This is a genomic window from Cellulomonas sp. P5_C5 (assembly GCF_054049655.1).
Genome location: NZ_JBFULY010000003.1, coordinates 172,008 through 287,350 on the forward strand (window position 1 = coordinate 172,008; position 115,343 = coordinate 287,350).

100 protein-coding genes (2 of these 100 cut by a window edge) are annotated in these 115,343 nt (G+C 72.7%); 21 read left to right on the forward strand and 79 right to left on the reverse strand.

The annotated features are described in order from the left end of the window. The 3 genes from ACXJKF_RS04200 to ACXJKF_RS04210 all read right to left on the reverse strand — a co-directional run. Positions 1–523, reverse strand: partial view of a GNAT family N-acetyltransferase gene (locus ACXJKF_RS04200; protein ID WP_456786485.1) — the 5' portion only. Its footprint begins 365 nt before the window's first position; 523 of the gene's 888 nt are visible here — the first part of the coding sequence; the start codon lies at positions 521–523; the stop codon falls past the left edge of the window. Between the two features lie 81 nt (positions 524–604). Then, complete coding sequence (gene ispG, locus ACXJKF_RS04205; RefSeq protein WP_056021182.1) at positions 605–1,765, reverse strand: flavodoxin-dependent (E)-4-hydroxy-3-methylbut-2-enyl-diphosphate synthase; 1,161 nt, start codon at positions 1,763–1,765, stop codon at positions 605–607. Positions 1,766–1,855: 90 nt separating this feature from the next. Beyond that, positions 1,856–3,166: a M50 family metallopeptidase gene (locus ACXJKF_RS04210; protein ID WP_456786486.1), complete on the reverse strand. Its 1,311-nt coding sequence runs from the start codon at positions 3,164–3,166 to the stop codon at positions 1,856–1,858. A 205-nt stretch (positions 3,167–3,371) separates the two neighbouring features. Here ACXJKF_RS04210 and gabT point away from each other — a divergent pair, with 205 nt between their 5' ends. Further along, positions 3,372–4,718 carry a 4-aminobutyrate--2-oxoglutarate transaminase gene (gene gabT, locus ACXJKF_RS04215; RefSeq protein WP_456786487.1) on the forward strand — a complete coding sequence of 449 codons (1,347 nt, stop codon included), beginning with the start codon at positions 3,372–3,374 and terminating at the stop codon, positions 4,716–4,718. On the opposite strand, the gene ACXJKF_RS04220 is transcribed toward gabT, so the two are convergent. The 6 genes from ACXJKF_RS04220 to ACXJKF_RS04245 all read right to left on the reverse strand — a co-directional run bounded on the left by ACXJKF_RS04220 (position 4,715) and on the right by ACXJKF_RS04245 (position 11,858). Then, a complete protein-coding gene (locus ACXJKF_RS04220; protein ID WP_456786594.1) occupies positions 4,715–5,998 on the reverse strand; it encodes a saccharopine dehydrogenase C-terminal domain-containing protein in 1,284 nt (427 codons plus the stop codon). The genes gabT and ACXJKF_RS04220 overlap by 4 nt on opposite strands. Before the next feature lie 17 nt (positions 5,999–6,015). Continuing rightward, complete coding sequence (locus tag ACXJKF_RS04225; protein WP_456786595.1) at positions 6,016–6,804, reverse strand: ABC transporter permease; 789 nt, start codon at positions 6,802–6,804, stop codon at positions 6,016–6,018. Between the two features lie 121 nt (positions 6,805–6,925). Then, on the reverse strand, positions 6,926–7,846 hold the full coding sequence (locus ACXJKF_RS04230) for an ABC transporter permease (RefSeq protein ID WP_456786488.1): 921 nt from the start codon (positions 7,844–7,846) through the stop codon (positions 6,926–6,928). A gap of 7 nt (positions 7,847–7,853) precedes the next feature. Further along, positions 7,854–9,035: an ABC transporter ATP-binding protein gene (locus tag ACXJKF_RS04235; RefSeq protein ID WP_456786489.1), complete on the reverse strand. Its 1,182-nt coding sequence runs from the start codon at positions 9,033–9,035 to the stop codon at positions 7,854–7,856. Beyond that, positions 9,032–10,258 carry an ABC transporter substrate-binding protein gene (locus tag ACXJKF_RS04240; RefSeq protein ID WP_456786490.1) on the reverse strand — a complete coding sequence of 409 codons (1,227 nt, stop codon included), beginning with the start codon at positions 10,256–10,258 and terminating at the stop codon, positions 9,032–9,034. Before ACXJKF_RS04240 ends, ACXJKF_RS04235 begins: the two co-directional genes overlap by 4 nt. A gap of 154 nt (positions 10,259–10,412) precedes the next feature. Beyond that, the gene (locus tag ACXJKF_RS04245; RefSeq protein WP_456786491.1) at positions 10,413–11,858 is read right to left on the reverse strand and encodes a gamma-aminobutyraldehyde dehydrogenase; all 1,446 of its coding nucleotides are present in this window, start codon (positions 11,856–11,858) and stop codon (positions 10,413–10,415) included. A 196-nt stretch (positions 11,859–12,054) separates the two neighbouring features. Here ACXJKF_RS04245 and ACXJKF_RS04250 point away from each other — a divergent pair, with 196 nt between their 5' ends. From ACXJKF_RS04250 to ACXJKF_RS04260, 3 genes are read left to right on the forward strand one after another with little or no spacing between them, the layout of a single operon-like run. Further along, entirely contained in the window at positions 12,055–12,531 is a 477-nt protein-coding gene (locus ACXJKF_RS04250; protein ID WP_246123595.1) for an Lrp/AsnC family transcriptional regulator, read from the forward strand. Next, a complete protein-coding gene (locus ACXJKF_RS04255) occupies positions 12,528–13,904 on the forward strand; it encodes an aspartate aminotransferase family protein (RefSeq protein ID WP_456786492.1) in 1,377 nt (458 codons plus the stop codon). Before ACXJKF_RS04250 ends, ACXJKF_RS04255 begins: the two co-directional genes overlap by 4 nt. Next, the gene (locus tag ACXJKF_RS04260) at positions 13,901–15,256 is read left to right on the forward strand and encodes an NAD(P)/FAD-dependent oxidoreductase (RefSeq protein ID WP_456786493.1); all 1,356 of its coding nucleotides are present in this window, start codon (positions 13,901–13,903) and stop codon (positions 15,254–15,256) included. Before ACXJKF_RS04255 ends, ACXJKF_RS04260 begins: the two co-directional genes overlap by 4 nt. A 4-nt stretch (positions 15,257–15,260) precedes the next feature. Here ACXJKF_RS04260 and dxr read toward each other — a convergent pair whose 3' ends face one another. After that, positions 15,261–16,427, reverse strand: a complete 1,167-nt coding sequence (dxr, locus tag ACXJKF_RS04265; RefSeq protein WP_456786494.1) for a 1-deoxy-D-xylulose-5-phosphate reductoisomerase — start codon at positions 16,425–16,427, stop codon at positions 15,261–15,263. 31 nt (positions 16,428–16,458) lie between these two features. Between dxr and ACXJKF_RS04270 the strand changes: the two genes are divergently transcribed. From ACXJKF_RS04270 to ACXJKF_RS04280, 3 genes are all read left to right on the forward strand, one after another. Next, positions 16,459–17,136 (forward strand): PadR family transcriptional regulator, encoded by a 678-nt coding sequence (locus ACXJKF_RS04270; protein WP_456786495.1) that lies wholly within the window; start codon positions 16,459–16,461, stop codon positions 17,134–17,136. Positions 17,137–17,201: 65 nt separating this feature from the next. Then, entirely contained in the window at positions 17,202–18,188 is a 987-nt protein-coding gene (locus tag ACXJKF_RS04275) for an ATP-binding cassette domain-containing protein (protein ID WP_456786496.1), read from the forward strand. Then, a complete protein-coding gene (locus ACXJKF_RS04280; RefSeq protein WP_456786497.1) occupies positions 18,185–18,997 on the forward strand; it encodes an ABC transporter permease in 813 nt (270 codons plus the stop codon). The genes ACXJKF_RS04275 and ACXJKF_RS04280 overlap by 4 nt, the downstream gene beginning before the upstream one ends. A 61-nt stretch (positions 18,998–19,058) precedes the next feature. Here the strand turns inward: ACXJKF_RS04280 and ACXJKF_RS04285 are convergent, their stop codons facing one another. From ACXJKF_RS04285 to rpsB, 7 genes are all read right to left on the reverse strand, one after another. After that, the gene (locus tag ACXJKF_RS04285; protein ID WP_456786498.1) at positions 19,059–19,613 is read right to left on the reverse strand and encodes a DivIVA domain-containing protein; all 555 of its coding nucleotides are present in this window, start codon (positions 19,611–19,613) and stop codon (positions 19,059–19,061) included. Further along, positions 19,610–20,737 carry a 23S rRNA (adenine(2503)-C(2))-methyltransferase RlmN gene (rlmN, locus tag ACXJKF_RS04290; protein ID WP_307492893.1) on the reverse strand — a complete coding sequence of 376 codons (1,128 nt, stop codon included), beginning with the start codon at positions 20,735–20,737 and terminating at the stop codon, positions 19,610–19,612. The genes ACXJKF_RS04285 and rlmN overlap by 4 nt, the downstream gene beginning before the upstream one ends. 31 nt (positions 20,738–20,768) lie before the next feature. Further along, positions 20,769–21,611: a phosphatidate cytidylyltransferase gene (locus ACXJKF_RS04295; protein ID WP_456786499.1), complete on the reverse strand. Its 843-nt coding sequence runs from the start codon at positions 21,609–21,611 to the stop codon at positions 20,769–20,771. Then, positions 21,611–22,168 carry a ribosome recycling factor gene (frr, locus tag ACXJKF_RS04300; protein ID WP_456786500.1) on the reverse strand — a complete coding sequence of 186 codons (558 nt, stop codon included), beginning with the start codon at positions 22,166–22,168 and terminating at the stop codon, positions 21,611–21,613. Before frr ends, ACXJKF_RS04295 begins: the two co-directional genes overlap by 1 nt. Positions 22,169–22,226: 58 nt before the next feature. Then, on the reverse strand, positions 22,227–22,970 hold the full coding sequence (gene pyrH / locus ACXJKF_RS04305; RefSeq protein ID WP_055922247.1) for a UMP kinase: 744 nt from the start codon (positions 22,968–22,970) through the stop codon (positions 22,227–22,229). Between the two features lie 83 nt (positions 22,971–23,053). After that, positions 23,054–23,899, reverse strand: a complete 846-nt coding sequence (tsf, locus tag ACXJKF_RS04310; protein WP_456786501.1) for a translation elongation factor Ts — start codon at positions 23,897–23,899, stop codon at positions 23,054–23,056. Positions 23,900–24,008: 109 nt separating this feature from the next. Next, positions 24,009–25,034: a 30S ribosomal protein S2 gene (gene rpsB, locus ACXJKF_RS04315; protein WP_456786502.1), complete on the reverse strand. Its 1,026-nt coding sequence runs from the start codon at positions 25,032–25,034 to the stop codon at positions 24,009–24,011. A gap of 516 nt (positions 25,035–25,550) precedes the next feature. On the opposite strand from rpsB, the gene ACXJKF_RS04320 reads away from it, so the two are divergent. Further along, positions 25,551–26,102 carry a peptidoglycan DD-metalloendopeptidase family protein gene (locus ACXJKF_RS04320; protein ID WP_456786503.1) on the forward strand — a complete coding sequence of 184 codons (552 nt, stop codon included), beginning with the start codon at positions 25,551–25,553 and terminating at the stop codon, positions 26,100–26,102. 188 nt (positions 26,103–26,290) lie between these two features. Here ACXJKF_RS04320 and whiG read toward each other — a convergent pair whose 3' ends face one another. The 17 genes from whiG to ACXJKF_RS04405 all read right to left on the reverse strand — a co-directional run bounded on the left by whiG (position 26,291) and on the right by ACXJKF_RS04405 (position 42,392). Beyond that, positions 26,291–27,229: an RNA polymerase sigma factor WhiG gene (whiG, locus tag ACXJKF_RS04325; protein WP_456786504.1), complete on the reverse strand. Its 939-nt coding sequence runs from the start codon at positions 27,227–27,229 to the stop codon at positions 26,291–26,293. Between the two features lie 545 nt (positions 27,230–27,774). Next, positions 27,775–28,980, reverse strand: coding sequence for a DNA-processing protein DprA (dprA, locus tag ACXJKF_RS04330; protein ID WP_456786505.1), 1,206 nt, complete (start codon positions 28,978–28,980; stop codon positions 27,775–27,777). Then, positions 28,977–30,500, reverse strand: coding sequence for a YifB family Mg chelatase-like AAA ATPase (locus tag ACXJKF_RS04335; RefSeq protein WP_456786506.1), 1,524 nt, complete (start codon positions 30,498–30,500; stop codon positions 28,977–28,979). Before ACXJKF_RS04335 ends, dprA begins: the two co-directional genes overlap by 4 nt. Then, entirely contained in the window at positions 30,501–30,857 is a 357-nt protein-coding gene (locus tag ACXJKF_RS04340; protein WP_456786507.1) for a YraN family protein, read from the reverse strand. It abuts the gene before it with no gap. 260 nt (positions 30,858–31,117) lie between these two features. Beyond that, positions 31,118–31,441 (reverse strand): DUF2469 domain-containing protein, encoded by a 324-nt coding sequence (locus tag ACXJKF_RS04345; protein WP_055922267.1) that lies wholly within the window; start codon positions 31,439–31,441, stop codon positions 31,118–31,120. Between the two features lie 58 nt (positions 31,442–31,499). Continuing rightward, positions 31,500–32,282: a ribonuclease HII gene (locus tag ACXJKF_RS04350; protein ID WP_456786508.1), complete on the reverse strand. Its 783-nt coding sequence runs from the start codon at positions 32,280–32,282 to the stop codon at positions 31,500–31,502. Next, a complete protein-coding gene (lepB, locus tag ACXJKF_RS04355) occupies positions 32,279–33,133 on the reverse strand; it encodes a signal peptidase I (RefSeq protein ID WP_456786509.1) in 855 nt (284 codons plus the stop codon). The genes ACXJKF_RS04350 and lepB overlap by 4 nt, the downstream gene beginning before the upstream one ends. 188 nt (positions 33,134–33,321) lie before the next feature. Further along, positions 33,322–33,690: a 50S ribosomal protein L19 gene (gene rplS, locus ACXJKF_RS04360; protein WP_456786510.1), complete on the reverse strand. Its 369-nt coding sequence runs from the start codon at positions 33,688–33,690 to the stop codon at positions 33,322–33,324. A 237-nt stretch (positions 33,691–33,927) separates the two neighbouring features. Then, positions 33,928–34,698, reverse strand: coding sequence for a tRNA (guanosine(37)-N1)-methyltransferase TrmD (gene trmD / locus ACXJKF_RS04365; protein ID WP_456786511.1), 771 nt, complete (start codon positions 34,696–34,698; stop codon positions 33,928–33,930). A 2-nt stretch (positions 34,699–34,700) separates the two neighbouring features. Continuing rightward, positions 34,701–35,261, reverse strand: a complete 561-nt coding sequence (gene rimM / locus ACXJKF_RS04370) for a ribosome maturation factor RimM (RefSeq protein WP_456786512.1) — start codon at positions 35,259–35,261, stop codon at positions 34,701–34,703. 79 nt (positions 35,262–35,340) lie between these two features. Then, a complete protein-coding gene (locus ACXJKF_RS04375; protein ID WP_055922281.1) occupies positions 35,341–35,580 on the reverse strand; it encodes an RNA-binding protein in 240 nt (79 codons plus the stop codon). After that, a complete protein-coding gene (gene rpsP / locus ACXJKF_RS04380) occupies positions 35,580–36,005 on the reverse strand; it encodes a 30S ribosomal protein S16 (RefSeq protein WP_456786513.1) in 426 nt (141 codons plus the stop codon). Before rpsP ends, ACXJKF_RS04375 begins: the two co-directional genes overlap by 1 nt. Before the next feature lie 185 nt (positions 36,006–36,190). Next, positions 36,191–37,282, reverse strand: coding sequence for an amidohydrolase family protein (locus ACXJKF_RS04385; RefSeq protein WP_456786514.1), 1,092 nt, complete (start codon positions 37,280–37,282; stop codon positions 36,191–36,193). A gap of 7 nt (positions 37,283–37,289) precedes the next feature. Beyond that, the gene (gene ffh, locus ACXJKF_RS04390) at positions 37,290–38,882 is read right to left on the reverse strand and encodes a signal recognition particle protein (protein WP_456786515.1); all 1,593 of its coding nucleotides are present in this window, start codon (positions 38,880–38,882) and stop codon (positions 37,290–37,292) included. Between the two features lie 36 nt (positions 38,883–38,918). Continuing rightward, positions 38,919–40,715 (reverse strand): [protein-PII] uridylyltransferase, encoded by a 1,797-nt coding sequence (locus ACXJKF_RS04395; protein WP_456786516.1) that lies wholly within the window; start codon positions 40,713–40,715, stop codon positions 38,919–38,921. 22 nt (positions 40,716–40,737) lie between these two features. Further along, positions 40,738–41,079 (reverse strand): P-II family nitrogen regulator, encoded by a 342-nt coding sequence (locus ACXJKF_RS04400; protein WP_055922297.1) that lies wholly within the window; start codon positions 41,077–41,079, stop codon positions 40,738–40,740. Continuing rightward, positions 41,079–42,392, reverse strand: a complete 1,314-nt coding sequence (locus ACXJKF_RS04405) for an ammonium transporter (RefSeq protein WP_456786517.1) — start codon at positions 42,390–42,392, stop codon at positions 41,079–41,081. The genes ACXJKF_RS04400 and ACXJKF_RS04405 overlap by 1 nt, the downstream gene beginning before the upstream one ends. A 187-nt stretch (positions 42,393–42,579) precedes the next feature. Between ACXJKF_RS04405 and ACXJKF_RS04410 the strand changes: the two genes are divergently transcribed. Beyond that, on the forward strand, positions 42,580–44,148 hold the full coding sequence (locus tag ACXJKF_RS04410; protein ID WP_456786518.1) for a hypothetical protein: 1,569 nt from the start codon (positions 42,580–42,582) through the stop codon (positions 44,146–44,148). 163 nt (positions 44,149–44,311) lie between these two features. On the opposite strand, the gene ftsY is transcribed toward ACXJKF_RS04410, so the two are convergent. The 20 genes from ftsY to pnuC form a co-directional block, all read right to left on the reverse strand. Next, on the reverse strand, positions 44,312–45,493 hold the full coding sequence (ftsY, locus tag ACXJKF_RS04415; RefSeq protein ID WP_456786519.1) for a signal recognition particle-docking protein FtsY: 1,182 nt from the start codon (positions 45,491–45,493) through the stop codon (positions 44,312–44,314). A 68-nt stretch (positions 45,494–45,561) separates the two neighbouring features. Further along, entirely contained in the window at positions 45,562–45,891 is a 330-nt protein-coding gene (locus tag ACXJKF_RS04420) for a hypothetical protein (protein WP_456786520.1), read from the reverse strand. A 99-nt stretch (positions 45,892–45,990) separates the two neighbouring features. Beyond that, positions 45,991–49,557, reverse strand: a complete 3,567-nt coding sequence (gene smc, locus ACXJKF_RS04425) for a chromosome segregation protein SMC (protein WP_456786521.1) — start codon at positions 49,555–49,557, stop codon at positions 45,991–45,993. A 123-nt stretch (positions 49,558–49,680) separates the two neighbouring features. Then, entirely contained in the window at positions 49,681–50,124 is a 444-nt protein-coding gene (ndk, locus tag ACXJKF_RS04430; protein WP_456786522.1) for a nucleoside-diphosphate kinase, read from the reverse strand. 20 nt (positions 50,125–50,144) lie between these two features. Beyond that, entirely contained in the window at positions 50,145–50,549 is a 405-nt protein-coding gene (locus ACXJKF_RS04435; protein ID WP_456786523.1) for a DUF4233 domain-containing protein, read from the reverse strand. A 21-nt stretch (positions 50,550–50,570) separates the two neighbouring features. Continuing rightward, on the reverse strand, positions 50,571–52,271 hold the full coding sequence (locus ACXJKF_RS04440; protein WP_456786524.1) for an MDR family MFS transporter: 1,701 nt from the start codon (positions 52,269–52,271) through the stop codon (positions 50,571–50,573). Between the two features lie 50 nt (positions 52,272–52,321). Then, positions 52,322–52,933 (reverse strand): TetR/AcrR family transcriptional regulator, encoded by a 612-nt coding sequence (locus tag ACXJKF_RS04445; protein WP_456786525.1) that lies wholly within the window; start codon positions 52,931–52,933, stop codon positions 52,322–52,324. 71 nt (positions 52,934–53,004) lie between these two features. Then, the gene (gene dhaM, locus ACXJKF_RS04450; protein WP_456786526.1) at positions 53,005–53,712 is read right to left on the reverse strand and encodes a dihydroxyacetone kinase phosphoryl donor subunit DhaM; all 708 of its coding nucleotides are present in this window, start codon (positions 53,710–53,712) and stop codon (positions 53,005–53,007) included. Then, positions 53,709–54,341, reverse strand: coding sequence for a dihydroxyacetone kinase subunit DhaL (gene dhaL / locus ACXJKF_RS04455; protein WP_456786527.1), 633 nt, complete (start codon positions 54,339–54,341; stop codon positions 53,709–53,711). Before dhaL ends, dhaM begins: the two co-directional genes overlap by 4 nt. A gap of 40 nt (positions 54,342–54,381) precedes the next feature. Next, a complete protein-coding gene (gene dhaK, locus ACXJKF_RS04460) occupies positions 54,382–55,371 on the reverse strand; it encodes a dihydroxyacetone kinase subunit DhaK (protein WP_456786596.1) in 990 nt (329 codons plus the stop codon). 187 nt (positions 55,372–55,558) lie between these two features. Beyond that, the gene (locus ACXJKF_RS04465) at positions 55,559–56,947 is read right to left on the reverse strand and encodes a bifunctional folylpolyglutamate synthase/dihydrofolate synthase (RefSeq protein WP_456786528.1); all 1,389 of its coding nucleotides are present in this window, start codon (positions 56,945–56,947) and stop codon (positions 55,559–55,561) included. Further along, positions 56,944–60,195, reverse strand: a complete 3,252-nt coding sequence (gene ileS / locus ACXJKF_RS04470) for an isoleucine--tRNA ligase (protein WP_456786529.1) — start codon at positions 60,193–60,195, stop codon at positions 56,944–56,946. The genes ACXJKF_RS04465 and ileS overlap by 4 nt, the downstream gene beginning before the upstream one ends. A gap of 234 nt (positions 60,196–60,429) precedes the next feature. Continuing rightward, positions 60,430–62,172, reverse strand: a complete 1,743-nt coding sequence (locus tag ACXJKF_RS04475; RefSeq protein WP_456786530.1) for a glycoside hydrolase family 9 protein — start codon at positions 62,170–62,172, stop codon at positions 60,430–60,432. Continuing rightward, positions 62,169–63,689, reverse strand: coding sequence for an AMP-binding protein (locus tag ACXJKF_RS04480; protein ID WP_456786531.1), 1,521 nt, complete (start codon positions 63,687–63,689; stop codon positions 62,169–62,171). Before ACXJKF_RS04480 ends, ACXJKF_RS04475 begins: the two co-directional genes overlap by 4 nt. Next, complete coding sequence (locus tag ACXJKF_RS04485; RefSeq protein WP_456786532.1) at positions 63,676–64,317, reverse strand: hypothetical protein; 642 nt, start codon at positions 64,315–64,317, stop codon at positions 63,676–63,678. Before ACXJKF_RS04485 ends, ACXJKF_RS04480 begins: the two co-directional genes overlap by 14 nt. After that, positions 64,298–66,016, reverse strand: coding sequence for a hypothetical protein (locus ACXJKF_RS04490; protein ID WP_456786533.1), 1,719 nt, complete (start codon positions 66,014–66,016; stop codon positions 64,298–64,300). Before ACXJKF_RS04490 ends, ACXJKF_RS04485 begins: the two co-directional genes overlap by 20 nt. Then, entirely contained in the window at positions 66,013–66,990 is a 978-nt protein-coding gene (locus ACXJKF_RS04495; protein WP_456786534.1) for a hypothetical protein, read from the reverse strand. The genes ACXJKF_RS04490 and ACXJKF_RS04495 overlap by 4 nt, the downstream gene beginning before the upstream one ends. After that, positions 66,966–68,561, reverse strand: a complete 1,596-nt coding sequence (locus tag ACXJKF_RS04500; protein WP_456786535.1) for an ATPase — start codon at positions 68,559–68,561, stop codon at positions 66,966–66,968. The genes ACXJKF_RS04495 and ACXJKF_RS04500 overlap by 25 nt, the downstream gene beginning before the upstream one ends. After that, entirely contained in the window at positions 68,558–69,625 is a 1,068-nt protein-coding gene (locus ACXJKF_RS04505) for an AAA family ATPase (protein ID WP_456786536.1), read from the reverse strand. Before ACXJKF_RS04505 ends, ACXJKF_RS04500 begins: the two co-directional genes overlap by 4 nt. Further along, on the reverse strand, positions 69,622–70,212 hold the full coding sequence (gene pnuC, locus ACXJKF_RS04510; RefSeq protein ID WP_456786537.1) for a nicotinamide riboside transporter PnuC: 591 nt from the start codon (positions 70,210–70,212) through the stop codon (positions 69,622–69,624). Before pnuC ends, ACXJKF_RS04505 begins: the two co-directional genes overlap by 4 nt. 38 nt (positions 70,213–70,250) lie before the next feature. On the opposite strand from pnuC, the gene ACXJKF_RS04515 reads away from it, so the two are divergent. The 3 genes from ACXJKF_RS04515 (at position 70,251) to ACXJKF_RS04525 (ending at position 73,950) form a co-directional block, all read left to right on the forward strand. Further along, positions 70,251–70,922 carry an HAD hydrolase-like protein gene (locus ACXJKF_RS04515; RefSeq protein ID WP_456786538.1) on the forward strand — a complete coding sequence of 224 codons (672 nt, stop codon included), beginning with the start codon at positions 70,251–70,253 and terminating at the stop codon, positions 70,920–70,922. 52 nt (positions 70,923–70,974) lie between these two features. Continuing rightward, positions 70,975–71,730, forward strand: coding sequence for a MerR family transcriptional regulator (locus ACXJKF_RS04520; RefSeq protein ID WP_456786539.1), 756 nt, complete (start codon positions 70,975–70,977; stop codon positions 71,728–71,730). A gap of 126 nt (positions 71,731–71,856) precedes the next feature. Then, a complete protein-coding gene (locus ACXJKF_RS04525) occupies positions 71,857–73,950 on the forward strand; it encodes a PQQ-dependent sugar dehydrogenase (RefSeq protein WP_456786540.1) in 2,094 nt (697 codons plus the stop codon). A 46-nt stretch (positions 73,951–73,996) separates the two neighbouring features. Here ACXJKF_RS04525 and ACXJKF_RS04530 read toward each other — a convergent pair whose 3' ends face one another. The 11 genes from ACXJKF_RS04530 to ACXJKF_RS04580 all read right to left on the reverse strand — a co-directional run bounded on the left by ACXJKF_RS04530 (position 73,997) and on the right by ACXJKF_RS04580 (position 86,945). Further along, the gene (locus ACXJKF_RS04530; RefSeq protein ID WP_456786541.1) at positions 73,997–75,847 is read right to left on the reverse strand and encodes an ABC transporter ATP-binding protein; all 1,851 of its coding nucleotides are present in this window, start codon (positions 75,845–75,847) and stop codon (positions 73,997–73,999) included. Continuing rightward, positions 75,844–77,724: an ABC transporter ATP-binding protein gene (locus ACXJKF_RS04535; protein WP_456786542.1), complete on the reverse strand. Its 1,881-nt coding sequence runs from the start codon at positions 77,722–77,724 to the stop codon at positions 75,844–75,846. Before ACXJKF_RS04535 ends, ACXJKF_RS04530 begins: the two co-directional genes overlap by 4 nt. Positions 77,725–77,767: 43 nt before the next feature. Beyond that, complete coding sequence (locus ACXJKF_RS04540) at positions 77,768–78,526, reverse strand: SDR family oxidoreductase (protein WP_456786543.1); 759 nt, start codon at positions 78,524–78,526, stop codon at positions 77,768–77,770. A 41-nt stretch (positions 78,527–78,567) separates the two neighbouring features. Next, positions 78,568–79,872: an aminotransferase class III-fold pyridoxal phosphate-dependent enzyme gene (locus ACXJKF_RS04545; RefSeq protein WP_456786544.1), complete on the reverse strand. Its 1,305-nt coding sequence runs from the start codon at positions 79,870–79,872 to the stop codon at positions 78,568–78,570. 64 nt (positions 79,873–79,936) lie between these two features. Next, positions 79,937–81,091 (reverse strand): ABC transporter substrate-binding protein, encoded by a 1,155-nt coding sequence (locus ACXJKF_RS04550; RefSeq protein WP_456786545.1) that lies wholly within the window; start codon positions 81,089–81,091, stop codon positions 79,937–79,939. 61 nt (positions 81,092–81,152) lie between these two features. Beyond that, the gene (locus tag ACXJKF_RS04555; RefSeq protein ID WP_456786546.1) at positions 81,153–81,914 is read right to left on the reverse strand and encodes an ABC transporter permease; all 762 of its coding nucleotides are present in this window, start codon (positions 81,912–81,914) and stop codon (positions 81,153–81,155) included. Beyond that, the gene (locus ACXJKF_RS04560) at positions 81,911–82,705 is read right to left on the reverse strand and encodes an ABC transporter ATP-binding protein (protein ID WP_456786547.1); all 795 of its coding nucleotides are present in this window, start codon (positions 82,703–82,705) and stop codon (positions 81,911–81,913) included. The genes ACXJKF_RS04555 and ACXJKF_RS04560 overlap by 4 nt, the downstream gene beginning before the upstream one ends. After that, entirely contained in the window at positions 82,702–83,637 is a 936-nt protein-coding gene (locus ACXJKF_RS04565) for an ABC transporter permease (protein WP_456786548.1), read from the reverse strand. Before ACXJKF_RS04565 ends, ACXJKF_RS04560 begins: the two co-directional genes overlap by 4 nt. Next, positions 83,634–84,650 (reverse strand): TIGR03842 family LLM class F420-dependent oxidoreductase, encoded by a 1,017-nt coding sequence (locus tag ACXJKF_RS04570; RefSeq protein ID WP_456786549.1) that lies wholly within the window; start codon positions 84,648–84,650, stop codon positions 83,634–83,636. Before ACXJKF_RS04570 ends, ACXJKF_RS04565 begins: the two co-directional genes overlap by 4 nt. Before the next feature lie 11 nt (positions 84,651–84,661). Beyond that, on the reverse strand, positions 84,662–86,080 hold the full coding sequence (gene hydA, locus ACXJKF_RS04575; protein WP_456786550.1) for a dihydropyrimidinase: 1,419 nt from the start codon (positions 86,078–86,080) through the stop codon (positions 84,662–84,664). Positions 86,081–86,096: 16 nt separating this feature from the next. After that, on the reverse strand, positions 86,097–86,945 hold the full coding sequence (locus tag ACXJKF_RS04580; protein WP_456786551.1) for a nitrilase-related carbon-nitrogen hydrolase: 849 nt from the start codon (positions 86,943–86,945) through the stop codon (positions 86,097–86,099). A gap of 224 nt (positions 86,946–87,169) precedes the next feature. On the opposite strand from ACXJKF_RS04580, the gene ACXJKF_RS04585 reads away from it, so the two are divergent. From ACXJKF_RS04585 to cofD, 6 genes are all read left to right on the forward strand, one after another. Further along, the gene (locus ACXJKF_RS04585; RefSeq protein ID WP_456786552.1) at positions 87,170–88,546 is read left to right on the forward strand and encodes an aminotransferase-like domain-containing protein; all 1,377 of its coding nucleotides are present in this window, start codon (positions 87,170–87,172) and stop codon (positions 88,544–88,546) included. 138 nt (positions 88,547–88,684) lie between these two features. Then, positions 88,685–88,987: an HIT family protein gene (locus ACXJKF_RS04590; protein WP_456786553.1), complete on the forward strand. Its 303-nt coding sequence runs from the start codon at positions 88,685–88,687 to the stop codon at positions 88,985–88,987. A 199-nt stretch (positions 88,988–89,186) separates the two neighbouring features. Then, a complete protein-coding gene (locus ACXJKF_RS04595; protein ID WP_456786554.1) occupies positions 89,187–90,170 on the forward strand; it encodes a putative F420-0 ABC transporter substrate-binding protein in 984 nt (327 codons plus the stop codon). After that, complete coding sequence (locus ACXJKF_RS04600; RefSeq protein WP_456786555.1) at positions 90,167–91,228, forward strand: putative F420-0 ABC transporter permease subunit; 1,062 nt, start codon at positions 90,167–90,169, stop codon at positions 91,226–91,228. The genes ACXJKF_RS04595 and ACXJKF_RS04600 overlap by 4 nt, the downstream gene beginning before the upstream one ends. Then, a complete protein-coding gene (locus ACXJKF_RS04605) occupies positions 91,219–91,989 on the forward strand; it encodes a putative F420-0 ABC transporter ATP-binding protein (protein ID WP_456786556.1) in 771 nt (256 codons plus the stop codon). The genes ACXJKF_RS04600 and ACXJKF_RS04605 overlap by 10 nt, the downstream gene beginning before the upstream one ends. Beyond that, the gene (gene cofD, locus ACXJKF_RS04610) at positions 91,986–92,942 is read left to right on the forward strand and encodes a 2-phospho-L-lactate transferase (RefSeq protein WP_456786557.1); all 957 of its coding nucleotides are present in this window, start codon (positions 91,986–91,988) and stop codon (positions 92,940–92,942) included. Before ACXJKF_RS04605 ends, cofD begins: the two co-directional genes overlap by 4 nt. Positions 92,943–92,956: 14 nt before the next feature. Here the strand turns inward: cofD and ACXJKF_RS04615 are convergent, their stop codons facing one another. Continuing rightward, entirely contained in the window at positions 92,957–94,006 is a 1,050-nt protein-coding gene (locus ACXJKF_RS04615) for a zinc-binding metallopeptidase family protein (protein ID WP_456786558.1), read from the reverse strand. 9 nt (positions 94,007–94,015) lie between these two features. Beyond that, the gene (cofC, locus tag ACXJKF_RS04620) at positions 94,016–94,618 is read right to left on the reverse strand and encodes a 2-phospho-L-lactate guanylyltransferase (protein ID WP_456786559.1); all 603 of its coding nucleotides are present in this window, start codon (positions 94,616–94,618) and stop codon (positions 94,016–94,018) included. Between the two features lie 36 nt (positions 94,619–94,654). Between cofC and ACXJKF_RS04625 the strand changes: the two genes are divergently transcribed. Then, complete coding sequence (locus ACXJKF_RS04625; RefSeq protein WP_456786560.1) at positions 94,655–95,233, forward strand: HhH-GPD-type base excision DNA repair protein; 579 nt, start codon at positions 94,655–94,657, stop codon at positions 95,231–95,233. Between the two features lie 16 nt (positions 95,234–95,249). Here ACXJKF_RS04625 and ACXJKF_RS04630 read toward each other — a convergent pair whose 3' ends face one another. From ACXJKF_RS04630 to ACXJKF_RS04645, 4 genes are read right to left on the reverse strand one after another with little or no spacing between them, the layout of a single operon-like run. After that, positions 95,250–96,014, reverse strand: coding sequence for a coenzyme F420-0:L-glutamate ligase (locus ACXJKF_RS04630; RefSeq protein ID WP_456786561.1), 765 nt, complete (start codon positions 96,012–96,014; stop codon positions 95,250–95,252). Next, a complete protein-coding gene (locus ACXJKF_RS04635; RefSeq protein WP_456786562.1) occupies positions 96,011–97,027 on the reverse strand; it encodes a TIGR03557 family F420-dependent LLM class oxidoreductase in 1,017 nt (338 codons plus the stop codon). Before ACXJKF_RS04635 ends, ACXJKF_RS04630 begins: the two co-directional genes overlap by 4 nt. A 54-nt stretch (positions 97,028–97,081) precedes the next feature. After that, positions 97,082–98,401 (reverse strand): M1 family metallopeptidase, encoded by a 1,320-nt coding sequence (locus ACXJKF_RS04640; protein WP_456786563.1) that lies wholly within the window; start codon positions 98,399–98,401, stop codon positions 97,082–97,084. Continuing rightward, entirely contained in the window at positions 98,398–102,237 is a 3,840-nt protein-coding gene (locus ACXJKF_RS04645; RefSeq protein ID WP_456786564.1) for a Pls/PosA family non-ribosomal peptide synthetase, read from the reverse strand. The genes ACXJKF_RS04640 and ACXJKF_RS04645 overlap by 4 nt, the downstream gene beginning before the upstream one ends. Before the next feature lie 173 nt (positions 102,238–102,410). Here ACXJKF_RS04645 and valS point away from each other — a divergent pair, with 173 nt between their 5' ends. Further along, positions 102,411–105,038, forward strand: a complete 2,628-nt coding sequence (valS, locus tag ACXJKF_RS04650; protein WP_456786565.1) for a valine--tRNA ligase — start codon at positions 102,411–102,413, stop codon at positions 105,036–105,038. A 1-nt stretch (position 105,039) separates the two neighbouring features. After that, complete coding sequence (locus ACXJKF_RS04655; RefSeq protein WP_456786566.1) at positions 105,040–106,842, forward strand: AMP-dependent synthetase/ligase; 1,803 nt, start codon at positions 105,040–105,042, stop codon at positions 106,840–106,842. 171 nt (positions 106,843–107,013) lie between these two features. On the opposite strand, the gene ACXJKF_RS04660 is transcribed toward ACXJKF_RS04655, so the two are convergent. From ACXJKF_RS04660 to ACXJKF_RS04695, 8 genes are all read right to left on the reverse strand, one after another. Beyond that, positions 107,014–108,210, reverse strand: a complete 1,197-nt coding sequence (locus ACXJKF_RS04660) for a baeRF2 domain-containing protein (RefSeq protein ID WP_456786567.1) — start codon at positions 108,208–108,210, stop codon at positions 107,014–107,016. A gap of 202 nt (positions 108,211–108,412) precedes the next feature. Further along, positions 108,413–108,727 (reverse strand): chorismate mutase, encoded by a 315-nt coding sequence (locus ACXJKF_RS04665; RefSeq protein ID WP_456786568.1) that lies wholly within the window; start codon positions 108,725–108,727, stop codon positions 108,413–108,415. A 31-nt stretch (positions 108,728–108,758) separates the two neighbouring features. Beyond that, positions 108,759–110,039, reverse strand: a complete 1,281-nt coding sequence (gene clpX / locus ACXJKF_RS04670) for an ATP-dependent Clp protease ATP-binding subunit ClpX (RefSeq protein WP_456786569.1) — start codon at positions 110,037–110,039, stop codon at positions 108,759–108,761. A 233-nt stretch (positions 110,040–110,272) separates the two neighbouring features. Next, the gene (locus ACXJKF_RS04675) at positions 110,273–110,974 is read right to left on the reverse strand and encodes an ATP-dependent Clp protease proteolytic subunit (protein WP_056591158.1); all 702 of its coding nucleotides are present in this window, start codon (positions 110,972–110,974) and stop codon (positions 110,273–110,275) included. 34 nt (positions 110,975–111,008) lie between these two features. Then, a complete protein-coding gene (locus ACXJKF_RS04680; RefSeq protein ID WP_156374199.1) occupies positions 111,009–111,608 on the reverse strand; it encodes an ATP-dependent Clp protease proteolytic subunit in 600 nt (199 codons plus the stop codon). 164 nt (positions 111,609–111,772) lie between these two features. Beyond that, positions 111,773–112,432 (reverse strand): dihydrofolate reductase family protein, encoded by a 660-nt coding sequence (locus ACXJKF_RS04685; protein WP_456786570.1) that lies wholly within the window; start codon positions 112,430–112,432, stop codon positions 111,773–111,775. A gap of 73 nt (positions 112,433–112,505) precedes the next feature. Beyond that, positions 112,506–113,921 carry a trigger factor gene (gene tig, locus ACXJKF_RS04690; RefSeq protein ID WP_456786571.1) on the reverse strand — a complete coding sequence of 472 codons (1,416 nt, stop codon included), beginning with the start codon at positions 113,919–113,921 and terminating at the stop codon, positions 112,506–112,508. A 182-nt stretch (positions 113,922–114,103) separates the two neighbouring features. Continuing rightward, positions 114,104–115,343, reverse strand: partial view of a glycosyltransferase gene (locus ACXJKF_RS04695; RefSeq protein ID WP_456786572.1) — the 3' portion only. It continues 53 nt past the right edge of the window; only the last 1,240 of its 1,293 coding nucleotides appear in the window; its start codon lies off the right edge, out of view — the gene reads right to left on this strand; the stop codon is at positions 114,104–114,106.

Sequence of the window (115,343 nt, forward strand, 5' to 3'; positions counted from 1 at the left end):
ACATCCGCACGCAGGCCGGGAGCACGATGTCGAACTCCTCCGGCCGGGACCGGCGCACGCGGGTGTCGGCGGTGATCAGCGGCGCGTGCTCGATCACCATCGACGGCTGGTCCTCGCGGACCTCCCGGGCGGCCGGCCAGTAGTAGCGGAGCCTGCCCCACATGCCGAGCACCGCCTCGGCGGGTCCGACGATCGACGAGCAGCGCCGGCCCTGCCCGCGCGCGAGACCGGCGAACGCGTCGAGCGCGCGAGCCATCAGCTGCGGGTCGTCGACGGGCACGATCGGGACCATGTTCGCCCCGGCGTAGCAGACGGCGAGGAGCTCGCCGCCCTCCTCGTAGCCCCACAGGGTTCCCCCCGCGGCACGCAGTGTCCGCCCGACGGCCTGCTCGAGCCGGGCGGTCGCCAGGACGGACCCGACGGCGTCCCGCGCGCAGACGGCCAGGGCTGCGGTGAGGTCGACGTCACCGAGGACCCGACCTCCGGCCCGACCGTCGAGCAGAGCAGCGCGGCGTTGCACCATGGGTAGATCCTGCACCACGGGCGTCCGCTTCACCCCATGTCCGACACGTCGATCGAGTGAACGCTGGGCGCCAGCACCCTGTCAGCCGACGGTGACGACGGGCGCGCCGTCGCCGGACTCCACGGGATCCATGCTCTCGGCGAGGCGCATGGCCTCCTCGATGAGGGTCTCGACGATGAGCGCCTCGGGCACGGTCTTGATGACCTCGCCGCGCACGAAGATCTGTCCCTTGCCGTTGCCGGACGCGACCCCGAGGTCGGCCTCACGGGCCTCGCCGGGGCCGTTCACGACGCAGCCCATGACGGCGACGCGCAGCGGCACCTCCATGCCCTCGAGCCCGGCCGTGACGCGCTCGGCCAGCGAGTAGACGTCCACCTGGGCGCGCCCGCAGGACGGGCAGGAGACGATCTCGAGCTTGCGTGGGCGCAGGTTGAGCGACTGCAGGATCTGGATCCCGACCTTGACCTCCTCGACCGGCGGCGCGGACAGGGACACGCGGATGGTGTCGCCGATGCCCTTGCTCAGCAGGGCGCCGAACGCGGTCGCGGACTTGATGGTGCCCTGGAACGCCGGGCCGGCCTCGGTCACGCCGAGGTGCAGGGGCCAGTCGCCGCGCTCGGAGAGCAGCTCGTACGCGCGGACCATGATCACGGGGTCGTTGTGCTTGACGGAGATCTTGAAGTCGCGGAAGCCGTGCTCCTCGAACAGCGACGCCTCCCAGACGGCGGACTCGACGAGCGCCTCCGGCGTGGCCTTGCCGTACTTGGCGAGCAGGCGCGGGTCGAGCGAGCCGGCGTTGACGCCGATCCGGATGGACGTCCCGGCGTCGGTGGCCGCGCGGGCGATCTCCTTGACCTGGTCGTCGAACTTGCGGATGTTGCCCGGGTTGACGCGGACCGCGGCGCAGCCGGCGTCGATGGCCGCGAAGACGTACTTCGGCTGGAAGTGGATGTCCGCGATCACGGGGATCTGCGACTTGTGGGCGATGGCGGGCAGCGCGTCCGCGTCGTCCTGCGTCGGGACGGCCACGCGGACGATGTCGCAGCCGGCGGCCGTCAGCTCGGCGATCTGCTGCAGCGTCGCGTTGATGTCGGTCGTCTGGGTCGTGCACATCGACTGGACGCTGACGGGGGCGTCACCGCCGACGTCGATCTTGCCGACCTTGATCTTGCGCGTCTTGCGCCGGGGGGCCAGGACCAAGGGGGGCGCCTCCGGCATGCCGAGGCTGATCGGGATGCTCACGCGTTCATCATCGCACCCGGCAGGTCGCCCGCCCGCCCGCGGAGGCCGGTGTGCACGAGATCACCCCAGAGCCCCACGGGTCGGATCGCGTCAGATCTGCACCGGGTTCACGATGTCGGCGTAGAGCAGGAGGAGCCCGACCGCACCCAGCACGACGAAGACCGAGTAGGCGAGCGGCACGAGCTTGGCGGAGTCGAAGGGACCCGGGCGGGGCAGCCCACGCAGCCGGGCTGCCTGGCGCCGGGCGCCCTCCCACAGCGCCGCGGCGACGTGGCCGCCGTCGAGCGGCGGCAGCGGGATGAGGTTGAACACGAAGAGCGCGATGTTCAGTGCCGCCATCAGCTGCAGGAGCGCCGCGGCCTTGAGCTGCCACTCGATGCCGTCGGTCGAGGCGATCTCCCCGGCGAACCGGCCGATGCCCACGGGGCCGACGATGCTGTTGAGGTCGCGCTCGGTCCCGTTCACCTGGGACTGGACGAGGTCGACCATGCGGCTCGGGAGGGTGGCGACGACCGTCACGGTCTGCCACGTCGTGTCAGCCACCGCGCCGACGACGTCCAGCGGGGACTGCCGGACCAGCTCCTGCGCCGGGACGATGCCGAGGAACCCGACGGGCTTCGTCACCGGGTCACCGGCGCTGTCGACGACCAGCTGGTCGTTCTCGTCGTAGACGGCGCGCTCCGCGACGACCGGCGTGATCGTGAGGTCGATGACCTCGCCGTCGCGCTCGACGACGATTCGGACCTCCTGCTCGCCCGTGTCGCGGATGAGGTCCGAGAGCTGCTCCCAGGACGTGATCTCGGTGCCGTCGTAGGACACGACGGTGTCCCCCGCCTCGATGCCGGCCGCAGCCGCCGGTGCGGCCTCGTCGGACGGCGTGCACTCGCGCAGCTCGTCGGCGCCGACCGGGATGACGCACTGGGAGACGCCCGACAGGGTGGTGGTCGTCGTCGGCAGACCGATGCCGACCAGCACGATCGCCATGAGGAAGAACGCGATGACCAGGTTCATCACCGGGCCGCCGAGCATCACGACCAGCTTCTTCGGCGTCGAGAGGTGGTAGAAGGCGCGGGGGTCCTCGCCAGGACGGATCTCCTCCGCGCTCGCCTGGCGGGCGTCGCGCGCGAGCCGCCCCAGCCAGGTGCGCGCCGGCGGGTTGCCGACGGCCGCGTCGGGCGGGTACATGCCGACGAGGCGCACGTAGCCGCCGAGCGGGATCGCCTTGAGGCCGTACTCCGTCTCACCCCGGGTGCGCGACCAGAGCGTCGGGCCGAAGCCGATCATGTAGTGGCTCACGCGGACGCCGAAGCGCTTGGCGGGCACCATGTGGCCGACCTCGTGCAGCCCGATGGACAGCAGCAGCACGACGACCACGATGAGCACAGCGACCAGGTAAGCCATCGACCCCTCCGTCAGAAGCTCGCGCGCACGCGCGAGAGCGGGGCCTCGGTCGACTCCCGCGGGGACATCTTGCCTCGTGTCCCTGGGAACCTCCTGAACGCACGCCCGGGTCACCCGATCGGCCTGAGCTGGGGGCGACCCGCCGGTCGGCGGATTTCGTCGTGGGATTCTTTCCCGCGCACGACATCGGCACTAGCGTCCCCCTATGACCACCGTTTCCGATCCGGTCGTTCCGCTCGAGCAGCGCCGCGTCCTGCACACACCGATCCCGGGACCGCAGTCGGTCGCCCTCGGCGTCCGGCGCGCGGCGGCGGTCGCGGCCGGTGTCTCGTCGACGCTGCCGGTGTACGTGAGCCGGGCGGCGGGTGCCGTGATCGAGGACGTCGACGGGAACGTGCTGATCGACCTGGGCTCCGGCATCGCGGTCACGTCCGTCGGGGCGAGCGCACCGGAGGTCGCCGCGGCGGTCGCCGCCCAGGCGGCCGACTTCACGCACACCTGCTTCATGATCAGCCCGTACGAGGAGTACGTCGCCGTGTGCGAGGCGCTCGCGCGGATCACCCCCGGCACCCACGACAAGCGGTCGGTCCTGGTGAACTCGGGGGCGGAGGCCGTCGAGAACGCCGTGAAGGTCGCCCGTCGCGCCACGGGTCGGCCGGCGGTCCTGGTGCTCGACCACGCCTACCACGGGCGCACCAACCTCACGATGGCGATGACCGCCCGGGCCATGCCCTACAAGACGGGCTTCGGGCCGTTCGCCGGCGAGGTCTACCGCGTCCCGGCGTCCTACCCGCTGCGCGACCCCGCGGGGATGACCGGCAAGCAGGCCGCGCTGCGGGCCATCGGCGTGGCCGAGCGCCAGGTGGGCGCCGACCAGGTCGCCGCGCTCGTCGTCGAGCCGATCCTCGGCGAGGGCGGCTTCGTCGTCCCGGCGCCCGGCTTCCTGTCGACCCTGGCCGAGTGGGCGGCCGACCGCGGGATCGTGCTCGTCGCCGACGAGGTGCAGACCGGGTTCGCCCGGACCGGCGCGATGTTCGCCATGGAGCACGAGGGGGTCGTCCCCGACCTCGTCGCCATGGCCAAGGGCATCGCGGGCGGACTGCCGCTCGGGGCCGTCACCGGGCGGGCCGAGCTGCTCGACGCCGTGCACGCCGGCGGGCTCGGCGGCACGTTCGGCGGCAACCCGCTCGCGTGCGCGGCCGCCCTGGCGTCGCTCGAGATCTACGAGCGCGACGACCTCGCGGCCGCCGCGCGGGCGATCGAGGCGGCGGTCGTCCCCCGCCTGACGGCCCTCCGGGACGAGGTCCCGGCCCTGGCGGACGTGCGGGGACGCGGCGCGATGCTCGCGCTGGAGCTGGTCCGGCCCGGGACGCTCGAACCCGACAAGGCCGCCGCCCAGCGGGTCGCGGCCGCGTGCGCGGCGCAGGGCGTCCTGGTGCTCACGTGCGGCACGTGGGGGAACGTCCTGCGCCTCCTCCCGCCGCTCGTGATCGGGCACGACCTCCTCGACGAGGCCCTGACGGTGCTCGAGGACGCGCTCCGCTCGATCTAGGCGGGGTCGCGCTCCTCCAGGCCCCACGGCGAGCCGTAGCCCTCGGGCGTCGGCGCCGCCAGGAGCTCGAGGAACGGGACGGCGTCGAACGCCTCCGGGCCGAGCACCCCCGCCCCGGACCAGGTGCCGGCCGCCAGGAGCTCGAGCGCGACGACCGGGTTGACGGCGGTCTGCCACACGACGCACTGCGCGCCGTACTCGGCCATCGACCACGCGTTGTCGACGAGGTGGTACAGGTACACCTCGCGCGGGGAGCCGTCCACGCCCGTGCCCGTCACCAGCAGCCCGGCGCACGTGGACCCGGTCATGCGCGGGCCGATGGTCGCCGGGTCGGGCAGGGCCGCGGCGACCACGTCACGCGGGCTCACCTGCACGCCACGGACCGTCACCGGCTCCGTCCGGTCCAGGCCCAGACGGTGCAGGGTCCGCAGGACACCGATGAACTCCTCGCCCAGCCCGTACTTGAACGTCACCTTCCGGGCGTCGACCCAGCGGGGCATGAGGAGGACCTCCTCGTGCTCCACGTGCACGCACTCGACGTCCCCGATCGGGTCGGGGAACCGGAAGACCTCCGGCTCGTGGAACGGTGCGACAGTGAACCAGCCGTCCGCCAGGCCGGCGCCGGCCTCCGCGCGGTCCGCCGACCAGATCACCGGCGGGTTCAGGCACTCCTCGATCGTCGTCCAGATGGAGAACGACGGCGCGAAGATCGGCTCCCCGTCGTCGCCGACGACCTCGAGGTTGGCGCCGTCGCGCACGCCGAGCTCGTCGATCGCGGAGAACAGGTGGTCGGCGGCGTACCGGGCGAACACGTCGGACAGGCCCGGCTCCACCCCGATGCCCACCAGGGCCAGCTGCCCGTCCGCCTCCCACCCGGCGGCCTGCGCGAACTGCTCGTCGCCCAGCTTGACGCCCGGGAGCTCGTACGGCCGCTCCGGGTGCGCGTGGGACAGCGACATCGCCATGTCGAGGTAGTGCGCGCCGGCCGCCCGGACCCCCTCGAAGATCGGCAGCACGAACCGCGGGTCGACCGCGTTGAGCACGTGCGTCGCGCCGTGCTCGCGCACCAGCGCCTCCACGGCGGCCGCGCTCGAGGCGTCGACGGCCGCCGCGACGAACCGGCCGCCCACCACGTCGTGCGCGCTCGCCGCCTCGACGGTCCGCTGCGACCGGCCCAGGTCCACGTCGGCCACGACGAGCCGCTCGAAGAACCGCCGCCGCGCCGCGATCCGCGCGACCGCGTCGCCCACCCCACCGCTTCCGACCACCAGGATCCGCACGAGTGTCGCCTCCGAGCTCACTGTGTCGTTCGTCGTGCCCGGAGCCGCTTGCTCCGGGCGTGACCGAGCACCTGGACCAGCACCACGATGGCGAGGGCCAGGACGAACATGAACGAGCTGATCACGTTGGCCTGCGGCGGGATGCCCCGGGTGGCCGAGACGTACACGAACTTGGGGAACGTCGAGTAGGACCCCGACGTGAAGTTGGTGACGATGAAGTCGTCGAAGCTCAGGCTGAACGCGAGCAGCGCCGCCGCCGCGATGCCCGGCAGGAGGAGCGGGAACGTGACCCGCCAGAACGCCTGCCACGGAGAGGCGTACAGGTCGGCCGCCGCCTCCTCGATCGCCGGGTCCAGGCTGGCGACGCGCGCCTTGACGGTCACGACGACGAAGCTGATGCAGAACAGCACGTGCGCCGCGACGACGGTGCCGAAGCCGAGCGGGACGCGCAGGGTCAGGAACTGCGCGAGGAGCGCCGCGCCGAGCACGACCTCGGGCGTCGACATCGGCAGGAAGATCAGCAGGTTGGTCGGCGCGCGGCCGCGGAACCGGAACCGGACCAGCGCGATCGCCACCAGGGTGCCGAGCGCGGTCGCGATCAGGGTGGAGACGAGCCCGACCTGCAGGGAGTTGGCGAAGGACTCGCACACCTGGGGCACGCCGCACGGGTTCTGCCAGTTCTCCAGGGTGAACCCGCGCCACACGAGGTTGGTCTTGCCTGCGTCGTTGAACGAGAACAGCACCGTGTAGGCGACCGGCACGAGCAGGTAGACGAACGCGAGGGCGGCGAAGACCGGCACGATCAGCTCGCCAACCCGCCGACGTCGACGGCGCGGGGTGCGCGGCGGGTCCGACGCGGCCGTCGACTGCGCGGCCCGGTCGAGCACGGCTGTCACGGTGTCCACCCGTCCGCCGACGAGCGGGCGCTCACAGCAGCTCCTCCGTCCCCGACCGGCGCACGTACGCGCCGACGAGGAGCAGGATCGCCACCATGAGCAGGACCGACAGGGCGGCGGCCGTCGGGTAGTCGAGCACCTTGAAGAACCGGGCGTCGATGACCTGCCCGATCATGGTCGTGTTCGTGCTGTTCCCCAGCAGGGACGCGTTCACGTAGTCCCCCGCGGCCGGGATGAACACGAGGAGCGTCCCGGCGACCACCCCGGGCAGGGACAGCGGCCACGTGACCGTCCGGAACGTCGTGACCGGGGACGCGTACAGGTCCGCGCCGGCTTCCAGGAGCCGGGAGTCCAGCCGCTCCAGCGCCGCGAAGATGGGCAGCACCATGAAGGGCAGGAAGTTGTAGGTCAGGCCGCTGACCACGGCGAACGGGGTGGCGGTCAGCCGGGCGTCCGGCGGGAGCAGGTGCAGGGCGTGCAGGGCGGTCACGACGAACGCGTCGTCGGCAAGGATCTGCTTCCACGCGATGGTGCGCAGGATGAAGCTGGTGAAGAACGGTGCGACGACCAGCACGAGCAGCAGCCCCTGGAGCAGCTTGCGCCCCCGGGCGCGCACCGCGATGACGTACGCGATCGGGTAGCCGATCACCAGGGCGGCCACCGTGGCCACGAACGCGAACCAGAAGGAGCGCAGGAACGCCGGCCAGAACTGCGCGAGCGCGTCGGGGTAGTTCTGCCAGTGCAGGGCGGGCTGGTACTGCCCCACGTCCCCGCCGGGCACCGGCACGTACAGGGACGTCGCCAGCAGGGCGCCCACCGGCACGACGAAGAACAGGACCAGGTAGCCCAGCCCGGGACCGAGCAGCAGGAGGTGCGCGCGCTGGGCGCGACGGCGCGCAGGTGGGGCGGCCTCCCCCGCGACGCCGTGCCCGAGCGCGGCCGTGATGCTCACCGGCGCCTCACAGCTCGTCGTCGAGGTCGACGGTGCCGTCGTCGCGGGCCTGCGCGCCGTCCAGACCGAACGTGAAGTCGACCGACCAGGCCAGCCCCACGGACGTCCCGACCGGGACCGTGGCTCCACCGAGCAGGTTCTGCGCGAAGACGCCGAACGTCCCGAGCCCCGGGACCTCCACCTGGTACTGCGTGCTCACGCCCATGAACGAGACGTCGGTGACGATCCCGGGACCGAGCACGTTCTCGCCGTCGCCCGGCACCTGGTCCCCGACGAGGAGCCGCATCTTCTCCGGCCGCGCCCCGACGAGCACCGCACCGTCCTGTCGCACCGCACGCGCCGCCGGGACGAGCACCCTGGTCCCCCGCACGTCGACGCCGAGGAGGCCGCGCTTCAGGACCCGGTCGGTCACCGTGCCGGGCACGAGGTTCGACTGCCCGAGGAAGTTGGCGACGAACGCGGTCCGCGGCAGCTCGTAGAGGTCGGCGGGCGAGCCCAGCTGCTCGATCCTGCCGTGGTTCATGACCGCGACCGTGTCGGCCATCGTCATGGCCTCCTCCTGGTCGTGCGTCACGTGCACGAACGTCAGACCCACCTCGGTCTGGATGCGCTTGAGCTCGAGCTGCATCTGCCGGCGGAGCTTGAGGTCGAGCGCACCCAGGGGCTCGTCGAGGAGCAGCAGCGCCGGCCGGTTCACCAGCGCGCGGGCGAGCGCGACCCGCTGCTGCTGACCGCCGGAGAGCTGGGACGGCCGACGGCCGGCGAGGTGGCCCAGCTCGACCAGGTCGAGACCGTCCGCCACCCGCCGCGCGACGTCGCGAGCGCCCGAGCGCTTGAGGCCGAACGCCACGTTCTGGCCGACCGTGAGGTGCGGGAACAGCGCGTAGCTCTGGAACACGGTGTTCACCGGACGCTGGTGGGCGCGGGTCGCCGTGACGTCCTGACCACCGAGCGAGATGGTCCCCGCGGTCGGCTGCTCCAGGCCGGCGACCATCCGCAGGGTCGTCGTCTTGCCGCACCCGGACGGGCCCAGGAGCGCGAAGAACGATCCCGTGGGGATCGCCAGCGAGAGGTCGTCCACCGCGACGAACTGCCCGAACGCCTTCGTCACGCGCTCGAGCTCGAGCGCGGTACCCGTCGCGCCCGGTCGGGCGGTCGGAGACGCGTTCGCCGCGGTGGCGCTCGTCATGCGCCGATGACGGTGAGGAACTCGCCGTTGTAGCGCGCCTCCTGGTCGGGCGTGAGCGTCCGGAAGACGCTCACGTTGGACAGGATCTCGGGCGTCGGGAAGATCATCGGGTTCTCGGCGAGCGCCGGGTCGATCGCCATCATCGCCTCCTGGGCGCCCTGCACCGGGGTGATGTAGTTGACCCAGGCGGCCACCTGCGCGGCGACCTCGGGGTCGTAGTAGAAGTTCATGAGCTCCTCGGCGTTCCGCAGGTACGGGGAACCGACGGGCACCAGCATGTTGTCGCTCCAGAGCGTCCCGCCGGCCTCCGGGATGGCGAACTCGAACTTGCCGTCGGCCTCGTAGTTGAGGGACGTGATGTCCCCCGACCAGCCGATGACCGCGATCGCGTCGCCGGAGTTCAGGTCCTCCGTGTAGGAGTTGCCGCGGACCCCGCGGATGTGACCGGAGTCGATCTTGCTCTTCAGCACGTCCAGCGCGTCGTAGAAGTCGTCGTCGCTCCAGTTGCTCGACGGGTCGACGCCCTGGTCGAGCATGATCAGCCCGATCGTGTCGCGCATCTCGGAGAGCACCTCGACGCGGCCGGCCAGCTCCGGCGCCCACAGGTCCGAGAGCGTGTGCAGGCCGTCGGGGACCTTCTCCCGGTTCCAGGCCAGTCCCGCGAAGCCGGACTGCCACGTCAGGGAGTGCGTGCGCCCGTAGTCGAAGTCCACGTGCTGCAGGCCGGGCAGGATGTTCTCGGCGTTCGGCATGCGCGACTTGTGCAGCTTCTGGGCGTAGCCGAGGCGGATCAGCCGCGCGGCCATCCAGTCGGTCAGCGTGACGATGTCGTAGCCGATGTCCTGGCCGTTCTTCAGCTGGCCGGAGACCTTGCCGTAGAACGTGTCGTTGTCGTCGATGTCCTCGGCGTAGGTGGCCGTGATGCCCGACTCGTCCTGGAACGCCTCCAGCGACGGGTAGCTGGTCCCCTCGTCGTCCTGGTCGAGGTACTGCGTCCAGTTGGCCCAGCGCACGAGCTTCTTGCTGCTGGAGAGGTCGTCCGCGGGCGCCGGCACGGCCGACGGTGCACCGGTGCCGCACGCGGCGAGCAGCGCCCCGACCCCGGCGGTGCCGAGGGCCCCCGCGAGGAACGAGCGGCGCGACAGAGATCCTCGCTGAGAGGCTTGGGCGACGAGCGCGCGGACCCGCGGGTCCGCGGGGAGTGGGCGACGATGGGGGCTCATGGGGCTCCTAGGGTGCCGATAGGCGCCACCATGCACGGCGGCGCCCGTGGATCTTCGCAAACGGAGGGCGCTCCGGCAAGGAATCCGTCGAATCCGCACCCGTGCGCAACGAAAATGCCGCGCCCACGGCCAAGGGGCTCCCGGATCCGTCGCCTCACGCGTCGAACGCAGACATCACGTGCTTGATCCGGGTGTAGTCCTCGAAGCCGTACATCGACAGGTCCTTGCCGTATCCCGAGTGCTTGAAGCCGCCGTGCGGCATCTCCGCGACGAACGGGATGTGGGTGTTGATCCAGACGACGCCGAAGTCCAGGGCGCGAGACACCCGCAGCGCCCGGCCGTGGTTCTGCGTCCACACCGAGCTGGACAGCCCGTAGCGCACGCCGTTGGCCAGGGTGATCGCCTCGTCCTCGTCGGTGAACGTCTGCACCGTGATGACCGGACCGAAGATCTCGTCCTGGACGGCCTCGTCGTCCTGCTTCAGCCCTGCCACGACGGTCGCCTCGACGAAGTAGCCGACGTCCCCGACGCGGTGCCCACCGGCAAGGATCGACGCGTGGTCGGGGAGCCGATCGAGGAAGCCGGTGACCCGCTCCAGCTGCAGCGCGTTGTTCACCGGACCGAACGCGACGTCCGGGTCGCTCGGCACACCCGTGCGCTGGCCCTTGGCCGCCTCGGCGAGCGCTGCGACGAAGTCGTCGTGCACGCTCGCGTGCACGAGCACGCGGGTGGCCGCCGTGCAGTCCTGCCCGGCGTTGTAGTACCCGGCGCCCGCGATGCCCTCGGCGGCGGCGGCCACGTCCGCGTCGGCGAACACGATCACCGGGGCCTTGCCGCCGAGCTCCAGGTGGACGCGCTTGACGTTGGCCGCGGCGGCGGCGGCCACCTGCGAGCCCGCGCGGACCGACCCGGTGATGGCCACCATGTCGGGGCGCTGGTGGGAGACGAGGGCGCGGCCCGTGTCGCGGTCGCCGCAGACGACGTTCAGCACCCCGGGCGGGAGCACCTCGTTCGCCACCTGGCCGAGCAGCAGCGTCGAGGCCGGCGTCGTGTCGGACGGCTTGAGGACGATCGTGTTGCCGGCCGCGAGCGCCGGGGCGATCTTCCAGATCGCCATCATCAGCGGGTAGTTCCAGGGGGTCACCTGGCCGACCACCCCGACCGGCTCGCGCCGCACCCAGGAGGTGTGCCCCGCCATGTACTCCCCCGCGCTGAGCCCGTCGAGCACGCGGGCGGCGCCGGCGAAGAACCGCAGCTGGTCGACGCAGGGCGGCACCTCGTCCGTGGCGGTCAGGTGCAGCGGCTTGCCGGTGTTGCGGGACTCGACGGCCACGAACTCGTCGGCCCGCTGCTCGACCGCGTCGGCCAGGCGCAGGAGTGCGAGCTGGCGCTCGGCCGGCGTCGTGCGGCCCCAGGTGGTGAACGCCTCCGAGGCCGCGTCGTAGGCCGCGTCGACGTCCTGCGTCCCGGACAGGGGTGCACGGGCGTACTCCTGGCCCGTCGAGGGGTCGATCACCGAGGTCGTGCGACCGTCCACGGCGGGCCGCTGGGCGCCCCCGATCACGTTGCGCAGCTCGATCAGGTCGGCGGACTGGCTCACGGTGCTCTCCTCACGGTCGGTGCGCCGCACGCTACGCCGCAACACCTCCGCGCGGCAGCCCCGGAGGGCCCATTCGGCTGATCGGGCGGCCGCGGACGCCGGAATCAGAAGTTCTCACGACCTCTCACGACGAAATCCTTCGCCCCGAGCGCGCGTGCACCTTGCGTTGCGGCTCGCCGCGCACCACCATCGGCAAGTGGGCACACGCAGACCAGCGCCGGGGCACCCGGCACTCGACGACGTCTCGAAGGCGATCGTCGAGCAGCTCCAGGAGGACGGTCGGCGGCCGTACGCCACGATCGGCAAGGCGATCGGGCTCTCCGAGGCCGCGGTGCGCCAGCGCGTCCAGCGCCTCACCGACTCCGGCGTCATGCAGATCGTCGCGGTGACCGACCCGCTGCAGGTGGGCTTCTCGCGGCAGGCGATGATCGGCCTGCGGTGCGAGGGCGACCTGTCGCTCGTCGCCGACGCGCTCGCCGCGATGACCGAGGTCGACTACGTCGTGATCACCGCCGGCGGCTTCGACCTGCTGTGCGAGGTCGTCTGCGAGGACGACGACCACCTGCTCGAGGTGCTCAACCAGAAGATCCGCACGCTCCCCGGGGTGCGGACCACCGAGACGTTCGTCTACCTGAAGCTGCGCAAGCAGCTCTACAACTGGGGGACACGATGAGCCGGACACCGGCGGGGACCGACCGCTCCGACGCCGCCAGAGCGCACCTCTGGGGGCACTTCACGCGGCAGAGCGCCTGGGACGCCGGCGTCCCGACGATCGTGCGCGGCGAGGGTCACCACATCTGGGACGACCAGGGCCGCCAGTACATCGACGGCCTGTCCGGGCTGTTCGTGGTGCAGGCCGGGCACGGCCGCGCGGAGCTGGCCGAGGCGGGACGCGTGCAGGCCGAGAAGCTCGCGTTCTTCCCGCTGTGGTCCTACGCGCACCCGCAGGCGATCGACCTGGCGGAGCGCCTCGCGGCCCACGCCCCGGGCGACCTGAACCACGTCTTCTTCACCACCGGCGGCGGCGAGGCCGTGGAGACCGCCTGGAAGCTGGCGAAGAACTACTTCAAGCTCACCGGCAAGCCGAACAAGTACAAGGTGATCTCGCGGTCGATCGCGTACCACGGCACCACGCACGGGGCGCTCTCGATCACGGGTCTGCCGACGCTCAAGGCACAGTTCGAGCCCTTGGTGCCCGGCGCGCACAAGGTGCCGAACACCAACGAGTACCGCGCGCCGGACCACCTGCGCGACGACCCCAAGGCGTTCGGGCGGTGGGCGGCGGACCGCATCGGCGACGCGATCGAGATGGAGGGGCCGGACACCGTCGCGGCGGTGTTCCTCGAGCCCGTGCAGAACGCCGGTGGCTGCTTCCCGCCACCTCCGGGGTACTTCGAGCGGGTCCGCGAGATCTGCGACCAGTACGACGTGCTGCTGGTCTCCGACGAGGTGATCTGCGCGTTCGGCCGGATCGGGTCGATCTTCGCGTGCGACGACTTCGGCTACGTGCCGGACATGATCACGTGCGCGAAGGGCATGACCTCGGGGTACTCCCCCATCGGCGCCCTGATCGCCTCCGACCGGCTGTACGAGCCGTTCGCGACGGGCAACGCGTCGTTCGCGCACGGCTACACGTTCGGCGGGCACCCGGTGTCCGCGGCCGTCGCCAACGCGAACCTCGACCTGTTCGAGCGGGAGGGCATCACCACGCACGTCAAGGAGTCGGCCCCCGCGTTCCGGCGCACCCTCGAGAGCCTGCTCGACCTGCCGATCGTCGGCGACGTGCGCGGCGAGGGGTTCTTCTACGGGATCGAGCTGGTCAAGGACAAGGCCACGCGGGAGACGTTCGACGACGACGAGAGCGAACGCCTCCTGCGCGGCTTCCTGTCGGGTGCCCTGTTCGACGCCGGCCTGTACTGCCGCGCCGACGACCGCGGCGACCCGGTGATCCAGCTCGCCCCGCCGCTCACGTGCGGGCAGGCCGAGTTCGACGAGATCACGGGCATCCTGCGCGGCGTGCTCACCGACGCCTGGGCGCGTCTGTGACGGGACGGTCGCTCTGGTCCGAGCAGGTCGAGGAGCGCGCCCCGCACGACCCGCTCGACGGCGACGCCCAGGCGGACGTCGTCATCGTCGGGGCCGGGCTGACCGGCCTCTGGACCGCGTACTACCTGCTCGAGGCCGACCCGTCGCTCGACGTGCTCCTGGTCGAGGCACAGGTCGCCGGCTTCGGGGCCAGCGGACGCAACGGCGGCTGGTGCTCGGCCCTCCTGCCGGTCTCGGCCGACGAGCTGGCCCGGCTGCACGGGCACGACGCCGCGACCGCCATGCGGGCCGCGATGCGGGACACGGTCGTCGAGGTCGGTGGGGTCGCCGCCGCAGAGCTGATCGACTGCGGGTTCGCCTTCGGCGGCACGGTCACCGTCGCCCGCAACCGCCCCCAGCTGGAGCGGGTGGCCGACGCCGTCGCCGCCGACGCCCGGTGGGGCGACGAGTCGCACCTGCTCGACGCCGACGGCGTGGCGGAGCACGTCCGCGCGGCCGGCGTCGTCGGTGGCTCGTTCACGCCGGACTGCGCCCGGGTGCACCCGGCCCGGCTGGTCCGCGGGCTGCTGGACGTCGTGCTGTCCCGGGGCGCCCGGCTCGTCGAGGGGACCCGCGCGCTGCGCCTCTCGCCCCGTGCGGTCGTCACCGACCACGGCATCGTCCGCGCCCGCTGGGTGGTCCGCGCGACCGAGGCCTGGAGCGCGCACCTGCCCGGCTCGCACCGCGACGTCGCCCCCGTGTACTCGCACATGATCGCGACCGAGCCGCTGCCGCCGGAGGTCTGGGCGCAGATCGGGCTGGACCGCGCCCAGACGTTCACGGACGCGCGGCACCTCGTCGTCTACGGCCAGCGGACCACCGACGACCGCCTCGCGTTCGGCGGGCGAGGTGCCCCGTACCACCTGGGCTCCGCCATCCGGTCCGCGTACGACCAGGTGGACTCGACCGCCGCACACCTCGAGCGCGAGCTCGTCGACCTGTTCCCGGTGCTCGAGCGGGCCGAGATCACCCACCACTGGGGCGGCCCGCTGGGCGTGCCGCGCGACTGGCACCCGTCGGTCGGCCTCGACCCCGAGACCGGGATCGCGTGGGCGGGCGGGTACGTCGGAGACGGCGTCGCGCTCACCAACCTCGCGGGTCGGACCCTCGCAGACCTGCTCACAGGGGCGGACAGCGCCCTGGTCCGGCTGCCGTGGGTGGACCACCGCTCCCCCGCCTGGGAGCCGGAGCCGATCCGGTGGGCCGGCATCACGGCGACCCGGCGGGCGACCGCGTGGGCCGACCGCACCGAGGCCCGGACCGGTCACCCCAGCCGCATGGGCGGGCTGCTGAGCCAGGTGCTCGGCCACTGAGCCCTCAGGCGCGCGCGAGGATCTCCTGCGCACGCGCCCGCGCCCAGACCTCGGAGGCCAGGACGGCGTCGAGGCTCAGGTTCTCCGGTGTCGTGCCGTCGTGCTCGCCCAGCACCCGCTCGACCGTGGTCACGATGTCGAGGAACCCGATCCTGCCCGTCAGGAACGCCTCGACGCACTCCTCGTTCGCCGCGTTGTAGACCGCCGGATGCGTCGCGGAGGTCGCGACCGCCTCGCGCGCCAGCCGGACGGCCGCGAAGACGTCCTCGTCCAGGGGCTCGAACGTCCACGCCGTGGCCTGCGTCCAGTCGCACGGCGGCGCGACCTGCGGCACCCGGTCCGGCCAGGACAGCCCGAGCGCGATCGGCAGCCGCATGTCCGGGGGCGACGCCTGCGCGAGCGTCGAGCCGTCGACGAACTCGACCATCGAGTGCACCACCGACTGCGGGTGCACCACCACCGTGATGTCCGCGACGGGCACGTCGAACAGCAGGTGCGCCTCGATGAGCTCCAGCCCCTTGTTCATGAGCGTCGAGGAGTTGATCGTCACGACCGGGCCCATCGACCAGGTCGGGTGCGCGAGCGCCTGCTGCGGGGTGACCGTCTTGACGTCGTCGTGGGACCAGCCACGGAACGGCCCGCCGGACGCGGTGAGGATCAGCCGCCGGACCTCGGGGTGGGTGCCGCCGCGCAGCGCCTGCGCGATGGCCGAGTGCTCGGAGTCGACGGGCACGATCTGGTCGGGGCGCTGCCGTGCGGCGTGCACCAGCCGGCCGCCGACGACGAGCGACTCCTTGTTGGCCAGCGCGAGCGTGCTGCCCGCCCGCAGCGCGGCGAGCGTCGGCCCGAGCCCGACGGAGCCCGTGACCCCGTTCAGCACCACGTCGGCACCGCGGCCGGCCAGCTCCGTGGACGCCTGCGGCCCGACCAGGACCTCGACCCCCGGGAGCGCCTCCCGCAGCGGCGCCCCGGCGCGCGGGTCGGCGACGGCCACCGTCGACACCCCGAGCTCCCGGGCCTGCCGGGCCAGCAGGTCGACGTCCCCACCGCCCGCGGACAGACCCGTCACCGTGAACCGGTCGGGGTTGCGGGTGATCACGTCGACGGCCTGCGTGCCGATGGACCCGGTGGACCCGAGGAGGACGACGCTGCGCTGTGTCACGCTGCCCATCTTCGTGCATCGCCCGTGGCAGGATCGCCGCATGTCCGCTCCTGCGACGCCCCAGGGGTCCTCGACGCGCCTGCTCGTGCTCGGCTGCGTGCGGATCTTCCAGCCCGTGTACGGCTACTTCCTGCGCCGTGAGCTGGTGAGCTGGGAGGTCGACCAGTGGGCGCACGTGCACCCGGGGTCGATCTACAACGCGCTGAAGTCCCTGACCCGCTCGGGCCTGCTGGAGGAGGTCGGCGTGGCGAGCACCGGTCCCCGACCCCCACGGACCACCTATCGGCTGACCGACGCCGGCGAGGACGAGTTCCTCGCGCTGCTGCGCACCGGGCTGCTCTCCGTGGACGACGCCACGTTCTTCCTCACCGCCGTGAACATGTCGTTCGCGCTCCCCCGGTCCGAGGTCGTCCAGACGATCGAGACCCGCATCGAGCTGCTGGAGAGTCACCTCGCCGTGCTCGCGTCGCAGATCGAGCAGATCCTGGAGGCGAAGGACACCCCCGACACGGCGACGGAGGTCGCCCGGCTGATCAGCGCTCGCACGCGCGGCGAGCTCGAGTGGTCGCGCGAGTATCTCGACCGACTGGCGGGCGGCGCGTACGCGTTCCAGGGCGAGCCGCCGATGTGGAACCCGACAGCCGAGCAGCTCGAGGTCGCCCGCGCCGCGGGGGTCGGCCCGTGGGTCGTCACCGCCATGGCCGAGGAACACACGTAATAGTCAAGGTTGACGAGTAATAGTCCATCTTGAATACTGGGACCTTCACTCGAAGGAGACCCCGCATGATCCATGCCCGCGGCCTGGCCCGCACCTACAAGACCCGACGGGGAGACGTCGACGCCGTGCGCGGCGTCGACCTCGACGTCGAGGCCGGTGAGATCGTCGGCTTCCTCGGCCCCAACGGCGCCGGCAAGACGACCACCCTCCGGATGCTCACCACCCTCCTGCGCCCGACCCGCGGCGAGGCGACCGTCGCCGGCGCCGACCTGCGCCGGGACCCCGGCACCGTCCGCCGACGCATCGGCTACGTCGCCCAGTCCGGCTCCACCTCGGGCGAGGCACGCGCCGGCGAGGAGGTCGTCGACCACGCCCTGCTCTACGGCGTCGAGCGCTCGGTCGCCGTCGCACGCGGCCGCGACCTGTTCCAGCAGCTCGAGCTCGACGGCCTCTGGGACCGCAAGTGCTCGTCACTGTCCGGCGGCCAGCGCCGACGGCTCGACATCGTCACGGGCCTCATCCACACGCCGCGCCTGGTGTTCCTCGACGAGCCCACCACCGGTCTCGACCCGCAGGCGCGCGCCAACCTGTGGACCCACGTGCGCGGCCTTCGTGACGAGCGCGGCAGCACCGTCTTCCTGACCACCCACTACCTCGACGAGGCCGACGCCCTGTGCGACCGCATCCTCGTCATCGACCACGGGCAGATCGTCGCCCAGGGCTCGCCCGAGGAGCTCAAGCAGCGGGTCAGCGGCGACGCCGTCCTGCTCAGCGCGTCGCAGCCCGCGGACGTCGTCCGCATCGCCGCCATCGCCGCGCAGCTCCCCGGCGCCGACGTCCCGACGGTCGACGGCCTGCTGGTCGAGGTCCGCGTCCCGGCCGGCCGCACGCTGCTCGCCGGCCTGCTGCGCTCCCTGGACGCCGAGGGCATCGAGCTGGACGGTGTCGAGCTGCGCCGGCCCACGCTCGACGACGTCTTCCTCACCCTGACCGGCCGCTCCCTGCGCGACGGCGAGAGCCCGGCGCAGACCTCCGAAGGAGCCGCAGCATGACCACCATCACCTCCCCGCAGACGTTCACCGACGAGCGGACGGGCCGCGGCACCTTCGTCCGCGACACCCTCACCGTCTTCCGGCGCGCCATGCGGATCTCGCTGCGCAACCCGGTCTGGGCCGTCATGGGCCTGCTCCAGCCGGTGCTGTACCTCTCCCTGTTCGGTCCGCTGCTCGAGCCGCTCGCCCCGCAGCTGGGCGCGACGAACGCCTACCAGCTCTTCGTCCCGGGCCTGCTCGTGCAGCTCGGCATGTTCGGCGCGCTGTTCGTCGGCTTCGGGCTCATCGGCGAGTGGCGCGACGGGGTCATCGAGGCGGAACGCGTCAGTCCCGCGCCCCGGTCCGCCCTCGTGGTCGGTCGGGTGCTGCGCGACGTCATCGTCGTCGCCGTGCAGGGCGTGGTGCTGGTGTCCGTGGCGTTCCTGTTCGGGCTCGAGGCACCCTTCTGGGGCATCGTGCTCGGCATCATCACGGCCGCGCTGCTCGCCGCCGCGTTCGCCTCGGCGTCCTACGCCGTCGCGCTGACGCTCAAGAGCGAGGACGCCCTGGCGCCCCTGATGAACGGGGTCGCCCTGCCGCTGCTGCTGCTGTCCGGGATCCTGCTGCCCATCACCGCGGCGTCGGCGCCCGCGTGGCTCAACACGCTGTCCAACCTCAACCCCATCAAGCACGTCGTCTCGGGCATCCGCGCCCAGTTCGACGGCGACATCGGCAGCTCCGTCGCGCTGTGGGGCTCGGCGCTGACGATCGTGCTCGCGGCGGTCGGTCTCTGGTTCGGCACGCGCACCTTCAAGCGCGAGGACGGCTGAGCGAACAGACAGCGACGGCCGCGCTCCCCGGGAGGGAGCGCGGCCGTCGTGACGTCCGGACCTACTCGACGCCGAGGAGCACCTCGACCGCGCGGGACAGGAAGGCGTCGACCGGACCCTCCGCGTAGGCGTTGTGGCCCTTGCGGCGGCGGAACGTCGCGGATCGGACCTCGGCGGCCGACAGCGGGGTGCCCTTGTCGAAGTAGGCGACGAGGCGCTGGCACAGGTCGTCGACGTCGGCGGGCTCGTAGCCCTGCTGCCGACCCTCCGGAGGCGCGAACCGGTCGCCGTCAGGGCGGCCCAGCCGGCCGTAGAGCGTGCGGGCCTGCTCGCTCAGGTGGTCCATCCAGCCCTGCTGCCCCTGCGTCGCGACGAACTCCGACCGGGACCGGGCCACGAACGCGGCCTCCAGCCGGTCGAGAGCAGCGTCGACCGCGGCGGTCACGTAGCCGCCCCGCACCATGTCGAACGCCACGCTGCGCACGTCCTTGCTGGCCAGTGCCGAGGCCGGACCCTGCTCGTAGACAGCCCGTGCGTGGGCGAAGAAGTCGTCGACCTCGTCCGGGTCGTACCCCTGCTTCAGGCCCGAGACGGTCCGGAACATCCCGTCGCTCACTCGTCCTCCTCCGCTGCCAGCTGTCCGCAGGCGCCGTCGATCTCGCTGCCGCGGGTGTCCCGGATCGTCGTCGGGATCCCGTGCGCACGCAAGCGTGCCACGAACTCCTGCTCGACCCGGGGATCGCTCGCGGTCCACTTCGAGCCCGGCGTCGGGTTCAGCGGGATCGGGTTGCAGTGCACCCAGCCACGCCCGCGGGCGTTGAGCTTCTCGCCCAGCAGGTCCGCCCGCCACGCGTGGTCGTTGATGTCCCGGATGAGCGCGTACTCGATGGAGACCCGCCTGCCGGTGACCTCGAAGTAGCGGTGCGCGGAGTCCAGAGCCTCGTCGACGCTCCAGCGCGTGTTCACCGGCACCAGCTCGCTGCGCAGCTCGTCGTCCGGCGCGTGCAGCGACAGGGCGAGGGTCACCGGGATGCCCTCCTTGGCGAGGCGGTCCATCGCCGGCACCATGCCCACGGTCGAGACCGTGACGTTGCGCGCCGACATGCCGAGACCGTCAGGCGCCGGGGCCACCAGGCGCCGGACCGTCTCCATCACCGACTTGTAGTTGGCGAGCGGCTCTCCCATGCCCATGAACACCACGTTGCTCAGGCGCGTCGGGCCGCCCGGCACCTCACCGTCGGCCAGCGACCGGGCAGCCGCCCGGACCTGCTCGACGATCTCCGCCGTGGACAGGTTCCGGGTCAGACCGAGCTGCCCCGTCGCGCAGAACGAGCACGCGAGCCCGCAGCCCGCCTGGCTCGAGACGCAGAGCGTCGTGCGGTTGGCGTACCGCATGAGGACCGACTCGACCTTGGCGCCGTCGAACAGGTGCCACAGCGTCTTGACCGTCGTGCCCTTGTCCGCCGTCTGCGTGCGGTGCGCCGTGAGCAGCTGCGGGAACAGGCCCTCGACCAGCTTGTCGCGCGTCGCCTTCGGCAGGTCCGTCATCAGGGCCGGGTCGTTGGTCAGGTGCGTGAAGTAGTGCGTCGCCAGCTGCTTGGCGCGGAACGGCTTCTCACCGAGCTCGGTGACCGCCTCGATCCGCTGCTCGGGCGTGAGGTCGACGAAGTGCTTGGGCGGCTTGCCACGAGGTCCCCGGCTGGGCGAGGACAGGTCGAGGCGCACGGGTGTACCGGTCATGGCCAGGTACCCCCTCTCGGACTAGGAAGGTTCAGGCGGGCTGGAACACGGTGAGGACCACGTACACCGCAGGGGCGGTCAGGACGAGCGAGTCGAGCCGGTCCAGCAGGCCGCCGTGGCCCGGCACCAGCCGGCCCATGTCCTTGAGCTCGAGGTCGCGCTTGAGCATCGACTCGGCGAGGTCGCCGAGCGTCGCGGTCACGACCGTCGCCAGGCCGAGGATCACGCCGACCAGCGGCTCCCCGTCGAACGCGAGCTGCACACCGACGACACCGACGACGCACGCCAGGACCATCGAGCCGGCCAGACCCTCCCAGGTCTTCTTCGGGCTCACGGACGGGGCGAGAGGATGCCTGCCGAGCAGGACACCCACCGTGTAGCCGCCGACGTCGCTGGCGACGCACAGGAGGATGAAGAGCATCACGCGGGCCGCGCCGTCGGGCTCGGCGAGCAGGAGCATGACGAACCCGCCGAGGAACGGCAGGTACGCCGCGGCGAACGCACCCGCGGTCGCGTCCCGCAGGGCCGGCTGGCCGCTCCCGTCGAGCACGCGCCACACGACGACACCGCCGACGGTCAGCATGAACGCGACGAACAGCGCCTCCGGACCCGCCGTGTACGCGGACACGAGGATGCCGATCGCGCCGACCAGCAGCGGGAGCAGCGGCAGGTGGATGTTGCGGCGGGTGAAAGCCTGCGCCAGCTCCCAGAGCCCCGCGCTCACGGCCAGGACGGCGACGACCGCGAAGGCTTCCTTGCGGATGAACAGCGACGCGACCACCGCGATGAGCATGGCGACGCCGACCACGATCGCGACCGGGAGGTCACGACCGGGGCGGGGGGTCCGGGTGGCGGCGATGGCAGTCTGGCTCATCAGACCTCGAGGAGCTCGTTCTCCTTGGACGCGAGCAGGTGGTCGATGAGGTCCACGTGCTTCTTCGTCAAGGACTCGAGCTCCTTCTCCGCACGGGCGACCTCGTCCTCGCCGGCCTCACCGTCCTTGACGATGCGGTCCAGCTCCTCCTTGGCCCGCCGCCGGACGTTGCGCACCGAGACCCGGGCGTCCTCCGCCTTGGACTTGGCCAGCTTCACGAAGTCCTTGCGGCGATCCTGCGTGAGGGCGGGCAGGACGATGCGGATGACGTTGCCGTCGTTCGTGGGGTTCACGCCCAGGTCGGAGTCGCGCAGCGCCTTCTCGATCGCGGCGGTCGACGACTTGTCGAACGGCGAGACGAGGATCGTGCGCGCCTCGGTGACGTTGAACGACGCCAGCTGCTGCAGCGGCGTCGGGCTCCCGTAGTAGTCGACGAACACCTTGGAGAACATCGCGGCGTTGGCCCGACCGGTACGGATCGTCGAGAAGTCCTCCTTGGCGACCTCGACGGCCTTGTCCATCTTCTCTTCAGCCTCGAAGAGGGTCTCGTCGATCACCGGAGCTCCTTCGTGTCGTCAGTTCGATGCCGTGCGTTCGTGCAGCGTGTCAGCACTGTCAGCTGGCCGTGATCAGCGTGCCGATCTTCTCACCCCGGAGTGCCCGCGTGACGTTGCCGGCCTCCTCGAGCCCGAAGACGCGCATCCGCACGTCGTTGTCACGGCACAGGCTGAGCGCCGAGCCGTCCATCACGCCCAGGTCGTTGACCAGAGCGTCCGTGTACGTCAGGTGGTCCAGCTTGACCGCGTCCGGGTTCGTCCGCGGGTCCGCGGAGTACACGCCGTCGACGCCGTTCTTGCCCATCAGCACCTCGTGGCAGTGCGTCTCGAGGGCGCGCTGCACGCTCACGGTGTCCGTCGAGAAGTACGGCATGCCCGCACCCGCGCCGAAGATGACGACGCGGCCCTTCTCCAGGTGCCGGATGGCGCGCAGCGGGATGTACGGCTCGGCCACCTGGCCCATCGCGATCGCGGTCTGCACGCGCGTGCTCACACCGGCCTGCTCCAGGAAGTCCTGGAGCGCCAGGCAGTTCATCACCGTGCCGAGCATGCCCATGTAGTCGGCGCGCGCACGGTCGAGGCCACGCTGCGAGAGCTCGGCGCCGCGGAAGAAGTTGCCTCCACCGACGACGATCGCCACCTGCACACCGGCCCGGACCGCGACGGCGATCTCCGCGGCGACGCGCTGGACGACGTCGGCCGCCAGGCCCACGTCCCCACCGCCGAACGTCTCGCCGGACAGCTTGAGCAGGACGCGCCGGTCCGGCACCGCTCCGCGGGTCGACTCGGGGTCCAGGGTCACGGTGCCTCCACGAGAGTTGGATCGGGCTGGTGCGACGGTGGCCCCGACCCCGCAGGGCCGGGGCCACCGTCGATCACCTGAGGTCAGGCTCCCACGCGGTAACGGACGAAGCCCGTCAGCGTGCCGCCGGCCTCGGCGAGGACCTGCGCGACCGTCTTCTTGTTGTCCTTGGCGAACGCCTGCTCGAGCAGCACGTTCTCCTTGAAGAAGCCGTTGAGGCGGCCCTCGATGATCTTCGGCAGCGCGGCCTCGGGCTTGCCCTCGTTGCGGGCCGTCTCCTCGGCGATGTGGCGCTCGTTCGCGACGACGTCGGCCGAGACCTCCTCGCGCGTCAGGTACGTGGGCGAGAACGCCGCGATGTGCGTCGCGATGTCCCGGGCCACGCCGGCACCGGCCGCGTCGGTCGCGACGAGCACGCCGACCTGCGGGGGCAGGTCCTTGCTGACCTTGTGCAGGTAGACCTCGACGTGCTCGCCGGCCACGCGGGCCAGGCGGCGCACGACGACGCGCTCACCCAGGGTGGCGGCGGTCTCGTCGACGATGTTCTGCACGCTGGAGCCGTCGACCTCGGTGGCCAGCAGCGCGTCCGCGTCGCGGGCGGGGCTGTCGACCGCGGCCGCGAGGACGCGGTCCGCGAGGGCCACGAAGTTCGGGCTCTTCGCGACGAAGTCGGTCTCCGAGTTGATCTCGACGAGCACGCCCGTCTGACCCTCGCCATCGGCCGTCGGGCCGACGTGAGCGACGACCAGGCCGTCGGAGGCCGCGCGGCCCTCACGCTTGCCGACGCCCTTGAGGCCCTTGACGCGGATGAGCTCGAGCGCCTTGTCGGAGTCGCCCTCAGCCTCCTCGAGCGCCTTCTTGACGTCCATCATTCCGGCACCGGTCTTCTCGCGCAGCGCCTTGATGTCTGCGAGCGAGTAGTTCGCCATCAGTCGTGTCCGTTCCTCGTGTGTCGTGACGTTGATGCGGGACCTCAACGGTCCGGTGACGTGCCGCGGTGCCGGCAGCCCCGACAGGGGGCCGCCGGCACCAGCGGTATCACTTGGAGTCGGCGTCGCCCTCGGTGGCGGCCTCGTCGGTGGCGACCTCGGTCGCGGCCCCCTCGGCGACGACCTCCTCGGCCACAGCCTCGGCGACGACCTCCTCGGCAACGGCCTCGGCGACGGCCTCCTCAGCGACGGTCTCGGTGGCGACCTCCTCGGCTGCCACCTCCTCGGCGATCTCGGTCTTCGCCTCGGCGACGGCCTCGGTCGCGTCGGCCGCGACCTCGGCACCGGCCAGGTCGGCCTCGGCGCCGGCAAGCAGCTCGCGCTCCCACTCGGCCAGCGGCTCGGCGTCGGCCGGAGCACCCTCGGCGGCCGCGGTGCGACCCGAGTGGCGCTTCAGCAGACCGTCGGCGGCGGCGTCGGCGATGACGCGGGTCAGCAGCTGGACCGCGCGGATCGCGTCGTCGTTGCCCGGGATCGGGTAGTCGACGACGTCGGGGTCGCAGTTGGTGTCCAGGATCGCGACGACCGGGATGCCGAGCTTGCGCGCCTCGTTGACCGCGAGGTGCTCCTTGTTCGTGTCGACGATCCACACGGCCGAGGGGACCTTCGCCATATCACGGATGCCACCGAGCGTCTTGGCCAGCTTGTCCTTCTCGCGGCGCAGGACGAGCAGCTCCTTCTTCGTGAGGTTCGAGCCCGCCACGTCGTCGAAGTCGATCTGCTCGAGCTCCTTGAGGCGCTGGAGACGCTTGTGCACCGTGCTGAAGTTGGTGAGCATGCCACCGAGCCAGCGCTGGTTGACGTACGGCATGCCGACGCGGGCGGCCTGGTCGGCGACCGGCTCCTGCGCCTGCTTCTTGGTGCCGACGAACAGGATCGTCCCGCCGTGGGCGACGGTCTGGCTCACGAAGTCGTAGGCGTTGTCGATGTACGACAGCGACTGCTGCAGGTCGACGATGTAGATGCCGTTGCGCTCGGTGAAGATGAAGCGCTTCATCTTGGGGTTCCAGCGGCGGGTCTGGTGTCCGAAGTGGACACCGCTCTCGAGCAGCTGGCGCATGGTCACGACGGCCATGGCACGTCCTTCCGGCGCGCACCGCAAGGTGCACGCGTCAAGGCGGACCCGTTGTCCAGGCCCGCATCTCGGTTGTCGGCTCCGACCAGCTGGTCGGCGCCCCTGGCGCCATGTCGTCGTCCGCTCCGGTACCTGCCACGTGGACAGATGCTCGGACCGCTGCGGAGATCGACCCCGTCCTGGACCTTGTCGGCACGGAGACCGACGGACCGGTGATCGGGTGGATGACGCGCGAAGTCGACCGGTACGGACCGGTCGCACCCGAAGTCTAGCCGATCACCGACCCTGCTCCGCACCGTGCCCACGACGTTCCCACGACTGCTCGCACGTCGGACTCCCCGCGACCGCGTCCACGCCGGGGCACGGCGCGCCCACGCGCGTTCGCTGGCCGTGCTCTCTCGTGCGTCCACATCACCCCCGTGCGGTGAGCTGACCACAGCCCGCCGGTCGGCGACGTCATCCACCGACTCTGCCGGCTCCGCCCACCTCGCCTCCGGCGCCGCGGACCATCACCGCATGACCCGAGGACGCCTCCCCGCCCGCCTGACCGCCACGCTGGGCACCATCACGGTGCTGCTCGCCCTCATGGGGGTCGCCGCCGCGTCGGCAGGAACGGCCGGGCCACCCGGCTCCCCGCCGCCGGCAGGCACGTACCGTCTGCCGCTCGCGGGACCGAGGGACGTGGTGCGCGCCTTCGAGCCGCCCCCCGTGCGCTGGGCGGCCGGCCACCGCGGGGTCGACCTGCGATCGGCCCTGGGTGCTGAGGTCGTCTCCCCCGTCGCCGGCGTGGTCACCTACGCGGGCATGGTGGGCGGTCGACCGGTGGTGACGGTGACGGACAGCGAGGGACGCCGGTCGAGCGTCGAACCGTTGGTGCCTGTCGTCGGCGTCGGCCAGCTCGTCATCGCGGGGACGCCGTTGGGCACGCTCTCCGCCGACGGTTCCCACTGCGCACCCAGCGCGTGCCTGCACTGGGGCGTGCGGGTCGGGGACGACTACGTCGACCCGCTCAGCCTGCTCGCGGGTGCGGGACCAGTCGTCCTGCTCCCGCTCGGCTCCGACGGGTAGGACCGTCAGCCGCCGGTGCGCGGCCGGTCGTCCCGTTCCGCTCGGCTGTCAACGTAGGGCCGTCAGCCGACGGGTGCGCGACCGGTCGTCCAGCACACCCGCTCGGCTCCGACGGGTAGGCCCGTCAGCCGGAGCGTGCGCGAGCGCGGCCGCCGTTCTTGCCAGGACGATGTCGGCGGGCAGCTCCGTCAGGCGCGCTCGGCCTCGACGAGACGGGTGCGGAGCCGGACCATCGCCGCGGTGTGCATCTGCGAGATGCGCGACTCGGTGACGCCGAGCACGCGACCGATCTCGGCGAGCGTCATGCCCTCGTAGTAGTAGAGGACGACGACGATGCGCTCGCGCTCACCGAGGCACTCGATCGCGCGAGCGAGGAGGAACTTGGTCTCGGCCGCCTCGATCGAGCTGGCGGGGTCGAGCGTGCGCTCGTCACCGAGGGTGTCGCCGAGCGAGACGCCGCCGGGACGGTCGTCGCCGCCGCCGAGCAGCTCGTCGAGCGCCGCGACGTTCACCGTCGAGAGCTGGGAGTAGATGGCCCGCAGGTCCTCGACCGGCATCGCGAGGTGACGGGCGACCTCGTCCTCGGTCGGGGTGCGGTGCAGCTTGGCCTCGAGCTCGGCGTACGCGCGGTCGACGGAGCGGGCCTTGGTGCGGACCGAGCGCGGGACCCAGTCCATCGCGCGCAGCTCGTCGATGATCGCGCCGCGGATGCGGGAGGAGGCGTAGGACTCGAACTTCACGGAGCGGTCCGTCTGGTACTTCTCGATGGCGTCGATGAGACCGAACATGCCGTAGGAGACCAGGTCGGCCTGCTCGACGGTGCTCGGCAGGCGCATCCCGACACGACCGGCGACGGCCGACACGAGCGGGGCGTAGTGCAGGATCAGGCCCTCACGAGCACGGGCGGACGGCGCCGCCTTGTACTCCTCCCACAGGGCGTCGACCTCTTCGACGGAGCGGCTGGGGGCCACCGGCGTCCGGGGGGCGGGCACGCCCCGCGTGATCGGGACCGACGCCGGTGCGAGCAGGTCCACCTCGGCCGACCGGGGCTGCGGGATGACGCCCTCGGGCGCCGTGCTCGTCAGTCGCGTGTGCACCGGGAAGGCGGCGTCCAGCTGCGTCGTCATCGTCGACTCCATTGTCTTCGTCATGCTCGGGGGTGCACTTCCTGGAACGCCGAGCTGAGTCGCTCGGCACGAACGGGGGTGGAGCGGTGGGTCGTGGCGAGGCTCGGGTGACCGTGGATCCCCTGGACGCTGCGCAGGTCCGAGCCACTCTCGAGACGGTGGACGGCGACGGGGTGAAGCCCGTTCCGACCACGCGACGAAGCATTCCCGGCAAAGGGAGCGACATCGCCGAGATATGCACGATCTGCGCACTCCGACATTCCACGCAGAACACCGCGGTACGTCGAGAACTCAGACTGCAGGAGCGCCCTGTTCGGCGTCCTCGTCGCGCTCTCTGTGATGTCCATGTGAGTACGGTGACCTGAAACACAGAAGGTCACAAGCAGCACTTTCACCTGCGCGGCCTAACGGTGGGCGAATCCCGGCGCAATGTCCGATTCTGCGACGAACAATGGCCCGATCGCGCGAGTTTTTCACCCCCTGAACTCCTCACCCACTCTCCTGTGCACCCCCTTCCGGCGCGCCTTCTGGACACCGAGCCGCCGTCATGGTGCGTCAACTCCGACGAGGACCCAGCCGGTACCTCGGCGGACCGCCCAACCGTCGAGCTCGAGGAGGCCAACCGCCCCTCGGGCCTCCGCCACCGTGACGCCGGCCAGGCTCGCCACCCGATCGAGATCCGTGGGTACGCGCCGGGAGAGGGCGTCGAGGACGCGCAGCGCCAGCGGCTCCAGCCCGTCGATGCGCCGGGCTGCGCGGTCGTCGGCGGACCGGGCCGCGTCCGCCACGGCCACGAGGCCGGAACCGATGACCCCCGCGAGCTCACGCACCTCGGCCGCGTCCGTGACGCACACGGCGACCCCCTCCCGCAGCAGCCGGTGGCAGCCGGCGGACGCCATCGACGTCACGGGGCCTGGGACGGCACCGACGGGTCGCAGAAGGCGGGCCGCGTGGTGTGCGGTGCTCATCGCGCCCGACCGCCACGCCGCCTCGACCACCACCGTGGCCCGACCAGCAGCGGCGATCAGGCGGTTGCGCTGCAGGAACCGGCTCTTGGTCGGCAGGCTGCCCGGTGGCACCTCCGAGACGAGCGCTCCCCCGGAGCCCACCACCGCGTCGAGAAGTCGCGCGTTTCCCGCCGGATAGGCCCGGTCGACTCCCCCGGCGAGGATCACGAGGGTCTGCCCGCCTCGGGCGACGGCTCCGCGGTGAGCGGCCGCGTCGATGCCGTACGCACCGCCCGAGACCACGCACACGCTCTGCGCCGCAAGTCCGTCGGCGAGATCGAACGCGACGCGCTCACCGTAGGTCGTCGCGGCCCGAGAGCCGACGACGGCAACCGACGCGGCGAGCACCGCACGGAGGTCCGGCTCGCCCCGGAGCCACAAGCAGAACGGCGTCCCGGTACCGAGGTCGTCGAGCGCCGACGGCCATCGAGGATCCCCTGGCACCAGCACGGTGCCGCCGAGCCGTTCGAGGTGCCCGAGGGCGCGGTGCGGGTCGCAGTCCGGCAACCGGACCGCCCAGCGGGCGAGGGCGGTCACCACCCGCCTCCGGTCGGCGTCGAGGAGCGGACCGTGCGCGTGCTCGAGCCGGGTGAGATCGGGTGCGTGCCGGACCGCCTCGCGGACCCACTCCAACGCCTCGACGGCACCGAGCAGTCCGACGAGGGTGCCTGCGACGGCATCGCCCGGCTCCACCAGAGCGCTCCACGTCGCGCGCGCCAGCACCGCCGCGTCGTCGCCGCTCATGCCCCGTTCCCGCGAGTCCGGAGCAGGAGGGCGTGGCCGACGTCGGCACGTCCCGGGGCCGCGCGCCCCGCGAGGTCAGCCAGCGTCCACGCGACCCGCAGCACCCGGTCGACACCGCGCAGGCTCAGGGTGCCGCGATCGAGCGCGCGGTCCAGGTCCGCGACCAGGGTGCGATCGGGCCCGAGCCGCTCCCGCAGCCAGCTGCCGGAGACGTCGCCGTTGGTGCGCCACGGCGTCCCCGCGAGCCTCAGCGCCTGCGCGGTGCGGGCCTCGTGCACCCGAGCCGCAACGACCGCGGAGGACTCCCCCACGACCGATCCCGCACGGGCCGGACTCAGCTCGACCTGCAGGTCCACCCGATCCAGCAGCGGACCGGAGAGCTTGCCGAAGTAGCGACGGCGCTGCTCCGCACGACACGTGCACGCGAGCCCTTTCCCGACCGCCTGCCCGCACGGGCACGGGTTGGCCGCGAGCACCAGCTGGAACCGAGCGGGATAGCGGGCCGCGCCGGCCGCCCGGTGGAGCACGAGCTCGCCGTGCTCGAGCGGCTGCCGCAGCGTCTGCAGCACCGCGGTGGAGAACTCGGGCGCCTCGTCGAGGAACAGGACGCCACGGTGCGCCCGCGAGGCGGCCCCTGGGCGCGGGACGCCCGAGCCGCCGCCCACGACGCTCGCGGGTGTCGCCGTGTGGTGAGGGTCCTCGAACGGTGGTCGACGCAGCAGCCCGTCCCCGGGGTCGAAGGCGCCGGCCACCGAGTGCACAGCCGTGACCTCGACGGCATCCGCCTCCGACAGGTCCGGCAGCAACCCGGGCAGACGGGCGGCGAGCATCGTCTTGCCCGTCCCCGGCGGGCCGACCATCAGCAGGTGGTGCCCACCGGCCGCGGCGACCTCGATGCACGAGCGCGCCTCGTCCTGGCCGACCACGTCAGCGAGGTCCACCGCAGAGCTGCCGGGCTGCGTGGGCACGGCCTCAGGGCGCACCGGCGCGACGTCCGGGACATCGACGGTGGCGCCGTAGCCCGCTGCGACCTCGGCCAGGCTCGTCGCGCCGACGACCCGCGCACCGGGCACCAGTCGCGCCTCCGCCGCGTTGGCCTCCGCGACGACCACCCGGCACCACCCCGCGGCGACCGCGGCCGCCACAGCGGGCAGCACGCCGCGCACGGGCCGGAGCCGACCGTCCAGCCCGAGCTCCCCGAGGTGGACCACACCGCGGGGCGCCGCGGGGTCGATGGCCTCGGCGCCGGCCAAGGTCGCCACAGCGATCGCCAGGTCGAAGCCCGAGCCGGACTTGGGCAGCGTGGCGGGCGAGAGGTTCACGGTGATGCGCCGGTTGGGCCACGCGAGTCCCGACGACGTCACGGCGGCCCGCACCCGGTCGCGCGACTCCGCCAGCGAGGCGTCAGGCAGCCCGACGAGCGTGAACGCCGGCAGCGAGGGGGCCAGGTGCGCCTCGACCTCGACGACGTGCCCCGTCAGCCCCACCAGTGCGACCGCCAGGGTCCGGCCGAGGACCACCTAGACCACCCCCTCGAGGTGGTCGACCTGCGCAGCGCCCCGGGCAGGCAGCAGCACCGCGATCACGTCGATCCGCACCGATCTTGGGTGCACGTCGTGCGCGGCAAGCCACTGCGCCGCGAGCCGACGCACCCGTGCCAGCTTGCGCGGGGTCACCGCCTCGGCGGGATGCCCGTACGCGAGAGACCGCCGCGTCTTGACCTCGACGACGACCAGCTCGTCGCCGTCGAGCGCCACAAGGTCGAGCTCACCGTCCCGGGCGCGCCAGTTCCGGTCCAGCACGTCCCAACCACGGTCCCGGACATGCGCTTCCGCCACGTCCTCCCCGTACCGCCCCACTGCGTCCTTCGCGCGCACCGGACCACCTCCGCGCAGGACGGTGCCAGCGTCACGGCGGTGCGAGCGGTGCCGCCCGCCACCTCGTGGGCGGGGTCACGGCGAGGCGGGCTGTGGGCGGCTCGCCCCAGCCACGACGAGTTTGTCAGGGGCGGCTGCCGAGCGAGCCGACGTCGGGCTCGGCGGCAGGTGCCGGCTCGGCGAACCTGCCGGCCGGACGGGCCGTAGGCGGCTCACGCGAGCGACGAAGGCGAGTGTGCGATTGGTGTGGACGGCGGACGTCAGCGGGCGAAGCCCGCGCTCCCGCCGAGGTCGAGCTCGGCCTTCGCCAGCTCCTCGACGTTGACGTCCTTGAACGTCACGACGCGCACCGACTTCACGAACCGGGCGGAGCGGTACACGTCCCACACCCAGGCGTCGGCGAGCGTCAGCTCGAAGTACACCTCGCCGGCGGCGGACCTGACCTGCAGGTCCACCTGGTTGGCGAGGTAGAACCGCCGCTCGGTCTCCACGACGTAGGAGAAGAGCCCCACGACATCGCGGTACTCGCGGTACAGCGCGAGCTCCATGTCGGTCTCGTAGTTCTCCAGGTCCTCCGCGCTCACCGGGACATCATCCCCCATGCGTGCAGCCGAGGCCGCGCGACGCCACGAGAGCGACCGCTCAGAACACCCCGTCGGCGTCGGTGGACTGCACGAGGAACGCGGCGGAGTCCTCGTCGCCACCCAGGACCGCGTCGGCTGCCGTGCCCGGCAGCCGCCAGGAGCGGCGGTGCAGGACGCTGGGACCGAGCTCGCGCAGCGCCGCCATGTGCTCGGGCGACGCGTACCCCTTGTTCTCGTCCCAGCGGTACGCGGGGTGCGACGCGGCGAGGTCCACCATCATCGCGTCCCGCTCGCACTTGGCGAGGACGCTCGCGGCCGCGACGGAGGCGCACGTCCGGTCCGCCTTCACGCGCATGTGCACGCGAGGGGCGGGCTCGGCCGGCTCCTCGTCGAGGGTGAAGAGGTCGGCCTGTGCGGGGCGGCTGAGCCAGTCGTGCGACCCGTCGAGCAGCACGACGTCGACCGGTCCGACGGACGCCGCGACGGCGGTCAGCGCGCGGGTGCCGGCGAGCCTCAAGGCGGCGATGATGCCGATCTCGTCGATCTCCGCGGCGCTCGCGTGCCCGACGGCGCGAGCGAGCCCCCAGCGACCGAGCGCGGGGAGCAACCGGGTGCGCGCCGCAGGGGCGAGCAGCTTGGAGTCGGCGACGCCCTTGGGTGCGGACCGCGTCGTGACGTCCACGACGACGACCCCGACGCTCACCGGTCCGGCCAGCGAGCCCCGGCCCACCTCGTCCATGCCGGCGAGGAGCCGCGCCCCGTCGCGCAGGAGCACGCGTTCGTGACGCAGGTGGGGTGCGACGCGCGCAGCGGTCGCCCGCGGAGCTGCGAGCAGCGTCACGGCTGGTCGGGCACGTCCGCGAACGTGCTGGTCGGGTTGCGGAGCAGTCCCATGCGCTCGATGGGCCACACCGTCACGAAGGCCATGCCCACGACGTTGTCGATCGGCACCGAACCCCCGCCGGGGTTGCCCGTGTTGTAGCGCGAGTCCGACGAGTGAGACCGGTTGTCGCCCATGACCCAGATGCTGTTCGGCGGCACCGTGACGTCGAACGCGATGTCGCTGGGCTGGACGCCCGCTGCCAGGTACGGCTCGTCGAGCGGCTCGCCGTTGACCACGACGGGTCCGCCTGCGACGGCGGAGACGTGGTCACCGGGCAGCCCGATGAGGCGCTTGACCAGGTGCTCGTTGGCGTCGGCCGGGTAGAGGCCGATGAAGGTCAGGGCGGAGTTGATCGCGCCCTGCACCGGCCCCGGGTCCGGGGCGGTGTCGGACGGCAGCCAGCCCCCGGGGTCCTTGAAGACGACGATGTCCCCGCGGCGCAGGTCGAACGGGCCGGGCGTGAGCTTGCTGACCAGGATCCGGTCGTGCTCGATCAGCGTGTCGTGCATCGACTGGCTCGGGATGAAGAACGCCTGCACCAGGAACGTCTTGACCAGCAGCGACAGGATGATCGCGCTGACGAGGATGATCACCGTCTCGCGCAGCAGGGATCCCGCGCCGCTCGGACGCTTGGCGGCAGCGTGCCGACGCGGGACCGAGTGCTCGGACTGGGCGTCGTCGGACCCGGTCACGTCCGGCATCCGAGGACCGGTGCCACCCGGCTGTCCGGCGCCGTCGGGCGACTCCCGGCCGGGCCACGACGTGGGTGACGAGTCCTCGTCGAGGTCGCGGGGAGGTCGGTCGATCACTCGCACACTCTCGCACGCGCCGGGCCCGGACGCGCACACGACCAGCCTCCGAGATCAGGGGTCGTGACCGGGTCATCGTCGTCGTGACCCGTCCGCGCCCCTGACCAGCGTGTGCGCGTTCCGCGGGTACGCCGACGGGCGGCCACCGACATCGGTGACCGCCCGTCAGGACGCGCGTGCGAGGAGGCTCAGGCCTTCTTCGCGGCGGGGGTGAAGTCGCGCTTCTCCTTGATCTTGGCCTTCTTGCCACGGAGCTTGCGCAGGTAGTACAGCTTCGCGCGGCGAACGTCGCCGCGCGTCACGACCTCGATCGACTCCAGGCTCGGGGAGTGCACGGGGAACGTGCGCTCGACGCCGACCTGGAAGCTGACCTTGCGGACCGTGAACGTCTCACGGACGCCGTCGCCCTGGCGGGCGATGACGACACCCTGGAACGCCTGGATGCGGGAGCGGTTGCCCTCGACGACCTTGACGTTGACCTTGAGCGTGTCGCCGGCGCGGAACTCCGGGATGTCGGACCGCAGCGATGCTGCGTCGACCTGGTCCAGCGTGTGCATGTGATGTCACTTCCCCGCCCTGCCACAGGTCAGGAACGTCGTCGAGGGCGTCTCGGCCGCCCTGTGCAGGGCAGGACCGGCGTCCTTGGTCTGATGGTCCGGTGCGTCCGGGTCAAAGAGCCCGGGTGGTCGTGAGTCGTCTCCCCTGTGGCAGAGACGCAACCTGCGCGCACCAACGGGCAAGTCTGCCACACCGGGCGCACCGGCGGTAAATCCGTGCTGCACCTCACGCAGAGGTCACGCTCGCGCGAGGTGTCCGTCCACCGGTCGCCAGCCGAGCGTCGCCAGGAGCGCGAGGTCGTGCTTGTCCAGCTCGTCGACGGGCAGCGCCTGGATCAGGTCCGGCCGACGGGCCGCCGTCCGCTCGATCGCAGTGTCCCGGCGCCACCGGGCGATCCGCGCGTGGTGCCCGGACAGGAGCACCTCGGGGACCTCCAGCCCGGCCCAGGCGGGGGGCTTGGTGTAGACGGGGTACTCCAGCAGCCCGGCCGCGCCGTGGGACTCCTCGACCAGCGACTCCGGGTTGCCGACGACCCCGGGCAGCAGCCGCGCGACCGCCTCGACGACGACGAGCGCGGCGACCTCACCGCCGTTGAGCACGTAGTCGCCGAGGGAGAACTCGGTCACGCGTCCCCGCGAGCGATAGTGCTCGGCGACGCGGGCGTCGATCCCCTCGTACCGTCCGCACGCCAGCACCAGGTGGCTCTCCCCCGCCAGCGCCTCGGCCGTGCGCTGCGTGAACGGCTCCCCCGACGGCGTCGGCACCAGCAGGTGGGCGTCGTCGTCGAGCAGCTCGTCCAGCGCGGTCCCCCACACGTCGGGGCGCATCACCATGCCCGCGCCGCCACCGAACGGGGTGTCGTCGACGGTCCGGTGCCGGTCCGTGGTCCAGTCCCGCAGGTCGTGCACGCGCAGGTCCAGCAGACCGCTCGTGCGCGCCTTGCCGACGAGCGAGAGGTCCAGCGGGGCCAGGTACTCGGGGAAGATCGAGACGACGTCGATGCGCACGGTCAGTCGTCGTCTGTGTCTCGGGGTAGCACCGTCTCCTCGGAGACCACCAGGTTGGCGGCGTCGGAGGCGAGCAGCCCACCGGGCGGGTCGAGGACGACGCGGCCGCCGGCGACGTCGACGATCGGGACGATGACCTTGACGAACGGGATCAGCGTGTGCGCACCGTCGGGCTCGCGCAGGACCAGCATGTCGTGCGCCGGCAGGTGCTCCAGGCCGACGATCTCGCCGAGCACCCTGCCGTCGACGTGCTCCGCGCGCAGCCCGGCGAGCTCGTGCGGGTACCAGGCGTCGTCCTCGTCGGAGCTGTCCTCCTCGACGACCAGCTCGGTGCCGCGCATCGCCTCGGCCGTCGTCCGGTCACTGATCTGCGCGAACGTCACGTACCACCGGTCCTGCTGGGTGCGCGTGCTCACCACCGTGAGCGGTCCACGGGCTGCAGGCTCGGTGGCGAGCACCGCACCGACGCCGAACCGGTCCTCGGGGTTGTCGGTGCGCAGGTCGAGGGCGACCTCTCCGCGCAGGCCGTGGGCACGGCCGATCCGCGCGACGGTCAGCTGCATGGTGGTCCTCACGATCGGGGTGGGCAGTCATGGCGAAGGCCCGGTCCCCAGGTTAGGGGACCGGGCCTTGCGCGATGGTTCAGCGCCGGTCGACGTCCACGACGTCCACGCGGACGGCGCCGTCCGTCGAGAGCGCGCCGACGACGGTGCGCAGCGCGCGAGCCGTCCGACCGCCCCGGCCGATGACCCGGCCGAGGTCGTCGGGGTGCACGCGCACCTCGAGGAGGTCACCACGGCGCAGCGTCGACGCGTTCACGCGGACGTCGTCCGGGTGGTCGACGATGCCACGCACCAGGTGCTCGAGAGCGTCGGCGAGCATCAGGCCTGCTCGTCCTCGGCGGGAGCCTCGGCAGCGGCGGCCTTCTTCGCGGCAGCCTTCTCGGACGCCGTGGCCTTGGCCTTCTCGGCGTCGAGCGCGACGGCGTCGATGGCGGCCTTCGGGTCGACCTTGTCGGCCTTGGTGCGCAGCGTGCCCTCCTGGCCGGGGAGGTTCTTGAACTTCTGCCAGTCACCCGTGATCTTGAGGAGCACGGCGACCTGCTCGGTCGGCTGCGCGCCGACGCCGAGCCAGTACTGCGCACGCCCGGAGTCGACCTCGATGAACGAGGGCTCCTCGGTGGGGTGGTACTTGCCGATCTCCTCGATCACGCGGCCGTCGCGCTTGGTGCGCGAGTCGGCGACGACGATGCGGTAGTACGGAGCGCGGATCTTGCCGAGACGCTTGAGGCGGATCTTGGTGGCCACGGTGTGGTCTTCTCCTGATGTCTGCTGTGGGTGACCCCTCCGCGCATTGCCCGTGGGGTGGGCGCGCCGGGAAGGTCGAGGACACGGCGAACGCAGGTAGAGGGGCTGCGGACGCCGGGTACAGCCGACCATTGTGCCAGATGTGCACGACCGGTCCCAACCATGTCGTGCAGGTCACCGACGGGTCAGACGACCGTTCCCCGCAGCACCACCGCGCGCGGTGCGGCGAGCACACCGATGTCCTCGCGCGGGTCGGCGCCGAAGACCACGAGATCCGCCGACGCGCCCTCGTCGAGCCCCTCGGCGCCCAGCCAGGCGCGCGTGCGCCAGCTGGCCGCGGCCACGACGTCCCGGGCGGGGATGCCGGCGCGGACCAGCTCGGCGGCCTCGTCGGCGATCCGGCCGTGCGCGAGGGTCCCGCCCGCGTCCGTGCCGACGAGCACCGGCACTCCCGCGTCGTGCAGGTCCCGGACGAGCGCGTACCGGTGCGCGTGCAGAGCACGCATCCGCGCGGCGAACACCGGGTAGCGGGCTCCCTGCGCGGCGATCGCCTCGAACTGCCCGACCTGGAGCAGCGTCGCGGTGACCGGGATCCCGGCGGCGGCGATCCGGTCGATGTGGTCGGGCGTCGCCCCCGTGGCGTGCTCCAGGCAGTCGATCCCCGCGTCGAGGAGCGCGTCCAGCGACTCCGTCGCGAAGGTGTGCGCGGTGACCCGGGCGCCCGCCGCGTGGGCGCCCGCCACCGCGTCGGCCAGCACGTCCGCGGGCCACAGCGGGCGCAGGTCACCCTCCGCGCCGAGGTCGCGGTCGATCCAGTCCGCGACGAGCTTGACCCAGCCGTCGCCCCGCGCGGCCTCCTCGCGCACGGCGGCGGGCAGCTGGTCGACGGACTCGAGCTCGCGCCCGTAGTGCCGCAGGTACCGCTTGGGACGGGCGAGGTGCCGACCCGCCCGGATCAGGCGCGGCAGGTCGTCACGGTCGTGCACCCATCCCGTGTCCGCCGGCGAGCCCGCGTCCCGGACCAGCAGCACCCCCGAGTCGCGGTCGGCGAGCGCCTGCTTCTCGGCCGTGCCGTCGTCCACCGGGCCGTCCGACGCGAGCCCGATGTGGCAGTGCACGTCGACGAGGCCGGGCAGGACCCAGCCCTCCAGCACTGTGTCCTGCGCGTCCCGCGCGGCCGACGGGCGCTCGAACGTGATCCGGCCGCCGACGACCCACGCCTCGCCGGCTTCCCGCTCGTCGTCCAGGACGATCGTGCCGCGCAGGTGCAGGACCACGAGGGGCTCAGCGTCCGCCGAGGAAGCGGTCCAGGCCGGCGGGCAGCTCGATGTCAGCCGGCTGCGGGGGCTCGGCCTTGGGCGCGATCCCGAACGCCGATCCCTGCGGTGCGGCCGGCTTGCTCGTGATGCCGCGCTCCTGCTCCGCACGCTTGGCCGGGTTGCCCGACTTGCCCTTGACCTTGCGCACCGGGGCAGCCGTGCGTCCGCGCGACTTCTTGCCGCCCATGCCGGGCAGGTTGCCCATGCCCGGAGGCATGCCGGGCATGCCGCCGCCCTTGGCCATCTGGCGCATCATCTTCTGCGCGCCGTCGAAGCGCTCCAGCAGCTGGTTGACGTCGCTGGGCTTGGTGCCCGAGCCCGCGGCGATGCGCGAGCGGCGTGAGCCGTTGATGATCTTCGGCGTGCGGCGCTCGGCCGGGGTCATCGAGCGGATGATCGCCTCGATGCGGTCCACCTCGCGCTCGTCGAAGTTGTCGAGCGCCTCCCGCATCTGCCCCATGCCGGGCAGCATCCCCATCATCTTCTTCAGCGGTCCCGCGTTGCGCAGCTGCTGCATCTGGGTCAGGAAGTCCTCGAGCGTGAGGTCCTTCCCGGACGCCAGCTTGTCCACCATCTCCTCGGCCTGGCCGGCGTCGAACGCCTTCTCGGCCTGCTCGATGAGCGTGAGGATGTCGCCCATGTCGAGGATCCGCGACGCCATGCGGTCGGGGTGGAACACCTCGAACTCGGTGAGCTTCTCACCGGTGGACGCGTACATGATCGGCTTGCCGGTGACGCTGGCGACCGACAGGGCGGCTCCACCACGGGCGTCGCCGTCGAGCTTGGAGAGCACCACACCGGTGAACCCGACGCCGTCCGCGAACGCCTGCGCGGTGGTGACGGCGTCCTGGCCGATCATCGCGTCGATGACGAAGAGGATCTCGTCCGGGTCGAGCGCGTCGCGGATGTCCGAGGCCTGCTGCATCAGCTCGGCGTCGACGCCCAGGCGGCCGGCCGTGTCGACGATGAGGACGTCGTGCAGCTTGGTCTTCGCCGTCGCCAGGCCCTCGCGCGCGACCGCGACCGGGTCCGCGCCGAACGGCAGGAGGTCCTCGCTGCCCTGGTTGCCGGGGTGCGGGGCGAACACGGGTACGCCCGCGCGCTCCCCCACGACCTGCAGCTGGGTGACGGCGTTCGGACGCTGGAGGTCCGCCGCGACGAGCAGCGGCGTGTGACCCTGGCTCTTCAGGTGCAGCGCGAGCTTGCCGGCGAGCGTCGTCTTGCCCGCACCCTGCAGGCCCGCGAGCAGGATGACCGTCGGCGGGTTCTTGGCGAGGTTGAGCGTGCGCGTCTGGCCGCCGAGGATGGCGACGAGCTCCTCGTTGACGATCTTGACGACCTGCTGCGCCGGGTTCAGCGCACCGGACACCTCGACCGAGAGGGCGCGCTCACGCACGGCACCCGTGAACGAGCGCACGACCGGGACGGCGACGTCGGCGTCCAGCAGCGCCCGGCGGATCTCGCGCACGGTGGCGTCGATGTCCGCCTCGGACAGCCGGCCCTTGGTGCGCAGGTTCTTGAAGGTCGACGTCAGACGGTCGGACAGGGTGGCGAACACCTGGCGGTCCTTACGATTCGAGAGTTTCTGACAAGTTCACGGACGACCTAGGGTACCTGCCAGCTCCCGGGTGGCCCGTGCCGTCAGGTCGTCGACGAGGGTGGCGCGCCAGGTGCTCCACGCCTGCGGACCGGCCGCGCCGGCATCGGCCTCGGTCAGGGCGCGCAGGAGCGTGAGCAGGTCGGGCCGGTGGTCGACGGCGCCGAGCAGCCGGGCCACGGTCGCGGGGTCGTCGGGGTCGGCCGTGGTGGCCAGCTCGGCGAGGGTCAGGTGCTCACGCACGAGACGCGTGACGTCCGCCGCCACCTGCTCGTCGAAGCCCATGCGCAGGACGATCGGACCGGCGAGCCGCGCGCCCTCGGTCGAGTGGTCCCCCGCACCGGCACGCTTGCCGATGTCGTGCAGCAGCGCCGCGAGCAGCAGCGTGTCGCCGTTCTCCACGACGCGCTTGTCGCGTCCGGCCCGGGCGACCGTCTCCACGAGGTGCCGGTCGACGGTGTGCCGGTGGATGGCGGAGCGCTGCGGCCGGTTGCGCACACCCGCCCACTCCGGGATCCAGGTGGTCACGACGCCGGCCAGGTCCAGGGCCTCCCAGATCGGCACCTGCGCGGGCCCGGAGCCCAGCAGCTGCAGCAGGTAGCCGCGCGCGGCCTTCGGCCACGGTGTCGGCAGGGGCGGGGTCGCCGTCAGGCTGGCGACGGTGACCGGCGAGAGGCTGAGGCCGGTGCGCGCGGCGGTGGCCGCGGCGCGCAGCGACAGCAGCGGGTCCTCGGCCGGCCGCGCCTCGACGGCCAGCACGATCTCGCCGTCGTGCTCGACCAGGTCCTCGGCGATGGTCCGCAGCCGCGGGGCCGAGCGGCGGCCCCGGACGAGCATCGTCGCGCGGGCCGGTCGCTGCAGGGCCTGACGTGCGTTGCGCACGGTGGTGTCGAGGGCGTAGGAGATGACGCGCGCGGCCTCGGCGATGCTGGCCAGGAGGTCGTCGCGGTCGTCGAACCCGACCAGCGCCGCGACCTCGTCCTGGTCCGCCAGCAGCAGCCGGTTCGTGTGCCGGCGCGTCACCACCTGGACCGTGTCGCGCACGTCGAGGAGGTGGGCGTACGCCATGTCGACCGCGCCGTGCGGCCGGTCGGTGAGCCAGGTCGCGGCGAGCGCGCTCAGCACGACCGCGTCCCGGATGCCGCCGCGCGACTCCTTGAGCTCCGGCTCGATGAGGTAGGCCAGCTCGCCGTGGCGCTCGGCGCGCTGGCGGGTCGACGCCAGCAGCTCGGGCAGGCGCCGGCGCGCGGCCGAGCGCCAGTCCTCCAGCAGCGCCGACTTGGCGCGGGCGATGACGACGGCGTCGCCCGAGACCGGCTGCAGGTCCAGGAGCCCGACGGCCGCAGGCAGGTCCTTGGACGCGACCTGGCGGCACTGCGCGAGCGAGCGGACCGAGTGGTCCAGGTCGAGGCCGGCGTCCCAGATCGGATACCAGAGCTTCTGCGCGAGAGCCGAGAGCGCCTCGGTCGAGTGGCCGCGGCCCTCGTGCACGAGCAGCAGGTCGAGGTCGCTGACCGGGCTCGCGTCGCCGCGTCCGACGCTGCCGACGGCCCCGAGCGCGATGCCCGAGACGTCCTCGCCGTCGGTGGCCAGCTCCCACTGCTCCCGGAGCCGGCCCACGACGAGCTCGACGATGGCGGCCCGCCGGGCGATGCCGTCGGAGCCGGGGCCGGTCAGGCCGGCAGCGAGCTCGAGCCGCTCAGAGCGGAGGTCCCGCACCCCGATCGCGGGGTGCGGGACCTCGGGCGACCCGTTCGCGGCCGCGCCCCCCGCGGGCGGCCGTTCCTGTGTCATGTGTGTCTGGTGACCGTCCGGATCAGAGCGCGTCGTCGCCGTGCTCGCCGGTGCGGACGCGAGCCACGTCCTCGACCGGCACGACCCAGACCTTGCCGTCACCGATCTTGCCGGTCTGCGCCGCGCGGACGATGACCTCGGTCACGCTGGCCGCGTCCTCGTCGCTCACGAGCACGTCGATCTTGACCTTGGGAACCAGGTCGACCGTGTACTCCGCGCCGCGGTAGACCTCGGTGTGACCGCGCTGGCGGCCGTAGCCGCTGGCCTCGCTCACGGTCAGACCACGGACACCCGCGGCCTCGAGGGCCGACTTGACGTCGTCCAGCCGGTGCGGCTGGATGACCGCCGTCACGAGCTTCGTCATCACTTCACCTCCGTCACGACGCGGGCGCCGACGCCCAGCGTCTCGTATGCGGTCTCAGCGTGGACAGCCAGGTCGATGCCGCCGACCTCGGCCTCGTCGGAGACCCGCAGACCGATGGTCGCCTTGAGGATGAGCGCGATGACGTACGTCGCCGTGAAGCTGAACAGGACCGCGGCGAGCGCCACGATCGTCTGCGTGGCCAGCTGAGTGACGCCCCCACCGTAGAACAGACCGTTCTGAGCCCCGTCCGGGTACCAGGTGCTGTTCGTGTCGGTGGCGAAGAAGCCGATGAGGATCGTGCCGACCAGACCACCGACGAGGTGGACACCGACGACGTCGAGCGAGTCGTCGTAGCCGAACTTGAACTTCAGGCCGACGGCGAGGGCGCAGAGCACACCCGCCACGATGCCGATCCCGATCGCGCCCCAGGTGTCGACCGCGGCTGCGGCCGGGGTGATGGCGACGAGGCCCGCGACGATGCCGGACGCGGCACCGAGCGACGTGGCGTGACCGTCACGCACCTTCTCCGTGGCGAGCCAGGCGAGCATCGCGATGCCCGTGGCGAGGAGCGTGTTGAGCCAGGCACGACCAGCCACGCCGTCCGCGGCGAACTCCGAGCCGGCGTTGAAACCGAACCAGCCGAACCACAGGAGTGCGGCACCGAGCATGACGAACGGCAGGTTGTGCGGCCGCATGGCCTCCTTGCCGAAGCCCCGGCGCTTGCCGAGCACGATCGCCAGCACCAGACCGGCGGTACCGGCGTTGATGTGGACCACCGTTCCACCGGCGAAGTCGATGGGGGTCGACAACCCTTCGGTGAGGCCGGTCGCGCTGAGCAGGCCGCCACCCCACACCCAGTGGGCGAGCGGCAGGTAGACGACGGTGACCCAGACGGCCGTGAACGTCAGCCAGGCACCGAACTTCATGCGGTCGGCCACAGCACCGGAGATGAGCGCGACCGTGATGATCGCGAACGTCGCCTGGTAGCCGGCGGCCACGAGGAACGGCACACCGGACGCCGCCATCAGGCTCTGGTCGTCGGTGGCGCCCTGCAGGCCGAAGAACTCGAACGGGTTGCCGAGCCACCCGCCACCACCGAGGTCCTCGCCGAAGACGGCCGAGTACCCGTACAGCACCCAGACGAGCCCGGCGACGCCGATCGCGCCGAAGCTCATCATCATCATGTTCAGCACGCTCTTGCCGCGCACCATGCCGCCGTAGAAGAACGCCAGCCCCGGCGTCATCAGCAGCACGAGGGACGCGGCGGTCAGCATGAACGCCGTGTTCCCGCTGTCCAAAGCGAATTCTTCCATCGAGATCGCCTCTCCACTCGCCAGCCGGGGGTGGCTGGTCCGGGGATCACAGTCGACGAGGCGGGTTTCCGTCAGAGGCGAAGCACGTTACGTCGGTGTGACAAGCCTCACCCGCACGTAAACGTTCGGTTTCGTGGTGAGCGCCCGTCCAGGTCGTCCGCGACGCGTCGACGGACGATGCACGCTCGTGACCAGGCCTTGGGTCAAGTTCTCACCCGGCAACGCCGATGCAGCGTTCGTCGACGATGCGGAGGCTGCCGTGCCCACAGGACACCCGTCTGCTCGGGCAGCACTCGCGTGGCTCACCGACCCGGTGACGTGCGTGGCGCTGCTGCTCCTCGTCCTCAACGACCACCTCCTCAAGGCATCCTTCGGCACCTGGTGGACGGGCAAGCTCTCCGACGTCGCCTGGCTGGTCGTCGCCCCTCCCCTGGTGGCCGTGCTGCTCGCTGGGGCGTCCAGGCTGGTCGCCGTCGCACCCGTGGACGCCCGGACCTGCACGCGGGCAAGCCTCGCCGTCGTCGGGACGGCGTTCGTCGTCGTGAAGGCGACGGCTGTGGGTGCGACCGCGGCGTCGGCCGTCCTCACCGCCCTCGCCGGACCGAGCACCGTCCTCGCCGACCCGACCGACCTCCTGACGCTGCCGGCGCTCGCCCTGGCGGGGTACGCGGCCCGGACGACGTCGACCGACGTCCGTCACGGCCAGCGCCGCGACCTGCGGTGGGTGCTCGTGCTCCCCGTCGCCGTGCTGGCCACGACGGCCACGAGCTCCAGCCCGCCCGAGGAGGCGCACCACGTCGCAGTCGTCGACGGCGCCGTCGTCGTCGGCGACCCGTGGGGAGGCACCTGGTACACCTCCGACGACGGTGCGCGCTGGAGCGGTGTCGACGTGTTCTCGGACGAGGACGACGAGCTCGACGACCGATTCGAGGAGCGCGACACGACGCTCACGGTGGCGTGCGCACCGTCGCCGAGCGACCAGTGCTTCCGGGCGAGGGCCGAGGGCGTCGGCGTCGACCGCAGCGACGACGGCGGACGCACCTGGCGGCAGGACTGGGCCATTCCCGACGAGCTGCTGCCCGAGCTCGCCGCGCGCTACGAGCCTCCGACCGGGAGCCTCTGGACCCGGGGGGTCGCCGTGCTGCCGACACCGGACGGCTTCCGGGTCGTCGCCGCGAACGGCGGCGACGGTCTGGCGGTCCGCGACGAGCACGGGACCTGGACACGCATCGGGTTCACCTACAAGGCGGACGGCCCACCGGTCGTCCCGCTGCCCGGCGAGCCGACGACGTTCAGGCACCCGATGCCGGTCGAGGTCATGCTCGTCGTGCCCGCAGCCGCTATCACGCTCATGCTGAGCGTGCGCCGTCGCCAACCGCGCGGCACGCGCTCGCGTCGGCAGTGGGGGTGGTTGACGTTCGCGACGGCCGTCGTGCTGTCCGCCGTCGGACTCTTCGCCAACGACGCGACGCGCGCCGTCGCCGGTCAGTCGTTCCAGGACGTCTTCCTCGTCGGAGACATGCCCGTGACGGGCTTGTTCCTCGGGCTGTTCGTCGTCTCGTCGGCGCTCCTCGTCGTCGCCGCCGTCCTCCTGCGCGGCGGGCCCGCCGCCGGGATGGTGGCGGCCACCGGCGTCGGCGTCGCGCTCGTCGTCGGCCTCGTCTCGCCGACGACCCTCGCCGCCGTCACCGCGGTCGCGCTCATCGGTGCGGGCTCGGTCGCCACCGCCCGGCTCGCCACCGCACCGCGCGACTGACTGCACCCGCTCAGCCCAGAACCCGTGGGCGCGGGCCGCTGACGCGACTCCCACCCTCCGCTGCACTCCGGTTCAGCCCCCGAAACTCGTGGTCGGGCTGCACCTGCACTCCGCTACGGGCGCGGGCCGCTGACGCGACCCCCACCCTCCGCTGCACTCCGGTTCAGCCCTCCAGGAGAGCGTCGACGAAGGCCTCCGGGTCGAACGGGGCCAGGTCGTCCGGGCCCTCGCCGAGGCCGACCAGCTTGACCGGGACGCCCAGCTCGCGCTGCACCGCGACGACGATCCCGCCCTTGGCGGTGCCGTCGAGCTTGGTGAGCACGATGCCGGTGACCCCGGCGACCTCGCTGAACACGCGCGCCTGGTTGAGCCCGTTCTGGCCGGTGGTCGCGTCGAGGACCAGGAGCACCTCGGACAAGGGAGCCTCGCGCGTGATGACGCGCGTGATCTTGCCCAGCTCATCCATCAGACCGGCCTTGTTCTGCAGGCGTCCGGCCGTGTCGACGAGGACGACGTCGATGCCCTCGGAGCGACCGGTGCGGACGGCGTCGAACGCGACCGCGGCCGGGTCGGCGCCGTCGCGGTCCGAGCGGACCGTGTGGACGCCGACGCGCGAGCCCCAGGTCTGGAGCTGGTCGGCGGCGGCGGCGCGGAACGTGTCGGCGGCACCGAGGACGACGGTGCGGCCCTCGGCGACGAGCACGCGGGCGAGCTTGCCGACGGTGGTCGTCTTGCCGGTCCCGTTGACGCCGACCACGAGGACGACCGCGGGGACACGTGACCCGTCGGCGGCCGTGCCGGGATCGGTGTGCAGGCTGCGGTCCAGGGTCGGGTCGACCAGCGCGACCAGCTGCTCGCGCAGGAGCGCGCGGACGTGGGCGGGGTCCTTGAGGCCCTCGACCCGGACGCGGGTGCGCAGGGCGTCGATGAGCTCCCCCGTCGGACCGGCGCCGACGTCGGCGAGCAGGAGGGTCTCCTCGAGCTCGTCCCAGTCGTCCTCGGTGAGGTGGTCCTTGGACAGGACAGCGAGCAGCCGCGCGCCCAGGGGCGAGCCGGACCGCGACAACCGGCCGCGCAGGCGGGCGAGCCGACCGGCGACCGGGGCGGGCACCTCGAGGACCGGCGGCGCCTCGGTGGCCTCGGGGAGCTCCTCGACCGGGGGCGCCGGCGCCGCGGGGGTCGTCTCGACGTCGGGCGCGGGCGTCGGGGTCGGTGCCTCGACCGTCGGCGGGGCCTCGTCGGTGGCCGATCCGCGGCGACGACGGACGAGCAGCGTCGTCAGCGCCACGACGATGGCCGTCGGGATGCCGGCGGCCAGGAGGATCTCGAGCGTCTCGTTGGTCACCGGGACAGTGTGTCTGGCGGCAGCCTCACGACGCGAACCGGCGCGTCGGGGTGGTGCAGATCACGCGCTCAGCGGTCGCGGTGGCCGGGCAGGACGCCCGACGCCTTCTCCTTGGCCCGCTGGAGCGTCGCCGCCAGGTCGTCCACCTGGAGGTACGCCTCGCCCTCGTCGACGGTCTCCCGGAGGAACTGCGCGAGCGAGAGGTCGACGGGCTCGACGGCTGCCGCCGCGGCGGCCGCACGCTGGTCGGCGTCGGGGTTCGTGCGGCCCGCCAAGCCGCTGCGGAACGTGGCGATCGGTGACTCGCGCTTGTCCTTCGCCGCCGCGCTGAGGCTGGCGGCGATCAGGACGGCTGCGGCGACGAGGACGGCAAGGAGGATCGCGACGAGGACAGCCATGGCACCAGTGTCGGTGCTCGTCGGCGGTCAGTCGTCGCGCGACGCACAGGGAGCGCCAAACGGCACACAATCTCCACAGGCCGACGTCGGTTCGGGTGGTTAGACCGCGATGTCCTCGCGCATCCGCTGGCTGATGACCGTGGTGACGCCGTCGCCGCGCATGGTCACCCCGTACAGGGCGTCGGCGATCTCCATGGTCCGCTTCTGGTGCGTGACGACGATGAGCTGGGAGTCCTCCTGGAGCTCCCGGAAGATCTCGAGGAGCCGGCCGAGGTTGGCGTCGTCGAGGGCTGCCTCGACCTCGTCCATGACGTAGAACGGGCTGGGCCGCGCCTTGAAGATGGCCACCAGCAGCGCGACGGCCGTCAGGGAGCGCTCGCCGCCCGACAGCAGCGAGAGCCGCTTGACCTTCTTGCCGGCCGGTCGGGCCTCGACGTCGATGCCGGTGGTGAGCATGTTGTCGGGGTCGGTGAGGACGAGCCGGCCCTCGCCGCCGGGGAACAGCCGCGGGAACACGACGTCGAACGCGGCGGCGGTGTCGTGGTACGCCTCGGCGAACACCTGCTCGACGCGCTCGTCGATCTCCTTGACGATCTCCAGGAGGTCCGCCCGGGACTTCTTGAGGTCCGCCAGCTGCTCCACGAGGAACTGGTGGCGCTCCTCGAGCGCGGCGAACTCCTCGAGCGCGAGCGGGTTGACCCGCCCGAGCAGGGACAGTGCGCGCTCGGCGGCCCGCAGCCGCTTCTCCTGCTGCTCGCGCACGTACGGGACGGCTGTCGGTGCCTCCGGGTCGATCTCCGCTCCGGGCACCGGGATGACGGGCACGTCCTGGTGCGGGCCGTACTCCTCGAGCAGGACCGCCGGGTCGAGCCCGAGGTCGTCGACGGCGCGGGCCTGGAGCGCTTCGATGCGCAGGCGCTGCTGGGTGCGGGCGACCTCGTCGCGGTGGGCGACGTCGGTGAGCTGGGCCAGCTCGGCGGCGCGGACGTCGACCTCGGCGCGGGCGGCGGTGACCGCACGGTCCCGTTCGCCGCGGGCCATCTCGGCGGCGTCGCGCTCGGCCGACGCGCGGCGCAGCGACTCGTCGAGCACGACCAGCGCGCGGGTGGCCCCGTCGCGCACGGCCTGGGCCACGGTGGCCTGGCGTGACCGGGCACGCTCGCGCTCGGCGGCCCGCTCACGGGCGACCCGCTCGGTCTGGGCGGCACGTTCGAGGGACTCGGCGCGGCCGGACAGGGCCCGTGCCCGTTCCTCGCCCGTCCGCAGGGTCAGGCGGGCCTCGGTCTCGCGGGCACGCGCACCGGTGGCGAGCTCGGCGAGCCGGTCCCGACGGGCGCTGCCCTCGACGATCGCGGCCTCGCTCTCGGCGGGCTCCACCTCGGCCGCAGCCAGCCGCTCGGCGAGCTCGGTGAGCTCGGCGGTGTCCGCCTCCAGCGTCCGGGACGCCGCCTCCAGGGACTGCTGCAGCCGTGCGGCCTCGGCGTTCGCCGCCCGGGCGGCCGAGCCGAGGTGGCCCAGCTGCTCAGCGACGGCGGCGAGAGCGGCGTCGGACTCGTTGAGCCGGTCCAGGGTGCGCTCGTGCGCCTCGCGCGCGTCGGTGAGCGCCTGCGTGGCGCCCGTGAGCTCGAACCGGACGCGCTCGGCGTCCGCGGTCGCCTTCGACGCGCCCGAGCGCGCCTGGTCGAGCGCCGACTGCAGGTGCAGGGCGCTCGGCGCCGTCGCGGAGCCGCCCGACGCGCGGTGCCGGGAGAGCACGTCGCCCGTGCGCGTGGCCACGACGAGGTCAGGACGCGCGGCGACGATCGCCCGCGCGGCCGCCAGGTCGTCGACGACGACGACGTCGGCGAGCAGCGCCTCGACGGCGGCGCGCACGTGCTCCGGTGCGCGGACGAGGTCGACGGCGCGTGCGGCGCCGGCGGGGACGTCCGCGACGGGTGCAGTCGGGCCGGACGCGCCGCTGACCAGCAGCGTCGCACGGCCGGCGTCCTCGGTGCGCAGGTAGCGGATCGCGTCGACGGCCGCGTCGACGGAGTCGACCGCCACGGCGTCGGCCACCGCACCGAGTGCGGCGACGATCGCCTCCTCGTTCTCCGGGTCGACGGCGAGCAGGGCCGCGACGGACCCGACGAGACCGGGCTGGCCGTCCGCGGCGAGCAGCGCGCCGACGCCGTCCTTGCGCGTCAGGCTGAGCTCGAGGGTCTCGGCGCGGGACTCCAGCGCGGTGCGCTCGCGCTCGGCGGCGCTGAGCTGCTCCTGCAGGGCGGTGAGCCGCTCGGTCGCACGCTCGAGGGCCTCGACGGCTGCCTCGTGCTCGGCGTCCAGCCCTTCCTCGCCCTCCTCGACGCCCGCGACCTGCGACTCCAGCACGGCGAACTGCGTCGTCGCCTCCTGGCCTCGCTGCTCGGCCGCGGTCAGCGACTCGCGCAGGCGTCCGAGCTCGGCCTGCGTGGCCTCGACCCGGCTGCGGCGGGCGGCGACCTGGCCCGCGAGCCGGGCGACGCCCTCGCGTCGGTCGGCGGCGCCGCGCAGGGCGGTGGCGACCTCCTTCTCCGCCGCGGTGGCCTCGGCCTCGGCCTCCTGTCGCGCGGTCACGGCTGCCTCGAGGGCGGCGCGGGACAGCTCGACCTCGCTGGCCAGCTCGGCCTCCGCGGAGCGCACGCGCTCGGCCTGGGCGGCCAGGTCGTCCGGGTCCGACCCGCCGGTGCGCTCCGGTCCGGCGCTGCCGAGCAGGCGGACCCGGTCGGCGGCCAGGGACGCCGTGCCGCGCAGCCGCTCGCGCAGGGACGAGAGGCGGTACCAGACCTCGCTGGCCTCGCTCAGGGCCGGCGCGGCCTCGGCCGCCTCACGCTCGAGCGTGGCCAGGCGGGCGCGGGTGGCGGCCAGTGCCCCCTCGACCTCCTCGCGACGGACGCGCAGCGCGCTCTCGTCGGCGATCTCCTGCTCGAGCGTGGAGGTGAGCTGCGCGAGGTCGTCGGCCAGCAGCCGGGCGCGGGAGTCGCGCAGGTCCGCCTGGACGACCGCGGCCTTGCGGGCGACCTCCGCCTGCCGGCCGAGCGGACCGAGCTGACGCCGGATCTCCCCCGTGAGGTCCCCGAGGCGCGTCAGGTTGGCCTGCATCGCCTCGAGCTTGCGGAGGGCCTTCTCCTTGCGCTTGCGGTGCTTGAGGACGCCCGCGGCCTCCTCGATGAACCCGCGGCGCTCCTCGGGCGTCGCCCGCAGCACCGCGTCCAGCTGGCCCTGGCCGACGATGACGTGCATCTCGCGGCCCAGGCCGGAGTCGGACAGCAGGTCCTGGATGTCGAGCAGCCGGCAGCCCTGCCCGTTGATCGCGTACTCGGACCCGCCGTTGCGGAACAGCGTCCGCGAGATGGTGACCTCGGAGTACTCGATCGGCAGCGCGCCGTCGGCGTTGTCGATGGTGAGCGCCACCTCGGCGCGGCCCAGCGGGGGGCGCCCGGCGGTGCCGGCGAAGATGACGTCCTCCATCTTGCCGCCGCGCAGCGACTTGGCGCCCTGCTCCCCCATCACCCAGGCCAGGGCGTCGACGACGTTGGACTTGCCCGAGCCGTTGGGCCCGACCACGCAGGTGACGCCCGGCTCGAAGTTCAGGGTCGTCGCCGAGGCGAACGACTTGAACCCCCGCAGGGTGAGGGTCTTGAGGTGCACCCACGAAGCCTAAGGCGCGCGCGACGCACCCCCGGGGACGTCCACCCGCTCGGCGGTGCGGCTCAGCGCCCCGGGGCGGCGCAGGCGTCGGTCACCTGGCCGCCCGGGCGCTCGGTCACCGGCTCAGAGCGCGGGGAACCACAGGGCGATCTCACGGGCCGCGGACTCCTCGGAGTCCGAGCCGTGCACGAGGTTCTGGATGACCTTCAGGCCCCAGTCACGGCCCAGGTCGCCGCGGATGGTGCCCGGTGCGGCGACGGTGGGGTCGGTCGCACCGGCCAGCGAGCGGAAGCCCTCGATGGCACGGTGGCCCTCGGCGACGACGGCGAGCACTGGCCCGGAGCTCATGAAGTCGATCAGCGGCGTGACGAATGGCTTGCCCGCGTGCTCGGCGTAGTGCTCGGCGAGCAGGGCCTCGTCCGCCTGGCGGAGCTCGACCGCGACGAGCGTGTAGCCCTTGGCCTCGATGCGGCGGACGATCTCGCCCGACAGACCGCGACGGACACCGTCCGGCTTGACCAGGACGAGGGTGCGCTGTGCTGTGGGGGCGTCGGGTGCGTCAGTCATGGCGTCACCCTAACGGGGTCCTACGGCCCGACCGCCCCCGGGTTCGCAGCGTCGTACTCCGCCCGCTCGCGGTCGATCCTGCCCCCGAGACGCAGCGCCACGGCCCACAGGACGACGAAGATCCCGCCCACGACGAACATCATCGGGACGAAGAACCCCACACCCAGCACGAGCACCTGCACGATCGTCCCGGCCACGTAGCCGCCCGGGCGGGACATCATCCCGGACAGCAGGATCAGGACGACGGACAGGCTGCCGCCGACCCACCAGATCGCAGCCGGCTCGGCGAGCCGCAGGCCGTACGCCACGAGCGTCGCGAAGAACACCAGGACGGCCTCGAGGACGAGGATCGTCTGGGTGAACTGGGGCTTCGCGGGGCGCTTGCGACGTACGGCCTGGCCGTCGTCCGGGACGGTGGAGCTCATGGGTGAAAGGTTAACCGGCGGTTATCGACGGGCTGACGCGTCGACGTCGTCCAAGGCGCTGTCGCGCTGCGTCGGAAACGTCCCGGCCGAGAGGTCGTCGACGACGATCGCCCCGTCCACGGTCTCCGAGGCGATCCCGGAACCGTCGGCCGCGAGCGCCTCGCCACGGGCGACCATGCCGGCCACGTCGGACAGCTTGACCTCGCGCAGGAAGAGCGCCAGGACGAAGCCGACCGCGACCACGGGCACGAGGTACCAGAAGGACGGCGCCAGCGCGTTGGTGAACGCGTCGATGACCCCGGTCTTCAGCGGCTCGGGCAGGGCCTGGACCGCGGCGGGCGTCAGGCTCGAGGCCTCTCCCCCGGAGCCCGCGGGCGCACCGGCGAAGACCCCGGCCAGGTTCTCCGCCAGCTTCGTGGTGAACATGGTGCTGAACAGCGCCGTGCCGACGGCCGCGCCGATCTCGCGGAAGAAGTTGTTCGTGCTGGTGGCCGTCCCGATCTCGTGCGGGTCGACCGAGTTCTGCACGGCCAGGACGATCGTCTGCATGACGAGACCCATGCCCGCGCCGAGCACGAAGATCATGGCGCCGAAGAGCCACATCGACATGTCGCCGGTGATCTGCGTGAGCCACGCGACGCCGGCCGTGGTGATGGCGAGACCGACCACGGGGAAGATCTTGTAGCGCCCGGTCTTGGTGATCGCGATGCCCGAGCCGATCGCGGTGATCATGACACCGACCATCATCGGGAGCAGCAGGAAGCCGGACTCGGTGACGCCCGCACCGGTCGACATCTGCAGGAACGTCGGCAGGAACGCCAGGGCGGCGAACATGCCCATGCCGAGGATGAGGCCGATCGCGGTGGCGATGGTGAACGTCGGGTTCTTGAAGAGGCGCAGCGGCAGGAGCGGCTCCTCGGCACGCAGCTCGACCATGATGAACGCCGCGATCGAGAGGACCGTGCCGATCACGAGGGCGAGCAGGGCCGGGTCGGTCCAGTCGTAGCCGGACTTGCCCGTCCAGCTGCTCCAGCTGGTGGCCAGGACGAGGCCGGACGTGGCGACGACCATGAAGAAGATGCCGGCGACGTCGATCTTCTTGCTGGAGCGGTGCGTCGGGAGCTTGAGCGTGAACCACGCGATGGCGAAGGCCGCCAGACCGATGGGGATGTTCAGCCAGAAGCACCAGCGCCAGTCGGCGTGCTGCGTGAAGAACCCACCCAGCAGCGGGCCGATGACGGCCGAGATGCCGAACAGCGCACCCATCGGGCCCATGTACTTGCCGCGGTCCTTGGCGGGCACGATGTCCGCGATGATCGCCTGCGACAGGATCATCAGACCGCCGCCGCCGAGGCCCTGCACGCCGCGCCAGAGCACGAGCTCGCCGAACGACTGCGCGAACCCGGCGCCGGCCGAGGCGACCGTGAACAGCCCGATGGCGATCAGGAACGGCCAGCGACGCCCGAAGAGGTCACCGAACTTGCCGTACAGCGGCATGACGATCGCGATCGCCAGGATGTAGGCGGTCACCACCCAGCCCTGGTGCTCGACCCCGTTGAGCTCGCCGACGATGGTGGGCATCGCGGTGCCGACGATCGACTGGTCGAGCGAGGACATGAACATGCCCGCCATGAGCGCACCGAAGATGAGCCAGACGGTCTTGGGGGTCAGGTGGATCAGCGGCTTGTCGACCGCTGGTGCCTGGGGTGCTGCGGTGGCCATGCGAGGGACCTCGTTCTGGGGGGGTGGGACGGGGGCGGTGGTGCGGGGGGTCAGTCGGTCAGGATCGAGCGCAGGTCGGTGACGACGGCGGCGAGGTGCTCGTCGGCCGTGCCGGTGCCACCGGCGGAGTCCCAGCGCATGAAGGTCGCGTGCGTCAGGAAGAGCAGGGTCGCGCCGACGATCTCGGAGGAGTAGGGAGCGTCCGCACCCAGGCGCCGTTCGACGAGTGCCGACAGCTGCCCCTTGTGCTGCTCCATCCACGCGAGGTGGCGGGCGAGCAGGCGGGGCTCCTTGGCGGCGAGCTCGAAGGCCCGTGCGAGGCGCTGCCGGCCCATGGGCGGGTCGCTGAGGAACGCGCTGACGAGGGCCTGGAGGTCGGCGAGGAGGTGACCGGTGGGTCCCCCCGTCGCGAACTCCTCCGTGGCCGCCGAGTCGAGCGGCCACGGGGTGTGGCCGAGCACGGCGTCGTCCTTCGTCTCGAAGTAGTTGAAGAACGTGCGCGCGGAGACGCCGGCCTCCTCGCAGATGGCCTCGACCGTGACGGCGTCGAGCCCGTGCTCGGCGACCAGGCGGTGGGTCGCGTCGATCAGCGCCTCGCGGCGGGCGCGCTTCTTGCGCTCACGCAGCCCGAGCGCGGGCTCGTCGACCAGAGTGTTCTGCACGAGGTGCAACTTTACACACACTGCAACTTTGCACTGGACGCATGTCCATGTGCGATTGCTCACAGCAACGATCAGACCTCGCCGAAGCCGCCCTCGACCGCCGCGACGACCGCGTCGCGGGCCTGCGCGGCCTGCGGTCCCTCGGTCTCGATCTGCAGCTCGACGCCCTGCTTGGCACCCAGCTTCATGAGCTCCAGCACGCTCGCGGCGTTGGCGCCGTTGACCCGCACCTTGGCGTCGTACGCCGCCAGCATCCGGGCGACGACCGCCGCGGGGCGTGCGTGCAGGCCGAGCGGGTTGCGCAGCACGGCCACCGCCCGGAGCACGCCGTCGTCGGGCGATCCGGCGGCCTGCGCCGGCGGCTCGGCCGCGTCCCCGAACGTGGAGCCCGCGTGCACCGCGGACGCCAGGACCGTTGTCAGGTCGGACCCCCCGTGCGCCGTCACGGCCGCCGCGACCGCGCCCTCGACGAACGGGGCGTCCGCGAGCCGCACCCGCGCCGCGACGTCCTCGTCCAGCAGCTCCAGCACCGACTCGGTGGTGAGGACGGCCGACCCCAGGTCGGTGAGGACCACCGCGGAACGGCCGTCCTGCGTCGCCTCGACCAGGGCCCGCTCGACCGTCTCGAAGCTGGTGCCGAGCCCGCCGTCCGCCATCCCCCCGGCCGCGACCAGCAGCACGCCCGGTGCCATCTGGCCGGCCAGCTCGACCGCCCCCTGCGCGAGCGCGCGCGAGTGGGACACCAGGACGAGCGCGACCGGGGCGAGCTCGCGGGTCACGCGGCCGCCTGCGCAGCCGCCCGCAGGATCAGCTCCGTCGAGCGCGCCCCCGGGTCGAGGTGCCCGGCGGACCGCTCCCCCAGATAGCTCGCACGGCCCTTCGTCGCGACCAGCGGGATGGTGGCCTCGGCACCCTCGTGCGCGGCGTCCGCCGCGGCGGCGAGCACCTCCGCCGGCGACGCTCCCCCGTCGGCGGCCGACACGGCGGCCTCGGTGGCGGGCGTCCAGGCGTCGACCATCGTCTTCTCGCCGGTGGTGGCCTTGCCGCGGGCGACGATGCCCTCGAGCGCCGCCTCGAGCAGCGCGACGACGCCGTGGCTGTCGAGCTGCGTGACGCCCGTGGCCTTGGCGGCACGCAGGTAGGCCGTGCCGTAGAGAGGGCCGGCGGCACCGCCGACGGTCGACATGAGCGTCGTCGCGACGAGCTTGAGGACCTCGCCGATGTCCGCGGGCTCGGCGGGGAGCGCGTCGAGCTTGGCGACGACGGCGGTGAAGCCGCGGAACAGGTTCTCGCCGTGGTCGCCGTCGCCGATCTGCCGGTCCAGCTCGATGAGCTCCTCCCGGTGCTCCGTGACGGTCTGTGCCGACCGGCGCACCCAGTCGATCGCCCACGCGACGTCCAGCGTCATGCCCACGCTCCCTCGAGCAGTCTCGGTCGACCCGCGCGCCTCACCACCGCAGGGCGGTCGTGTGCACCGGGGCGTCCCACAGGGCGGTCAGCTCGTCGTCCAGACGGAGGACCGTGACCGACGCGCCCTGCATCTCCAGCGATGTCACGTAGTTGCCGACGAGCGACCGGGTCACCTCGACCCCCCGCTCCTCCAGCAACGCGCGGGCCCGACGATAGACCACGTAGAGCTCGGAGGCGGGCGTGCCGCCCATGCCGTTGACGAACAGCAGCACCTTCTCGCCGCTGGTCAGTCCCAGGTCGTCGGCCACCGGCGTGAGCAGCATCTCCGTGATCTCGTCGGCGCTCGACAGCGGGATGCGCCGACGGCCCGGCTCGCCGTGGATGCCGATGCCGATCTCGATCTCGTCGTCGGGCAGGTCGAAGCTCGGCTTGCCCGCGTGCGGGACCGTGCAGGCGGTCAGCGCGACGCCCATGGAGCGCACGTTCGCGATGACCTTCTCGGCGACCGCAACGACGGCGTCCAGGTCGTCCCCGCGCTCCGCGGCCGCGCCCGCGATCTTCTCGACGGCCACCGTGCCGGCCACCCCGCGCCGCCCCGCGGTGTACAGCGAGTCCTCCACGGCGACGTCGTCGTTGACCACGACGGTCCGGACCTCGGTGTCGTCGGCCACCTCGGCGGCCATCTCGAAGTTGAGCACGTCGCCGGTGTAGTTCTTCACGATGGCCAGCACGCCGGCGCCCCCGTCGGCGGCCTGGAACGCGGGCACGATCTGGTCGGGCGTCGGTGACGTGAACACGGGCCCTGCCACGGCCGCGTCGAGCATGCCGACGCCGACGAACCCGCCGTGGAGAGGCTCGTGCCCGGAGCCGCCGCCGCTCACGAGGCCGACCTTCCCGGCCCTCGCGCCCCCCGCCCGCGTGACGACGGCGTGCTCGGCGTCCACCGCCACGACGTCGGCGTGCGCAGCCGCGAACCCCTCGAGCGACTCGGCTACGACGGTCTGCGGGTCGTTGATGAGCTTCTTCACAGCGGCCATCCCTTCCACCGGGCGCCCACGGCGGGGCCCGCGCGTCCGTCGCGACGTCGACGTCCCGACAGGTCTCACCGTGGTGGCGGTGCGAGGGGTCGTCAAGGGGAGGACGTGCGCCGTCGCTGCACGTTCGTGCAGGAGCCACCGCCACCTGGCTGGACTCACCCGGACGGGTGACCAGGACTCAGGGGCGACCCAGCAGCCGACGCGCCTCCGCCACGAGCAGGATCGAGCCGGTGACCAGGACGCCGGACCCGCGCTCGACCTCGCTCTCCGCGCGGGCCACCGCGAGGTCGAGGGCGTCGTTCAGCCGCTCGGCGACGTGCACGCGGTCCTCGCCGAAGATGTCGATGGCCACCTCCGCCAGGTCCTCGACCTCGAGCGCGCGGGTGTTCGACGCACGGGTGATCACGACCTCGGCCAGCACCGGCTCGAGCAGCGAGAGGATGCCCTCGGGGTCCTTGTCCGCCATCACGCCGACGATGCCGACGAGCCGGTGGAACTCGAACGCCTCCTCGACCGCGGCGACGAGCGCCTCGACGCCGGCGGGGTTGTGCGCGCCGTCGACGATGATCGTCGGGCTGGAGCGCACCACCTCGAGCCGGCCCGGGGAGTCGACGTCGGCGAACGCGACCTCGACGACCCCGGGGTCGAGCGCCCGGCCTCCCGTCAGGAGCGCCTCCGTCGCCGTGAGGGCGAGCAGGGCGTTGTGCGCCTGGAACTCGCCGTGCAGGGGCAGGAAGATCTCCGTGTACGTGCCGCCGAGCGTCTGCAGCGTGATGAGCTGGCCGCCGACGGCCACCTGCCGCTCGCCGACCTCGATGTCCACGCCCTCGCGCACGACGCGCGCACCCTTCTCCGCCGCGGCGGCCAGGACCACGCCCTCGACGTCCTCCTGCTGGGCGGCGAGGACCAGCGTCGCGCCGTCCTTGATGATCCCCGCCTTGACGGACGCGATGTCCAGCAGGGTGTCGCCGAGGTAGCGCTCGTGGTCCATCGAGATCGGCGTGATGATCGCGACCTCGCCGTCGGCGACGTTGGTCGAGTCCCACAGGCCGCCCATGCCGACCTCGACCACGGCGACGTCCACCGGGGCGTCCGCGAAGGCTGCGAACGCCATCACCGTGAACACCTCGAAGAACGACAGCTGCGGCTTGCCCTCCGCCGCGGAGCGCTGGTCGACCAGGTGCACGTACGGCGCCACGTCCTGCCACACCTCGACGAAGCGCTCGTCGCTGATGGGCTCGCCGTCGATGACGATGCGCTCGTTCACACGGGACAGGTGCGGGCTGGTGAACCGGCCCGTGCGCAGGCCGTGCTCGCGGACCAGCCGCTCGACCATGCGCGACGTCGACGTCTTGCCGTTGGTGCCCGTCACGTGCACCACCCGGTACGCCTTCTGCGGGTCGCCCAGCAGCTCCATGACGGCGAGGGTCCGGTCGAACGACGGGTCGATCTCGTGCTCGGGGGCGCGCGCCAGGATCCCGCGGTACACCTCGTCGGCGGCCGCCCTGGCCTCCTTCTCGGCCTCCGTGCGCAGGTGCTCGGCACCTCCGTGCTCGTGCGGGCTCATGCCTCGTACCCTCCGGCGTCGACGGCTTCGACGGAGGCCTGCAACGTCGGCCCCGTCTCGATCTCGACCGACAGCGCCAACGTCTCTCGCGCGATCGTGTCGCGGTGCTGCTCGACCGCGGCGACGTGCTCCGTGGGCACGTCGAGCGTGAGCAGGATCCGGTCCCCCACCTGCAGGCCGGCGGCCTTGCGGGCGTCCTGGACCACGCGGACGACGTCCCGGGCGTAGCCCTCGGCGCGCAGCTCGTCGTCCAGCGTCAGGTCGAGCACGACGAAGCCTCCGCCCGGCAGGACAGCGGCGGCACCGCCCTCGCCGCCCACGACGGTCGTCAGCTCGTACTCGCTCGGCTCGAGCGCCACGTCGCCGTCGTCGGTGGTGACCACGACCGTGTCCCCGTCCACGCGCCAGGCCTCGGCGCGCGCCGCCTTGATGACGGCCTGCACCCCACGACCCAGCCGCGGGCCCGCCTTGCGGGCGTTGACTGCGAGGCGCTGCGTGATGCCGAAGCGATCGGCCGTGCCGGCGTCGGCCGCGACCAGGTCGACGCGCTTGACGTTGAGCTCGGCCGCGAGCAGGTCGCGGTACGGCACCAGGGCGTCCGCGTCGTCGACCGCGACGGTGAGCGTGTGCAAGGGCTGCCGGACGCGCACGCCCGCGGCCTTGCGCAGGCCGAGCGCGGTCGAGACCACGGAGCGGACCTGGTCCATCGCGGCGACGAGGGTGAACTCGCCGACCAGACCGCCGTCGGGTCGACCGTGCCCGACGCTCGGCCAGTCGGTCAGGTGCACGCTGCGCCCACCCGTCAGGCCGCGCCAGACCTCCTCCGTGACCAGCGGCGCGAGCGGCGCCATGACGCGCGTGAGCACCTCGAGGCTCGTCCACAGCGTGTCGAACGCATCGGCGTCCTCGGCCCAGAATCGGTCCCGCTGGGTGCGGACGTACCAGTTGGTCAGGACGTCCAGGTACTCGCGCACCGTCTCGCACGCGGCCGAGATGTCGTACGCATCCAACTGCTCCGTGCTGCGCGCCACCAGCTCCCGCGTGCGCGCCAGGACATAGCGGTCCATCGGCGCGAGCGTGTCGACGCGCGTGGCGTCGACGGCCTTGGCGGTGTACCCGTTGCCACCGTCCGCGGCACCGGCGTACAGCGCGAAGAAGTAGTACGTGCTCCACAGCGGCAGCAGCACCTGGCGCACCCCGTCGCGGATGCCGTCCTCGCCGACGATGAGGTTGCCCCCGCGCAGGATCGAGCTCGACATGAGGAACCAGCGCACCGCGTCGGACCCGTACAGGTCCCACATCTCGGCCGGGTCCGGGAAGTTCCGCAGCGACTTGCTGGCCTTGCGGCCGTCGTCGCCCAGCACGATGCCGTGGCACAGGACGTTGCGGAACGACGGGCGGTCGAACAGCGCCGTGGCCAGCACGTGCAGCGTGTAGAACCAGCCGCGGGTCTGCCCGATGTACTCGACGATGAAGTCGCCCGGGTAGTGGTGCTCGAACCAGTCCGCGTTCTCGAACGGGTAGTGCACCTGCGCGAACGGCATCGAGCCGCTGTCGAACCACACGTCGAGGACGTCGGGGATGCGGCGCATCGTGCTCTGGCCAGACGGGTCGTCCGGGTTCGGGCGCGTCAGCTCGTCGATGAACGGCCGGTGCAGGTCCGGCTCGCCCGCCTCGTTCGTCGGCACCCGGCCGAAGTCCGCCTCCAGCTCCGCCAGGGAGCCGTACACGTCGACGCGCGGGAAGGACGGGTCGTCCGACACCCACACGGGGATCGGCGTGCCCCAGTAGCGGTTGCGGCTGATCGACCAGTCGCGCGCGTTCGAGAGCCACTTGCCGAACTGACCGTCCTTGATGTGCTCCGGCGTCCATGCGATGTCCTGGTTGAGCTCGACCATGCGGTCGCGGAAGTCGCTCACGCGCACGAACCAGCTGGTCACCGCCTTGTAGATCAGCGGGTTCCGGCAGCGCCAGCAGTGCGGGTAGGAGTGCTCGTACGTCTCGTGGCGCACCACGACGCTGCGGCGGTCCTCCGCCACGCGGGCCAGCGGGCCGGTACCGGCCTTGAGGTCCGCGATGATCGGCTTGTTGGCGTCGAACACGAGCTGGCCGACGTAGTCCGGCACCTCGGTGGTGAACTTGCCCTGCGAATCCACAGGCACCGCGGGCACGATCCGCGCCGCCTCGCACGCGACCATGTCGTCCTCGCCGAAGGCGGGCGCCAGGTGCACGATCCCCGAGCCGTCCTCCGTGGTCACGAAGTCGGCGAGCAGCACCTGGTGCGCGTTCTCCCGGCCCGCGAAGTAGTCGAACGGCGGCGTGTAGCGGCGGCCCGCGAGGTCACGGCCCTTGACGGTGGCCACGACCGTGGCCTCGCCGAGCTCCTTGGCGTAGGCGCCCAGGCGTGCGGCCGCGAGGACCACGAGCTCGCCCTCCAAGAGGCTTCCCGGACCGGGCTCCACGGTGACGTAGTCGACGTCCGGCCCGACCGCGATCGCCAGGTTGCTCGGCAGGGTCCACGGGGTCGTCGTCCAGATGAGGGCCAGCTCGCCGGTTTCGAGCCGCAGGCCGACGGTCAGCGCCGGGTCCTGGCGCGACTGGTAGACGTCGTCGTCCATCCGCAGCTCGTGGTTGGACAGCGGCGTCTCGTCGCGCCAGCAGTACGGCAGCACGCGGTAGCCCTCGTACGCCATGTCCTGGTCGTAGAGGCGCTTGAACGCCCAGATGACCGACTCCATGAACGTGACGTCGAGCGTCTTGTAGTCGTGGTCGAAGTCGACCCAGCGGGACTGCCGCGTGACGTACTCGCGCCACTCGCCCGTGTACCGCAGCACCGACTCGCGGCACGCCTGGTTGAACGCGGCGAGCCCCATCTCCTCGATCTGCGAGGTGTCCGTGATGCCCAGCAGCCGCTGCGCCTCGAGCTCGGCAGGCAGCCCGTGGGTGTCCCAGCCGAACCGGCGCTCGACGCGGTGGCCGCGCATGGTCTGGTAGCGCGGCACGACGTCCTTGGCGTACCCCGTCAGCAGGTGGCCGTAGTGCGGCAGGCCGTTGGCGAACGGGGGGCCGTCGTAGAAGACGTACTCGTTGCTGCCGTTCTCGCCGGCCTCGCGCGCGTCGATCGACGCCTGGAACGTGCCGTCCTCCGCCCAGAAGGCGAGGACGTCCTTCTCGAGGGTGGGCAGGTCCGGCGACGCGGGCACGGACGAGGCGGGGCGGTGCAGCGGGTAGCGCGGTGCGGCAGTCACCGTCGGTTCTCCTGGTCGATCTCGCTCACGGCCGCGAGGACGACCACCCCCGGACGGGGACGACCGCGGTGCCACCTCGCTTGCCGGCGTCCCCGGGGGGTCGTCGACCACTCTCTGCGGCTGTGACGGGCCTGCCCCGTCCGGTTCTACTGAGGCCCCTCACGGGGCCCGTTCTTCCGGAGGCTCACCGGTGATGGCCGGGTCGACGCCTGTGCGCCCAGGATACCCAGGTGTCTAGCTCTTTCCGACTCCGGCCAGGTACGCCGCGACCCACGCGAGCGCCGAGTTCCAGTTGATCGTCATCTCGTTCACGCCGTAGGCGCCGATGTCGTCGACGAAGCAGCGCTGCGCCGGGCTGCCCGCGAGCGCCGCCGAGACGGGGTCCGGGCAGTCGGAGTTCGGGCCGCCCGAGACCGTGCCGCGCGGCGGGTGCGGAAGGCTCGGGTCGAGCTGGTGGGCGTACCAGCGGCTGTGCTGGTTGCGGACGTCGCGCGTGCCGTACCCGGTGACATAGGAGACGCCGAGGGCGTTGCGGCCGAACAGGTAGTCGACACCCCCGAGGACGGCGTCCCGGTACGCCCTGTCGCCGGTGATCTCGTGCGCCGCCGCGAGGACCGCGAGGTTGTTGAGGAGCAGGCCGTTGGAGCCCCAGTCGTACCGGCCGGACGACGGCACGTACGGGTGGCCGAAGGGCTGCGTGGCCTGCTGGCCGCGGAGGGCGTCGGCAGCCTCGACGACGGAGGCTCGGACGGTGTCGCGCAGCGGGCTCGCGACCGTCGCCAGCTGCAGGCGCGACCACGCCGCGACGTGGTTCCAGTCGAAGCCTTCGGGCCGGAACACCGGTGCGTAGGGGTTCGCCCGCAGGTCGTCGGCGTACCGCTTCTCACCGGTCGTCAGGTACAGCTCGGTGGCTGCCCACAAGAAGTCGTCGTCGAGGTCGGCGTCGTCGTAGGGGCCAGACCCGGCGTTCGCGAGAACGTTGGTGTCGGGCGCGAGCAGCACAGGGTGCTCCTGCGCCGCGTCGTGCGCGTCGCGGGCCGCGGTGCGCAGGAGCGCCGCGAACTCCGCGTCGTGCGGCGCGAACAGCCGGGCACCCTGGGCAGCGACGGCCGCCAGGTTGAGCGTCGCCGCCGTCGACGGACGGTGCAGGTAGCGGGGCTGCGGGTCGTCGGCGGGCAGCATGGGCAGCGGCACCCACCGCTCGTCGGACACCTTGTGGTGCACCAGCCCCGCGTACCGCTCCCCCGCCGGGACGCGCATGCGCAGCATCCAGTCCAGCTCCCAGCGCACCTCGTCGAGGACGTCCGGGACGCCGTCGCCGCGCTCGGGCACCCGCAGCGAGCCGTCGCCGAGCGCGCCAGCCGTGCCCGTCCGCAGCGCGCGCTCGTACAGGCCGAGCAGCTGCGCGACGGCGATGCCGCCGTTGACGACGTACTTGCCCTGGTCGCCCGCGTCGTACCAGCCGCCCGTCACGTCGAGGGTGTAGCCGCCGGTCCAGCCGTCGTACAGGTCGACACCGTCCGCCGTCGTCGCGTGGCCCGCCGGGAGGCACGGGACGGCGCCGTCGCCGCGGTTGGGGGCGACGTCGACGTGACCGGCGGCGCGTCCGTAGCCGGGTCCCAGCAGGGCCTCGTCGATCGCGATGCCGCTGCGCTGGCCGTAGAACACGACGAGGGAGTCGACGCGCAGGTCGTCGTAGAGGTCCGGCGCGATCGCGAACGGGTCCGACGTCGCCCCGTCGGCCTCCAGCTCGACGATGCCGACCTCGCGCACCTCGTCGAAGGCGATGACGTGGACGTCGAGGCCTGCCGACGCGTCGTGACCGCGCGGCTGCGACTCGCCCTGCGCCACGACGGTCCCGTCGCGCCGGAGCCGCCACGGCACCGGAGCGGTCGCGTCGGTCACCAGCGTGGCCGCCTTGGGCCCGTCGGGCAGGTAGCCGACCTGGTTGACCCGCACGCGCGGCGCGTCCGTCATCTGTCCTCCTGCGTGCGAGAAGCGTCGGGTCCGTCGACCACCGGGTCGGCGCGTGCGACGGCCGGGTCCGGGCCTGCGACAGCCGCGTCGGAGCGGAAGCGGCGCGGCTTGCCCGGGCCGAGGGCCGACGGGTCGGTGACGACGTCGACGCGGACGGGACGATCCAGCCAGCGGCCGATCGCCTCGCCCGCTGCCGCCGGGTCGACCGCCACGCCCACGAGCGGCAGCGCGGTCAGCCGGACCGTGCCGTCGGCGGCCTGGACGAGCTCCCACCCGGCCAGGCCGTACGCCTGGAGGAGCTGGGTCGCGTCGATCGACGAGTGCCACGACCCGTCGGCCGCGAGGTAACGGACCGGCGCCCGGCCCTGCAGGCCCACGAGCACGGTGCCGCGGTGGTCCCGGACGAGTGCGGCCGTGTCCCCTGTGCGGTAGCGCAGCAGCGGCAGGTACGGGTTCTCGTCGACGGTCACGACGACCTCGCCGCGCTCGCCGTCCGGCACCGGCCCGCCCTGCTCGTCGAGGATCTCGACCCACACCCGGCGCGGCACGACGACGTGTCCGTCCCCGTCGGTCGACGCCGCCAGAGGTCCCGTCTCGCGCAGCCCGTAGAGGTCGACCACGGGACAGCCCCACGTCGCGACCACCGCGTCGCGCACCGCGGGCGGCAGGTCCGTCGCACCGTTGACCACGGCGACGGGGTGCAGGTCGAGACCGTCGCGCGCCAGGTCGAGCAGCCGCAGGAGCGGGAGCGTCGACGTGCTGATCACCTGCGGGTCGGCCGCCGACAGGTACCGCTCCCGGTCACCGTCCGCCCGCCACACCGACGGGTCCAGGTTCACGCGTGCCATCACCGGGGCGAGCACCCCTTCCGCACGACCGAACGCCGTCATCGCAGACACGTACGTGAACGACGCCCGCTGGTCCACCAGGTTCACCAGGCCGAGGCGGTCCGGGTCGGGGCGCCAGTCGCCGCCTGCCGCGGCCACCAGGTGCTGGAGCAGGACCAGGTCCGCGGCGACCGAGACCGGGTGCAGCGGCACGTTCAGCGCCGCGCCGGTGTGACCCGAGCTGCTGCCCTCCAGCACCCGGTCCAGGGGCACGTCGACCGGCACGTGCGCGGCCGCGTCCGCGAGGTCCGCGCGGCTCGTCGTCGGCAGGTCGTGCAGGGGGGTCGACGGGCCGCTGCGCCCCTCGCGCGCGGCACGGCGCCAGCGCGGCACGGTCGTGTGGACGCGGGCGACCAGCTCGGCGATCCAGGTGGGCTCGACGGGCCCCTGCGCCAGCCGTGCACGCGTCTGCTCGAGCACCACCAGGTCGGCCGCGTCGAGACGGTCTCCCGTCGCGTGCACCCAGTCGGGAGCGTCGGGGCGACCACGCCACGCGTCGACGCGGGCGAGCCCGTCGGCGTCGAGCGTCGGCCACCGCTCCTCGTCCGTCAGGGCGACCGAGCCCATGGCCGCGTACTCGCCGAGCGCCGGGTCCGGGATGCCCCGGACCGTATCGTCAGTAGTTGGCATACTGCGCCGCCGCCTCCTTCGCCCTCTCCTCGGCGAGGGCCCGGGCGAGCTCCTCCGCGCGTGCGACCTCGACGGCCATCGACTGCGTGATCTTGCGCTGGTACGCCGAGCTCACCGCGAGCCAGCGGTCGTCCGCGGTCTCGGCGCGCTCGCCCGCGGGAAGCACCCCGCCGAGCCGGCAGACCGCCCGGGCCAGCTCCTCGCGCGCGTCGTCGGCCTGCACCCACTCGCGGTCGGGTCGCTGCCCGGCCAGGACGGCCTGCACGCCCTCGACGATGCGCAGGAACCACGCGGTCGGTCCGCCGCCGCCCTCCGTGGCAGCACGCACCCCGGGCGCGCCGTGCACGGCGGGGTCGACGACGAGCCAGCACACGAGGCCGACGAGCGCCCGGCGCGACGCCTGGTCCGTCGGACCCTTCAGGTCCGCGTCGAGCGCCCGCAGCGCCCGCCGGTCGAGCACGGCGCCGTCGAGCGTCACCGCCACGTCCGCGACCAGCGCCGACGCGCTCACGGAGGGCTCGAACAGGTCCGGCGGGGCGAGCGTCAGACGGTGCACGAGGGTGGCCAGCGCCGGCCCGTCGGGCTCACCGCCACGCACCCGCTCCAGGTCATCGGGTCGACGTGCCACGGTCACCTCCCCACGTGCTCACGGCCATGCGGCGCACGAACGTCATCAGGTCGTCCTCGGTGACCACGCTGTGCACGGCGTAGCCGTCCGCCATGTCCGCGAAGCGCTCGGCCGACTCGGCGGCGACCTGCAGCGCCAGCGTGCCGCCACCGTCCGCCGCGCGCAGGGCCTCGCCCGCCGTCGGGTCGGCCGGCTGCCCGTACTGCTGGAACATCGTGGAGATCCCGTCGTCGGAGATGACGGCGATGTGCGTCGGGCCGCGCCGCGTGGGCTCGGCACCCGTCGCGGGGTCGCCGAGGTGGGTCCGGCGCAGCAGGTCGAGCGGGAAGGCCGTGGACCCGCCGAAGTACGCGACGACGGCCCGCAGCACCGCGTCGGCGTCGCGCGTGAAGCCACCCGTCCCTGCCACCTCGCCGGGGCCGCTCCATGTCGTGGCCTGCACCCGTGCGCCGGCGCGCAGCGCCGAGAGGGCGAGGATCGCCCCGGCCAGCGCGATGGGGGCGCGCGTCCTGCGCGGGTCGGGCATCGACCCGGACGAGTCGAGGTAGAGGTCGAGGTCGACCGGACGGACCTCGACGGACTCCTCGGGGTCGTCCAGGTACGCCCGGCGCACGGTCGTCATCCCGGGCACCACCACCGGCGACGCCGTCATGGTGCCGGTCCAGTCGACGGTGGACAGGTCGTCGCCGACCTCCCACGGCTCGAGCCCGGCGAGCAGCTCGTCGGACCGCCGGGGCCGCGGGCGGCTCGGGAACGGCACCAGATGACGGGCCGCGTTCTCCCGGTACCAGGCGACGGCGACCTCCTCCGCGGTCGTCGCGGAGCCCAGCGCCTGGAGCACGGCGTGCAGCGCCCCCGGCATCAGGGCGTTCCCGGTGGCCACTCCCGGAGCCGGGTCCGGGGTGGTCTCCTCGACGAGCCCGGCGCCGACGACCCGCGGGTCCCGGGACGGGTGGATCGCGGGTGCACCCAGGGTCGGGTCCGTGGCGACGCCGAACGGCACCGACCCGTCGCCGCCCGCGGGACCACCGCACGCGACGACATCCCTCGGGCGCTGTGCCCGCAGCTGCTCGACGGGGATCGTGGACCGCACCAGCGTCGCGAAGCCCGCGGCGCCGCCCACGGGGTCGCGGGCGTAGGCGCGCACCAGCCGGGCGCACAGCAGGGCCTGGTCGTCCGGGGTGAGGCTCTCGCCGACCAGCGTGCCGCGCGACAGACCCCAGAGGATCTCGTTCGTGCGCAGCACCAGGAGCATGAGCACGTCGTCCGGGTCGGGCGGACCGACCGCCGCGGACAGCGCCGCCCGGTCCACCCCGAGCTGGCGCTGCAGCCGGTCGTTGATCAACAGGTCGCACCACAGGTTGGAGACGAGCCCGACCAGGTGGTCGAGGTCGACGAGCCCGATCTGGACGCGCGCGGCGATGCGCACGTGCGACGCCAGGTCCACCGGCGCCAGCAGGTGGTGGCCGATCTCGTGGGCGAGGACCGCGAGCGCGTGGTCCTCGACGTGCCGTTCCCGCACCACGGTCAGGTCGACGTGGACCTCGACGTCGTCGAGCGAGTACCACGCCCACGACGGCATGCCGCAGGGATCGGTGTGCAGCACCGGGGCGTGCAGGCGCGACGTGCGGCCCCAGGTGGCGAGCGCGGTGGGCCAGGTCGCGCGCCAGCGCTCCTGCAGCTCGGCGAGGGACGTCACGAGGCGAGCCTGACGACGTCGACCCAGTACGAGTGCCGCCTGCTCACGACGACGACGCGCGGGTCGCCACCGGCGGCGGACCACCCGGTGACCTCGTCGTCCCACGGGACGGGCAGGTGCGGCGGTGCGGGAGCACGGTGGTGCACGTCGGCCGCGTCGAGCCGCACGACCGCGCTCCCGTGGACGTCCGCGAGCACGGCCCAGCACTCGTCGTCGGCCCGGACGTGGCACACCGGGCCGGCTCCGGTCGCACCGGACGAGACGCGCGGTGTCGCGAGCCACGGTCCGCCGAACCCCCGGAAGCCGCCGACCCGGCGCAGCACCCCGGCGGCCTGCGCCCGCCCCGGCCACCACCACCGGTCCGCGGTGTGCGCGGCGAGCACGGGTCCCGGGTCGGTGCCGGGAGCCAGTCCGAGGGCGGCGACAGCCAGCGGTGCCGGGAGCCCGGCGGCGGCCGTGAGCGCAGCAGAGCGGAAGCGGACGGCGCCGGCGCGCCACGTCGCGACGAGGATCGTCGCCCGCAGCGCGTCGACGTCCTGCGCGGCGGGGGCCGCAGCGAGCAGGTCGGCGAGGAGCGCACGGTCGGCACTGCGCTCGACCGTGCGCGCGGACGCCACGAGCAGCGGCAGGACCACGTCGGGCCGCGCCCGGACGAGCGTGGCCGTCCGGGGCACGAGCTCGAGCACCGCCGCGCGCTCGGCCGTGCCGGACCGCCACCTGCCGCGCGCGGCGAGGTCGGTCACCGCCGTCAGCAGCGCGCGCCCGACCTGCGGGTCGAGGTCGCCGTCGTCGGCGAGCCCGTCGGCGACGGCCGCGACGTCCACGACGGCCGCGCGCACGACCTCGGGGTCGCCGCAGCGCGCGACGGCCGCAGCGAGCGCGTCGTCGACGAACGCGCGGTCCAGCGCCACGAAGCGGCCGAACGCCGTCGCCCGGTCGAGCACCGCCGTCACGCGCCGCTCCAGCGCAGCCACGCGAGGTAGCCGGAGTACCGCTGGTGGGCGTACTTCAGGGCGAGCGCGTCCTCGTACAGGCTGCCGTGCAGCTTGGTGGTGTCCTGCCAGCCCGCGAGGATCCCCTCGATGTGGGCGAGGCGGCGGCGCACCTCGTCCTCTGGCAGCCCGTCCAGACCCGCGTGGAGCTCGGCCAGGACCGCACCGACGGGGTCGTCGGTGTCGAGGCCCTCGGCGTCGTAGAGCACGCACGCGCTGTCGAACAGGTCCCGCAGCCAGGAGACGCGGTCGATCCGCATCGCCTCGCGGGCCGGGTCCTCGAACGACGGCGACGCGAGGTCCGGCTGGAGCTTGTCGTGCAGGACGAACGGCAGGACGGCGCGCAGGTCGTCGAGCCCGACCTCGGCCTGCCCCCGGAAGTACGCCATCGCCTTGGCGTAGAGCACCAGGGACTGCAGGGCCCGCACGGACAGCCCGTTGAGCGTCTGCGCACCGATGTCGGCCCGCAGGTCCCGGCCGGTGTCCTGGGCCAGGATCCGGTGCGGGTCCTCCCCCGCCAGCCGGACGGTGTCCTTGGTGCGGTACTCCAGCTGCACCGCCCCGCGCTCCGCCAGCTCGAGCTGCGACGCGAAGTACTCCAGCCGGCGCCGCACGTGCTGCGGCACGGGCACGGCCACGACCTCGCGGTGCAGCCGGTCGTGCTCGTCCGCGTCGAATACCACCGCGGGCGGCACGTGCTCCTCGGGTCGCAGCCGGCGCTCGGCACGGTCCACGAGGTCGCCGACGAAGCGGGAGTTGAACGACAGCGCCTTCACGACGACGTCGATGCGGTCGCGCAGCGCGTCGACCACCTGGAACGTCCCGCCGCCGGCGTCGTCGTTCGCGGTGAGGTACCAGGCCGCTGCACCGGTCTCGTACACCTGGTCGAACACCTCGACGTAGCCGTCCGCGAGCACCGTCAGCAGCGCCGACTGCGTGCGCGTCGGGATGCGGTTGTACTCGTCGACGATCTTCACGCGACGCCCCAGCCAGGACCGCCAGGCGACGTCGATCTCCGCGAGGCTCTTCGCGGCCACCAGGTCGCTGGGCAGCGGTGTGCCGAACATGTCCTGGACCGTGAGCTGCGGGTGGCCGTGCTGCATCGCGCGTCGCACCTCGCGCACCGGGTAGCCCGCGAGCACCCCCATGAGCACGGCGCTCGCCGTCTTGCCGCGGCCCGGCCCGCCGACGAGCAGGCACCGGCCCCGCACGGCGAACGTCAGCAGCGGGAGCAGGACGAACGACGAGTACGACTGGTCGGTGGGCAGGTCCACCTCGGCCTTGGAGTCACCGAGCCGGAAGCGGGTCCGCGGACGGTCGGGGTCGTGGAACTCGACGTCGTAGTGCGGGCTGATGATCCCGTGGTTGACCATCCAGAAGTAGGCCTGGCGCAGCTTCTCGTCGAGGGCGGGGCCCGTGGTCCCGGTCGGTGCGTCGGCGCCGGCGAAGAGCTGGTCGGCGTCGAGCTCCAGGCGGACGCGCGACGCTCCCGTGCCCGCCCGGGTCGGGGCGGCGGAGACCTGCGCGAACGTCTCGGCGGGGTGCGTCGTCACGCGCCCGAGTCTGGCAGAGACAGCGCCGCGACCAGGTCGGGGACCACCTCGTGGCGCTGCTCCATCGGCTCGGCCAGCCGCCGCGGCCGGTCCCGGAGCGGCTCGACCAGAGCCAGCGCCTCCGCGAGCCTCTCGGCGGGCGTCCCTCGCAGCTCCACCCACGGCGCGTCCTGCCCCGCCAGGACCTCCCGGAACCGGTCCTGCATGGCGTGCCGCAGGTGCTCGCCGTCGCGCAGGCCGTCCTGCACGAAGGGGATCTCGTCCCCGGTCAGCAGGTAGAGGTCGGGGACGCGGTCCGCGGCGAGGGCGGTGACCGACGGCGACGGCCGGCCGACGTAGCGCTCGTGCCAGACCGCGGTCGCCAGCACGTCGGTGTCGCAGACCAGCAGCGGGACGGGCGTGCGCGCGGCGGCGGCGTCCTCGGTCCGCGCCTGCTCGCGGGCGATCAGGTCGAACTCCGCGGTGTGCCACGGCGCGTCGAAGCCGCCCGGCCGGACCTGCGACCACTCGCGCCCGAACTCCGCGACCGTCGGCAGCCCGAGGTGCGCGGTGAGCGCGTCGGCGAGCGTCGTCGTGCCCGTCGACTCGGCACCGATCACGACGACCCGGCGCACGAACCACGCGCGCACCGCCGCGGGCAGCGCCCACCAGTACGCGGCGGGGTCGGCGCGGACGGCCCGCGCGCTGACCGGGGTCCCGCGCCGGGCCGGGTCCACCTGCACCCAGCGCGCACCGAGGCGGCGGGCGAGCTCCTCGCCGTAGTCGTCGGAGCTGAACAGTGCGTCGACGGGGCCGTCGAGCAGGTCCTCGATGATCGCGGTGTGCGCCCGCCAGGCCGTCTCGCTGGCGTAGTCGACGGGCTCGTCGTCGAGGCCCGCGACGACGTGCGCGCCGGGCAGCTCGTCGCGCAGCCACCGTGCGCGGAGCTCGGCGGGGAGGCTCTCCTGCGACGAGCCGAGGACCAGCACCGTCACGCGGTCGCAGCGGGCGAGCGCGGCCCGCACGAGCGCGAGGTGGCCCGCGTGCGGCGGGTAGAACTTGCCGATGACCAGGCCGTGGCTCATACCGGGACCGCCACCGGCGTGGGCTCGGCGTCGCGCACCAGCGCCTGGCGCCAGTCGCGCCACCCGAGCAGGCACAGCCCGATGAAGCCGGCGTACAGCACGGCGGTCAGCACCAGGCCCTGGCTGGCGTAGAGGCCGACGAGGACGACGTCCGTGCCGATCCAGACGGCCCAGCTGCCCAGCCACTTGCGCCCCAGCATGACCTGCGCGACGAGGCTCGACGACGTGGTGAGCGCGTCCCAGAACGGTGCCGCGGACCCCGCGCTGGCGGACAGCAGCACCGTCAGCCCGACGGTGCCGACGACGACGACGGCCGCACCCACCGGCCACACCCACCGCGGGGTCGAGGTGACGTCGAGCCCGCGACGGTCCGCGCCGCCGCGCACCCACCAGACCCAGCCGAGCACCGCGAGCGCGAGGTAGACCACCTGCAGGCCCGCGTTGGCGTAGAGGCCCGCGTGCGCGAACAACCAGAGGAACAGCAGGTTGTTGGCGATGCCGACGGGGAAGTTCCAGACGTTCTGCCGGGTCGCCAGCCAGACGCACGCGGCGCCGCTCACGAACCCCAGGACCTCGACCCAGCTCACGACCGGACACCCTACGGCGATGAGGGAGGATCGGTGGCGTGACCTCACGCCTCGTCCTCCTCGACCTCGACGGCACGCTCATCGACTCCATCCCGGGCATCACCGCGTCCTTGGCCGTCGCGTTCCGCCGGTGCGGCATGCCCGTCCCGTCGGCCGCGGAGCTCCGCACGTTCGTCGGGCCGCCGATCGGCGACAGCATGCGCGCGCACGGCGTCCCCGAGGACCGCATCGAGGAGGTCGTCAGGGCGTACCGCGAGGACTTCGGGGCGACGGGCATGCACGACGCGACGGTCTACGACGGCGTCCCGGAGCTGCTCGCCGACCTGCGTGCCGCGGGGTGCCGGCTGCTCGTGGCGACGTCCAAGCCGGAGGTGTTCGCCGTGCCGATCTGCGGCGACCTCGGCCTCACCCCGCTCCTCGACGGGGTCTTCGGTGCGCCCCTCGACGAGTCCGGCACCAAGGCGGACGTCATCGCCCGCGCGCTCGCGGCCGAGCCGACCCCCGCGTCGGCCGCGCTGATGGTCGGGGACCGCGAGCACGACGTGCACGGTGCCCGCGCGCACGGCCTCGACTGCGTCGGGGTGACCTGGGGGTACGCGGAGCCCGGTGAGCTCGCGGCCGCCGGCGCGGTGGCCGTCGTCGACACCGTGGACGAGCTGCGGCGCGAGGTCCTCGCGCGCCTCGACGGAAAGGTCTCGCCGCGGGCTTGACCTTGACGCTGCGTCAACTCCTACCGTGGATCAGGAACGAGAGGAGGGGCGCATGGAGGCCTCGATCCAGGAGGTGGCCCGGCTGACGGGCACCACCAGCCGCACCCTGCGGCACTACGACGCGATCGGGCTGCTCGAGCCCAGCCGCGTCGGCGACAACGGGTACCGCTGGTACGACGACCGCGCGCTGGTGCGGTTGCAGCGGATCCTGCTGCTGCGCGGGCTCGGGCTCGGCCTGCCGGACATCCGGCGCGTGCTGACGCGCGAGCAGGACGAGACCGCCGCCCTGCGCCACCACCTCGACTGGCTGCGCAGCGAGCAGCGACGACTGGAGCGGCAGGCCGCCTCGGTCGAGCGAACGATCACCGCACGGGAGAACGGAGGGCCACTCGTGGCCGAGAAGATGTTCGACGGGTTCGACCACACCGAGTACAAGGACGAGGTCGAGCAGCGCTGGGGCGCGGACGCGTACGCGTCGTCCGACGCCTGGTGGCGCGGGATGAGCGACGACGAGCGCGCCGCGTGGAAGGCGACGACGGCGCGGCTCGCCACGGCGTGGGGCGAGGCTGCCGCGGCCGGCACGGACCCCGTGTCCGACGAGGCACAGGAGCTCGCGCGGCGGCACGTCGAGTGGCTCGGCGGCGTCCCGGGGACGCCCGGGTACGGCACGCCGCCGGTGAAGGAGTACGTGCTCGGCCTGGCCGACATGTACGTCGCCGACGAGCGGTTCGCGGCGAACTACGGCGGTGTGGACGGCGCGACGTTCGTGCGCGACGCGCTGCACGAGTACGCGGCCCGGCACCTGTAGGAGACGTGGGGAGGCCCGTCCGGGCCTCCCCACGTGCAGGTTGCGCCGGTGTGCGACAGAGTGACACCCGGCGATGACTGGACCGTCGCCCAGCACCTCCCCCGACGGCGCGGCAGGAGCAGACCCATGCGATGGAACCCCCTCCGGATCCCCGCGGCGGTCGTCGTCGCGCTCGTGCTCGTCGTCACCCTCGCCGGCCCCGCGCCGGCGGCGGTCGTCGCCGGTCCGGCTGCGATCACGGGCGTCGGGTCGGGACGGTGCCTGGACGTCAACGGCGGGGCGCGGACGGCCAAGACCGGTGTGGCGATCCGGGACTGCACCGGTGCGGCCAACCAGGCGTGGACGCTCACGACGAACGGCGAGCTGCAGGTCTACGACGCCGCCACCTGCCTCGACGTCGCCGGTCAGGACACCACCGCGCCCGCGGTCGTGCAGATCTACCCGTGCAACGGCGGGGCGAACCAGAAGTGGCGGCTGCAGACCAACGGCACGATCGTCGGCGTGCAGTCCGGGCTGTGCCTCGACGTCACCGGCCGCGGCACCGCCAACGGCACGGTGGTCGGGCTGTGGACCTGCAACGGGCAGACCAACCAGAGCTGGACCACGTCGCTGCGCACCGCCGACACCACCGCGCCGACGGTGCCGGGCAACCCCCGGGTCAGCAACCTGACCTGCAGCACCGTGACGTTCGCCTGGAACGCGTCGACGGACGCCGTCGGGGTGGCGTTCTACGACGTCTACCACGACGGCCAGCGGATGACCTCGGTCAGCGGGAGCACGCTGTCGACCAGCCTCCCCGTCGTCGCCGGGGCGGTGTGGGGTCTGTACGTGAACGCCCGCGACGCGGCGGGCAACGTCTCGCAGGCCAGCACGACCGTGACGATCACGGTGCCGCAGTGCCAGGCGGACACGCAGGCCCCCACGGCACCGGGCAAGCCGACAGCCACGGTCTCCGGCACCACCGTGACGCTCGCGTGGGCGGCCTCCACGGACAACGTGGCCGTGCGCACGTACGAGATCCGCCGCGGCAGCACCGCGGTCGGGACCGTCACCGGCAACCCGCCCGTCACCACGTTCATCGACAGCGGCCTGACGGCCGGCACCACGTACTCCTACGCGATCGTCGCGCGGGACGCCCAGGGCAACACGTCGGCGGCGAGCGCGTCGACCTCCGTGACCACCGGCGCGGCCTGCGCGACCGCGGTCTGCGGGGTCGCCCAGGTGGGCACCGAGACCGACATCCCGTGGGGCCTCGACACGCTCCCCGACGGCACGGTCCTCTACGCCCGCCGGGACGCGCACGACGTCGTCCGGCTCGACCCGGCCACGGGCGCGAGGACGAACGTCGGCACGGTGCCCAACGTGCAGAGCACCGACGGCGAGGGCGGGCTGCTCGGCCTCGCGCTCTCCCCCACGTTCGCCACCGACCAGTGGGTGTACCTGATGCACACCTCGCCGACGGACAACCGGGTCGTGCGGATCAAGCTGGTGAACAACGCGCTGGTCACCAGCACCGAGCAGGTGCTGCTCAGCGGGATCCCGCGCAACAAGTTCCACGACGGCGGACGCCTGCGCTTCGGCCCGGACGGCAAGCTCTACGCCGCCACCGGCGACGCCCAGAACGGCGACTACGCGCAGAACACGTCCAACCTGGCCGGGAAGATCCTGCGGCTGAACCCGGACGGGACCGTCCCGTCGGACAACCCGTTCGGCAACTACGTGTGGAGCTACGGCCACCGCAACCCGCAGGGCCTCGCGTTCGACTCGCAGGGACGGCTGTGGGAGCAGGAGTTCGGCAACTCCGTGATGGACGAGACCAACCTCATCGTCAAGGGCGGCAACTACGGCTGGCCCGCGTGCGAGGGCACGTCCGGCACGTGCGGGACCGCCGGGTTCATCGCTCCCAAGCGGACCTACCCGACGTCCGAGGGGTCCTGCTCCGGCATCGCGATCGTTCGCGACGCGCTCTACGTCGCCTGCGCGCGTGGTGCCCGGATGTACCGCGCGGTCATCAGCGGCAGCTCCCTGACCAGCGTCCAGACGTTCTTCAGCGGGACGTACGGGCGGCTGCGCACCGTCGAGCCGGCGCCCGGCGGGGGGCTGTGGCTCACCACGACCACGACCGGCGACAAGGACAGCGTGCCGAACAACAGCAACGAGCGGATCCTGCGCGTCACGCTCGACACCTCGGCGACGGGGCGACTGGTGAGCGGGTTCTGACGGGGCGCGGCCGTCTCACCGGGATGCCCGTCGGCGGCGTCCGAGGTCAGGTCGTGCGGCGCAGCGAGCGCTGCCAGTCGGTGTGCAGGTCCGCGAACCGGCCGCCGGACGCCACCAGCGCGACGGGCGAGCCGTCCTCGACGATCCGGCCGTCCTCGATGACGAGCACCCGGTCCGACCCCATGACCGTCGAGAGGCGGTGCGCGATGACGACCGACGTGCGGTCGGCGAGCAGCGTCTGCAGCCCCACCTGCACGAGCGCCTCCCCGGGGACGTCGAGCGAGCTCGTCGCCTCGTCGAGGATCAGGAGCGCCGGGTCCGCCAGGAACGCGCGCGCGAACGAGACCAGCTGACGCTGCCCGGCCGAGAGCCGCACCCCGCGCTTGTCCGCCTCGGTGTCGTAGCCGTCGGGCATCGCCGCGATGAGGTCGTGCACCCCGACCGCACGTGCGGCCGCCTCGATCTCCGCGGGCGTGGCCTCCGGCTTGCCGAGCGCGATGTTCGCCCCGAGCGAGCCGGAGAACAGGTACGCCTCCTGGGTCACCATCACGACGGCCCGCCGCAGGTCGACCGGCTCGATCTCGCGCAGGTCGAGGCCGTCGAGACGCACGGCTCCCTCGCGGACGTCGTAGAACCGGGCGAGCAGCTTGGCGATCGTCGACTTGCCCGCCCCCGTCTCCCCGACGAGGGCGATCGACTGCCCGGCGGGGATGTGCAGGTCGACGTGCGGCAGGACGGTCGGCCCGGTGCCGTAGCCGAACTCGACGTCGTCGAACCGGACGTCGCCGCGGGCCCTCACGAGCCGCTGCGGGCGCTCCGGCTCCGGGACGGTCGGCTCCTCGGCCAGCAGCGACGCGAGCTTCTCGAGCGCGGCCGTCGCCGACTGGAAGGAGTTGTAGAACATGCCGATCTGCGCGAGCGGGTTGAAGAACCGTCTTGCGTACAGCACGGCCGCTACCAGCACCCCGACCTCGATGGCACCGTCCAGCGCGCGCAGCCCACCGACCAGCAGCACCGCGGCCACCGTGACGTTCCCGATCAGGGTCAGCCCGGTGTCGAAGACGCCGTTGAGCCGGATCGACGTGGCGTTGGTGTCGCGGTAGTCCTCCGCCAGCTCGCCGTAGACCCCGCGCACCTGGGGCTCCCGGCGGAACGCCTGGACCGCGCGGATGCCGGTCATGGTCTCGACGAACCGCACGATGAGCCGGGCCGCCGCCGTCCGCTGCTTGCGGTACTGCACCTGCGAACGCACCTGGAACCAGCGCGTGAGGATCACGCCCGGTACGACGGCGATGAGGAGCACGAGCCCGCTGCGCCAGTCGAGGAGCACCAGCGAGACCGCGGTGAACACCATCGCCAGCACGCCCGACGCCAGCGTGGTCACGCCCCCGTCGAGGAGCTCCCGCAGCGCGTCCACGTCCGACGTCTGCCGCGAGATGATCCGACCCGACGTGTAGTTCTCGTGGAACTCCAGGCTGAGGCGCTGCGTGTGCCGGAACACCCGCCGGCGCAGGTCCAGCAGCATCGTCTGGCTCACCCGGGCCGACGCCCGGACGGTCGCGGCGGTCAGCAGCCCGCCCAGCAGTGCGGCGGCGAGGTACGCGGCGGTCGCCAGCGTGATCGGTCCGGCGTCGCCGTCCGTGAGCGCCGGGAGCGCCTGGTCGATGCCGTACGCGACGAGGGCGGGTCCGGCGACCGCCGCGAGCTGCGCGCCGACCACCAGCGCGGCCGTCCCCCACGCCGCGCCGGCCACCGGCCGCAGCAGGGAGCGGAGCAGGCCGAGCGACCGGCGCCGGATGCGGCGCGACTCGGCGGTCGTCGCCTCGTCGTCGGACCCCTCGGCGGTCACGGTGCCCGCAGGGCTCGTCGGGCTTGTCGGGTTCGCCGGCGCGGTCACGGTCGCGCCTCCGCGAGCTCGTCCGACCCGGTACCGCCGGCATCATCGGCATCGTCGGCGTCGTCCAGCGCCGACAGCGCGGTGAGCACGTACCGGTAGTGCGGGTGCGTGGACAGCAGGTCGGCGTGCCGGCCGATGCCGGTGATCCGGCCGTCCTCGAGCACCGCGACCCTGTCGGCCAGCGCGACCGTCGAGGGTCGGTGCGCGACGACGAGCGTCGTGGTGCCGGTGAGCATCTCGCGCAGGCGGCCGGTGACCGCGGCCTCCGTGGTGACGTCGAGGGCGGACAGCGGGTCGTCCAGCAGCAGCACCCGCGGCCGGACGGCGATCGCGCGGGCCAGGGCGATCCGCTGCCGCTGACCGCCCGAGAGGCTGAGCCCCTCCTCGCCGATGATCGTGTCGAGCCCGTCGGGCAGCCGGTACGCGAACCCCGCACGGGCGACGTCGAGCGCCTCGGCGACCAGCTCGTCGGCCGCCTGACCGGTCAGGTCGGTGCCGAGCAGCACGTTCTCCCGCACCGACGCCGAGAACAGGATCGGGTCCTCGAACGCGATCGAGACGGCCGCGCGCAGGTCCGCGCGCGTCAGGTCCCGGACGTCGACCCCGTCGATCCGGACGCTGCCCGCGGTGACGTCGTAGAGGCGCGGCACCAGCTGGAGCAGGGTGGTCTTGCCGCTGCCGGTGAGCCCGACCAGCGCCATCGTCTCCCCCGGCTGCAGCACCAGGTCGATCCCGGCGAGGATGTCCGCACCGCCCCGCAGCTCGCCGTCCGCCCCGGCGCTGCGCGGGTGGGCGAAGTGCACGCCGGACAGCTCCACGCGCGAGCCGGCCGGGCCCGCCGCGGGCAGCGCGACCGGCGACGCAGGGTCACGCACGGCCGATCCCGTGTCCATGACCTGCAGGTAGCGGTCGGTCGCGGCCTTCGCGTCGAGCGTCATCGCGAGCAGCATGCCGAGGCGCTCCACCGGGTTGTTGACCACCGCCGCGGTGGCGAAGAACGCGACCAGGGCGCCGACGCTGAGCTCTCCCCGTGAGGTCAGGACGACGCCGAAGCCGAGGGACACCGCGAGGATCGCCTCGGGGATCGCCCCCAGCGCGAACGAGACGCGCGAGAGGGTCTTCGCCTTGTGCACCTCGGTGGTGCGCAGCTCGTCGGCCTGCCGCGCGAAGTCGCCCAGCGCGTCGTCGCCCCGGCCGAACGCCTTGAGCACGCGGATGCCGTGCACGGACTCCTCGACGGTGGTGGCCAGGTCTCCCGCCTGGTCCCGCGCGCGGCGCGCGACCACCTTGTAGTCCTCGCGGAACCGGAAGCCCAGCCAGATCATGGGCACCGCGCCGACGAGGTACACCAGCCCGAGCACCCAGCTGGTCGCGATCATCAGGCCGATGCCGACGACCACCGTCGTGGCGCTGACGAGCATCATCACCAGGCCGAACACGGTCCACCGCCGGATGGTGCCGAGGTCCGACATGATCCGCGACAGCAGCTGGCCGCCCGACCAGCGGTCGTGGAACTCCACCGGCAGGTCGAGCAGGTGCTGGAACAGGTCCGTGCGCATGTCCCGCTCGACGGTGGTGCCCGGCGTGAGGATCAGCGCGCGGCGGCACCAGACCAGGAACGCCTCGAGCACGCCGAGCCCCAGGACGACCAGCGCGCCCAGGACCACCCCGCGCTGCGAGCCCTCCGACAGGAGGGGGCCGTTGACGATCACGCGCAGGACCTGGGGAACCGCCAGCGCGAGCAGGCTCGCCCCGAGGGCCGTCAGCCCGCCGAGCGCGATCCGTGGGAGAGCCGGCCGCGCCCACCGTCGGAGGCGCAGCAGCACCCGGGTGGTGGACTCGGGTGTGGTGGGTCGTGCGGGTGGAGCAGAAGGCACTCCTCCACCCTACGTACGCCCTCTGACAGTTGCCTGGTCGATCTCAGGGGGCGGTCCGCACGATCCGGTTGTTGCTGGCCTGCGCGCGCGGGCGGACCACCAGGAGGTCGATGTTGACGTGCGCCGGCCGGCCGAGCGACCACGCGATCGCGTCGGCGATGTCGTCCGCGACCAGCGGCTCGTACCCCGCGTACACGGCCGCGGCCCGCTCGGCGTCCCCGTCGAACCGCACCATCGAGAACTCCTCGGTGGCCACGGCACCGGGCGCGACCTCGATGATGCGGATCGGCTCGCCGAGGATCTCCCAGCGCAGGGTCGTCGCGAGCATCCGCTCCGCGTGCTTGGCGGCGACGTAGCCGGCGCCGCCCTCGTAGGTGCCGTGCGCCGCCGTCGAGGTCACGACGACGATGTCGCCGCCATGGCCCTCGCGCAGCTGCGGCAGCAGCGCCTGCGTGACGCGCAGGGTGCCCAGGACGTTGAGCTCGTACATCTGCCGCCAGTGGTCCAGGTCGGCGGTCTCGACGGGGTCCAGCCCGAAGGCGCCACCCGCGTTGTTGACCAGCGCGTCGAGCGGGCCGCCCTCGGCCACCTGCGCGGCGAGCCGCACCACGTCGGCGTCGTCCGTCACGTCGGCGACGATCGTGCTCGCGCCGGTCTCGTCGGCCAGCGCGGCCAGCCGGTCCGCGCGACGGGCGGTCGCGACGACGTCCCAGCCCTCCGCCCGCAGGCGGCGGACGGTCGCGGCGCCGATCCCGGAGGACGCCCCCGTCACCAGGGCGCGTCGGGGCGTGCTCGTGCTCATGCGGAACTCCAGGAGTGTGTGGTGGTGGGGCTGGAAGCAGGCTAGGCGACCTCGGCGAGGACCTCGGTCAGCAGTCCGAGACCGGTGGCGGCCTCGTCGGGCGTGACGACGCACGGCGGCACGACGTGCACCCGGTTGTCCGCGAGGAACGGGAGCAGCCCACGAGCCAGGGCGCCCGCCTTGATCCGGCCCATGAGCGCGGCGTCGACGGGCTCGCGCGTGGCCTGGTCCTTGACCAGCTCCACGGCCCAGAACACGCCGAGCCCGCGCACCTCGCCGACCAGCGGGTTGGTCGCGGCCAGCTCCGCCAGCCCGGGACCGAGCACGTCGCGGCCGATCGCGGCCGCGTTCTCGACGATCCCCTCGTCGGCCATCGCGTCGAGCGCGGCGACGATCGACCCCATCGCGAGCGGGTGGCCCGAGTAGGTCAGCCCGCCGGGGAACACGCGGTCGTCGAAGGTCTTCGCGATCGGCTCGCTGAGGATCACGCCACCCGCGGGGACGTACCCGGAGTTGACCCCCTTGGCGAACGTGATGAGGTCCGGGACGACGTCGAACGAGTCGAACGCGAACCACTGCCCGGTCCGGCCGAACCCGGCCATCACCTCGTCGAGGATCAGCAGGATGCCGTACCGGTCGGCGATCGCGCGGACGCCGGCCAGGTAGCCGGGCGGCGGCACGAGCACCCCGGCGGTGCCGGGGATGGTCTCCAGCAGGATGGCGGCGACCGACGACGGCCCCTCCGCCTGGATCACGCGCTCCAGGTGGTGCAGCGCGCGCTCGGTCTCCTGCTCGGGGGTGGTCGCCCAGAACTCCGAGCGGTACAGGTACGGGCCGAAGTGGTGCACGTGCGCACGGGCGTACTCGTTGGGCACCCGCCGCCAGTCCCCCGTCGCCACCACGGCCGCGCCGGTGTTGCCGTGGTACGAGCGGTACGCCGACACCACCTTGTCGCGGCCGGTGTGCAGCCGGGCCATCCGGATGGCGTTCTCGTTGGCGTCGGCCCCGCCGTTGGTGAAGAACACGCTGCTGAACCCGTCGGGGGCGTGACTGAGCACCCGTTCGGCCGCGCGACCGCGCGTGAGGTTCGCCGTCGCGGGCGCGACCGTCGTGAGCGTCGCGGCCTGCTCCTGGATCGCGGCCACCACCCGAGGGTGCTGGTGGCCGATGTTGGTGTTGACCAGCTGGCTGGAGAAGTCCAGGTACCGGCGACCCGCGTGGTCCCACACGGTCGACCCCAGCCCGCCCGCGATGACCAGCGGGTTCAGGTGGGCCTGCGCGGACCACGAGTGGAAGACGTGGTCGCGGTCGAGACGCAGCGCGGTGGCGTCGTCGTCGGTCGTCATGGTGCTTCTCCTTCTGGTGCGAACCCGCGCGCGGGCGTCGTCGCCGACGCCCGCGCGCGACGGATCAGTTGCCGCCGGCCTCGAGTGTGACCTCGATGGGCTCGAAGCCCTCGCCGGACACGTCGACACCCTCGTCCTTCAGCTCGGCCAGGGCCTTCTCGACGTACTCGTTGGTGTACGCCTCGGCGTCGGGCTCGGTCGTGATGACCGTGGCCCCCTGGTCGTTCTTGGTGGTGAGGGCCACGTCGACGGTCTGCGTCCACGCGTCCTCGTCGATCATGCCGATGCCGTCCGGGGACGGCCAGATCAGCTTGTTGATCTCGTTGGTCTGCCACAGCTGGTGGCTGTTGCCCAGCTGCGAGCCCTGGGCCACGACGATGTCCCGCGCCTTCTCCGGGTTGTCGCGTGCGTAGATCCAGCCCTTGAGGCTCGCCTTGATGAACTTGACGGTCGTGTCCTGGTACTCCTCGTCGGACGCGAGCTTCTCCGAGTTCGCCCAGATGGCGTCCTGGAGCATGGCCGTGCCCTCGTCGTTCCAGTTGATCGCCGTGAAGTCGTCGGCCGTGTACAGCTCGCCCGTGTCGGGGTTCTCCGCCTCGAGCAGCTGCGCGTACTCGTTGTAGGTCATGGCCTGGGCCGCGTCGATGTCCCCCGCGAGGAACGCGTTCATGTCGAACTGCTGCTGGACGAGCGTGACGTCGGTGGCGGGGTCGAGGCCCGCCTCCGTCATGCCCGCGAACAGCTCGAACTCGTTGCCGTAGCCCCAGTTCCCGACGGTCTTGCCCTCGAGGTCGGCCGCCGTGGTGATGCCCTTGTCCGCGAACGAGACCTGCAGGGTGCCGGACTTCTGGAAGATCTGCGCGACGTCGGTGATCCCGGCGCCCTGCTCCCGCGACGCGAGCGCCTTGGGCACCCACGCGATCGCGTAGTCGACCGAGCCGTCGGCCAGCACGGACTGCGGGACGATGTCGGTGCCACCCTCGACGATCTGCACGTCGAGACCCTCGTCGACGTAGTAGCCCTGGTCGATCGCCGCGTAGTACCCGGCGAACTGGGCCTGGGTGAACCACTGCAGCTGGAGCTTGACGGGGATCAGCACCTCGGAGCTCATCGAGGGCTCCTCCTCGGCCTCCCCGCCGCTGTCCGAGCTGCATCCCGCCAGGATGAGCGCCGAGGCGACGCCGACCGCGCCCCACGCAGTACGCCGGTTGAGTCTCATGATCAATCCTCTCGTTGGCTGTGCGATGGATCCGGCCTGGCGTCGCTGGCAGGCGGACGTTCTAGCCCCCTTGGCGCCTCGCGACGGCGCGCTCGAGCGCCAGGGTCGCGAGGTAGAACACGAGTCCGAGCAGGATGGCCCCGAGCACGAACGCCCAGGCCCGCGCGTAGGCGCTGTTCGAGGCGGCCGACGTGATGCGCGAGCCGAGGCCGTTCTGCAGCCCGCCGAAGTACTCGGCGACGATCGCGGCGATCACGGCCGTCGACGACGCGATCCGCAGCCCGGTGAACAGGTACGGCAGCGCGCCCGGGATCGTCACCGTGCGCGTGATCTGGCGGGGCGTCGCCGCGTACGCCTTGAGCAGGTCACGGTGCACCGGGTGCACCTGCCGCAGCCCGCGGAGCATGTTCACGAACACGGGGGCGAACACGACGACGGACACGACGAGCCGCCGCGGGGTGGTCGACGTGGTGCCGAACATCGTGTTCAGCGCAGGCGCGAGCGCGACGATCGGCATGACCGACAGGGCCGCCGCCGTCGGCGACAGGAGCGTGTCCGCCATCCGGCTGCGTGCCGCGACGATCGCGGCGCCGACGGCCACCACGCTGCCGACCACGAGCCCGACCAGCACGTTCATGCCGGTGGCCAGCGCGGCGGACCAGACCAGCGGCAGGACGAGCAGGAGCTGTTCGACGATCGCCGTCGGGCTGGGCAGCAGGTACGGCTTGATGCCCGCCCCCACGACGAACGCCTGCCAGAGCAGCAGCGCGACGACACCCAGCAGGATCGGGGCGACCCAGCGGCGGACGGCGGCGGCGCTCATCGCAGATCCACGCCGCGCACGGCGACCGGGGTGCCGTGCAGCGCCTCGCGGACCGCGGTGACGGCCGCGAAGAACGACGCGTCCTCCCGGAGCCCCTCCCCGCGCACGTCGCCGAGCGTGATGGGCACCACGGCGCTGATCCGCCCCGGCCGCGGCGACATCACGACCACCCGTTGCGACAGGAACACGGCCTCGGGGATCGAGTGGGTGACGAACACGACCGCCGCACCGCTCTCCGCGCAGATCCGTACCAGCTCGGTCTGCATCCGCTCCCGGGTCATCTCGTCCAGCGCGCCGAACGGCTCGTCCATGAGCAGCAGGCTGGGCCGCTCCGCGAGCGACCGTGCGATCGCGACGCGCTGCTGCATGCCGCCGGAGAGCTGGTGCGGGAAGTGACCGGCGAACTCGTCGAGCCCCACGAGCGACAGCAGCTCCTTGGCTCGCCCGGCCCGCTCGGCCTTGCCCACGCCGTGCAGCTCCAGCGGCAGCTCGACGTTCGCTGTCACGGTCCGCCACGGCAGCAGACCGGCCTGCTGGAACGCGATGCCGTAGTCCTGCGCCTCGCGGGCCTGCTGCGGGGTCTTCCCGAACACCGTGAGCTCGCCGGTGGTGGGGGTGTCGAGGTCCGCGACCAGGCGCAGGAGCGTCGACTTCCCGCAGCCCGACGGGCCGATGAGCGAGACGAACTCGCCGGCGGCGACGGACAGGTCGATGTCCTCCAGCGCACTCACGTCCCCCGAGCGCGACGAGAAGACCTTCCCGACGCCACGGGCGTCCACGGCGTTCGTCATCTGACCTCCGCATAGCGGTAGCGGCCCAGGCCGAGCCCGAGCAGGGACACCAGGCCGGCGGCGACCAGCCCGAGCAGCGCGGCCGCGATGATCGCGGCCCACGGCTTGGCGGGGTCGCCGCTCGCGGACTGGGCGTAGCTGATGATCAGGCGGCCGATGCCGCCCTTCGTGCCCGTCGACACCTCCGCGACGATCGCGCCGACCACCGCGGTCGCCGCCCCGAGCCGCAGCGCGGGCAGCAGGTACGGGACGCTCGCGGGCAGCCGCAGCGACAGCATCGTGCGGTTCCAGCTGGCGGCCTGCGCCCGGAACAGCTCGACCTGCGCCGAGGGTGGCGACTGGAACCCGCGCAGCGCGCCGATGGTCACCGGGAAGAACGCCAGGTAGCTCGCGATGAGCGCCACCGACATCCACCGCTGCCACTCGAACGTCCCGATGTGGATCCGCCCGCCCCACCCGACGACGAGCGGCGCGAGCGCGATGAGCGGCACCGTCTGGCTGAGCACCACCCACGGCACCAGCGCGGACTCCGCCAGCTGCCAGCGCTGCATCAGCGCCGCGAGCAGCAGACCGCCGATCGACCCGACCAGCCAGCCCGCGAGCGCGACCCGCAGCGTGAACCAGCACGCCGAGAGCATCGCGCTCAGCACCGTCGGCGAGCCCGTGGCCGACGTCTCCGGCTGGAGCACCCGGTCGACGACGGTCCACACGTGCGGCATCGCGAGGTCGTCGGTGCGCGGCAGCACGCTCGCCTCGCCGAGGTGCCCGCCCGCGTCGGGAACGACGACCTTGACCAGCTCCCACAGCGCAGCGAGCAGGAGGACCGCGAGCACCCCGACGAGGATCCGTCGGCCCACCGTCGACCGCTCGCGCGGCGGGACGGGCACCGGCGCGGTGCGCTCCGGCGCGAGCGTGGTGGCCAGATCGGTCATGCGATGGCCACGACCGGGGTCGCCAGCGCGGGGATGACGTGCTCGCCGTAGACGCGCATCGTCTCCTCCTTGTTGTCGTGCTGGAGGTAGCCCGCGAACTGCGTGACGCCGAGGTCGCGCAGGGCCTCGAGCCGTTCGACGTGCTCGGCAGCGGAGCCCATGATGCAGAACCGCTCGACGATCTCGTCCGGCACGAACGCCGCGTGGGTGTTCCCGGCCCGGCCGTGCTCGTTGTAGTCGTAGCCCTGGCGGCCGGCGATGTAGTCGGTGAGGGCCTTCGGCACGGGTGAGTCGGCGCCGTACCGGGCGACGATGTCGGCCACGTGGTTGCCGACCATGCCGCCGAACCAGCGGCACTGCTCGCGCATGTGCTCCCGGTCGTCCCCGATGTACATGGGCGCCGCCACACAGAACTTCACCGCGTCGGGGTCCCTGCCAGCCTGCTCGGCCGCGTCCCGCACCACCTTGATCGTCCACGCCGCGATGTCCGGGTCCGCCAGCTGCAGGATGAACCCGTCGCCCACCTCGCCGGTCAGCTTGAGCGCCAGCGGGCCGTACGCGGCGACCCAGATGTCGAGGGTCGACCCGCGCGACCACGGGAAGTGCACCTTGGCCCCGTTGACCTCGACGGACCGGTCGTTGGCCAGCTCACGGATGACGTGCACCGACTCGCGCAGGGTCGCCAGGTTCGACGGCCGCCCGTGCAGCGTCCGGACGGCCGAGTCGCCGCGCCCGATCCCGCAGATGGTGCGGTTGCCGTACATCTCGTTGAGCGTGGCGAACAGCGACGCGATCACCGTCCAGTCCCGCGTCGCCGGGTTGGTCACCATGGGCCCGACCATCACCTTGCGGGTGGCCGCGAGGATCGCCGAGTAGATGACGAACGGCTCCTGCCACAGCAGGTGCGAGTCGAACGTCCACACGTGGCTGAACCCGTGCGTCTCCGCCAGGCGGGCCAGCTCGACCGTGCGCGAGGCGGGCGGGTTCGTCTGCAGGACGACGCCGAAGTCCATGGGGTGCCCTTCTACAGGAGGTACTGGGACAGGCCGCGCGGCACGTACTTCCCGTGCCCGGCGCGTCCGCGGTAGCCGGTCTCGTCCACCACGACGGTCCCCCGCGAGAGGACGACGTCGACGTGGCCGTCGATCTCGTACCCCTCCCACGCCGAGTGGTCCATGTTCATGTGGTGCGTCTTGCCCACGCCGATCGACGTGTGGCCGGCCGGGTCGTAGATCACGACGTCGGCGTCGGCCCCGGGCGCGATCACGCCCTTCTTCCCGTACAGCCCGAACATCCGCGCCGGCGTCGTCGAGGTGAGCTCCACCCACCGCTCCAGCGTGATCTGCCCGGTCACGACTCCCTGGTACATGAGGTCCATGCGGTGCTCGATGGACCCGATCCCGTTCGGGATGGCCCGGAAGTCGCCGACGCCCAGGTCCTTCTGGCCCTTCATGCAGAAGGGGCAGTGGTCGGTGGACACCATCTGCAGGTCGTTGGTCCGCAGCGCCTGCCACATGTGCTCCTGGTGCCCCTCGGCACGCGAGCGCAGCGGGGTCGAGCACACCCACTTGGCACCCTCGAAGCCCGGCGCCCCGAGCTGTTCCTCGAGGCTGAGGTACAGGTACTGCGGACAGGTCTCCCCGAACACGTTCTTGCCGTTGTCCCGGGCCCACGCCAGCTGCGCGACAGCCTGCTTGGCGCTCACGTGCACCACGTACAGCGGGGCGTTCGTGACGTCGGCCAGCATGATCGCCCGGTGCGTGGCCTCTTCCTCGAGCTGCCAGGCGCGCGCGATGCCGTGGAAGTACGGGTCGGTCTTGCCCTGCGCGACGAGCTGCGCGGCGAGCACGTCGATCGCCGGGCCGTTCTCCGCGTGCATCATCGTGAGCAGCCCGAGGTCGGCGGCCTTCTGCATCGCCCGCAGGATCTGCGCGTCGTCCGAGTAGAAGACCCCCGGGTAGGCCATGAACAGCTTGTAGCTGGTCACGCCCTCCGCGACGAGCCCCTCCATCGCCTTGAGCGAGTCCTCGTCGACGCCGCCGACGATCTGGTGGAACCCGTAGTCGATCGCGCAGTTCCCCGCCGCCTTGTCGTGCCAGGCGCCGAGGCCGTCCATGACCCGCTCGCCGGTCCGCTGCACGGCGAAGTCGATGATCGTCGTCGTCCCGCCCCACGCGGCTGCGCGGGTGCCCGTCTCGAACGTGTCGGACGCGTTGGTGCCGCCGAACGGCAGCTCCATGTGGGTGTGCGCGTCGATGCCACCCGGGATGACGTACTTGCCGGTCGCGTCGATGACCTGGTCGACGCTCGCCGCGAGGTCGTGGCCGAGCAGCGTCGAGCCCGGGCTGAGCACCGCGGCGACGGTCTCGCCGTCGATGAGCACGTCGGCGGCCGTCCGCCCGGTCGCGCTGACCAGGGTGCCGCCGGTGATGAGCGTCGTCATGACAGTGCCCCCTCGCTCACGGAGCCACGATCGGGCCGTAGGCGTCCGGCCTGCGGTCCCGGAAGAACTGCCACCGCTCGCGCACGACGCGGATCTGGTCGAGGTCCAGGTCGCGGACGATCAGCTGGTTCTCGCTCGACGAGCCGACCTCGCCGACGTAGTTGCCGTCCGGACCGACCGCGTACGACGAGCCGTAGAAGTTGACGGCCTCGTCGCCATACTCGTTGTCCTCGAGCCCCACGCGGTTGTTGGCGACGACGAAGTAGCCGTTGGCGACCGCGGCAGCTGGCTGCTCGATCTCCCAGAGCTTGTTCGAGATGCCGGGCGCCGTGGCGTTCGGGTTGAACACGATCTGCGCGCCGTTGAGGGCCAGCACCCGCCACCCCTCCGGGAAGTGCCGGTCGTAGCAGATGTTCACACCGATCGTCCCGACCGCCGTCTCGAACACCGGGTACCCGAGGTTGCCGGGGCGGAAGTAGAACTTCTCCCAGAACTTCGGCAGGTTCGGGATGTGGTGCTTGCGGTACTTGCCCAGGTAGCTGCCGTCGGAGTCGATCACCGCGGCCGTGTTGTAGAGGACGCCCGGCTGCTCCTCCTCGTACACGGGGAGCACCATGACGATGCCGAGCTCCTTGGCCAGCGCCGCGAACCGCTCCGTCGTCGGCCCCGGCACGGACTCCGCGTAGTCGTAGTAGGCGGTGTCCTGCGTGATCCCGAAGTACGGGCCGTAGAACAGCTCCTGGAACGCGATGATCTGGGCGCCCTGCGAGGCGGCCTCACGGGTCCACTCCTCGTGGAGCGCGATCATCGACTCCTTGTCGCCCGTCCAGGTGGCCTGGGTGAACGCGACGCGTACGACGGTCATAGGGCTCCTCCGTTCGTCTCATCTCGACCGGCCTCGGAGCCCTACGCGGCGCCTGAGTGCCCGTTCTTGGCACCGTAGCCTGGAATGTGACTGTCCGGGTTGAACATTTCTGCGCTGTTACTGACGAGTACCCGGACGCGAACATCGGCGACGCCCACGTAAACATCTGAGCCGTCTCCCGGGCGGCCTCCGCGGTGCCGCTCGCGGCGTGCATCCTGACCCGCATGGACCTCGCCTCCCACGTCGACGACCGCAGCCCTCGCGGCATCGCAGCGACCGTGGCGCGTCTCGTCCGCGGCGGTGACCTGCGGCCCGGCGACCGGCTCCCGACCGTCCGCACCCTGGCCGCCGACCTGGGCGTCAGCCCCGCGACGGTCAGCGGTGCGTGGCAGGCGCTCTCGGCCGTCGGCATCGTGATCTCCCGCGGTCGCGCCGGGACCGTCGTGCTGCCCCCGCCCGCCAGCTGGCTCCCGCCTCGCTACCGCGACCTCGCCGGGGGCGCACCCGCCCGCCTCGACCTCTCGACCGGCACCCCCGACCCCGAGCTCCTGCCCCTGATCGGTCCGGCCCTGTCCCGCGTCGCGCTCCAACGCCCGGCAGCCGACACCGGCGCCTACGTCACCTCTCCCGTCGTCCCCGCTCTCGAGGTGCTCCTGCGGGACTCGTGGCCGTTCGCCCCGCAGCGGATCACCGTCGTCGACGGAGCCCTCGACGCCATCAGCCGCACGCTGGAGCGCGTCGCCGGCTACGGCTCCCGCGTCGCCGTCGAGGACCCAGGCTTCCCTCCGCTGTTCGACCTCCTGGACCAGCTCGGGCTCGAACGTGTCCCGGTGACGCTCGACCGCCACGGCATGCAGCCCGACGCGCTCGACCGGGCGCTCGACGCCGGGGCGGGGGTCGTCGTCCTGCAGCCCCGCGCCCACAACCCGACCGGCGTCAGCATGACCTCCACCCGCGCCCGCGAGCTCGCCGCCGTCCTGCGCCGGCACGACGCCCTCGTCGTCGAGGACGACCACTCGGGCGAGATCGCCTCGGCTCGCGACGTCAGTCTCGGGTCGCTCCTGCCCGACCGTGTGGTGCACGTCCGGTCGTACTCGAAGTCCCACGGCCCCGACCTGCGCATCGCCGCCGTCGGCGGACCCGCCTCCGTGCTCGACGCGCTGGTCGCCCGCCGCATGCTCGGACCCGGCTGGACCAGCCGCCTCCTGCAGCACGTCCTGGTCGACCTCCTCACCGACAGCAGCGCCATCGAGGCCGTCGCCCACGCCCGCCGCGTCTACTACGCCCGCCGCCGGGCCCTCCGCGACGCGCTCGCCACGCACGGCGTCACGATCGACCCCGGCGACGGCATCAACGTCTGGCTCCCGGTCCACGACGAACGCACCGCCCTGGTCCGCCTCGAGGCCGCCGGCATCCGCGTCGCCCCGGGCACGCCGTTCTCCGCCTCCGACGGGCCACCGTCGGCCGTCGACGACCCCGAGCGTGAGGCAGAGTCCACGAGCGCGGGACCACCCGGGGACCACGTCCGCGTCACGGTCGGGCTGATCGGCGCCGAGGTGGAGGACGTCGCCCGGGCCCTGGCCCTCGCCGCGGCACCCTGACCGTCGCGCCCCTGGCCTGAGCGGGATCCGGAACCTCCCCGAGCCCCGGATCACCGCCCATGCCCTTGTCGAACATGTGTTCGATGCTAGGTCATCGGGCCCGCCACGACAAGACCTCCGGGAGCGTGAGCAGCCGTCGTGTCGCTCCCGAAGGCGCACCTGCCGACCCTGGCGGACCTGGACGACGACGTCGCGGCCGAGATGTTCGCGGTCGCCCGGGCGGTCTCCGGGGCGCTGCGGAGGTCGCCGCTGCCGAGCGAGGGGATCAACCTCTTCTACGCCGACGGCGAGGCCGCCTTCCAGGAGGTCTTCCACGCGCACCTGCACGTGTTCCCCCGCTCCGCCGGCGACGGCTTCCGGATCAGCGCACGCTGGGGATCGAACCCGGCGCGGTCGGAGCTCGACAGCAACGCGGAGGCGATCCGCGCAGAGCTGCGCTGACCTGCACGCCCGGACGCGGCCCACTTGCCGACACACCACCCACCAGGCCTACTCTGTGCGCGGAACCCGACCAGCTCTGGTCGGGTCGTGCCGCCCGGACGTGGGCGGCCCTCCGGAGGTGCGACGTGCACCCCACCCCCGCGCGCGAGCGACGTGCCCGCGCGCCCCGCACCGCAGAGCCCCCGGAGCCCCCGTCCCGATGCCCAGGATCCGTCCCGTCCTCCTCACCGCCGTCGCCGCGCTGGCGCTCACGGCGTGCGCCGCCCAGAGCACCCCGGAGTCGGCGCCGACGCAGACCGCGAGCGCCACGTTCGCCCCCGTCACCCTCGACAACTGCGGGACCGAGGTCACGATCACCGCGCCGCCGACGAAGGTCGTGACCATCAAGTCGACCGCCACGGAGATGCTCCTGGCGCTGGGTCTGCAGGACGCGCTGATCGGCACGGCGTTCGCGGACGGCCCGGTCCCCGCGGAGTACGAGGCTGCCTACGCCGACGTCCCGGTCGTCTCGGACAAGGTGCCCGGGCAGGAGGCGCTGCTCGGGCTGGAGCCGGACTTCGTCTACGGCGGCTGGGAGTCCAACTTCTCGGCGGACGGCGCCGGCGACCGCGCGGCGCTGCAGGACCTCGGGATCGCCACCTACGTCTCCCCCGCCGCGTGCAAGGAGGAGGGCTACATGCCCGATCCCCTGACGTTCGACGAGGTCGCGGACGAGATCCGCGAGGTCGCCGCGATCTTCGGGGTGCCGGAGCGGGCCGACGCGCTGGTCGCGGAGCAGGAGGCCACGCTGGAGGCCGTGCAGAAGCCGGACACCGAGACGACCGCCCTCTGGTACAGCTCGGGCACGGACGCCCCGTACGTCGGGGCGGGCATCGGTGCCCCGCAGATGATCATGGACGCGGCGGGGCTGACGAACATCTTCGCGGACGTGCACGACACCTGGACGTCGACCGGCTGGGAGCAGGTCGTCGCGGCGGACCCGGACGTCATCGTGCTCGTCGACGCGGCCTGGAACACCGCGGAGAAGAAGATCGGTCTGCTCGAGGCCAACCCGGCGACGAACCAGCTCACGGCCGTCCAGGACAAGCGGTACGTCGTTGTCCCGTTCGCGGCGGGCGAGGCGGGGGTCCGGAACGCGGACGCGGTGGCCACCATCGCCGACCAGCTCGCCGACCTGGGGTGAACGGACCTGAGCCGACCCGTCCGGCCAGCCGAGCCGGCGTCCGTGCCCGCACGCCACTGACCGTCCTGGTCCTCGCCGGGCTGGCGGCGCTCGTCGTGACGGTCCTGGTCACGGTCACCATCGGCCCGGCGGACCTCGGGGTCGCGGAGGTCGCCCGCAGCATCGCGGGCCACCTCGGGCTGCCGGTCGAGGCGGTGCCGCGGCTGCACGACGCGATCGTGTGGGACCTGCGCCTCCCCCGCGTGCTGACGGCAGCGGCCGTGGGTGCCGGGCTCGCGCTGGCCGGTGCGGTCATGCAGAGCCTGACCCGCAACCCGCTCGCCGACCCGTACCTGCTCGGCCTCTCCTCGGGCGCGTCGCTCGGGGCGGTCGCCGTGCTCGTCGTCGGCGTGAGCCTGCTGCTGCCGGTCGCGGCGTTCGCCGGTGCGCTCCTGGCCCTCGTCGCGACCCTCGCGCTCGCCCGCTCGGGGAGCACCCTGTCCCCGGGGCGCACGGTCCTGGCCGGGCTCGCGGTGTCCCAGATGGCCGCCGCGGGGACCAGCTTCGTCATCTTCTGGAGCTCCACGGGCGACTCCTACCGGGAGATCCTCAACTGGCTCCTCGGCTCCCTGGCGGGCGCGACGTGGGCGTCGGTCGCGATCGCGGGCATAGCCGTCGTCGTGGTCGGCAGCGTCCTGGTGCTCAGCGCGACCCGGCTGGACGCGTTCGCGTTCGGGGACACGTCGGCGGCGGCCCTGGGCATCGACGTCGACCGCACGCGCTGGACCCTGATGACGGTCGTCGCGCTGCTCACGGGCGCGATGGTCGCGGTCAGCGGCGCGATCGGGTTCGTCGGCCTGATCCTTCCGCACGCGGTGTCGTCGCTGACCGGTCCCGCGCACCGCCGCCTGCTGCCCGTCGCGGCCCTGAGCGGTGCGGTGTTCCTGATCTGGGCGGACACGCTCGCCCGCACGGTGTTCGACCCGCGCGAGCTCCCCGTCGGCATCGTCACCGCGCTCATCGGCGTCCCCGTCTTCGCCTACCTGCTGCGCCGCGGGAAGGGGTCGGCATGGACCTGACCCTCGACGGCGTCGGCACCCGGCTCGGCGGGCGCTGGGTGGTGGACGGCATCGACGCGACCCCACCGACCGGGCACCTCACCGGGCTCCTCGGCCCGAACGGCGCCGGCAAGACCACCCTCCTGCGCCTCATCGCCGGGCTCCTGCCGGCGGAGAAGGGCGCGGTGCTCGTCGAGGACGCGCCCGTGCACGAGCTGCCCCGCAAGGCACGCGCGCGTCGGATCGCACTGCTCGAGCAGGAGTCGACGAGCAGCGTCCCGCTGACGGTCCGCGAGGTGGTCTCGCTGGGCCGGATCCCGTACCGGAGCCTGTGGGGCACGGACCCGGACGACGCCGCCGTGGACCGCGCGCTGGTCAGCGCGCGGGCCGACCACCTGGCCGAGCGCCCCTGGTTCTCGCTGTCCGGGGGCGAGCGGCAGCGCGTGCAGATCGCCCGTGCGCTGGCCCAGGAGCCCGAGCTCCTGCTCCTCGACGAGCCCACCAACCACCTCGACGTCAGCGCGCAGCTGAGCCTGCTGGCGTTCGTGCGGGACCTCGGCACGACGACCGTCGCCGCCCTGCACGACCTCAACCTCGCGGCCGCGTTCTGCGAGCACGTGCTCGTCCTGGCCGACGGGCACCTCGCCGCGGCGGGCCACCCGCGCGAGGTGCTGACCCCGGCCCTGCTGCGGCAGGTCTACGGCGTCGAGGCCGACGTCCTGGAGCACCCGCGGACCGGCCGACCGGTCATCGCCTTCCACGAACCGACGGGGTCCGTATGAACATCACCGTCCTGTCCGGCGGCGTCGGCGGCGCCCGCTTCACCCGCGGCCTGCTGCACCTGGTGGGCGACGACGCCCGCGTCACCGTGATCGCCAACACCGGCGACGACATGTGGCTGCACGGGGTACGCGTCTGCCCCGACCTCGACACCCTCCTGTACACGCTCGGCGGCGCGGTGCACGAGGAGCAGGGCTGGGGGCGTCGCGACGAGAGCCGGCGGACCAGCGACGACCTCGCCGCGTACGGCCTCGGGTGGGAGTGGTTCACGCTCGGTGACCTGGACCTGGCGACGCACCTGGCCCGGACGGCACTGCTCCGCGACGGGCTCCCGCTGTCGCGCGTCACCGCCCGCCTGGCCGAGCGGTGGGCGCCGGGCGTGACGCTCCTGCCGATGACGGACGACGAGGTCGAGACGCACGTGGTCACCGCCGACGGTCAGGAGCTCCACTTCGAGGAGTGGTGGGTCCGGCACCGGGCTGCGCTCCCCGCGACGCGCTTCGTGCAGACGAACCTGGCGTCGGCGACGCCCGCACCCGGTGTCCTGGCCGCGATCGCCGACGCCGACGTGGTCGTCGTGCCGCCGTCCAACCCGGTGGTCTCCGTCGGGACGATCCTCGCGATCCCCGGCGTCCGCGACGCGCTGCGCACGACCGCGGCCCCGGTGGTCGGCATCAGCCCGGTGGTCGGCGGGGCGCCGGTGCGCGGGATGGCCGACGCGTGCCTGACCGCGATCGGCGTCGAGACGAGCGCGGTCGCGGTGGCACGGCACTACGGCCGGCGGCCCGACGGTGTGCTCGACGCGTGGCTCGTCGACGACCGGGACGCCGACGCGGCCACCGCGCTGCGGTCCGAGGGCTGGACCGCGAGCTCGGCGAACACGCTCATGACCGACGTGCCGACGACCGCCCGCATCGCCGCGGACGCGCTCGCCCTGGTCGGCGCGCTGCCCTGACCGAACCAGCCGAACTAGCCGAACGGCTGCTCGACCCGGGACGCGGTCACGACGCGGTGCACGAAGTCGAGCTTGCGGGCCACGGGCGCTGCGATCGTGAACGGGTACAGGTCGCTCTTGCCCATCGCGCGGTTGACGCGGTTCAGGAACGTCGAGACCGGCAGCCAGTCCGCGAGGATCTCCGGCATCGTCGCGTCCGCGTAGCTCGTCCGTGGGCGCACCTCCCCGTCGGCGATCTGCGGGACACCCTCCATCCGGACGCTCAGCCCGCCGGCCGCCGCCGTCTGCAGCGTGCTGGTCAGGTGCAGGTAGTGGGCGAAGCACTCCGCGAAGTCCTCCCACGGGTGCATGGTCGCGTACTCGGAGATGAAGCTCTCCGCCCAGTCCCGCGGCGCGCCCGTGCGGTAGTGCCGGGAGATCGCGTCCCGGTACGACGCGCGCTCGTCGCCGAAGATCGTCCGGCACTCGTCGATCCAGCCCGTCTGCTCGACCAGGATCCACTCGTAGTAGTGCCCGACCTCGTGGCGGAAGTGCCCGAGCATGGTGCGGTACGGCTCCCCGAGCCGGATCCGCAGCGCCTCCCGGTGCGCGTCGAGCGACTCGGCCAGGTCGATGGTGACGATGCCGTTGGCGTGCCCGATGCTCACGCGCGCGCCGTCGGACCGCGACGAGAGCAGGTCGAACCCGAGCCCGCCCTTCCGCTCGTACCAGGGCGTGATCGGCAGCCCGAGGTCGGCGAGCTGGACGAGCAACCGGCGCTTGTCGCCCGACGCGGTCGCCAGCTTCTCCAGCGCGAGGGTGTCGTCGTTGCTCGGGCGGGTGCGCGTGAGCCGGCACGAGATGCACTGACCGGACCCCGAGTCCGCCGCGGCCAGCCAGTTGCACTCCCAGAGCCGGTTGGCGCACGGGAACCACCAGGTGCCGTCGACGTCGCTGCCCTGCTCGGGCGCCGCGCGCATCGTCAGCGTCGGCGGGTGCAGGCCCAGCTCCAGCCCGCAGCCGTCGCAGGCCAGGGTCTCGATGAATGCCACGTTCGCGCAGCGAGGACAACGGTAGAGGCGCACGCGCCGACGCTAGATCACCGCACGCGTCGCCGGGCCGACGCCGAGCCGCGCCACCTCGACCAGATCGTCGGGGACGTCGACGTCGCGACGGACGGTCGAGGTCCCGACGACCGCCAGGCGCACGTGCCCGGCCAGCTCGTGCGCGGCCGCCGACCCCGGCCCGAACGCGGGATCGAGCGCGACGCCGGGCAACGCGGCCAGCAGCGTGGTCCCCGTGCCGTCGGCGTCGGCCACGAACGCGCGCTCGTGCGCGCTCGCCATGCCCAGGGCGTCCGCGAGGTCGTCCGGCCGCAGCGCGGGCAGGTCACCGAGCAGGACGGCGACCCCCTCGCGACGTCCCTCCGCTCGGTCGACACCCGCTCGGACGGCACCGTTCAGCCCGCCACCGGGCTCGTCCACGAGATCGACGGTCCCCGCCAGCAGCGTGCGCAGCGGCACGTCCGCCGTCACCACGACCACCCGGAGCACCTCCGGTGTCGCGACGGCCGCCGCGACCGTGTCCAGCGCCATGGCCCGGACCAGCCGCTCCCGCGCAGACGCGGACAGCACCCCGGCCAGCCGCGTCTTCCCGTCCGCCGCCGGCTTCACCGGCACCACCACGACCCATCGCACCGGCGCATCCTCCCCCACTCGCGAGAGGATGCCGTCATGACTCTCTGGCTCACCGGCGACCCGACCGCCGACCAGCTCCTGACCGACGACCCGTTCGCCCTGCTCATCGGCATGCTCCTCGACCAGCAGGTCACCATGGAGTCCGCCTTCGCGGGGCCCGCCAAGATCGCGTCCCGGATGGACGGTCTCGACGTCCACCGCATCGCCGAGGCCGATCCCGAGACGTTCGCCGCCCTGTGCGCGACTCCCCCCGCCGTCCACCGCTACCCCGGCTCGATGGCCGGACGCATCCAGGCCGTGGCCGCCGCGGTCGTCGAGGACTACGACGGCGACGTCACGCGGCTGTGGACCGACGGCGACCCCGACGGGAAGACCGTGCTCAAGCGGCTCAAGGCACTGCCGGGCTTCGGCGACCAGAAGGCCCGGATCTTCCTTGCCCTCCTCGGCAAGCAGCGCGGCGTGCAGCCGGAAGGCTGGGCCGAGGCAGCCGGTGCCTACGGCGAGCCGGACGCGCGCCGGTCGATCGCCGACGTCACCGACCCGACGTCGCTGAGCGAGGTCCGCGCCACGAAGCAGGCTGCCAAGGCAGCCGCGAAGGCGTCGGCCGGTTCCTGACCGCCCGACCGCCGGTTCACTGCTCGCGCAGGGCGTCCTTCCAGCCCTGCGAGTACGCCTCGGCGCTGCCCTGCGCGAACATGTCCTCCGCGCCGAGCCGCACGAGCGCCCGCGCACCGGGCCCGTCCTCGTCGGTGACCAGGTGGCCCAGACCGCGGACGACGGCGAGCGGTCGCCCCTCGGCCTTGCCCTTGACCAGCTCGCCGGCGGACGCGATCTCGTCGGCGACGGCGGCCTGCGTCATGACGAGCGGGCGGCCGAAGGTGTCGACCTGTCCGCGCAGGTCGTCGAGCACGACGAGCCCGGCGGCGCCGATCGCGATGTCGGTGACGCCCTGCCGCCAGGGCCGCCCGGCGGTGTCGGTGATGACGACACCGATCCGGGCGCCGAAGGCCGCGGAGAGCCCGGCCCGCAACGAGCGCGCGGACGCGTCCGGGTCGACCGGGAGCAGCAGCACGGTGCCCTCGGGGGTGTTCGACGCGTCGACGCCGGCGGCGGCCATGACGAGCCCGAGGCGGTTCTCCACGATCCGCGTGATGCCGGTCGAGTGCTCGCGGGTCGCGACGACGCGCACGGTCTCGTCGGTGATGGCCTGCTCGCGGTCGTCGGCGGACACGACCCGGCCCTCGGCCTTGGACACGACCTTGCTGGTCAGGACGAGGACGTCACCGTCGAGCAGCGGGTCGTCGCGGAGCAGCTCGGTGAGCAGCACGACGAGGTCGTCGCCGGGTGCGATCTCGGGCAGCCCGTCGGGCGCCCAGACCTCGAGGCGGGTGCTCATCGCACCAGCTTGGGCAGCACGTCCGCCCCGAACGTCTCGATCCACTCGCGCTGGTTGCGCCCGACGTTGTGCAGGTAGATCCGGTCGAACCCGAGGTCGACGTACTTCTGGATCTCGGCGCGGTGCTTGTCGGGGTCCGCGGAGATGACCATCCGGCCCTCGAAGTCCTCGGGGCGCACCAGCTTGGCCATCTGCTCGAAGTCGAAGGGCGAGCGGATGTCGGCCTTCGGGAACTTCATGCCGCCGTTGGGCCACTCGTGCATCGCGTGCGCGAGGGCCAGCTCGTCGGTCTCGGCCCAGGACAGGTGGAGCTGCAGGACCTTGGGCATCGTGTCGGGGTCCTTGCCGGCCTCGCGCGCGCCCTCGTCGAACTTGCCGAACAGTCCGGAGATCTTCTCCAGGGGCGCCCCGACGGTGATGAGCCCGTCGGCCAGGCGCCCCGCGCGCTTGGCGGTCACCGGACCGGCCGTGGCGACGAGGATCTCCGGCGCGACCTCGGGCATGGTCCACAGGCGGGTGGACTCGACCTTGTAGAACTGCCCGGCGTGCTTGACGTCCTTGCCGGCGATCGACGCGGTGAAGAGCTTCTTGATGATGTCGATGGCCTCGAACATGCGGTTGATCCGCTCGGGGGCCTCGGGCCAGTAGTTCGCGACGATGTGCTCGTTCAGCGCCTCGCCGGAGCCGAGCCCGAGCCAGTGTCGTCCCGGGTACATCGCGGCGAGCGTGGCGGACGCCTGCGCGACCATGGCGGGGTGCCAGCGGAACGTCGGTGCCGTCACCCCGGGGCCGATGTCACCGGTGGTGCGCTCGCCCAGCGCGGTCAGCACGTTCCAGACGAACGCCGCCTGCCCCTGGGCCGGGACCCACGGCTGGTAGTGGTCGGCCGCCATCACGCCGGAGAACCCGTGGGCCTCCGCGTGGACGGACAGCTCGACCGCCTCGGTCGGGTGGAACTGCTCGAGCATCGCCGCGTACCCGACCGTGAGGCCGTCCGCCGTGACCTGTGCCATCTACTGACTCCTGTGAGCGCGGGGTACGCGGTGCTCCGCGAGGTCGTCCCCGAATCACCCTAACCGCGGGACCTGCTCCGATGATCCCGGCAGCTCGGGCAGGGCGGCCCGATACACCCACGACTCGACCAGGAGCGCGAGCGATGCGCCGGCGACCTCGGACGCGCACGCGACGAACTGCTCCGTGCTGACGGTCCCGTGCCGGTACCGCGCGGCCCAGGTCCGCAGGATGTCGAAGAAGACGTCGTCGCCGACAGTCAGCCGGAGGGCGTGCAGGGTGAGCGCCCCGCGCTTGTAGAGCCGGTCGTCGAACATCCCCGCCGCACCGGGGTCTCCGATGACCAGGTCCTGCGGGAGCAGGGACAGTCGCGCCCGCGCCGAGCGCGCCAGGCGGTGGGCGGTCCAGCCGCCCGCTCGCTCCGACCACAGCCACTCGGCGTAGCACGCGAACCCCTCGTGCAGCCAGATGTCCCGCCACCGACCGACCGTGAGGCTGTTGCCGAACCACTGGTGCGCGAGCTCGTGGGCCACCAGCCGTTCCGACCCGCGCCGCCCGTCCATGTGGTTGGCGCCGAACACGGACAGGCCCTGCGCCTCCAGGGGGATCTCGAGGTCGTCGTCGGTGACGACGACCGTGTACCCGGCGGCGAACGGGTAGGGCCCGAACCGCTCCTCGAAGAGCGCCATCATCTCGGGCTGACGAGCGAGGTCGTGCTGGGCCGCTGCCAGCAGCCGCGGGGGGACGAGCAGCTCGGTGCCGTGCAGCAGCCGCTGGTAGCGCCCGATCTGCACCGTGGCGAGGTACGGCGCCATGGGCTCGGCCTGCTCGTAGGCCCACCGGACCCGCCCGGCCCGCGGCGTGCGCGAGACCAGCCGCCCGTTGGCGAGCACCTCGTACCCGGCCTCCGCCGTCACGACGACGGAGAAGCTCGCCTTGTCCGCGGGGCTGTCGTGGCACGGGAACCACGTGGGCGCGCCGTCGGGCTGGCCGGCCACGATGAGCCCGTCCTCCAGCTCCTCCCAGCCGACCTCGCCCCACGGTCCGCGTGCGGGTCGCGGCTGTCCGCCGTAGTGCACCTCGACGAGCAGGCTGGTGCCGGCGAGCACCTCCCGGCCGAGTCGGACGGTGAGCCGCCCGTCGTGGAGCGCCCACCGCTCGGGCCGCTTCCCGCCGACCAGCACCTGCCGGACCCGGAGCCCGTGCAGCGACAGCGAGAACCGGTCCAGCGGGCGCGACGCCCGCGCGTGGACCACGGCGCGCGCGTCGAGCCGGTTCGTGGCCACGCGGTAGTCGAGCTCGAGCTCGTACCGGTCCACGGTCAGGCCGCCCTCGGGGCGACCGGGCAGGTACGGGTCCTCCGGCGGTTGCGTCACGCCGGGGACACCGGGTTGCCCGTCCAGCGGGACCCGGCGGGGATGGTGTCGCCGCGCAGGACGAGCGACGCCGGGCCGACGCGGGCGCCGTCGTCGAGGCTCGCCGCGGGCAGCACCACGCCGTGCGGGCCCAGGCTCGCGCCTCGTCCGAGCTCGACCGTGTCCATGCTCATGACCCGATCATGGAACAGATGTGTCTGCAGCACGCACCCACGGTTCACGGTGGCCGCGTCGCCGAGCGTCACCAGGTCGGCCTCGGGCAGCCAGTACGTCTCGCACCACACCCCGCGGCCGATGCGGGCACCGAGCGTCCGCAGCCACACGGTCAGCGCCGGCGAGCCGTTCGTGGCCGGTCCGAGCCACGGGACCGCGACGACCTCGAGGAACGTGTCGGCCAGCTCGTTGCGCCAGACGAACGAGCTCCACAGGGGGTGGTCGCCGGGTCGCAGCCGGCCGACGAGCACCCACTTCGCCGCCGTGGCCAGCGCGCACGCGACGCCCGCGGCGGCGAGCACGACCAGCGGGGACAGCGCGGCGGCGGTCCCGAGACCCCACGCGTCGAGCGCGGCCTGCACGACCAGGAGCACCCCCACGCCGAGCCCGAACGTGCAGATCACGGGCACGATCCGGCACAGCTCGACGAGCGCGCGGGCGACCCGCAGCCGCGTCGGTGGAGCGAACGTGCGGGCGTCGTCGGACTCGCCCGCCACCCGGCGCAGCTTGACCGGCGGCGACCCGAGCCAGCTGGTGCCGGCGCGCGCGTCCTCGGGCGTGGCCGACAGCACCGCGACCAGTCCTCGCTTGGGCACCGCGCGACCGGGCGCGATCATCCCCGAGTTGCCCAGGAACGCGCGCTTGCCCACCTTGCTGCGCTCCACGCGGAGCCAGCCGTGGCCCAGCTCGTAGGAGCCGATGAGGGTGTCGTCGGCGAGGAACGCCCCGTCGCCGACGGTGGTCAGGGTGGGCAGCATGAGGGCGGTCGACGCCTCGACGTCCTTGCCGATGTCCGCCCCGAGCGCCCGCAGCCACACCGGCGTCGCCATGCTCGAGTAGAGCGGGAACAGCGTCGTGCGCGCGTCGTCCATGAGCCGCAGGGTCGCCCACACCTGCCAGCCCGCCCGGCTGCGCACCGCGTGGTACCCCTCGCGGAACCCGAGCCCGAGCAGCCGCACCGACACGAGCGTGACCACGGCGAGCACGACGACCATCGTGATCGCGCCGAGCGGCACGGCCCGCAGCGCGTCGACCGCGGCCTCGGACCACGTCGTCGCGTCCCGGAGCCCCACCCCGACGACCAGCAGCCCGCACGCCGCGGCGACCACCGGCAACGCGGCCAGCGCCGCGGCCGTCGCCCCGTAGGCGGCCACCCAACGGCCGCCGCGGGGTGCCTTGTCGCGCGGCCAGTGCCGCCGCGACGGCCCGTCGAACACGGCGGGCGAGCCCACCCAGAGCTCGCCGGGCGGCACGGAGTCGAGCACCGCGGACCCGGGCGCCACCTCCGCCCAGGCCCCGACGCGGGTGCCGGGCGCGAGCGTGCTGCGCGTCCCGACGGTCGCCCGCTTGTCGATCCGCACGCGGCCCACCCGCAGCACGTCGCCGTCGAGCCAGTGCCCGCGCAGGTCGACCTCCGGCTCCACGGCGCACCCGTTGCCGAGCGTGAGCAGCCCCGTCACCGGTGGCAGCGCGTGCAGGTCGACGTCGCGGCCGATCGTCGCGCCCAGCGCCCGCGCGTACTGCGCCGTCCAGGGTGAGCAGGACAGGTTCTCCGCGCCCGCCGCGGCCGCCCACGACTCGGTGAACCAGAGCCGCAGGTGCACGGACCCACCGCGCGGGTACCGGCCGGGCGTCAGACCACGCAGCAGCGTCCGCGCGACGACCACGGTGGTCCCCATGCGCCCGAGCGGGCTGATCAGCACCAGCCAGCCGAGCGCCACCCACCACCAGACACCGGGGACGACGGGCACCCAGGGCGCACCGGTCGTCGCGACGAGCACCGCGTCGGCGGCCAGCAGCCAGGTCAGCCACCGCAGCCCGACGAGCGCGGCGAGCGGCAGGGCCAGCACGGTCTGGACGAGCTGCGCCCGCACCGGCGTGGGTGCCACGACCCGCGCCTCGGCGACGACGGTCGGCTCGAACTCGTCGAGCCGGCGGGCGAGGTCACCGATCCGCGGGTACTCGTAGACGTCCGCGACGGTCACGGTCGGGAACCTCGCGCGCAGCGCGCTCACCAGCTGGGCCGCGACCAGGCTCCCCCCGCCGGACGCGAAGAAGTCGTCGCGCGGGCCGGCCACGGCGACCCCGAGCGCAGCCGTCCACCGCTCCGCCACCCACTCCCCCGTCGGCGTCAGCCCGACGGCGGGTGCCGACTCCTCGTCGGGACGCGCGAGCGGCCACGGCAGAGCGTCCCGGTCGACCTTCCCGGAGCCTCGGGTGGGGATCGACGCGACAGGAGCGAGCAGCGGGACGAGAGCGGCGGGCAACGAGCCCGTCAGGCGGTGCCGGGCGTCGGCGAGGTCCAGCTCGACACCTGCTTCGGGGACGAGGTAGCCGACGAGGACCGACGTCCCGGCCGGGGTCCGTCGTACGGCCGCCGCGGCTCCGGCGACTCCCGGCAGGCCGAGCAGGGCGGAGTCGACCTCACCCAGCTCGATCCGCCGACCACCCACCTTGACCTGGTCGTCGGCCCGCCCGACGAACACGAGCCCGTCCGGCTCGTAGCGGACGAGGTCGCCGCTGCGGTAGGCCCGCTCCCACCCGAGTCCGTCGGCGGGCGCGTACTTCTCGGCGTCCTTGGCGGGGTCGAGGTACCGCGCGAGGCCGACGCCGCCGATGATCAGCTCGCCCAGGCCGCCCTCCTCGACCGGCGACCCGTCGGGTGCGACGACCGCGAGGTCCCACCCGTCGAGCGCGTGGCCGATCCGCACGGGCCCGTCGCCGGTCAGCAGCGCCGCGCACGCGACGACGGTCGCCTCGGTGGGCCCGTAGGTGTTCCAGACCTCACGCGCGTCCCCCACCAGCCGCGCGACGAGCTCGGGCGGGCACGCCTCACCGCCGAAGATCAGCAGCCGGACGCCGGCGAGCTCCTCGGCGCGCCAGAGCCCCGCGAGCGTCGGGACGGTCGAGATGACGGTGATGCCCTGCGCGACGAGCCACGGGCCGAGGTCCATGCCGGTGCGCACCAGCGCGCGCGGCGCCGGGACCAGGCAGGCTCCGTGCCCCCACGCGAGCCACATCTCCTCGCAGCTTGCGTCGAACGCCACGGACAGTCCCGCCAGCACGCGGTCACCGGGGCCGAGCGGTGCCGCCTGCAGGAACAGGCGCGCCTCGGCGTCGACGAACGCGGCGGCCGACCGGTGCGTGACCGCGACGCCCTTGGGTGCGCCCGTCGAGCCCGACGTGAAGATGATCCAGGCGTCGTCGTCGAGCGTCGGAGGACGCGGCTCCGCGGTGCGCCGCAGCCCGGCCAGGTCGCCCTCGGTGAGCACCCGGGCCACGCCTGCCTCCCGGAACACCGTCTGCGCGCGCTCGTCGGGGTCGTCCACGTCGACCGGCACGTAGGCGGCACCGGCGGCCAGCACCGCGAGGATCACCGTGTACAGCTCGGCCGTGCCCGACGGGATCCGGACCCCGACACGGTCGCCGGGTCCGATCCCGGCACCGGCGAGGCCCGATGCGGCCGCGCGCACCGCGACCAGGAGCTCGCGGTAGGTCAGGACCGTGCTGCCGTCGTCGATCGCGGGGGCGGCGCCGTGCGCCAGCGTCGTCGCCTCGAGGACGTCCAGGAGGGTCCGTGGGGCGGGCGCGAGGTCGGACCGGAGGAACCCCTCGGCCGCCATCGCCAGCCTCCCCGTCCGCTCGTGTCCCCCCGATCATGCGCTCACGACCCGGCGACTGGCGATCCTTGCACCCGACCCGCCGTGCGCCGTGCTCCAGGACGTGTCGTTCACCGAGTGTTCGCCTGATCGTCGACGGAGCCCCGACGCCCGCCGATCTGGGAAGATGTCGACCCATGAGCTCTGAGTCTCCGAACACGCCCTCCGCACGCCTGACCACCTCGGGCACGCGGCAGGTACCGGACCGGGTCTCCCTCGACGGTGTCGAGACCCGCTGGGACGAGGCGTGGACCGCGCAGGACCTGTACGCGTTCGACCGCACGGCCACCCGCGAGCAGGTCTACTCGATCGACACGCCTCCCCCGACGGTGTCCGGGTCGCTGCACGTCGGCCACGTGTTCTCCTACACGCACACCGACGTCGTCGCCCGGTTCCAGCGCATGCGCGGCCGCGAGGTCTTCTACCCGATGGGCTGGGACGACAACGGCCTGCCCACCGAGCGCCGCGTGCAGAACTACTACGGCGTGCGGTGCGACCCGTCGCTGCCGTACGACACCGACTTCACGCCCCCGTTCGAGGGCGGCGAGGGCAAGTCGGGTCCGCAGGTGCCGGTGAGCCGCAAGAACTTCGTCGAGCTGTGCGAGCGTCTGACGGTCGAGGACGAGCGGCTCTTCGAGGCGCTGTGGCGCCGGCTCGGTCTGTCCGTCGACTGGTCGCGGACCTACCAGACGGTCTCCGCGGAGTCCCGCGCCGTCGCGCAGCAGGCGTTCCTGCGCAACCTCGCGCGCGGCGAGGCGTACCAGGCCGAGGCGCCCGGGCTGTGGGACGTGACGTTCCAGACGGCCGTCGCGCAGGCCGAGCTCGAGGCCCGCGACTACCCGGGTGCGTTCCACCGGGTCGCGTTCCACGGAGCCGACGGCCCCGTCCACATCGAGACGACCCGTCCTGAGCTGCTCCCCGCGTGCGTCGCCCTCATCGCGCACCCGGACGACGAGCGCTACCAGCACCTGTTCGGCACCACGGTCCGCTCGCCGCTGTTCGACGTCGAGATCCCCGTCCTGGCGCACACGCTGGCCGAGCCCGACAAGGGCGCCGGCATCGCGATGTGCTGCACGTTCGGCGACCTCACCGACGTGCAGTGGTGGCGTGAGCTCCAGCTGCCGACGCGCTCGGTGGTGGGCCGCGACGGTCGCATCCTGCGCGAGACCCCGGACTGGCTGTCGTCGGACGCCGCACGCACCCGGTACGAGGAGCTGGCCGGCAAGACCACGTTCTCGGCACGCGAGGCCGTCGTGGCCGGGCTGCGCGAGACGGGCGACCTCGACGGCGAGCCGGTGAACACCCAGCGCAAGGCGAACTTCTACGAGAAGGGCGACAAGCCCCTCGAGATCGTCACCAGCCGCCAGTGGTACATCCGCAACGGCGGTCGCGACGAGGCCCTGCGCGACGCGCTGCTCGCCCGCGGCACGGAGCTCGGGTTCAACCCCGACTTCATGAAGGTCCGCTACGAGAACTGGGTCAGCGGCCTCAACGGCGACTGGCTGGTGTCGCGGCAGCGGTTCTTCGGGGTGCCGTTCCCCGTCTGGTACCCGCTGGACCAGGACGGTGAGCCGCAGCACGACGCGCCGCTCCTGCCGACCGAGGACCAGCTCCCCATCGACCCGTCGTCCGACGTCCCCGCCGGCTACACCGCCGACCAGCGTGGCGTCCCCGGCGGGTTCGCCGCCGACCCCGACATCATGGACACCTGGGCCACCAGCTCGCTGACCCCGCAGATCGTCGGCGGCTGGCGCACGGACCCCGACCTGTTCAGCCGCGTGTTCCCCATGGACCTGCGCCCCCAGGGCCAGGACATCATCCGCACCTGGCTGTTCTCCACGGTGGTCCGCTCGCACCTGGAGCACGGCTCGCTGCCGTGGTCGTCGGCGGCGATCAGCGGCTGGATCCTCGACCCCGACCGCAAGAAGATGTCGAAGTCCAAGGGCAACGTGGTCACGCCCATGGGGCTGCTCGAGGAGCACGGTTCCGACGCCGTCCGGTATTGGGCCGCCTCGGCGCGCCTGGGCACGGACGCCGCGTTCGAGGTCGGCCAGATGAAGATCGGCCGCCGCCTGGCCATCAAGGTGCTCAACGCCTCGAAGTTCGCGCTCTCGTTCGGAGCCGCCGACGAGCCGCTCTCGCTCGACCCGGCGCTGGTCACGTCCGAGATCGACCGCGCGATGCTGGCCGGCCTGGCGGACGTCGTCGACAAGGCCACGGCTGCGCTCGTCGCCTACGACCACACCCGGGCGCTGGAGCTGTCGGAGACGTTCTTCTGGACGTTCTGCGACGACTACCTCGAGCTGGTCAAGGACCGCGCCTACGGCGACCCCTCTCCGGAGACCGCCTCGGCCCGCGCCGCCCTGGCCATCGCCCTCGACGTGCTGCTGCGCCTGTTCGCGCCGGTGCTGCCGTTCGCCACGGAGGAGGTCTGGTCGTGGTGGCGCGAGGGTTCGGTGCACCGCGCGCCGTGGCCGACCGCCGAGCCGCTGCGCACGTCGGCAGACCCGGTCGTCGTCGCCGCTGCGGGCTCCGCGCTCGCTGCGCTGCGCAAGGTGAAGTCCGAGGCCAAGCTGCCGCTGCGCACCGAGATCACCGCGGTCGAGCTCGTCGTGCCCGCCGCGATGCGACCGGGCGTCGAGTCGGCGCTCGGTGACATCCGCTCGGCGGGCCGGGTCACCGGCACGCTCACCCTCGTCGACGGCGAGGGCGAGGCGTGCGTGGCGCGCGACGCCGTCCTGGTCCCCCCGGCCCCGAAGGACTGACGTGCGCGAGTTCCGGTCGGACGCCCTGGTCGAGCCGGACCCGGCTGCGAGCATCCCCGGGCTGCTCACGGACCGTCTCGCGCGGGACGCCGACGGGGTGTTCGCCGAGCGGCTGCTCGACGGCGCGTGGACGCCCGTGACGGTCGCCGCGTTCGCCGCCGAGGTCACCGCCGTGGCCAAGGGGCTCGTCGCGCGCGGCGTCGAGCCCGGCGACCGCGTCGCGATCATGTCCCGCACCCGTTACGAGTGGACGCTGCTCGACTTCGCCTGCTGGGCGGCGGGCGCCCTCGGCGTGCCCGTCTACGAGACGTCGTCGGCGGAGCAGGTCCGCTGGATCGCGGCCGACGCCGGGGTCCGCCTCGCGATCGTGGAGACGGCGAAGCACGCCGCGGTCGTCGCGCAGGTCCGGGACGACCTGCCCGGACTGGTCGACGTGCTCGTGGTCGACGACGGCGCCGTGGAGTCCCTCGTCGCGGCCGGGACGACGATCGCCGACGCCGAGATCGCCCGCCGCAGCGCCCTGGCACGGGCCGACGACCTGGCGACGATCATCTACACGTCCGGCACCACCGGCCGGCCGAAGGGTGTCGAGCTCACGCACGGCAACTTCGTCGCGCTGACGCGCAACGGCGTCGCGGGTCTCGGCGAGGTCTGCGCGCAGCCCGACTCGCGGACGCTGCTGTTCATGCCGCTCGCGCACGTGTTCGCGCGGTTCATCCAGGTGCTCTGCGTCCCGTCGGGTGCGGTGCTCGGCCACACGCCCGACGCCAAGCACCTGCTGGACGACCTCGCCGCGTTCCAGCCGACGTTCATCCTGGCCGTGCCGCGCGTGTTCGAGAAGGTCTACAACTCCGCCGAGCAGAAGGCCGGCTCGGGCACGAAGCTCACGCTCTTCCGCTGGGCCGCCAAGGCCGCCGAGGACTACTCCCGCGCGCTCGACGGCTCCGGCCCCGGCGTGGCCCTGCGTGCCCGGCACGCGCTGGCAGGCTCCCTGGTCCACGGCAAGCTCCGCGCCGCGCTCGGTGGCCGCGCCCAGTACGCCATCTCGGGGGGCGCCCCGCTGGGCGAGCGGCTCGGGCACTTCTACCGCGGCATCGGCGTCGAGGTGCTCGAGGGCTACGGCCTCACGGAGACCACCGCGCCGACCGCCGTGAACCGCCCGGGGCTCACCAAGATCGGCACCGTCGGCCCCGCGTTCCCCGGCACCGCGCTGCGCGTCGACGACGAGGGCCAGGTCTTCGTGTCCGGCCCCCACGTGTTCCGCGGCTACCGGCACGACGCCGAGGCGACCGCGGAGGCCCTGGTCGACGGCTGGTTCCGCACCGGGGACGTCGGCACGCTCGACGACGACGGCTACCTGAAGATCACCGGGCGGACCAAGGAGATCATCGTCACCGCGGGCGGCAAGAACGTCGCCCCCGCCGTGCTCGAGGACCGGCTGCGGGGTCACCCGCTGGTCAGCCAGGTCGTCGTGGTGGGTGACCAGCGCCCGTTCATCGGCGCCCTCGTCACGCTCGACGCCGAGATGCTCCCGGGCTGGCTGTCCAACCACGGGATGCCGGCCATGTCCGTGGACGACGCGGCCACGAACCCCGCGATCCTGGAGGCGCTCGACCGCGCCGCGGACCGCGCCAACGAGGCCGTCTCCCGCGCCGAGTCCATCCGCAAGCTCCGGGTGCTCACCACGGACTTCACCGAGGCGAACGGCTACCTCACGCCCTCGCTGAAGGTGAAGCGCGCCCTGATCCTCAAGGACTTCACGGCCGACATCGACGCCCTGTACACGGACACCCGAGGCGACTGACCCGTCCCTCACACGTCCACATTCCCGCGCGTCCGACCGCGTTCCAGCACCGGCAGCGTCCGAGGAAGTGGCCGCCGGGGGGCGCACTTCCTCGGACGCAACCGACCCACAATCGGCAACGTCCGAGGAAGTGGCCGCTGGAGCGCGCACTTCCTCGGACGCTGCGGAGGGCTACACCACCGAGCGGAGGCGGGCCTGGTCCGCCGACTGGGTGGGGACCGCCTCGCTCGGGGTCGAGTCGTCGGACCAGCGCAGCACGGCACCGATGCCGTCGACGAGGTCCACGGTGCCGTCCTCGGCGAACGTGAGCCCGGCGTCCTGACCGAGCGCGGCGCGCACCAGTGCCACGTTCGCGTCCATCTCCTCGGCGCCTCCCGTGACCCCGATCGACGCCAGGTCGCCGGCGCTCGTCGCCACCTGGAGCGGCTCGGGACCGACCCACAGGGTGCGTTCCGCGAGCCCGGACGTCAGCGAGTCGACGTGCAGCACCAGCTCGGCCACCTGACCGCGCCGGAGCACCTCGATCACGTCGTCCAACGCTGTCACCGCCCCGCCACCGCGTCCCTGCGCCTCCCGGAACCGGTCCAGCACCGCGTCGCTGCGCTGCTTCCGGAACGCCGCCAGCGCCTCGGCCACGTGCGCCTCGAACGACCCCTTCTTCAGGCCTTCTCCCCGACCGCCCCCGGGCACGTCGACCAGGAGCTCCCTGGTGGGCTGACCGACCGCCTCGCGCACGAGTGCGACCGCGCGCACGTCGCCCGTGATCAGCACGAGGTCCGGGCTGCGCTCCGCGACGCGCTTGTCGAGCACTGCGGCAACCGCCTCGGCGTTGCGGCCCCAGGAGTCCTCCGCCCGCGTCTGGCTGCGCCGGTCCAGCCCGCCCTCACGGGTCTTGTGCACGTCGTCGTGCCCGCCGTCGACGGCCTCGGTCTCGGGGCCGCCCTCGGTCCGGACCGTCCCGCCGGCCGCCCAGGTCAGGTCCGCACCGTTGCGGTCCACCGCGACCAGGAGGTACGTCACCGTCTCGTCGGCTGCCCGCACCGCCGGCAGGAGCGCCGGCGCGGGTCCGAACATCGCGTGCGACTGGGCGGGCGGCTCGGAGAGCACCCGGTCCACGACGACGCCGTCGGCGTCGGCGACCACGACGCGGCCGTGCGGGCCGCGCACGCCCGTCGGGACGGACACGAGCTCGGCGATGCCGTCGAGCACGCGCGCGGACGCACCGTCACGCTCCAGGGAGCGCCGGACGGCCCGCCAGCGGTCTGCCGCCTCGGCGTCAGCGTTCGCGCCGGTCCTCGTCGCGTCGAGGTAGACGGTCGTGAACGGCGACGGCCGTCCGAGCAGCGGCTTGAGCCAGTGCAGGTCCATGGGCATCCCTCCGGGATCGAGATCCCCGGCAGCCGCATCCACACCCCCGCGGCCGGCCGGGGCTGACCCCACCTACCTTCCGCCCCTGTGGCACGCGGCGCCACCCCATCGTGTTGTCGGACCGAGCCCGCGCTCCGCTGCGGGCGAGTAACGCTCCGCACCCCTCACCCTGCGCTGCGCTCCGGCTCACTCCTTCGGAGCTTCAGTCGCGCTGCGCGTGCCCCTGGGCGATGGCCTCGTGGTGCTGGATGACCTCTTCGACGATGAACGCGAGGAACTTCTCCGCGAACACGGGGTCGAGGTCGGCGGTGCGCGCGAGCTCGCGCAGCCGGGCCACCTGCTGCTCCTCGCGTGCAGGGTCCGACGGGGGCAGCCCTGTCGTCGCCTTCAGCACGCCCACCTGCTGAGTGGCCTTGAACCGCTCCGCCAGCAGGTACACCAGCGCGGCGTCGATGTTGTCGATGCTCCCGCGCAGGCGGGCCAGCTCGGCGGGGATCGGGGTCGGCAGGTCGCTCACGGTCGCGATCCTAGGCGGGAACGTCGAACGGTCAGGCGCTCTTCTCGCGAGGTGTGCGCTTCTCCTCGCCGCTGTCCCGCGGGATGAGCGTGGGATTCACGTTCTCGAGCACCACGTCGCGCGTGATGACGACCCGGCCCACGTCCTCGCGGCTGGGCACCTCGAACATCACCTGCTGGAGGACCTCCTCCATGATGGCGCGCAGGCCACGGGCACCGGTGCCGCGCAGCAGCGCCTGGTCCGCGATGGAGGCGACGGCCTCGTCGTCGAACTCGAGCTCGACGCCGTCGATCTGGAACATGCGCTGGTACTGCTTGACCAGCGCGTTCTTGGGCTCGGTGAGGATGCGGACCAGCGCCTCCTGGTCGAGGCGGGAGACGGCGGCGACGACGGGCAGGCGGCCGATGAACTCGGGGATCAGGCCGTACTTCTGCAGGTCCTCGGGCCGGACCTCCGCGAACAGGTCACCCTCGTCCACGGAGTCCAGCAGCGGGGCGCCGAACCCGACGACCCGCTTGCGGGCACGGGCGGCGATGATGTCGTCCAGCCCGGAGAACGCGCCGGCCACGATGAACAGGACGTTCGTCGTGTCGATCTGGATGAACTCCTGGTGCGGGTGCTTGCGGCCGCCCTGCGGCGGGACCGAGGCGGTGGTGCCCTCGATGATCTTGAGCAGCGCCTGCTGGACACCCTCGCCGGAGACGTCACGCGTGATCGACGGGTTCTCGCTCTTGCGGGCGATCTTGTCGATCTCGTCGATGTAGATGATCCCCGACTCGGCCTTCTTGACGTCGTAGTCGGCGGCCTGGATGAGCTTGAGGAGGATGTTCTCGACGTCCTCGCCGACGTAGCCGGCCTCGGTCAGGGCCGTGGCGTCCGCGATGGCGAACGGCACGTTCAGCATGCGGGCGAGGGTCTGCGCGAGGTACGTCTTGCCGGTGCCTGTGGGACCGACGAGCAGGATGTTCGACTTGGCGATCTCGATGTGGTCGTCCGTCGTCGACGTGCGCGCCTCACCGGCCTGGACCCGCTTGTAGTGGTTGTAGACCGCCACCGCGAGGGCCCGCTTGGCCGACTCCTGGCCGATGATGTACTGCTCGAGGAACTCGAAGATCTCCTTCGGCTTCGGCAGGTCGACCAGGCCGACCTCCGTGGCCTCCGCCAGCTCTTCCTCGATGATCTCGTTGCAGAGCTCGATGCACTCGTCGCAGATGTAGACCCCAGGCCCGGCGATCAGCTTCTTGACCTGCTTCTGCGACTTGCCGCAGAAGGAACACTTGAGGAGATCGGCCCCGTCCCCGATACGAGCCACGTCGATCCCCTTCCTCGTGTCGCCCTCCGCCCGACGGGCGGTGCGTCGTCAGTGCGTCACCCCGCAGGGTGCGCGTCCTCCCCCATTGCACACCACCCGGGCCGCGATGTCAGCCGAACACACGGAGCGGCGAGCCCGGCGTGTTGTTGGACATCTGTCCGGCGTGTCGCGGCGCGCCCGCCGCAACACGCTCGAGCCGGACCCACCGCAGCGGGTCCGGCTCGAGGAAAGTGCTACTTGGCCTGCACGGTCGTCGGGACGACGCCCTTGCGGCTGGCGAGCACCTGGTCGACGATCCCGTACTCCAGCGCCGCCTGCGCGGTGAGGATCTTGTCGCGCTCGATGTCCTTGCGGACCAGCTCGATGTCGCGCCCCGTGTGGTGCGCGATCGTCAGCTCGAGCCACTCGCGCATGCGGATGAGCTCGTTGGCGTGGATCTCGATGTCGGACGCCTGTGCGTAGCCGCCACCCTCCATCGCGGGCTGGTGGATGAGCACCCGCGCGTTGGGCAGCGCCAGGCGCTTGCCGGGCGAGCCGGCCGCGAGCAGCACGGCCGCCGCCGAGGCGGCCTGCCCGAGGCAGACCGTCTGGATGTGCGGCTTGATGTACTGCATCGTGTCGTAGATCGCCGTGAGCGCCGTGAACGAGCCGCCGGGCGAGTTGATGTACAGGATGATGTCGCGGTCCGGGTCGGTGCTCTCCAGCACCAGCAGCTGGGCCATCACGTCGTCGGCCGAGGCGTCGTCCACCTGCACGCCGAGGAAGATGATGCGGTCCTCGAACAGCTTGGTGTACGGGTCCTGGCGCTTGAAGCCGTAGGCCGTCCGCTCCTCGAACTGCGGCAGCACGTACCGGGCGGCGGGCGAGGACGGCGCGAGGCCACCCGGCCCCGCCAGCATCCCGGCGCGCGCCATGAACTGGGATTCCATGCTCATGAGCTTCTCCTCAGAAGATAAGGGTGGGAGGCCGTCAGGCCGTGCCGCCGCCGCCGGCGACCGCGTCGGCCTTCGTGACGACCTTGTCCACGAAGCCGTACTCGAGCGCCTCGGGGGCGGTGAACCAGCGGTCACGGTCGGCGTCGGAGTTGATCTGGTCGACGCTCTTGCCCGTCTGGGCGGCGGTGAGCTCGGCGAGCACGTTCTTCATGTGCAGGATCAGCTGCGCGTTGATCCGGACGTCCGTCGCGGTGCCGCCGATGCCGCCCGAGGGCTGGTGCATCATGACGCGGGCGTGCGGCAGGGCGTAGCGCTTGCCCTGCGCCCCCGACGACAGCAGGAACTGGCCCATCGACGCGGCCATGCCCATCGCGATCGTGGCGACGTCCGGCTGGATGTACTGCATGGTGTCGTAGATCGCCATGCCCGCGGTGATCGAGCCACCGGGCGAGTTGATGTACAGCCAGATGTCCTTGTCCGGGTCCTCGGCGGCCAGCAGCATCATCTGCGCGCAGATCGCGTTGGCGTTCTCGTCGCGCACCTCGGAGCCGAGCCAGATGATGCGCTCGCGCAGCAGCCGGTTGTAGATGGAGTCATTGAGGCCGAAGGCCGGGCTGTCGGCCCTGGCCATCATCGGCGCTAGCTCGTTCACGAAGGCTCCCTCGTCTGACGGTGACGTCTGTCCTGCACCGCACAGCCGTCCCGTCCGGGACCTGTGCGATGCAGTGACCCTAACGCGCACCCCCGCCCGCCCATGTCCCGCCACCGAGCGTTTTCGCTGACGGCAGAGCAGGGCGGTTATCCGGCCGCGCGACGAGTGAGGACCAGATGGACGACGCCGGACGGCGACGGGGTCACCGCGATGTCGAAGCGCCGCTCGAGCGCCTCGAGCCCGTCCCACAGCCGCTCGCCCCGGCCGAGGACGATCGGCACGACCACCACGTGCAGGTGGTCGATCAGGTCGGCCTCGAGGAACTGCCGGACCGTGCTCACGCCGCCACCGATGCGGACGTCGAGGTCACCGGCCAGCGCCTGAGCCTGGGCGAGCGCGTCGACGGGGTCCGCGTCGACGAAGTGGAAGGTCGTCCCGCCCTTCATCTCGAGGGTCGGTCGTGGATGGTGCGTCAGGACGACGACTGGGGTGTGGAAGACGGGGTCGTCGCCCCACCACCCCGTCCACTCGTGGTCCTCCCACGGACCACGCTGGGGGCCGAACTTGTGGCGACCCATGATCTCGGCGCCGATCCCCAGCCCCCACTGGCTCGCGAACGCCTCGTCCACCCCGAAGGACCCCTCGGTGACGCCGTGGATCCCCATCGCGCGGAACGTGCGGGTCTCGAAGGCCCACTCCATCAGCCGGTGGCCCGCGTGCCCGAACGGGGCCTCGAGCGTCTGGTCCTCGCCCGTGCCGAAACCGTCGAGGGAGATCGAGAAGTTGTGGACGCGCACACGTGGCATGCGCTCAGCCTAGGAGGACCGGATGCACGAAGGCCCCGCACCGAGGGTCTCGGTGCGGGGCCTTCGGGAGTGCTCAGGCCTTGGTGTCCTCGGCCGTCTCGACCTCGTCGTCGTACACGTCGAACGCGGCGATGTCGGTCGCAGCGTCGGACGGCGCCTCAGCGGCCCCGGCGATCTCCGCGGCCTCGGCGGCGTCCTCGGCGTCGGAGCCGATGAACTCCGACAGGTCCACGGCCTGGCCGGAGCCGTCGGTGACGGCGACGCGGCGCAGCGCGACGGCGAGCGCCTTGGACCGCGCGACCTCGGCGACCATCGTCGGGATCTGGCCCTGCTTGTCGATGGTCTGGATGAAGGTGTTCGGGTCCATGCCGTACTGGCGCGACGCGTTCACCAGGTAGTCGAGCAGCTCGTTCTGGCTGACCTTGATCTCGAGCTGCTCGGCGAGCGTGTCGAGGAGGATCTGGTTGCGCAGCGCGGTGGTGGCCTGCTCGCCGACCTCGGCACGGTGCTCGTCGTCCTCGAGCCGGCCCTCGCCCTCGAGGTGACGGTGCACCTCGGTCTCGACGACGCCCGCGGGGACGGGGATCTCCGTGCCGGCGAGCAGCTGCTCGAGCAGCAGGTCGCGGGCCTGCACGGCCTGGTTCGACGCCTTGATGCTGGACGCCTGCGTGCGCAGGTCCGCCGTCAGCTCCTCGAGCGTGTCGAACTCGCTGGCCAGCTGGGCGAAGTCGTCGTCGGCGTCGGGGAGCTGGCGCTCCTTGACCGTCGTGGCCGTGACGTTCACCTGAGCGGTCTCGCCGGCGTGGTCGCCGCCCGCGAGGGCCGTCTCGAACGTGGTGGACTCGCCGGCCGACAGGCCCGTGAGCGCCTCGTCGAGACCCTCGAGCATGTTGCCCGAGCCGATCTGGTAGCTGACACCGGAGACGTTGTCGACCTGCTCGTCGCCGATCGTGGCGGTGAGGTCGATGACGACGAAGTCACCCTCGGCGGCCGGACGGTCGACGCCGACCAGCGTGCCGAAGCGCTCGCGCAGGGCGTCGAGGCGGGCGGCGACGTCCTCGTCGGAGACCTCGACGTCGTCCACCGTGACGGCGATGCCATCGAGCGCGGGGACCGTGATCTCGGGGCGGACCTCGACCTCGGCGGTGAAGTGCAGCTCACCCTCCTCGCCGGCGGGCGCGGCGGTCAGGCCGGGGACCTTGGTGACCTCGACCTCGGGCTGGCCCAGCGGGCGCAGCTTGTTCTCGCGGACGGCCTCGGCGTAGAAGCCGGACAGGCCCTCGTTGATCGCGTGCTCGAGCACCGCGGGACGACCGACGCGCTGGTCGATGATGCGCGGCGGCACCTTGCCCTTGCGGAACCCGGGGACGACGACGTCCTGGGCGATGTGCTCGTACGCGTGATCGATGCTCGGCTTGAGCTCGTCGTACGTCACCTCGACGGTCAGCTTGACCTTGGTGGGCTCCAGGGTCTCGACGGCGCTCTTCACTTCGATGGTCTCCAACTGATCGGGGCGGGCGCCGGCGACTCCGGCGATCTCCGTTGGTTCAGGGCCGCACGCCGTCGCCCACACCCCGTGAAGGGGCCGACGACCGCACGCTGGCGACCCTCGACCTTACGCCACGGGGAGCGGCGGTCCCAAGCCGGGAGGCTGTGGGACCGCCCACGCCCTCACTGTCCGCCGCCCGCCACCTCCGTGACGACCGAGACCGTCCGCGCGATGCCGTCGTACTGCGCGTACTCGTGCGCGAGCTCCCCCGCCCGACGCGCGAACGACGGGTCGTCCAGCACCCGGGTCACCCCGTCGCGGACGGCCCGCGCCGTCGTGCCGCCCGTGACCCTGTCGGTGGGCAAGGTCAGACCGGCGCCGGACCACACCACCCGCGCCCCGACCTCGGCCTTGTCCTCGGTCCGACCGGCGACGACGACGGGCACACCCGCGGCGAGCGCCTGCTGGACCCCGCCGAAGCCGCCGTTGGTGACCAGGACGTCGGTGAGCGGCAGGAGCCGGTCGAACGGCACGAACGCCGCTGCCCGCACGTTCGCCGGGTACGTGTCGTCCGGCTCCGTGGTCGCGACCACGAGGACGTCCTCGTCGGCGAGGCCGTCGATCGCGGGCCACAGGAGCCGTTCCGGGTCCGTGGCGACCGTGCCCTGCGTGACGACCACGACCGGCCGACCCGTCGCGCGGGCCGCCAGCACGTCGTCCCACCAGGCCGGCGGGTCGAACCGGTCGACGCCCGCCGGCAGGTACGGCCCGACGAGCTCGACGTGCTCCGGCAGGTCGCTGCGCGGGTACTCGAACGACGGGATCGACGGGTGCAGCACGCGGGTGACCTCGGTCTGGGCCCAGTCGAGGAAGAAGCCGTCGGGGACGGGCTGACCCGCGTCGGCGACGATCCGCTCGGCCGCCCGCTGGACGTCCCGGAACACGACCTTGCGGGTGACCCAGTCGAGGAGGGCGTACCGCAGGCCGTCGAGACCGGTCCGCGGCGGCTGCAGGCCCATGCCGAACGGCGCCGTGTCCTTGCTCGAGAGGGCCAGGGGCGAGACCGAGAACAGCACCGACGGCAGGTGATGGCGTCGTGCGGCGATCGCTCCGGCCATGAACCCGTTGTCCATGACGATCACGTCCGGACGCTCGGCGGCGACCACGCCGTCGAGGTCGGCCAGGAACCCGGGGACGGTGGCGACGAAGTGGTGGAGCACGTCCCACTGCAGGCGCTTGATGCCGGGAGCCGGCGCACCGTGGGCCAGCGACCAGGCGTCGAGCTCGGCGTCGTCCAGGTCCCGCCCCTGCACGATCGGCGCATGCTTGGCGCCGGTCGCGGTGACGGCCTGGGCGAACGTGCGGCCGGTGTAGACGACGACCTCGTGGCCCTCGTCGACGAGGGCGCGGGCCAGCGGCAGC

Coding starts and splice junctions, on each gene's coding strand:
- ACXJKF_RS04580 (WP_456786551.1), bottom strand. CDS start 86,945: ATGACCGTCGTACGCGTCGCGTTCACCCAGGCCACCTGGACGGGCGAC.
- ACXJKF_RS04550 (WP_456786545.1), bottom strand. CDS start 81,091: ATGAGACTCAACCGGCGTACTGCGTGGGGCGCGGTCGGCGTCGCCTCG.
- rlmN (WP_307492893.1), bottom strand. CDS start 20,737: ATGACCGGTACACCCGTGCGCCTCGACCTGTCCTCGCCCAGCCGGGGA.
- dxr (WP_456786494.1), bottom strand. CDS start 16,427: ATGGGCAGCGTGACACAGCGCAGCGTCGTCCTCCTCGGGTCCACCGGG.
- ACXJKF_RS04400 (WP_055922297.1), bottom strand. CDS start 41,079: ATGACGAAGCTCGTGACGGCGGTCATCCAGCCGCACCGGCTGGACGAC.
- tsf (WP_456786501.1), bottom strand. CDS start 23,899: ATGGCGAACTACTCGCTCGCAGACATCAAGGCGCTGCGCGAGAAGACC.
- ACXJKF_RS04675 (WP_056591158.1), bottom strand. CDS start 110,974: ATGAGCATGGAATCCCAGTTCATGGCGCGCGCCGGGATGCTGGCGGGG.
- ACXJKF_RS04545 (WP_456786544.1), bottom strand. CDS start 79,872: ATGACGACCGACGACGACGCCACCGCGCTGCGTCTCGACCGCGACCAC.
- ACXJKF_RS04235 (WP_456786489.1), bottom strand. CDS start 9,035: ATGACGAGCGCCACCGCGGCGAACGCGTCTCCGACCGCCCGACCGGGC.
- ACXJKF_RS04525 (WP_456786540.1), top strand. CDS start 71,857: ATGCGATGGAACCCCCTCCGGATCCCCGCGGCGGTCGTCGTCGCGCTC.
- ACXJKF_RS04635 (WP_456786562.1), bottom strand. CDS start 97,027: ATGGCACAGGTCACGGCGGACGGCCTCACGGTCGGGTACGCGGCGATG.
- ACXJKF_RS04520 (WP_456786539.1), top strand. CDS start 70,975: ATGGAGGCCTCGATCCAGGAGGTGGCCCGGCTGACGGGCACCACCAGC.
- ACXJKF_RS04605 (WP_456786556.1), top strand. CDS start 91,219: ATGGACCTGACCCTCGACGGCGTCGGCACCCGGCTCGGCGGGCGCTGG.
- ACXJKF_RS04375 (WP_055922281.1), bottom strand. CDS start 35,580: ATGCTCGCCGACGCTCTCGAGCACCTGGTGCGTGGCATCGTCGACCAC.
- gabT (WP_456786487.1), top strand. CDS start 3,372: ATGACCACCGTTTCCGATCCGGTCGTTCCGCTCGAGCAGCGCCGCGTC.
- ACXJKF_RS04210 (WP_456786486.1), bottom strand. CDS start 3,166: ATGGCTTACCTGGTCGCTGTGCTCATCGTGGTCGTCGTGCTGCTGCTG.
- ACXJKF_RS04295 (WP_456786499.1), bottom strand. CDS start 21,611: ATGAGCCAGACTGCCATCGCCGCCACCCGGACCCCCCGCCCCGGTCGT.
- rplS (WP_456786510.1), bottom strand. CDS start 33,690: ATGCACACGCTGGACCAGGTCGACGCAGCATCGCTGCGGTCCGACATC.
- ACXJKF_RS04540 (WP_456786543.1), bottom strand. CDS start 78,526: ATGAGCACGAGCACGCCCCGACGCGCCCTGGTGACGGGGGCGTCCTCC.
- ACXJKF_RS04585 (WP_456786552.1), top strand. CDS start 87,170: ATGGACCTCGCCTCCCACGTCGACGACCGCAGCCCTCGCGGCATCGCA.
- ACXJKF_RS04680 (WP_156374199.1), bottom strand. CDS start 111,608: ATGATGGCCAGGGCCGACAGCCCGGCCTTCGGCCTCAATGACTCCATC.
- ACXJKF_RS04280 (WP_456786497.1), top strand. CDS start 18,185: ATGACCACCATCACCTCCCCGCAGACGTTCACCGACGAGCGGACGGGC.
- ACXJKF_RS04660 (WP_456786567.1), bottom strand. CDS start 108,210: ATGGACCTGCACTGGCTCAAGCCGCTGCTCGGACGGCCGTCGCCGTTC.
- hydA (WP_456786550.1), bottom strand. CDS start 86,080: ATGACGACGCTCATCACCGGCGGCACCCTGGTCAGCGCGACCGGGCGG.
- ACXJKF_RS04435 (WP_456786523.1), bottom strand. CDS start 50,549: ATGAGCTCCACCGTCCCGGACGACGGCCAGGCCGTACGTCGCAAGCGC.
- ACXJKF_RS04505 (WP_456786536.1), bottom strand. CDS start 69,625: ATGAGCCACGGCCTGGTCATCGGCAAGTTCTACCCGCCGCACGCGGGC.
- rpsB (WP_456786502.1), bottom strand. CDS start 25,034: ATGGCCGTCGTGACCATGCGCCAGCTGCTCGAGAGCGGTGTCCACTTC.
- ACXJKF_RS04405 (WP_456786517.1), bottom strand. CDS start 42,392: ATGGAAGAATTCGCTTTGGACAGCGGGAACACGGCGTTCATGCTGACC.
- ACXJKF_RS04625 (WP_456786560.1), top strand. CDS start 94,655: ATGACTCTCTGGCTCACCGGCGACCCGACCGCCGACCAGCTCCTGACC.
- ACXJKF_RS04555 (WP_456786546.1), bottom strand. CDS start 81,914: ATGAGCGCCGCCGCCGTCCGCCGCTGGGTCGCCCCGATCCTGCTGGGT.
- valS (WP_456786565.1), top strand. CDS start 102,411: ATGAGCTCTGAGTCTCCGAACACGCCCTCCGCACGCCTGACCACCTCG.
- ACXJKF_RS04645 (WP_456786564.1), bottom strand. CDS start 102,237: ATGGCGGCCGAGGGGTTCCTCCGGTCCGACCTCGCGCCCGCCCCACGG.
- ACXJKF_RS04565 (WP_456786548.1), bottom strand. CDS start 83,637: ATGACCGATCTGGCCACCACGCTCGCGCCGGAGCGCACCGCGCCGGTG.
- ACXJKF_RS04240 (WP_456786490.1), bottom strand. CDS start 10,258: ATGAGCCCCCATCGTCGCCCACTCCCCGCGGACCCGCGGGTCCGCGCG.
- dprA (WP_456786505.1), bottom strand. CDS start 28,980: ATGAGCGGCGACGACGCGGCGGTGCTGGCGCGCGCGACGTGGAGCGCT.
- ACXJKF_RS04420 (WP_456786520.1), bottom strand. CDS start 45,891: ATGGCTGTCCTCGTCGCGATCCTCCTTGCCGTCCTCGTCGCCGCAGCC.
- ACXJKF_RS04570 (WP_456786549.1), bottom strand. CDS start 84,650: ATGGACTTCGGCGTCGTCCTGCAGACGAACCCGCCCGCCTCGCGCACG.
- ACXJKF_RS04255 (WP_456786492.1), top strand. CDS start 12,528: ATGAGCCGGACACCGGCGGGGACCGACCGCTCCGACGCCGCCAGAGCG.
- ACXJKF_RS04275 (WP_456786496.1), top strand. CDS start 17,202: ATGATCCATGCCCGCGGCCTGGCCCGCACCTACAAGACCCGACGGGGA.
- ACXJKF_RS04440 (WP_456786524.1), bottom strand. CDS start 52,271: ATGGCCACCGCAGCACCCCAGGCACCAGCGGTCGACAAGCCGCTGATC.
- rimM (WP_456786512.1), bottom strand. CDS start 35,261: ATGCAGCTGACCGTCGCGCGGATCGGCCGTGCCCACGGCCTGCGCGGA.
- ACXJKF_RS04395 (WP_456786516.1), bottom strand. CDS start 40,715: ATGACACAGGAACGGCCGCCCGCGGGGGGCGCGGCCGCGAACGGGTCG.
- ACXJKF_RS04270 (WP_456786495.1), top strand. CDS start 16,459: ATGTCCGCTCCTGCGACGCCCCAGGGGTCCTCGACGCGCCTGCTCGTG.
- dhaL (WP_456786527.1), bottom strand. CDS start 54,341: ATGACGCTGGACGTCGCGTGGGCGATCGACTGGGTGCGCCGGTCGGCA.
- ACXJKF_RS04465 (WP_456786528.1), bottom strand. CDS start 56,947: ATGAGCCCGCACGAGCACGGAGGTGCCGAGCACCTGCGCACGGAGGCC.
- ACXJKF_RS04475 (WP_456786530.1), bottom strand. CDS start 62,172: ATGACGGACGCGCCGCGCGTGCGGGTCAACCAGGTCGGCTACCTGCCC.
- ACXJKF_RS04480 (WP_456786531.1), bottom strand. CDS start 63,689: ATGCCAACTACTGACGATACGGTCCGGGGCATCCCGGACCCGGCGCTC.
- ACXJKF_RS04630 (WP_456786561.1), bottom strand. CDS start 96,014: ATGAGCACCCGCCTCGAGGTCTGGGCGCCCGACGGGCTGCCCGAGATC.
- ndk (WP_456786522.1), bottom strand. CDS start 50,124: ATGACTGACGCACCCGACGCCCCCACAGCACAGCGCACCCTCGTCCTG.
- ACXJKF_RS04685 (WP_456786570.1), bottom strand. CDS start 112,432: ATGCCACGTGTGCGCGTCCACAACTTCTCGATCTCCCTCGACGGTTTC.
- ACXJKF_RS04560 (WP_456786547.1), bottom strand. CDS start 82,705: ATGACGAACGCCGTGGACGCCCGTGGCGTCGGGAAGGTCTTCTCGTCG.
- ACXJKF_RS04595 (WP_456786554.1), top strand. CDS start 89,187: ATGCCCAGGATCCGTCCCGTCCTCCTCACCGCCGTCGCCGCGCTGGCG.
- cofD (WP_456786557.1), top strand. CDS start 91,986: ATGAACATCACCGTCCTGTCCGGCGGCGTCGGCGGCGCCCGCTTCACC.
- ACXJKF_RS04320 (WP_456786503.1), top strand. CDS start 25,551: ATGACCCGAGGACGCCTCCCCGCCCGCCTGACCGCCACGCTGGGCACC.
- whiG (WP_456786504.1), bottom strand. CDS start 27,229: ATGACGACGCAGCTGGACGCCGCCTTCCCGGTGCACACGCGACTGACG.